This window comes from Pseudomonas sp. RSB 5.4, from assembly GCF_037126175.1.
GTDB lineage: Bacteria > Pseudomonadota > Gammaproteobacteria > Pseudomonadales > Pseudomonadaceae > Aquipseudomonas > Aquipseudomonas fluorescens_H.
The window spans coordinates 57,672-173,014 of record NZ_CP146986.1 but is presented as its reverse complement, the minus strand read 5'-3'; the positions used below and the strand labels follow the sequence as shown (position 1 = coordinate 173,014).

Genomic DNA, 115,343 nt, shown 5'->3' with positions numbered 1-115,343 from the left:
TTTTCTCTCTCGCCGATTGTCGGCGGACTGTTTATACAGAACCTCAGCGGAACCGCACTTTATATATTCCTTACATTGTCCAGCCTGCTGATGACGCTGATCTTCATGGGGATTTTCCGACAAAGAAAAACCACTGATGAAACGGCTCCCTCAGTAGCAAACATCGAGACTTCGCCTACCACTGGCTGAACACTCGACGCAGAACTTGCCAAGTTGCATTTCCGTACGCCAATTACCTTGGTGCGGAGCCTCTTTGCCTAAAGAACACCCAATTCTCGAACTTCTCGACTTTCAGGAAAACATCATGAATACGCCGATTTATGACCTCATCCTATGCGGCGCTGGCCCCGCCAACGTCTCGCTATTGCCTGATCTTATTCAGAATGAACAGATACAGCGCTGCCTGATACTTGAGAAATCCAGCACATTGGGCAGCGGCGAAATCGGTCAATACCGGATCACTGCCAACTCGCTTGGCGGGGTCTTTCTGGAAAAATTCCAGGACCGCACCGACGACCTGAGTCGATTCCTGCAGGGGACGCCAGAATGGGCGTATTTCACCGAGCGGCGGAGCGAGGCGGTAGAGTTGCGTCATGTCGGGCGCTTCCTCGAACACATCGGCACCTATGTGGCCCGGCACCAGGCGCTCTACAAACGTTTCGAAATTTCCACCCAGTCGACCGTCTGCGAAATCCGTCTGACCGCGCAGGGTCACTACTGCGTCAGCTATCTGCTCGATGGCCAGCGCGTACAGGCGATGTGCAAGAAAATCATCTTCAACATCGGTGGCCGACTGAATCAAGCCACCGTGCAGCACCCCCGGCACAACATCAATTCGGACGCGCTGCTCAAGGGCGAACACGACCAGGCGCTGCAAAGTGGCGAATACACCAACCTGGCCATTGTCGGCTCTTCGCACAGCGCCGTTTCCTGCCTGATCCGCCTGGTGGAGCAACTGGATTTCCCAGGCACCATCACCTTGCTGACCAAGCGCGATTTCAGGCTGTTCTTCGACTCCCCCGCCTCCGCGCGCGAGCAGCACTATCCGTTCGTCGATGCCGATATCTGCCAGGCCAGCCAAAGGGTCAATCGTTATTCGGGCCTGCGATATGACTCGTTCGAATTCGCTCGCAAGATCAAACAAGGCCTGATCCGCAACCTGAACATCGTTGACATCGCACAGGCCTCTGCCGATCAGGTGCTGAACCTGATCGCGCAATCGGACCTGCTGATCCACAGCACCGGGTACAAGGCCGGGTTGGTGCCGATACTGGATGTCGATGGCACGGCGCTGGACCTGCAACAGGACGATTTCGGATTGCTCACCAACCAGCAACTCAACCCGGTCACCCGCGAAGGTCGAGTACTGGAAAACTTCCATACATTCGGCCTGGGGGCCGGGATCAAGACGGGTGGCGACAGCGGCGGCGAGGAGAGCTTTCACGGCAGGATCGACGGTGTGTGGATGTACCAGCACGTGGTGCCCGGACTCATTTTCGTTAAATAAGGAAATTACAATGAATAATCAGACAGCCATCATTCTTTGCGCCGGGCGCGGAAGCCGCCTGGGCAAGCGCACACGCCACACGCCCAAGCCCTTGGTGAAGACCAACAATATCGCGTTCATCGACAACGCCCTGAACAACCTCGAAACGCTGGGTATCAAACACGTGGTCGTCGTGATCGGCTATCAGTCGGAGACCATTACCGCGCATCTTCGGGCGATGGACACCGCCATCACCTTCGAATTCGTGAGCAACCCGGACTGGGCGACGACCAACAACATCTACTCGCTGTACCTGGCCCGCGAACACATTACGCAGAACACCCTGATCATCGAGGGTGACATTTATTTCTCGGCCTCCAGCCTGCAACAGTTGCTGCAGCAACCGGGGGATCTGGTCGCCCTTGTGTCGCCGCTTGGCAAGAACATGGAAGGCACTTACGCCGTCCTCGAAGAGACCCGACTGCAAGGTTTCGGCTCGACCAAGGACGTCGGCCATGAGCCCCGTGACGGGCAATACAAGACCGTCAACCTGTACCAGGTAGGGTCAGCCGCGTTCGCCGAGCACATCAAAAAACAACTCGCCAGCAACGTCAGAAAAAACAACCTCAACGCCTACTACGAAGACGTATTCAAAAAAGCTTCGCTTGAGGGCAAGTGGGATATTCAGACCGTCATTGTCCCGGCAACCGAATGGTATGAGGTCGACAACTACTACGACCTGACGATCTGCAACTACATTACCAGTCGTGACCGCCTCGGTTTCGTCCAGAACCGCCACGGCGGTTACTGGCGCTACCCGATGCTGGATTTCGCCTTGATCTACAACTTCCATTTCCCGCCACAGCAGATGAAAGACAAGATCAAGGACAACTTCGATCACATCTTCCTCAACTACCCCGGCGCCAGACGACTCATCGAGGAGTCACTCTGCGAATTCCTCGGTGTCTCCCCAAGACACCTGTGTGTGGCCAATGGCGCAGCGGAAATCATCAAGCTGCTTCCGTCCGTGTATGCCGGCAGCGCCCTCGTGACCGTGCCGTCCTTCAACGAATACGCCAACGTCTTCGGTGAACAGCGCACGCTCTGCCACTACACGCGGGAGGAGGACGATTTCGCCATCGATATCGATGCACTGCTCGCGACCTGCCGGCAACAGCGCCCTGAGGTGGTGATCATCGAATCGCCCAACAACCCGACCGGCGCCCTGACACCCGCCTCGGCGCTGTCGGCGCTCGCCGTGCAGTTGCTGGAACTGGATATCTCACTGATCGTCGACGAGTCGTTCCTCGATTTCTCCAGCCACGCCGACAGCACCTTGCTCAACGTGCTCGACGAACACCCCAACCTGGTGGTGATTCGCAGCATGAGCAAAACCTTCGGTATTGGCGGTATTCGCATCGGCTACCTGGCCAGTGCCAACCAGACCCTGCTGGCGCTGATCAACTCGCTGCTGCCGATCTGGAACATCAACGGTTTTGCCGAGGAGTTCCTGTTGCATCTGCCGCAATACCAGCAGGAATACCTGGCCAGCTGCCAACAAGTCATCAGCGACACGCGCGCCTTTCAACAGGCGCTGGACGCCATCGAGGGCATCAGCGGCTTCAAGACCGAAGCAAACTTCATTTACTGCAAGGCTCATTACGCTGACGCCCAGACCATTTCCAGGTTGTTGCTGGACAAGCACCACATGTACATCAAGGAGTGCTCGGGCAAACGCAATACCGACTCCGACAAGTACTTCCGCGTGTCCTGCCGAACGCCTGAGGAAAACGCCCGATTGATCCAGGCCTTGAGCAACGTGATGCAGGACCTGGCAGCGCAGAAAGTTACCAGCAGCCAAGCGCAGGAGAACGCCGTTGAACTCGCCTGAGCAAGTAGTGATTTGCGGCAAGGGCGAACTGGCCATCTTCGCCTGTGAATACTTCAACGCGTCTCCCGAACATACGGTGTCGTACGTGGTGGCCGATCCTTTCGAGCCGGTCAGTACCGAACGGACGTTGATCGAGTATTGTCGGGAGCACGGCATCGAGGTGATCGAGAGCGGTCGGATCGAAGACCTGCCAGGTTATGCAGACGGCACCTTCGTCTGCGACCTCTGCCTGGTCATTTTCCACAAGCGGATATTGCCCAAGCGCTTCATCGACTGCTGCAAGAAAATTATCAATCTGCACCTTTCTTACCTGCCCAAATATCGCGGCGTACGCCCGGTCAACTGGGCCTTGAAGAACGGCGAGGGGATGCATGGGGCAACGCTGCACGAGATCAGCGAAGGCATAGACGAGGGGCCGATCCTCAATCAGGTGGCCTTCTGCATTTACCCTGAGTTCGAGGAAGTGATCGACACCTATACCCGCGCGATGGGATACGCCCGTCAGTTGCTGATGGATACCTTGCCGATGATCGACCGCATTGTTCCGGTCCCGCAGGAGCATGCCGACATGAGCATCTACTACGAAAAGGACAATCACCGGCTGGAAGAACGCATGACCTTCACCAAAGCCCAATCGCTGAAATTGCTCGAACGCCTGTAGCCTTGCGACGCCACTCGATTGTCCGCACAGGCGGCAATCGGGTGGGCAGGCGATCCCTTCCGAGGAGTCATGATGTACTTGCTTATTGCTTCTGACCTGGATGGCACGCTGCTGCTGCCAGGCGATACTTTCGGTGCCTTTACCAAAAGCGTGATTCACAGCCTGAACCGCGCAGGTCATCACATCGTGCTGGCGACGGGTCGGCATCAGACGGACGTCGAGTCATTGCTCGACAGTCAGTCACCGCCGGTTCACCTGATCACCGCCAATGGCGCGCGCATTTCCAGCGCCTGCGGCGGGCTTTCACTGAGCGCGGAATTATCGACCGCCGTTGTTCAGACATTGCTCGAGGAAACCCGCGCCGACACCGACCTGACCATCAACCTTTACTGCCAATCCGGCTGGCTGATGAGTCGAGAAGACGAAAACCTGAAGGACTTCAGCCAGAACCCGGACTTCCAGCCAACACTCTGCGCGAGCGAGAATCTGCCGCTGCAGGCTGTGCAGAAAGTGTTTTTCTTTCAGCGCAGCAAGGATCATGACGCTCTGCTCAGGCTGCAGGCGCGGCTGGAACAACGGCTGGGCGATCAGATCGGCACGGTATTCACCTTTCCATGGTGCCTGGAGGTCATGGCCAGAGACGTCTCCAAGGGCAATGCCCTGAAGCAACTGGCCGAATTCCTCAACGTGCCCATTCAGGCCTGCATCGCGTTTGGTGACGCCATGAACGACGCCGACATGTTGGCCGGGGTCGGCAAAGGCGTGCTGATGGGCAACGCACATGCCGAGTTGAGACAGGCACTGCCCGAAGCGGAGATCATCGGCCGGTACACCGATGAAGCCGTCGCGCACTACCTGTCGAAGCATCTGCTGAAGAGCGCTGATCGCCCGGCATGAACACCTGCGGGCGTCCTTACGCCCGCACAGCTTTCCACAATTTGCCGATCAGGCTCACCGCGAGCAACACCACGCCCCCGGCAATAATCCCGGCCACGCCATTGAGCAGCACCGGGACTGCAAACCCGACACTACCGGACGCCGCCCCCACACTTTCAATCCAGTGATGCACCGCAGGAATGCCGTGGGTGAGGATGCCGCCGCCGACCAGGAACATCGCCGCCGTGCCGATCACCGACAGGCCTTTCATCATGTACGGCGCGGCGCGCAGGATCGCGTTGCCGATGCTTTTCGCTGCGGCACCGGGTTTCTGCGTCAGCCACAGGCCGAGGTCGTCGAGTTTGACGATGCCGGCCACCAGACCATAAACACCGACAGTCATGACGATGGCGATGCCGGACATCACGATCACTTGCTGGGTCAGCGAAGCGTCGGCCACGGTGCCGAGCGTGATGGCGATGATTTCCGCCGAAAGGATGAAATCGGTGCGGATCGCGCCTTTGATCTTGTCCTTCTCGTAAGCCACCAGATCGGTGCTCGGCTCGGCCACGGCCTCGGTCAATTGCGCATGTCCGGCGTCATCTTCGGCCTTGCTGTGCAGGAACTTGTGCGCGAGTTTCTCGAAGCCTTCGAAGCACAGATAGGCGCCGCCGACCATTAACAGCGGCGTCACCAGCCACGGCACAAACGCACTGATCGCCAACGCCGAAGGCACCAGAATCAGCTTGTTGAGAAACGAGCCCTTGGCCACCGCCCAGACCACGGGAATTTCCCGCTCGGCGCGCACGCCGGAGACTTGCTGGGCATTGAGCGCCAAGTCGTCACCGAGCACCCCGGCGGTCTTCTTGGCGGCCATTTTGCTCATCAACGCCACATCGTCCAGAACGGTGGCAATGTCGTCGATCAGCACCAGCAAACTGCTTCCTGCCATGAATCTTGTTTCCTTATGTGAATAATGCCGCGCAGCATACCGCGCCGCACTCACTGGAGCGAGACGCTATGGCACCTGCCAGCCACCCCCCAGGCTCTGGAATAGCGCGACACTGCCCTGACTGAGCAAACCTTGCGTGTCGCGCAGGTTCTGCTCGGCCTGCAACAGCACCAATTGCTGAGTCAATACCGCTTGCTGGCTGACCGTGCCCGCGCGCTGTTGCGCCTGCTGGCTGCCGAACAATTGCTGATTGCGCTGGAACATCTGCTCGTAGGCCTGCGCCTGGGTGTGCAGGTGATTGATCGCCGACAGGTTGTCCTCGACGTTCTGCAACGCACCGAGCACCGTGCCGCGATAATTCGCCACGTCCTGATCGTAGGTGGCTTCGGCTTCCTGCTTGGCGGCTTCGCGGGCGCCGCCGTCGAAAATCGTTTCGGCCAGCGCCGGGCCGAGGGTCCAGATGCGGTTCGGCACCGAGAACAGACCGCCCAGCGCCGTGCCGCGAAAACCGCCTTCGGCGGTCAGGCTCAGGGTCGGGAAAAACGCCGCTTCGGCGACGCCGATTCGCGCGTTGGCCGCTGCTGCCAGGCGCTCGGCCGAGACCACATCGGGACGCCGCAGCAGCAGATTCGAGGGCAGCACCGGCGGCGGCATCGGCGTAGTGAACTGATAGTCGGCCGCCTTGGGCAGATTGAACTGCGCCGGCGCCACGCCCACCAGCACCGCCAATGCATGCTCGGCCTGCTCGCGTGAACGCTGCGCGGTTTGCAACGCGGCAATCACCGTGCTCAATTGATCCTGCGCCACCAGCAATTGATCGTTGGTCGCCGTACCCTGCACGGTTTGCGCCTGGATCATCGTCAGCAGTTGCTGGTTGATGGTCTGCTGTTGCTGCAACAGATCGATGTCGATATCCAGTTGCCGCAGCCCCAGATAATTGGTCGCTACGCTCGCTCCAATCGACAGCCGCACCCCGGCCAGCAAGGCATCGGACGATTGCAGCGAGGCCTGGCTCGACTCGATGCCGCGCCGCACCTGGCCCCACAGATCCGGCTCCCAACTGGCGCTCAAGGTCGCGCTGACGGATTGCTCGACGGTGCCGCCACTGCTGCTGGTGCCGGTCAAGCCGCTGGTGGTGCTGCCGCTGGCCCCGCCACCGACCCCGCGCGCGCCGGACAAGCCCACGCCCACCGTCGGCCACAACCCGGCGCGGCTCGATGCCACTTGTGCCTGCGCCAGTCGATACGCCGCTTCGGCACCAATGATCGACGGGTTGGCCCTGGCCGAGCGTTCGACCAGATCGTTGAGTATCGGATCCTGATAAATCCGCCACCACTGGCTGTCCAGCGCCCCCTGCGGATTGGCCTGGGCGCGTTGCCATTGGGTGCCTTCCTTGAAGGAGGTCGGCAGTTCCATGGCCGGCTTCTGATAATCCGGACCGACCATGCAGCCACTCAACAACAGCGCCATGATCAATGCCAGCACTCGCCCCTGTGGGAGCGGGCTTGCTCGCGAAAGCGATTTCACCTTCACCATCAATGCTGGCTGACCCGACGCCTTCGCGAGCAAGCCCGCTCCCACAGGGGATTTGCGACGTTTCATCTATTGCTCCTTACGCTTCAGGCGCTGCGACGCCCGATCCAGCCAAAGGTAGATCACCGGCGTGGTGTACAGCGTCAGCAACTGGCTGAACAGCAAGCCGCCAATGATCGAAATCCCCAACGGTCGGCGCAGCTCCGAGCCATAGCCGGTGCCGAGCACCAGCGGCAGCGCGCCAAGAATTGCCGCCAGCGTGGTCATCATGATCGGCCGGAAACGGATCAGACAGGCGCGGCGAATCGCTTCTTTCGCGCTCAGGCCGAATTCGCGGCGCTCGGTGATGGCGAAGTCGATCATCATGATCGCGTTCTTCTTCACGATCCCGATCAACAGAATCACCCCCACCAGCGCGATGATCGACAGTTCAGTCCCCGTCAGCAGCAACGCGATCAGCGCACCGACCCCGGCCGAGGGCAAGGTCGAAAGAATCGTCAGCGGATGCACCAGACTCTCGTAAAGCATCCCCAGCACGACATACACCGACAGCAGCGCCGCGACGATCAGCAACGGTTCACTGGCCACCGAAGACTGGAACACCTGCGCGGTGCCGGCGAACTGGCCGACCACGCTGGCCGGCATGCGCAATTGCTTCACGGCGTTTTCAACTAACGCCGTCGCCTGACCGATGGATACGCCTGGCGCGAGGTTGAACGAAGCGGTCACCGCTGGAAAGGTGCCCTGATGACTGATCGAAATCGCTGTGCGCCCCACCGAATAATCAGCAACAGCCGACAGCGGCACCAACGGTTGCGAGGCGGTGGCGCTGAGGTTCGGCGCCGCCGCAGTGCCCCTGGTGGTGACGGCCGCCGTGCCCACCGGCACGTAGACATTTTTCAGGGTGGCCGGGTCAGCCCAGTACGGCGGCGCAACTTCCATCACTACGTGGTACTGGTTGGCGGAGCGGTAGATGGTCGAGACCTGACGCTGGCCGAACGCGTCGTACAGCGTCTGGTCGATGGCCGACATGCTCACGCCCAGTCGCGCCGCCGCATCACGATTGACGGTCACGCTGGCCATCAGGCTGTTGTCCTGCTGATCGGTGTTGATGTCGGTCAGTTGCGGCAAGGTGTGCAGCGCCGCCACGACTTTGGGCACCCATTCATCGAGGGTGCTCTGGTCATCGGCGGTCATCGTGTACTGATATTGCGCCCCGCTCTGCCGCCCGCCAACGGTGATGTCCTGCGCTGATTGCAGGTACAGGCGCGTGCCGGGCATGTCGCCCAGGGTGCGGCGAATCTGCCCGATGACCTGATCGGCGCTGTCCTTGCGATCGGCCAGTGATTTGAGGGTGATGAACAACTGCGCACTGTTGACCGCACCGCCGATCCCGCCGCCACCGCCGACAAAACCACCGACGGTGGCCACGTTCGGATTGCTCAGCACCTTCTGGTTGATCTCGCTGAAGTTCGACTGGATCGCCCCGAAGGAAATGCTCTGCGCCGCGATGATGCTGCCGGACATGCGCCCGGTGTCTTCCTGCGGGAAAAAGCCCTTGGGCACCATCACGTACAGGACGCACGCCAGCACGATCACCAGCAACGTCAGCAAACCCATCAGGAACGAATGCTCCACCACCCAGCCCAGGGTGCGGTCATAGAAGCGGTGAAAGCGCGAATCCGGGTGATCTTCGCCGTCCCCAGCCTGCTCATTGGTGCGCAGCAGCACGCTGGCGAGCATCGGCGTCACGGTCAGCGATACCAGCATCGAAATCACGATGGCCACCGACAGCGAAATCGAAAACTCGCGAAACAGTCGCCCGACTATGCCGCCCATCAGCAGCAACGGAATGAACACCGCCACCAGCGACACACTGATGGTCATCACCGTGAAGCCGACCTCGCGTGCCCCGGCCAGCGCCGCCTGCACACGGCTTTCGCCCTTCTCCAGATGGCGCATGATGTTCTCGACCACCACGATCGCATCGTCCACCACAAACCCGGTGGAAATGGTCAGTGCCATCAACGACAGGTTGTTCAGGCTATAGCCGAGAAAGTACATCGCGCCAAACGTGCCGAGCAGCGACAACGGCACGACGATGGCCGGGATCAGCGTGCTGCGCCAGTCGCGGAAGAACGCGAACGTCACCAGCGTCACCAGTGCGATGGAAATCAGCAGGGTCATTTCCACGTCATGCAACGACGCACGAATGGTGGTGGTGCGATCCATCAGGATGTTGATCTTGATCGCCGAAGGGATCGAACTTTGCAGAAACGGCAGGTCGGCCTTCACCGCATCCACGGTGTCGATGACGTTGGCCCCGGGCTGTTTGAACACCACCAGCAGCACCGCTGGTTTGCCGTTGGACAGGCCGAAGTTGCGCAGGTCTTCGACGTCTTCGGTGACGTCGCCCAGATCGGAAATGCGCACCAGATCGCCATTGTTTTTCTTCACCACCAACGGCCCGTAATCGGCGCCCTGATAGAGCATGTCGTTGGCCTTGAGGCCATAGGATTGAGCGCCGAGCGCCACCGTGCCCTTGGGCAGATTGACGTTGGACGCCTGAATCACCTGGCGCACCTGTTCGAGGCTGACGCCATAGCGGTTGAGCCGATCCGGGTTGAGCTCGATGCGTACCGCCGGCAGCGCCGCGCCGCCCACCGTCACGTCGCCGACCCCGGTGGTCTGCAACAGGCGTTGCTCAAGCAGGGTCGAGGCCACGTCATACATCTGTCCGCGTGTCGCGGTGTCGGAGGTCAGGCTGAGGATCAGGATCGGCGAGTCGGCCGGGTTGACCTTGCGGTAGGTCGGGTTGCCGGACAGGTCGCTCGGCAGATTGCTGCGCGCCGCGTTGATCGCCGCCTGCACGTCCCGGGCGGCGCCGTCGATGTCGCGGTTGAGGTCGAACTGCAGGGTGATGCGCGTCGCCCCCAGCGAACTCGACGAGGTCATTTCAGTGACCCCGGCGATCTGCCCGAACTGCCGCTCCAGCGGCGTCGCCACCGACGATGCGACAGTGCTCGGATCAGCGCCGGGCAACGAAGCGCGCACGCTGATGGTGGGGAAATCCACTTCCGGCAGCGGCGCCACTGGCAGCAGGTTGAACGCCAACACGCCGAACAGCGCCAGCCCCACCGCCAGCAACGTGGTGGCGATCGGGCGCTGGATGAACGGCGCGCTAAGGTTCATCGCGATAGGCCTCGACCAGCGCTGGCCGGCGCCGAGTGAAACGCTGCTCCAGACTGTGCATGGCGAGGAAAATCACCGGGGTCGAAAACAGCGTCAACAACTGACTGAGCAGCAGCCCGCCGATGATCGCGATGCCCAGCGGATGACGCAGCTCCGAACCGATCCCGGTGCCCAGCGCCAGCGGCACCGCGCCAAACAGCGAGGCCATGCTGGTCATCAGGATCGGCCGAAAACGCAGCTCGGCCGCCTGACGAATCGCCGCCACGGCATCGAGTCCGCCCTCGCGCTCAAGCTCCAGCGCGAAGTCGACCATCATGATGCCGTTCTTCATCACGATCCCGATCAACAGCACGATGCCGATCAGGCCGATGATATCGAACTGCGTGCCGGTGATCAGCAACGCCAGCAGCGCGCCCAGCGCTGCCGAGAGCAAGGTCGAAAGAATCGTCACCGGGTGCACGAAGCTCTCGTAGAGAATGCCCAGCATCAGGTACACGACGATGATCGCCGCCAGCACCAGAAACACCTGATTCGACAGTGACGCCTCGAACGTCGCCGCCGCCCCCTCCAGATTGGCCTGCACCGACAGCGGCAGGCCGGCCTTGGCTTCGATCTCGTTGAGCCGGGTCACCGCAGCACCAAGGGTCTGGCCGGGGGCGAGGTTGAACGACACGTCGGCATAGGGAAATTGCCCGAGGCGGTTGATGGTCACCGGCGCGCGAATCACCTGCATGGTCGCCATGCTGGACAGCGGCGCCACCCCGCCGCCGGGAATATCGACGTAGAGCCCGGTCAGCAAATCGGCCAGATTGTGCGGCGGATGATCAGTGGCAATCACCACGTGATACTGGTTGAGCTGGGTGTAGATGGTCGATACCTGACGCTGGCCGAAGGCGTCGTACAGCACATCGTCGATGGCCTGCGGGGTGATACCCAGACGTGAAGCGGTGGCGCGGTCGAAGTTGAGCTGGATCTGATTGCCGAACTGCATCGCCTGGCTCTGCACATCGGTGAACATCGGGTCCTGCTTGATCGCCGCCAGCAATGTGTTGGTCCACTGCTCCAGCTCATCCGGGTCGGTGGCTTGCAGGCCGAGGCGGTAGCTGGTGGTCGAGACCGTGGCGTCCAGCGTCAGATCCTGCACGCTGTGCAGGTACAGGCGAATCCCGGCGTCGTCGGCGTTGGCGTCCGAGAGCCGGCGAATCACTGCCGCGCTGCTGTCGCGGTCGCCGTGGGGCTTGAGGTTGATCAGCAGGTTGCCCTGATTGATCGTCGGGTTGGTCTGGTCGATACCGACGAACGACGACAGGCTGGCCACCGCGGGATCTTTCAGAATCCGTGCGGCCAGCCGTTGCTGTTCGATCTGCATCTGCTGGAAGGAAATCGTCGGCGAGGCCTGGGAAATACCCTGGATCAGCCCGGTGTCCTGCTCGGGGAAAAAGCCCTTGGGCATCACCACGATGATCAGCAGGGTCAGTGCTCCAGTGAACACAATGGAAATCAGCGTCAGCCCGCGGTGCAGCAACACCCAGTCCAGGCCTTTGACGTAATAGCCGTTGATCCGGTCGAAGAAATCGACCCGGCGCTCCTCGTGCCTGTGCTTGAGCATGCGTGAGCACATCATTGGCGTCAGGGTCAGGGTGATCAGCGCCGAGATGACGATGGTCACCGCCACGGTCATGGCAAATTCACGGAACAATCGCCCGACCACGTCGCCCATGAACAGCAGCGGAATCATCACCGCGATCAGCGCCACCGACAGCGAAATGATCGTGAAGCCGATCTGCTCCGAGCCCTTGAGCGCAGCCTCCATCGGCGAGTCGCCGGCCTCGATGTAACGGGTGATGTTTTCGATCATGACGATGGCGTCATCGACCACAAAACCGATGGCGATGGTCAGCGCCATCAGCGTCAGGTTATTCAGCGAAAAGCCCAGCCCATAGGCCACTGCAAGCGTACCGACCAGGGTCAGCGGCACGGTTACCGCCGGAATGATCGTCGCCGGGAGATTGCGCAGGAACAGGAAAATCACGATCACCACCAGCAACACCGCCACACCGAGTTCGTACTGCACGTCGGTGACCGAGGCACGAATGGTTTGCGTGCGATCGGTGAGCACGTTGACCTTGAGCGTCGCCGGCAGACTGGCGCGCAACTTGGGCAACAGTTGCTGCACACGGTCAACCACGTCGATCACGTTGGCGCCGGGCTGACGCTGGATATTCAGGACAATCGACGGCGTGCTATTGGTCCACGCGGCCTGGCGTGGATTCTCCGGGCCCTGGGTCGAACTGGCGATCTGCGACAGACGGATCGGCGCGCCGTTCTTGTAGGCGATCACCAGGTCGCGGTACTCCTCGGCCGACTGCAACTGGTCGTTGGTGCCGATCGAATACGCCTGATATTTGCCGTCGATATTGCCCTTGGCCTGATTGACGTTGGCCGTGCCCAGCGAGGTGCGCAGGTCGTCGAGGGACAGACCGAGATTGTTCAGCGCCGAGGTGTTGGCCTCGACCCGCACCGCCGGGCGCTGACCGCCGCTGATGGTGACCAGGCCGACGCCGGTGATCTGCGAAATTTTCTGCGCCAGCCGCGTGTCGGCAAGGTCTTCAACCTTGGTCAGCGGCAGCACGTCGGAGGTCAGCGACAGGGTCAGCACCGGCGCGTCGGCCGGATTGACCTTGCTGTACACCGGCGGGTACGGCAGGTTGGCCGGCAGGAACGTGCCGGCGGCGTTGATCGCGGCCTGCACTTCCTGCTCGGCGACATCCAGCGACAACGACAGATCGAATTGCAGGGTCACCACCGAAGCGCCGTCGGAGCTGGTGGAGTTCATCGATTTGAGGCCCGGCATCTCGCCGAGCTGACGCTCCAGCGGCGCGGTGATCGACGAACTGATCACCTCGGGACTCGCGCCGGGGTATTGAGTGAAGACCTGGATAGTCGGGTAATCCACTTCGGGCAACGCCGACACCGACAGCAAGTGATAACCGAGCATGCCCAGCAACAGCACCGCCACCATCAACAGCGTGGTAGCGACCGGGCGTTCGATGAAGGGGCGCGAGACGTTCATGTTAGGCGCCTCCTCACTGCGCGACGACTTTCACCGCAGAGCCATCGTCGAGTTTGTCGGCGCCCTCGGTGACCACCTGCTCACCGGCCTTCACGCCGTTGTCGAGCACTGCCGAGACGTCCCCCGTCGCCGGGCCGGTCTTGATGTTGCGCAGGCTGACCTTGTTGCCCGGATCGGCCACGACGAACACGAAATCGCCCTTGCTGCCGTGCTGGATCGCCCGAGTCGGTACGACGCTGATCTGGGTCAGCGTGTCGGCCTTGAGTCGCGCGTTGACGAACTGATTGGGGAACAGCGCCTTGCCCGCATCATCAAACTGCGCCTTGACCTTGATCGTGCCGGTGCTGGTATCGACCTGGTTGTCCAGCGCCAGCAGACTGCCTGTGGCCAGCAGATTGTGCTTGTTGCGGTCGTAGGCCAGCACCGTCACCGGCCCCTTGGCCATGGCCTGATTGATTGCGCCCAGATCATCTTCGGGCACGGCGAACACCACCGTGGCCGGGGTCATCTGGGTGATGACCGCAATCCCGGTGGTGCTGGTGGTGGTCACGTAGTTGCCGGGATCGACCTGACGCAGGCCGACCACGCCATCCACCGGCGAGGTGATGGTGCAATAACTCAATTGCACTTCGAGGTTCTGCACGCTGCCCTGATCGGAAGCGACCGTGCCTTGCAGTTGCTGCACCAGAGAGGCCTGGGTATCGAGGGTTTGCTGGGTGGTGGAACCGACCTTGATCAGCTCGCGATAGCGCGCCAGATCGCGCACGGCGTTGGCAAGCAACGCCTGGTCGTGCATCAGCGTACCCTTGGCCACCGCCAATTGCGCCTTGAGTGCGCGGTCATCGATGCGGGCGATCACCTGGCCCTTGCGCACCTGCTGGCCTTCCTGAAATTCGACCGAGCTTAAAATTCCGTCGACTTGGGTGATCACTGTCACGCTGCGGGTCGGGGTGACGGTGCCGAGGGCGTCGATGTACACCGGCACATCCTGCAACTTGACTGCGACCGTTGCCACGGGCTCGGCCGGCGGCGGTGGCTTGGGCTTGCGCTGGTTCGACGCGAGGAACAGCCACAGCACCACTGCCAGCAATACAAGCCCCAGCACAACGATGGCCCAGGCGATTTTGCTGCGTCTGCGTTTTTCCACGGTATTTCACTCGAACAGGCCGACAATCACACACGGCAATTGAAAGTGAAGCCCGGCCATACAAGGCAAATCCCTGGCCAATGGCTTGATCGCTGCCTTGAACTCTAGCAGCGCCTCCCGAGTTCACCCAAAGATCTGCAGGTTCGTTCAGCCCCGAGACAGCGAAGTCCGTCCGCCCCCTTGCCGGGGCATTCTTGAGCGCTGCGCGAGGCCGGTGCTACCATGCGCAACCGCCAGAACAGGCAAGGAACCACCGGGTTTATGAGCACAATCCGCGAGCGCAACAAAGAACTGATCCTGCGTGCCGCCAGTGAGGAATTTGCCGACAAAGGCTTCGCTGCGACCAAAACCAGCGACATCGCCGCCAAGGCAGGATTGCCCAAGCCCAACGTCTACTACTACTTCAAGTCCAAGGAAAACCTCTACCGCGAGGTCCTGGAAAGCATCATCGTGCCGATCCTGCAGGCCTCGACTCCGTTCAACCCGGACGGCGTGCCGAGCGAAGTGCTCAGTGGCTACATCCGCTCGAAGATCCGCATCTCCCGCGACCTGCCCTTCGCCTCCAAGGTGTTCGCCAGCGAAATCATGCACGGCGCCCCGCACCTGAGCGCCGACCTGGTCGAGCAGCTCAACAGCCAGGCCAAGCACAACATCGACTGCATCCAGAGCTGGATCGACCGCGGCCAGATCGCCCCGATCGACCCCAACCACCTGATGTTCAGCATCTGGGCCGCGACCCAGACCTACGCCGACTTCGACTGGCAGATCTCTGCGGTCACCGGCAAGGACAAACTGGACGAGGCGGATTACGAGGCGGCGGCGCAGACGATCATTCGGTTGGTGTTGAAGGGGTGTGAGCCGGACTGATAGACCTCGTTGAGCGCTTCGCGAGCAAGCTCGCTCCCACGGGGATTTGTGAACGCCGCAGATCCAATGTGGGAGCGAGCTTGCTCGCGAATGGAGCGACCAGGTTTGACTGTCAGACCCAAATGGCATCCCACAGCGGATAGTCGCCAAGCTTCTGCACTAAACCTGCCCGCAATGGGTTGGCCACGACATATCGCGCTATTTTCACCAGATCCTCCTCTCGCCGTAGCGCCCTATCGTGAAATCCTTGCTGCCATAAACTGCCTTCTCTTTTCGCAGCCAGATTCACTGCCCGCGCGCTTAAGGATTTTGTCCGTTGCATCAGGTCACTTAAGGAACCTCGCTTCAAATCGATCAACCAATGAAAGTGGTCAGGCATAACTACCCACGCCAAAGAGTCGGCAAAGCCCTGCTCTTGGGCGCTTCGAAATTGGGCAACGACCAACCTGCCCAACGCAAAATCGCGGAAAACGGGTTCGCGATATAGGGTATTGGCAGTCAGTAGATAAATTCGGTGGGGCTCGTCGTAACGACCAAAGCGCAAGCGATGTGAAGCGGACAGTTTCGGCATTCCTTTGCACCTTTCAAGAGATGACCTGAAAGGTTAGATCTGCACACGGGGAGGAAGCGTCAAGACTGTTAGCCAGATGTGTCCGTTGAATCGCCTTCGCGAGCAAGCTCGCTCCCACAGTGGATTTGAGGTGTTCACACTTCATGTGTCAGAACACAAAGCTGTGGGAGCGAGCTTGCTCGCGAAGACTTCAGTTCAGACGCTACAAAATCAAGCCGCCACCCCCGCATCCGCCCTCAAATCCAGCGCCTCCACCGCTTTGATCGCCACCTGCTCATCAATATCCGACAGATCGCCGCTGATCCCGATCGCGCCCAGCACATTTCCCGCCTGATCACGAATCAACACCCCGCCCGGGGCCGGGACGACGCTGCCCTGGCCCATGCTGTTGAGTGCGGCGATGAACGCCGGGCGTTGTTGGGCGTCCAGCGCCAGCAGGCGTGAGCCCTTGCCCAGGGCGATGGCGCCCCAGGCTTTGCCGATGGCGATGTTCGGGCGCAGCAGGCTGGCGCCGTCTTCACGCTGCAGGGTGATCAGATGGCCGCCGGTATCGAGTACCGCGATGGTCAGCGGCGCGGCGTTGATGCCACGCCCGGTGCTGATGGCCTGGTTGACCAGGTTGACTGCGACTTTCAAGGTTAAAGCGCTCATGGTGCCGTCCTCATTTTGTTATTGGGAAAGTCGTGGGGCTGCGCTCAAGTGCCGCAGACCGATGCCACAAATAGAACACAATGAATTATTTTTTTGTATACAATAATTCTCGAAAGGCGCCACATGCGACGAAAAGCCACAGCAAAACCGGCTTCCGACGAATGAAACAGACGCTTGAGAAAATGGATTGACCTGCGCCGTCCGCCGTGAATACACTCTGCGCAAAGCCACTTGTATACAATTACAAAACGTAAAGAGGCACAAAACCATGAGCAAAATGAGAGCAATCGAAGCCGCCGTTCTGGTGATGCGCCGTGAAGGGGTTGATACCGCTTTTGGCATTCCGGGTGCTGCGATCAACCCGCTGTACTCCGCCCTGCAGAAAGTCGGTGGCATCGATCACGTCCTCGCTCGCCACGTCGAAGGCGCGTCACACATGGCCGAGGGTTACACCCGCACCAAGGCCGGCAACATCGGCGTGTGCATCGGTACGTCCGGCCCTGCCGGTACCGACATGGTCACCGGGCTCTACAGCGCCTCGGCCGACTCGATCCCTATCCTCTGCATCACCGGCCAGGCACCCCGCGCCCGTATGCACAAGGAAGACTTCCAGGCCGTCGACATCACCAGCATCGTCAAGCCCGTCACCAAGTGGGCGACCACGGTTCTGGAGCCGGGCCAGGTGCCCTACGCGTTCCAGAAAGCCTTCTACGAAATGCGCTCCGGCCGTCCAGGCCCGGTGCTGATCGACCTGCCGTTCGACGTGCAGATGGCTGAAATCGAATTCGACATCGACGCCTACCAGCCGCTGCCGCTGGCCAAGCCAACCGCGACCCGGATTCAGGTCGAGAAGGCTTTGGCCCTGCTGGATCAGGCCGAGCGTCCATTGCTGGTGGCCGGCGGCGGCATCATCAACGCCGACGCCAGCGATCTGCTGGTGGAGTTCGCCGAGCTGACCGGTATTCCGGTGATCCCGACCCTGATGGGCTGGGGCACCATTCCGGACGATCACCCGTTGATGGTCGGCATGGTCGGTCTGCAGACCTCGCACCGTTACGGCAACGCCACGCTGCTGAAATCCGACGTGGTACTGGGCATCGGTAACCGTTGGGCCAACCGTCACACCGGTTCGGTCGACGTCTACACCGAAGGCCGCAAGTTCATTCACGTTGACATCGAAGGCACGCAGATCGGCCGCGTGTTCACTCCGGACCTGGGCATCGTTTCCGACGCTGCTGCCGCGCTGACCGTGTTCATCGAGGTCGCCCGTGAATGGCAAGCCGCCGGCAAGCTGAAAAACCGCAGCGCCTGGCTGCAGGATTGCCAGCAACGCAAAGCCAGCCTGCACCGCAAGACCCACTTCGACAACGTACCGGTCAAGCCGCAGCGCGTTTACGAAGAGATGAACCAGGTGTTCGGCAAGGACACCTGCTACGTCAGCACCATTGGTCTGTCGCAGATTGCCGGCGCGCAGTTCCTGCACGTCTACAAGCCGCGTCACTGGATCAACTGCGGTCAGGCCGGCCCGTTGGGCTGGACCATTCCGGCGGCGCTGGGCGTGGTCAAGGCCGATCCGAGCCGGAAAGTCGTGGCCCTGTCGGGGGACTATGACTTCCAGTTCATGATCGAGGAGCTGGCGGTCGGCGCTCAGTTCAAACTGCCTTACATCCACGTCGTGGTGAACAACTCGTACCTGGGGCTGATCCGTCAGGCCCAGCGCGGGTTCGAAATGGACTACTGCGTGCAGCTGTCCTTCGATAACCTGAACGCGCCGGAACTCAACGGTTACGGTGTCGACCACATCGCAGTCGCCGAAGGCCTCGGCTGTAAGGCCCTGCGGGTGTTCGAACCATCGGAAATCGCCCCTGCCCTGCGCAAGGCCGAACAGATGATCGAAGAGTTCAAGGTACCGGTGATTGTCGAGATCATCCTGGAGCGTGTGACCAACATCTCCATGGGGACCGAGATCAACGCCGTCAACGAATTCGAAGACCTGGCACTGGTCGGCAACGACGCGCCAACGGCGATTTCGTTGCTTGATTAACTGCTGACCGCTCTCCCTGTGGGAGCGGGCCATGTGGCGAGGGAGCTTGCTCCCGCTGGGGCGCGAAGCGGCCCTGAAAATCCTGGGTCTGCTATGCAACCCAGCGGGAGCAAGCTCCCTCGCCACACAAGCCCGCTCCCACAAGGGGGATCCTCACAAGATTTACGGGAGACCACCATGCCGCGTTTCGCAGCCAACCTGTCCATGCTGTTCACCGAACAGGATTTCCTTGCCCGTTTCGACGCCGCCGCCAAAGCCGGTTTCAGTGGTGTGGAATACCTGTTCCCGTACGATTTCAGCTCTGCCGAAATCAAGGCCAGGCTCGATGCCAACGGTCTGACCCAAGTGCTGTTCAACCTGCCGGCCGGTGACTGGGCCAAGGGCGAGCGCGGTATCGCGTGTCTGCCGGATCGCGTTGAAGAGTTCCGCGCCGGGGTCGATCTGGCGATTGCCTACGCGCAGGTGCTGGGCAACACCCAGGTCAACTGCCTGGCCGGTATCCGTCCGCAAGGCATTGATGACGCAACCGTCGAGAAGACATTCGTCGCCAACCTCAAATACGCGGCCGACAAGCTGCAGGCGGCCGGTATCAAACTGGTGATGGAAGCGATCAACACCCGCGACATCCCGGGTTTCTACCTGAACAACACGGCGCAAGCCCTGTCGATTCGCGAGCAGGTCGGCAGCGCCAATCTGTTCCTGCAATACGACATCTATCACATGCAAATCATGGAAGGCGATCTCGCCCGCACCCTGCAATCGCACCTGGGCGAGATCAACCACGTGCAGCTCGCGGACAACCCGGGGCGCAACGAGCCGGGCACCGGTGAAATCAACTACCGCTTCCTGTTCGAACACCTGGATCGCATCGGTTACCAGGGTTGGGTCGGTTGCGAATACAAGCCGCTGACCACCACCGAGGCCGGTCTCGGCTGGCTCAAGAGCCACAACGCAATCTGACAGCACTGCAAAACCCTTGTGGGAGCGGGCTTGCTCGCGAATGCGGTGGTTCAGTCAACACGGATATTGAATGTTCCACCGCATTCGCGAGCAAGCCCGCTCCCACCCAAGGCAACACCCCCTATTTCGCTTGAGCAAGACAAAAACAAGAGGATTTTCTCATGGCTAAAATCGGATTTATCGGCACCGGCATCATGGGCCACCCAATGGCTTCGAACCTGCAGAAAGCCGGTCACAGCCTGTTCCTGTCGGCGCACCACGACGCCGCTCCAGCCGACCTGGTGGCCGCTGGCGCCGTCGCTCTGGCCAACCCGCGCGAAGTGGCGCAGGAAGCTGAATTCATCATCGTCATGGTCCCGGACACCCCGCAGGTCGACGACGTGCTGTTCCGCGCCGACGGCGTTGCTGCCGGCATCGGCAAAGGCAAAGTCGTGATCGACATGAGCTCGATCTCGCCGACCGCCACCAAGGCATTCGCCAAGAAGATCAACGAGAAAGGCGCGCAATACCTCGACGCCCCGGTATCCGGTGGTGAAGTCGGCGCCAAGGCTGCGACCCTGAGCATCATGGTCGGTGGCGACGCCGATGCCTTCGAACGCGCCCTGCCGCTGTTCCAGGCCATGGGCAAGAACATCACTCTGGTCGGTGGCAATGGCGACGGTCAGACCGCCAAAGTGGCGAACCAGATCATCGTCGCGCTGAACATTCAGGCCGTGGCTGAAGCGCTGCTGTTCGCCTCGAAAAACGGTGCTGATCCGGCCAAGGTGCGTGAAGCGCTGATGGGCGGTTTCGCTTCGTCGAAGATCCTCGAAGTACACGGCGAGCGCATGATCAAGGGCACCTTCGATCCGGGCTTCCGCATCAGCCTGCACCAGAAGGACCTGAACCTGGCCCTGCAAGGCGCCAAGGAGCTGAACATCAATCTGCCGAACACCGCCAACGCCCAGCAAGTATTCAGCACCTGCGCGGCCATCGGTGGCAGCAACTGGGACCACTCGGCGCTGATCAAGGGTCTGGAACACATGGCCAACTTCTCGATTCGCGACAAAAAATAAAGCCACTGCCCCACCGCTTGAACCTGTGGGAGCGAGCTTGCTCGCGAAGAGGGCGTATCAGTCGACATGGATATTGCCTGATCCATCGCTTTCGCGAGCAAGCTCGCTCCCACAGGGATCTCTACCGCCCTTTCGAATAACAAGAATTCCGGGAGCCCGCCATGTCGGTCGATCCGCAACAACTGCTGCGCGAGCTGTTTGCCACAGCCATCGACGCGGCCCATCCGAACCAAGTCCTCGAAGCCCATCTGCCTGCTGATCGCAGCGGTCGGGTGATCGTCATCGGTGCCGGCAAAGCCGCAGCTGCCATGGCGCAGGTGGTCGAGCGCTGCTGGCAGGGTGAAGTATCCGGTCTGGTGGTGACCCGTTACGGTCACGGCGCTCCGTGCGAAAAAATCGAAGTGGTCGAAGCCGCGCACCCGGTGCCGGACGCCGCCGGCCTGGCCGTGGCCAAGCGTGTGCTGGAACTGGTCAGCAACCTGAGCGAAGACGACCGCGTGATCTTCCTGCTCTCCGGTGGCGGCTCTGCCCTGCTCGCCCTGCCGGCCGAAGGCATTACCCTGGCCGACAAGCAGTCGATCAACAAAGCCCTGCTCAAATCCGGCGCGACCATCGGCGAGATGAACTGCGTGCGCAAGCACCTCTCGGCGATCAAGGGTGGCCGCCTCGGCAAGGCCTGCTGGCCTGCCACTGTGTATACCTACGCAATTTCCGATGTGCCGGGCGACCTCGCCACGGTCATCGCTTCCGGCCCGACCGTGGCCGACCCGAGCACTTCCGCCGAAGCGCTGGCGATCCTCAAGCGCTACAACATTGAAGTCCCGGCCTCGGTGCGCAACTGGCTGCAAAGCCCGGAATCGGAAACGGTCAAACCCGGTGATCCGAGCCTCGCTCGCAGCCATTTCCAGTTGATCGCCCGCCCGCAGCAATCGCTGGATGCCGCGGCGGTGAAATGCCGTCAGGCCGGTTTCAGCACGCTGATCCTTGGCGACCTGGAAGGTGAGTCACGTGAAGTGGCGAAGGTCCACGCCGGCATCGCTCGGCAGATCATCAACCATGGTCAGCCGTTGGCGGCGCCGTGCGTGATTCTCTCCGGCGGCGAAACCACCGTCACCGTGCGCGGCAATGGCCGTGGCGGACGCAACGCCGAATTCCTCCTCAGCCTCACCGACAGCCTCAAGGGCCAGCCCGGCGTTTATGCACTGGCCGGTGACACCGACGGCATCGACGGCTCGGAAGACAATGCCGGCGCGATCATGACCCCGGACAGCTACGCCCGCGCCGCCGCCCTCGGTTTGAGTGCCAGCGACGAGCTGGATAACAACAACGGTTACGGCTACTTCGAGGCGCTCGACGCGCTGATCGTCACCGAGCCGACCCGCACCAACGTCAACGACTTCCGCGCCATTCTGATCCTTGAGAACTCTAAATCATGACGCCTGATAAAAAGGTCAAAATCCTCGCCACCCTCGGGCCTGCTGTCGATGGCATCGACGACATCCGTGAGCTGGTCGAGGCCGGGGTCAACATCTTCCGCCTGAACTTCAGCCACGGCGATCATGCCGACCACGCCCAGCGCTATCAGTGGATCCGTGAAGTCGAGCGCCAGCTCAACTATCCACTGGGGATCCTGATGGATTTGCAGGGGCCGAAACTGCGCGTCGGCAAGTTTGCCGACGGCAAGGTGCAGTTGCATCGCGGTCAGGCGTTCCGCCTCGATCTGGACGCCACACCCGGCGATGAACGCCGAGTGAACCTGCCGCATCCGGAGATCATTGCCGCGCTCGAAGCCGGTATGGATCTGCTGCTGGATGACGGCAAACTGCGCCTGCGCGTGGTCAGCAAATACTCCGACGCGATCGACACCACCGTGCTCAATGGCGGCGAACTCTCGGACCGCAAAGGCGTGAACGTGCCGCAGGCGGTGCTCGACCTCAGCCCACTGACCGCCAAGGATCGCCGCGACCTGAGCTTCGGTCTGGAGCTGGGTGTGGACTGGGTGGCGCTGTCGTTCGTGCAACGTCCGCAGGACATTCTCGAGGCCCGCGAACTGATCGGCGACAAGGCGTTCCTGATGGCGAAAATCGAGAAGCCGTCAGCAGTTGAACAACTGCGCGAAATCGCCGAACTGAGCGACGCGATCATGGTGGCTCGCGGTGACCTCGGCGTCGAAGTACCCGCCGAAAGCGTGCCGCAGATCCAGAAAAACATCATCACTACCTGCCGCGAGCTCGGCAAACCGGTGGTGGTGGCAACGCAGATGCTCGAATCGATGCGCTTCTCTCCGGCACCGACCCGTGCTGAAGTCACTGACGTGGCCAACGCTGTGGCTGAAGGCGCGGATGCGGTGATGCTCTCGGCCGAAACCGCGTCCGGTGAATACCCGCTGGAAGCGGTGCAGATGATGAGCAAGATCATCCGTCAGGTGGAGAACGGTCCGGACTATCAGACTCAACTCGACGTCAGCCGACCGAAAGCCGAGGCGACGGTGTCCGATGCCATCAGCTGCGCAATCCGCCGCATCAGCAACGTGCTGCCGGTAGCGGTGCTGGTCAACTACAGCGAGTCGGGCAGCTCAAGCCTGCGGGCGGCGCGGGAGCGGCCGAAAGCGCCGATCCTCAACCTGACGCCGAACCTGCAGACGGCACGGCGCTTGAGCGTGGCGTGGGGTATTCACTCGGTGGTCAACGATCGTCTGCGTCAGGTCGATGAAGTGTGTTCGACCGCGCTGGAAATCGCTCAGGCTCAAGGAATGGCCGAGCGTGGCGATACGTTGCTGATCACCGCCGGTGTGCCGTTTGGGCAACCGGGATCGACCAACTCGCTGCGGATCGAAACGCTTATCTAACTAGCGACACAAGACCTGTGACGAGGGAGCTTGCTCCCGCTCGGCTGCGCAGCAGTCGTCGCTTTTAGGGCATGACGGTTTTCACAGAAGAACCGCATTAACCCATGTTGGGGCCGCTTCGCGACCCAGCGGGAGCAAGCTCCCTCGCCACAGTTATTGGCAAGACCTTTTGATTGTCCAACTGCCCAGATTTTTTCAACATGCCTGCCAATCATTTCAACACCCACTGCCCCGACTGGGCCGAGGCTTTGCTCAACGGTTTCAGTCAAATATTCCTCCAGCGCCATCCGCTCTGCGGCCTGTTGTGCCTGCTGGCGATCCTGCTCACTGCGCCGGTGCTGTTTGCCGGTGCGTTGCTCGGTGCGGTCGCCGGGTTGCTTACCGCACAACGGCGTAACTATGCAAAGGCTGATCGTCAGGCCGGATTGTTCAGTTACAACGGCGTGCTGCTCGGCTTGTTGCTGAGCCTGTATTTCCCTTGGTCGCCAATGTTGCCGCCGCTGATCCTGGCGGCCGGCGGCCTGAGTGCGATGGTCACACAGCAATGGCTCAAACACGTGTACCGCAGTCGATCGATACCGGCTTATACCTCGCCGTTCGTGGCAATCAGCTGGATCCTGTTGCTGTTTGCCGAGCCGTCCGCGCCGACAGCGCACATCGAGATGAACACGCTGAATTTGCTCGCCGCTGAGTGGCGTGGACTGGGTCAGGTTATGTTCCTTGATCATCCACTGGCCGGCGCATTGATCGCCATTGGCCTGTTGATCGCTGATCGCCGCGCCTTTTGCTGGGCATTGTTCGCGTCGGCCATCGGCCTGGCGTCGAGTCTGCTGCACCACGAAAGCAGCACCGCGCTACTCGGACTGGGCAGCTACAACGCGGTACTCGCCGCCCTCGCCTTCAGTACGCAACGCCAGCAACCGTGGCTGCCGCTGCTGGGCATCGTCCTTGCGCTGCTGGTCACCCCGCTGTTTGCCGCCCTTGGTCTGGCGACGCTGACCGCGCCGTTCATCCTCGCCGGCTGGCTGATCCGCGCCGGGATCCAGATGCTCGGCAAAGCGGCCGTCGACGCCACGCCTTGCGCACAGGGGGACAATCAACCTAGGCTGCGCTGATCTTCAATTCAGGCGTTATCCATGGACAGCAGCAACAGTTGGCGTGAACGGCTTTACGTGATGATTTTCCAGAGCGACACCCTCGCCGGGCGGCGCTTCGACGGCACTTTGCTGTTGATCATCCTCGCCAGCCTGGTGGTGGTGATGCTCGACAGCATCGACAGCATTCACCAGAACTACGCCGATGTGCTGGCCTACATCGAGTGGGGCTTCACCGTCATTTTTCTCGGTGAATACATCCTGCGCCTGTATTGCTCACCGAAACCGTTGCGCTACGCCTTCAGCTTCTACGGACTGGTGGATCTGCTGGCGATCGTGCCCGGAATTCTGGCGCTGTATTACAGCGATGCGCAGTACCTGCTGATCATCCGCATCATTCGGATGCTGCGGATCTTCCGGGTGCTCAAGCTCAGCCCGTACCTCAAGCAAGCCAACTACCTGATGTCGGCGCTGCGTGGCAGCAAGCAGAAGATCGTGGTGTTTCTGGTCAGCGTCTGCACCCTGGTGACGGTGTTCGGCACCCTGATGTACGTGATCGAAGGTCCGGAACATGGCTTCACCAGCATCCCCAAAGGTATCTATTGGGCTATCGTGACCCTGACCACCGTCGGCTTCGGCGACATCGTGCCCAAGACTCCTCTGGGCCAGGTGATTTCGTCGCTGGTGATGATCACCGGTTACTCGATCATCGCCGTGCCCACCGGGATTTTCACCGCAGAACTGGCCAACGCCATGCGCGGCGAACAGCTGCAACACGACTGCCCGGTGTGCAAGAAAAACAGCCATGAACAGAACGCAGCATTTTGCTCGCGGTGCGGCAGTCAGCTGTTTAAGAAAGTGGAATAAGCACAGAGCTTTTTAATCTTTAAACGACTATGCCAGCCCGGCTATAGTCGCTGGCAAAACGGTATCACCCCCGACCGTTATCACCGACACAACAAGGAATGCGCAGTGAAAAAACTCTTTGGCGCCTCACTTCTCGCCGCTGGCCTGGCCCTGGGCAACATCGCTCAGGCGGCTCCGACTCTGCTGAACGTTTCCTACGACGTGATGCGCGATTTCTACAAGGACTACAACACTGCGTTCCAGAAACACTGGCAGGCCGAGCACAACGAAAACATCACCGTGCAGATGTCCTTCGGCGGCTCGAGCAAGCAGGCGCGTTCGGTGATCGACGGCCTGCCGGCTGACGTCATCACCATGAACATGGCGACCGACATCAACGCCCTCGCCGACAACGGCAAACTGGTGCCGGAAAACTGGGTCAGCCGCCTGCCGAACAACAGCGCACCGTTCACCTCAGCCACGGTGTTCATCGTGCGCAAAGGCAACCCGAAAGCCCTGAAAGACTGGCCGGACCTGCTCAAGGACGGCGTGCAAGTGATCGTGCCCAACCCGAAAACTTCGGGCAACGGCCGCTACACCTACCTCTCGGCCTGGGGCTACGTGCTGAAAAATGGCGGTGACGAGAACAAGGCCAAGGACTTCGTCGGCAAACTGTTCAAGCAGGCGCCGGTGCTCGATACCGGTGGCCGCGCCGCGACTACCACGTTCATGACCAACCAGATCGGCGACGTGCTGGTGACCTTCGAGAACGAAGCCGAGATGATCGCTCGCGAGTTCGGTCGCGATCAATTCGAAGTGATCTACCCAAGCGTCTCCGCCGAGGCCGAACCACCGGTGTCGGTGGTCGACAAAGTGGTCGACAAAAAAGGCACCCGCGCTGCCGCCGATGAATACCTGAAATACCTGTGGTCGCCGGAAGGTCAGGAAATCGCCGCTGCCAACTACCTGCGTCCAAGGGACCCGGCGGTGCTGGCGAAGTACACCGACCGCTTCCCGAAAGTCGACTTCCTGTCGGTGGAGAAGACCTTCGGTGACTGGCGTTCGGTGCAGAAGACCCACTTCAATGATGGCGGGATCTTTGATCAGATTTATTCCGGCCAGTAAGGCTTAAGCGATAACGAAAAAGGCGACCTCGACAGGTCGCCTTTTTTGTGGGCATTGAAATCACCACACTTCCCCCTGTGGGAGCGGGCTTGCTCGCGAAGGCGGTCTGAAATTCAACAGATGTGCTGACTGATCCGACGCTTTCGCGAGCAAGCCCGCTCCCACAGGGAATTGTTTGTCAGCCAGTTACATCGGCGGCGTGACGCCATCCTTGCCGGCGGAAATCGATTGCGCCGTCAACGTGCCGTCTGCGTCCTGGGTCACGAAGCTGACAATCTTCACCCCGACCTTGAGCAAGCTGCGATCCCCCGGCGTCAGGTTGACGATCGGCACGTCCTCCGGCACCAGGATCTTCTGCTGTCCGCCCTTGTAATTGACCGTCAGCACGCGGCCATTGCTGACCACCAGATCACCGACGCTGCCATTGGTCATGCTGCTGCCTTTGGCCAGGTCGAATGGCCGATGGCCGTCGCCGCTGCCGGCCAGTTCCGGCGGGAACACATGCACTTCGAGCGCCTTCAGGGTTCCGTCCTCCTGGGGCATGGCGGCCGAGCCGATGTAGCTGCCGGGTTTGATGTCCTCGATATTGGCCAGGGTGACGGCGCGAATCCTGGTGTCCGGGTTCAACCGGACCACTACATTCTCGCCGCTGTTGACGTGGACTTTCAGCGAGTCGGCGCCGACCCCGGTGATCTCGCCGCGCACGCCGAGACGCGTACCCGGGGCATCGGCGGCCTGCACCGCAGTGGCACTGAGCAGGCCAAGCAAGGCAATCGTGGTGGTGTGACGCAGCAGCTGACGCAACATGGCAATCCTCCGTTGATGAACAGTAATAGCGCAGAAGTAAACATAAGCACGCTATCGAAGAACATGTAAGTGAATGTATCATCGACCCTCCCCGGCCGGACGCAAGGTTCGCCGATGGACGACACCCTGTTGGAAGCCAATCATTCCGCAACGGAATAACTGATATCGATCGAAGGCTTCTACCGCCGCTTCGGTACGTCCCTTAGCCTCACCGCATTCCCTTTCGCTGGATCGAGAAACCTTATGAACGCCACAACTCACGCAATGACCCGAGGCATGGTGCTGCTGTTCGCCTTCTGCTGCGGCGCCATCGTCGCCAACATCTACTACGCACAGCCAATCATCGGCCTGATCGCGCCAGACATCGGCCTCTCCGACACCATGGCCAGCTTCATCGTCTCGCTGACGCAGATCGGTTATGCGCTGGGCCTGTTCTTCCTGGTGCCGCTGGGCGACCTGCTGGAAAACCGCCGGTTGATGATCATCACCACGGTGGTGGCGATTGCCAGCCTGCTCGGCGCGGCGTTCACCAGTCAGCCCAACGTGTTCCTGCTGATCTCGTTGCTGGTGGGCTTCAGCTCGGTGTCGGTACAGATCCTGATTCCGCTGGCTGCGCACCTGGCGCCGGAGGAGTCCCGTGGCCGGGTAGTCGGCGGGATCATGGGCGGCTTGTTGCTGGGCATCCTGCTGGCGCGACCGGTGTCGAGTGTGGTGGCTGACCATTTCGGCTGGCGCGCGATGTTCATGATTGCTGCGGCGTTGATGGCAGCGATCAGCGTGGTGCTGGCACTGACCGTGCCCAAGCGCCAACCGGATCACAGCGCCACGTATGGCCAGTTGATCGGCTCGCTGTGGACGCTGCTGCGCCAGCAACCGGTGCTGCGTCAGCGGGCGTTTTATCAAGGCTGCATGTTCGCCACGTTCAGCCTGTTCTGGACCGCGGTGCCGCTGGAACTGGCGCGCAACCATGGCCTGTCGCAAAGCGAAATCGCGATCTTCGCCCTGGTCGGCGCCATCGGTGCCATCGCCGCGCCGATCAGTGGACGCCTGGCTGACGCCGGCCACACCCGCATCGCTTCGCTGCTGGCCATGCTGTTCGCCAGCCTGAGCTTCCTGCCCGCCTTCATCCACCCGGCCTACAGCGTGATCGGCCTGGCCGTGACCGGCGTGGTACTGGATTTCTGCGTACAGATGAACATGGTCCTCGGCCAGCGCGCGGTGTACTCACTCGATGCCAAAAGCCGCGGTCGCCTGAACGCTTTGTACATGACCAGCATCTTCATCGGCGGCGCCTTCGGCTCGTCGGTGGCCAGTGCGGTGTATGAGCATGGCGGCTGGCTGTGGATCGTGATTGTCGGTAGCGCGTTCCCGCTGCTGGCGTTGTTGCGGTTCCTGAGTGCGTCGCAGCGTGGTTCTTTGGCAACGGCGTAGGCATCCAGGCTCGCTCCCACAGGTTGCTCAATGGGCCTGAGGGAGCGATGACGCTTAATAGCGAACCAGTTTCTCCATCGCCGCATCCGCCAGAAACGAAGAGCGGCTTTTGACATTGTGTTCACGCACATAACGATCGATGCGCTGGATCACATAACCTGGCAACGTCACGTTGACCTTCTCGGTCTTGCCCATGTACGGCGAGATATCCAGCTCGAGCATCCCCCAGCCCATATCGGCAAACTCCGGATTATTGCGATGGGCCGCTGCCGACGTCGGCATGGGAATCGATTCCCCGTCCGCCGCTATCTCCTGCAGCATGATGTGAGCAATTTCAACGGCTGCGTTGTAGGCGTCCTCGAAGGTATCCCCAGCCGTGACGGCGCCGGGAATGTCAGGTATCTGAATACCGATGGCGGTGTTGTCGTCACCCCATTCGATGCAGATCGGATATTGCATTATGGATCTCCCTTGTTGCTGGCTGGCGGGTGGTGCAACCCGGCACGCCTCCTGATGCTTTTGACCGTCCCCAACGGTAAATCCTTTTTCGGGTGGGGAACGGGAATGGTGTAAGGGTTGTAACGGTGAGTGAAGATGTGATGACTGCCGGTGACTCGATCCAGCGTCCAGCCTGCCTCCTCCAGCTCCTTGATCAATAGCCTGCTTTGCACCTACCGCCTCCTTGCTCCGGCCGAATAAAAGTAACTCTAGAGTTATCTTTACTCAAGCACATAAATCTGCAGAACGACGTTCGGTTGTTTTACAGCATGTGATTGAATGGACGCGGATTACACTCAGCACCCTATTCCCTGTGGGAGCGGGCTTGCTCGCGAAGGCGTTGGATCAGCCAATACATGTGCTGAATGTCAGACCGCTTTCGCGAGCAAGCCCGCTCCCACAAGGGGACTACGACAACTTTCAGATTTGCAGGAAGACTGATGGACCGCCTCGCCGCCATGGAAACCTTCGTCTACGTGGTCGAAACCGGCTCGTTTTCCGCCGCCGCCCGACGGTTGAATATCGGCCAGCCCGCCGTGTCGAAAACCATCGCTCAACTGGAAAAACGCCTGGCGATCAGCCTGCTGCTGCGCTCGACTCGCGGCCTGACGCCGACCGAGGCGGGGCTGGCGTTTTTCGAACGGGCCAGACGCGCCATCGACGAAGCCAACGAAGCCGATAACGCCGCCCGTGGCAGCGCCAGCGGTTTAAGCGGCAACTTGCGGATCAGCGCTGCCGTGACTTTCGGACGCCTGCACGTCGTGCCGCAGTTGGGGCCGTTTCTCGAGCAGCATCCGCAATTGAACATCGACCTGATGCTCGATGACCGCAACATCAATCTGGTCGAAGAAGGCATCGACGTCGCCCTGCGCATGGGCCCGCTCAGCGACTCCAGCCTCACCGCGCGCAAGATCGCCGACTGCCGCCGCGTGGTGCTCGGCACCCCGGCCTACTTCTCCCGCCACGGCGAGCCGAGCTGCCCTGCCGATTTGAATCAGCACCAAGGCATCGTCTACAACCTCAGCGGCGGTGCCACCTGGACCTTCACCCAAGGCCGCGAACAGCAGACGCAAAACCTGACCGGCCGCCTGCGTGTCAGCGCCGCCGAGGGTTTGCGCGCAGCCGTGCTGGCCGATCAGGGCCTGGCCATCGCCTCGCAATGGATGTTCGCCCCGGAGCTGGCAAGCGGTGCGGTCAGGGCGGTGATGAGCGATTGGGGATTGCCGGATCAGGACCTGTGGGCAGTGTTTCCCACGGGGCGGATGGTCAGTGCGAAGGCGCGGGCGTTTGTGGATTATGTGCAGGAGTTGTTGACCAGCGGATTGTGAAAAACAGCTAATCAAAAGATCGCAGGCTTCGCCAGCTCCTACAGGGTCATCCATACTGCCGGACAACATATAAAAAACGGCGATCCAAAGATCGCCGTTTTTTCATCACTGCCCGAACTGTTTGCCCAACCCCGGCGGCACACCGTGGATACCGGTGTCTTCCCAGGGGCCGTTGGGGCTGATCGAGCGGCTCCAGCCGTTGTTCCAGCGGAAGTAGGTGCGCTGGCGGTAGAAGGTGTTGGGCTGATCGTCGAGGACATAGACCCCGAGTTGCTGATCCCAGTGGCTGTTGCCACCCGGTGGCGGGGCGAAGCTGGCTGAGGTGCGTGGGACTGGCTTGGACGGTTTGGCCGGGATGCTTTTGCCCGGAGTCGGCGCGGTCGACGGGGTCGGGCTTGGTTGCGACGGCGGGATCGGTGGCAGGCTGGTGGTCGGTTCCGGTCGGTGCACCGCACAGGCGCTCATGCCCAGGGCCATGGTGATGACTGCGATTCGGGCGAGACTGTGCATGGCGGTGCTTTCCTGTGGGTGCCGGTGGTTATTGGTCCGGGCTGTCGATGGTCAGTGTTTGCGGCGCGGTGGTGTTGCTGGCCAGCGGGCCGCTGCGACCCACCCACTCCCCGGCGGTCGGTTGACCGGCTCGGGAAATGCGCGCAACCAGTTGGACTTCAGGAAAGTTCGACAGTTTCAACTGCGGCATCATCGCATCGGCATCGCCCAGTTCGACGGTCACCGGCAGATCCGCCACGGTCAGACGCTTGGCCGCCAGCGGTGCCGGTGGGCCGGAAACGGCGCGGGCGAAGATGAACACGCTGTCGCCCGGTTGCACCTTGCCTTTGAGTTCGCTGGCCAGATCGACGCGCACCTTGAGCAGTGCGGCAACCTTGGCAGCCGGCGTGGCGGCGACTTTACCGCCGCTGGCTTGCAGGCGCTCGGTGGCGCGCTCGATCCCGCCTTGCAGCGCAGCACGGGAGTTGTCGTCCGCCGGCAGTTGCGCCAGCAGGCGGCTCCAGTAGTCGATTGCCTGCTGATAACGCTCACCCTCGAACGCGGCGATGCCGAGCAGACCGAGGCTGGTGACTTCTTTCGGATCGGCTTTCAGCGCTTCATCGGTCAGGGCCTGGATCTTGTCCGACCACTTCTTGCCGTCAGCAAAGTATTGCGCCTGCGCCCACTGGCCGAGCAGCTCCGGCTGGCGACCGGCCAGGTTGGCGGCGCGCTCGAACATCTTCGCCGCATCCGCCGGACGTTCCTGGGCCATGTAGGTGCGCCCGAGGAAGTACAGGCCTTCCGCCGAATCCGGCTGCGCCGCAACAGCACGCTCCAGCCGTCGGGTCATCTCTTCCATCGACTGCGGCGCCTGGGCGAATTCGCGGGTCAGCTCGACTTTGTCGGCAGCACCGAAATGCAGATACAGCCCCAGCCCCAATACCGGCACCAGCACCGCTGCCAGCAGCGGCAACGGCTTGCCCAGTTTCGACACACGCGGTGCGGCAACGCCTTCGGTATCGGCGAGCAGCTCACGCGCCGCTTCGGCACGGCCGCTGTCCATTTGCGCCGCATCGAGTACGCCTTCAGCCTGCTGCGCTTGCAGCTCGGCCACGCGCTCCTGATACAGCGCCACGTTCAGGGCAGTTCGATCCTCTTCACGCTGGGCGCGACGGCCACGCAAAACCGGAATCAGCAGAAAACTCAGGGCGACCAGAAGCAACAGCCCTGCGGCAAGCCAGAAATCAATCATTCTTGGTTTTTATCCAACAGTTGGTCGAGGCGCTGACGCTCTTCGGTGGACAGCGATGGCGGGGTCTCGGTGCGCTGTGCGCGGCGCCGGCGAACGATCACTGCGATCACCACCAGACCGCCGAACAACAGGCCAGCCGGGCCGAACCACAGCAGTGCAGTCTTGGCATTGAGCGCCGGTTTGTAACGGACGAAATCACCGTAGCGATCGACCATGAAATCGATGATCTGCTGATTGTCTTTGCCCTCGCCGAGCATGCGGAAAATCTCTTTGCGCAGGTCGGCGGCAATCGGCGCGTTGGAGTCGGCAATATCCTGGTTCTGGCACTTGGGGCAGCGCAGTTCCTTGGTCAACTCGCGGAAACGCTCGCGATCACCTTCCTTGGCGAACTCGTAAGTGTCGATGGCGGCATGCGCCACGCCGGCCAGACTCAGGCCCAATACCACCGCAGCAAGAAAGCGCTTCATGGCTTGGCCTCATCGACCAGCGCCTGATACTTGGCCGCGAGTTTTTCGCGCCAGACCTGCTCGTCGATCACCCCGACGTACTTGTCGCGGATGATGCCCTTGGCGTCGATGAAGAAGGTTTCCGGCGCGCCGTACACGCCGAGGTTCAGGCCCAGCGAGCCTTCGTCGTCACGGATATCCAGCAGGTACGGGTTGTGGAATTCGGCCAGCCACTTCAACGCATCGGCGTTGGTGTCCTTGTAGTTGATGCCGTAGATCACCACACCGCGCTCGGCCAGTTTGTTCAGCACCGGGTGCTCGACCCGGCAGGAAATGCACCAGGTGCCCCAGACGTTGACCAGCGCCGGTTTGCCGAGAATGTCAGCCTTGGTCAGGGTCTTGTCGCCCTGCACGCTCGGCAGGCTGAATTCCGGGAAGGGCTTGTTGATCATCGCCGACGGCAGCTCCGCCGGATCGAGGTACAGACCCCGATACAGAAACACTGCCACCAGCAGGAAAATCGCCAGGGGTACCAGCATTAACCAACGTCTCATGCAGCCGCTCCTTGCAGGCCGAGGGCTTCACGCACCTTGGCTTTGACCTTGACTCGATAACGCCGATCCAGCGCCGCCAGCAATCCGCCCAGACCGGTCAGCAGACCGCCGAACCAGATCCAGCGCACGAACGGTTTGACGTGAACCCGCACCGCCCACGCGCCGTTTTCCAGCGGCTCGCCCAGTGCAACGTAGAGATCGCGAGTGAAACCGGCGTCGATCCCGGCCTCGGTCATCATCGAACTCTGCACGGTGTACAGGCGTTTTTCCGGGTGCAGCACGCTGACTTCCTTGCCGTCGCGGATCACCCGGATGGTGCCCTTGTCGGAGGTGAAGTTCGGCCCCTCGAAGTGCTTGGCGCCTTCGAAGATGAAGTGATAACCGGCCAGATCCATCGACTCGCCCGGCGCCAGACGCAGGTCGCGTTCGGCACTGTTCTGACTCGACAGCACCACACCGAGGGCGCATACGGCGATGCCGAGGTGAGCGATCTGCATGCCCCAGTAGCTGCGGGTCAGGGTTGGCAGGCCTTTGATCAGGCCCTTGTGGCGAGTCTTGTCGAAGATGTCGCGCACACCGGCGAGCAACACCCACGCGGCGAGCAGGAACGTCGCGATCACCGCCCAGTTGAAATCGCCGTAAGCGATACCGGCCACCACCGCCAATGCGACGCTGCCGAGCAGCACCGGGGTCAGCATGTTCGCCAGCCACTTCACCGGGGTGTCCTTCCAGCGCACGATCACGCCGACCGCCATCACCAGCATCAACAACGCCATCAACGGGATGAACAACGCGTTGAAGTACGGCGGGCCGACCGACAGTTTGGCGCCGCTCAAGGCATCGAGAATCAGCGGATAGAGTGTGCCGAGCAGAATCATCGACGCCGCCACCACCAGCACCAGGTTGTTGCCCAGCAGCAGGGTTTCCCGCGACCACAGGTTGAAGCCGACCTGGCTCTTGACCACGGGTGCGCGCAACGCAAACAGCGTCAGCGAACCGCCGACCACGAACAGCAGGAAGATCAGGATGAACACACCGCGCTCAGGATCGGAGGCAAACGCGTGCACCGAAGTCAGCACGCCGGAACGCACGAGGAACGTGCCGAGCAGGCTCAGCGAGAACGCGGCAATCGCCAGCAACACCGTCCAGCTCTTGAACACGCCACGCTTTTCCGTGACCGCCAGTGAGTGAATCAACGCGGTGCCGACCAGCCATGGCATGAACGAGGCGTTTTCCACCGGGTCCCAGAACCACCAGCCGCCCCAGCCGAGTTCGTAGTAAGCCCACCACGAACCGAGGGTGATACCGATGCCGAGGAAGGCCCAGGCGACGATCGTCCACGGCCGCGACCAGCGTGCCCACGCGGCGTCGAGACGACCACCCAGCAGTGCAGCGATGGCGAAGGCGAACGCCACCGAGAAGCCGACGTAACCCATGTAGAGCATCGGCGGATGCACAATCAGGCCGATGTCTTGCAGCAGCGGATTGAGGTCACGACCATCCGCCGGAATCTGCGGCAGGATCCGCGAGAACGGGTTGGAGGTGAGGATCAGAAACAACAGGAAACCGGTGCTGATCATGCCCATCACCGCCAGCACCCGGGCGAGCATGACTTGCGGCAACTGACGGGAGAACACCGACACGGCGAAGGTCCAGCCACCGAGGATCAACGCCCACAGCAACAGCGAACCTTCGTGGGCGCCCCATACCGCGCTGAACTTGTAGTACCACGGCAAGGCGCTGTTGGAGTTCATCGCCACGTAGGCAACCGAGAAATCGTCGGTCATGAACGCGTAAGTCAGCGCGCCAAAGGCAAACACCAGGAACGCGAACTGGCCCCATGCCGCCGGCTGGGCGAGGCTCATCCACAGACGGTCGCCACGCCAGGCACCGAGCAACGGCACCACGGCCTGCACCAGCGCGAAACACAGCGCCAGAATCATCGCCAGGTGACCGAGTTCAGGAATAAACAGTGCAGAAGTCATCGATCAACCCTCCTTCGCTTGGGTCGGTGCCGATTGACCACTGTCTTTCAACGCTTTGGTCACTTCCGGCGGCATGTACTTCTCATCGTGCTTGGCCAGCACTTCATCGGCCACCACTACGCCGTCCGCGTTGAGTTTGCCCAGGGCGACGATGCCCTGCCCTTCGCGGAACAGATCCGGGAGGATGCCGCGGTAAGTGATGGTCACGGATTTGTTGAAGTCGGTCACGATGAACTTGACGTCCAGCGAGTCCGGCGAGCGTTGCAGCGAACCCTTCTCGACCATGCCGCCGGCGCGGATGCGCGTGTCGTGCGGGGCTTCGCCGTTGGCGATCTGGGTCGGCGTGTAAAACAGGTTGATGTTTTCCTGCAGGGCGCTGAGAGCCAGGCCGACGGCAGCGCCGACCCCGACCAGAATCGCCAGAATGATGATCAGACGTTTTTTGCGCAGCGGATTCACTTGCCGTTCTCCCGGCGCAGACGACGCGCCTCTTGTTGCAGATAGCGCTTGCGGGCCGCAATCGGTGCGACCACGTTGAGGATCAGCACCGCCAGACAGATGCCGTAGGCCGACCAGACGTATAGGCCGTGATGGCCCATGGCGAGGAAGTCGCCGAATGAAGCGAAACTCATCGCGCAGCCTCCAGACTGTTCTGCACTTCTTCTTTCACCCAACTGGCGCGAGCTTCGCGCTTGAGCACTTCAAGGCGCATACGCAGCAACAGCACCGCACCGAAGAAGCAATAGAACCCCAGCACCGTCAGCAGCAGCGGCAGCCACATTTCCGCGGGCATCGCAGGTTTCTCAGTGAGGGTGAAGGTCGCGCCCTGGTGCAGGGTGTTCCACCACTCCACCGAGTATTTGATGATCGGAATGTTGATCACCCCGACGATCGCCAGTACCGCGCAGGCCTTGGCGGCGCTGTCACGGTTGCTGATGGCATTGCCCAGCGCGATCACCCCGAAATACAGGAACAGCAGAATCAGCATCGACGTCAGCCGCGCATCCCAGACCCACCACGAACCCCAGGTCGGCTTGCCCCAGATCGCCCCGGTAACCAGCGCCACCGCGGTCATCCATGCGCCGATCGGCGCGGCGCATTGCAGCGCGACGTCAGCCAGTTTCATCTTCCACACCAGCCCGACCACGCCGCACACCGCCAGCATCACGTAGATCGACTGCGCGAGCATCGCCGCCGGCACGTGGATGTAGATGATGCGGAAGCTGTTGCCCTGCTGATAATCCGGCGGCGCGAAGGCCAGGCCCCAGACGACGCCAACGCTGATCAACAGCAACGCGGCAATGCTCAGCCACGGCAGAAACCGGCTGCTGATGCCGTAGAACCACTTGGGCGAGCCGAGCTTGTGAAACCAGGTCCAGTTCATACTGTTTCCATCACGGGTGCCGCTCATCGGTGTGAGCGGTCTCAGGGTCTTTGCTGGTTAAATTTTAACCAGACCTCATTATTCGCCGACGCTGATCTTCAGGCCAGCAGCTATTGCAAAAGGTGTCAGGGTGATCGCCAGGGCGGTCAGGCTACCCAGCCACAGCAGATACCCGGTCGCCGGCATGCCTTGCAAGGCGGCCTGCAAGGCGCCACTGCCAAGGATCAACACCGGGATGTACAACGGCAGAATCAACAACGCCAGCAACAGGCCGCCACGTTTCAAACCGACCGTCAGCGCCGCGCCCACCGCGCCGAGCAAGCTCAACACCGGTGTACCCAGCAGCAACGACAACAGCAACACCGGCAGACAGGCGACCGGCAAACCGAGCATCAACGCCAGCAACGGCGAGAGCAGAACCAGTGCCAGTCCCGAGAACAACCAGTGTGCCAGCACCTTGGCCAGCACCAATAGGGGCAGCGGATGCGGCGAAAGGACCCACTGTTCCAGGGAGCCATCTTCGAAATCACTGCGAAACAGTCCGTCCAGCGAGAGCAGGACCGACAACAGCGCGGCCACCCAGACTAACCCCGGGGACAGGTTTTGCAAGACTTGAGTTTCCGGGCCGACGGCCAGCGGGAACAAAGCGATGACAATGGCGAAGAAAATCAGCGGATTGGCCAGTTCCGCCGGGCGACGAAACAGCAGACGGGACTCACGGGCAACCAGCAGGCCGAACACACTCATACTGCCCAGTTCCCCAGATCGATATCGCGATAACCGGCCGGCATCCGGCTCAGTGTGTGGTGCGTGGTCAACACCACCAGACCGCCGCGTTCGCAGTGGCCGGCCAGGTGTTCTTCAAGTTGCGCCACCCCCTGTTTGTCGAGCGCGGTGAATGGCTCGTCGAGAATCCACAGCGGCGGGCTGTCCAGATACAACCGCGCCAGTGCCACGCGGCGTTGCTGACCGGCAGACAGGGTGTGGCAGGGAACATCTTCGAAACCGCGCAATCCTACGGCAGCCAATGCCTGCCAGATCGCCTCGCGTTCGGCCGGCCGATGCAGGGCGCAGAGCCAGGACAGGTTCTCTTCGGGGGTCAGCAGGTCCTTGATTCCGGCGGCGTGGCCGATCCACAACAGGTTGCGCGCCAGTTCGCTCGGCTGTGCGGTCAGAGGCTGGCCGTTGAGCAGCACCTGACCGCTGGTCGGCTGCATCAACCCGGACAACAGGCGCAGCAGACTGGTCTTGCCGCTGCCGTTGGGGCCGCTGATCTGCACCATATCGCCACTGGCCAGTCGCAATTCGAGATTTTCGAAGAGCAGCCGCAGGTCTCGCTCACAGGCAAGGGCAACGGTTTGCAGGACAGGGCTGGTCAAGGGATCACGGGCCTTATACGGTTCAAGTCGGCTCTGGCGCGGCCGTTAAAGAGATGCAGGATAAATGCAATGACGGTGCGAATCAGAGAGCTGGATCAAACAATTGCTATGTTTTCTGAACGAAGCGCAAGACGCGCGGCATTATACATGGCGTGCCTTACTCCCAAGCGTGCAATTTCCTCAGGTTGTGTCCGCGTATGACAGGTGAAATGAACATCCTCCCGCTCCCGCCCACCACCCCGGCGAACACGCGTCCGCTGGTGATGAGCGGTGAGTTGCTCAAGCTGTTGACCCCGGTCGAAGGCTTGATCGGCGCCGGGCAAAGCGCCCAGGCCGAGGTGTTGTCACTCAAGCAGGCGGATCAGACCTTTCAACTGCTGCTCAAGGTCACCGTCGACGGTGGCCGGCAGACCACCGTGCAGGCCACCAGCACCCTGCCGCTGCCGACCGGGACCAACCTGGCGGTCACTCAGCCATCGGCGGGCAATCTGGCGATCACCGTGCAACAGGCGATTGCCAGCAGCGTCGCCGCCCTCACCCGCATCGATACGGCGCAGTTGCCGGTGGGCACGCTGCTGCAAGGCAAGGTGCTGACCTCGCAGACACTGCCGCAAGTGCCGGGACAGCCGACGGTGTACCGCTCGCTGGTGAGCCTGCTCAACACCGCGCAGAGCGGTGCCACGCTGGACATCGACAGCCCGACGCCGCTGCGCATCGGCACTCTGCTCTCGGCACTGGTCGAAGACTCGCAAACCCTCAAGTTCGTGCCACTGAGCAGCCGTCAGGAGCAATTGGCGGTGAGCCAGCAACTGCTCGGCCAACAGAGCCGCCAAGGTTCGCTGGACGGTTTGCTCAACGCCTTGCAGAACCTGCCGGCCGACGACGATCAGACTTCGCAGGATCTGCGCACCGCCGTTACGCGCCTGCTCGCCAACCTGCCCGACGTGCAGCAGATGAGCACTGCCAAAGGCGTCGCCCTGGCCCTGGCCGGCAGCGGCGCCTTCCTCGAAGCCAAATTGCTGACCGGACAGAATCCGGCGCTGGCCCCGGACATGAAAGCCGATCTGCTCAAGTTGATCGCGCAACTGTCTCCGGGTGCGCCGGGCAATGCCAGTTTCAACGCGATCATCGCCGCCAACACCCTGGCGCAAGCGCTGCCGAGTTTCGTGCGCAACGCCCTCGGCACCCTCGGCCAGGTCAGCGCCAAACCGCTGCCGAGCAGTTTCCCGCTGCCCGACCGTCTGCTGCAAAGCCTCGACGGCGAAGGCGATCTTGAGCATCTGCTGCGCCTCGCTGCAGCCGCCGTGTCGCGCCTGCAAAGCCATCAGCTGTCGAGCCTGGAACAGACCGGTGTCACCGATGACGGCCGTCTGCTCAGCACCTGGCAGCTGGAAATCCCCATGCGCAACCTGCAGGACATCGTGCCGTTGCAGGTCAAGTTTCAGCGCGAAGAAGCGCCGGAAAGAGAACCGCAACCCAACGAACGCCGCGACGAGCGCGAACCCAAACAGCAGCTGTGGCGCGTCGATCTGGCCTTTGACATGGAACCGCTGGGACCGATGCAGATTCAGGCGCAGTTGATTGCCGGCAGCCTGTCGAGCCAGCTCTGGGCCGAACGCCCATACACCGCCGACCTGATCGAAACCAATCTGTTCGCGCTGCGCCAACGCCTGCTCGATCGCGGGCTGAACGTCGGCGATCTCGACTGCCACCTCGGCACCCCGCCGCAAGGCAACCACACCCGCCTCGAACACCGCTGGGTCGACGAAACCGCATGAACGATTCCACTGCTCCACGCCAGGCCATCGCCCTCAAATACGACGGCAACCACGCCCCGACCCTCACCGCCAAGGGCGACGAGGAACTGGCCGAAGAAATCCTGCGCATCGCCCGTGACTGTGAAGTGCCGATCTATGAAAACGCCGAGCTGGTGCGGCTGCTGGCGCGCATGGAACTGGGCGACAGCATCCCCGAGGAGCTGTACCGCACGATTGCCGAGATCATCGCGTTTGCGTGGAATCTGAAGGGGAAATTCCCCGAGGGACAGGACCCGGATGCGCCGATGGTCGAGAAGGACGTTACCGAACGCGGGGATGATTACTGAGGTTTCGAAGGCCCCTTCGCGAGCAAGCCCGCTCCCACATTTGATCGCATTCCTTCAATAGGATCGCGGTCGAATGTGGGAGCGGGCTTGCTCGCGAATGGCGATTTCCGCTTTAGAGCAAAAATCAGCTTCTGTGCAACTTGCGCATCAACTCCGCCTCAGCCTGGGTCAAGCCACAGGACTGAGTCAGCTCATCGACGCTCGCGCCCATCCCCACCAGTTTCGCCGCTTGGGCGAACGACAGGCTCGACGGGTCGCGCTGTTCCAGCGCGACAATCTTGTCCGGCAGAGGGCCGACCACCGAGCGCAGCTCGTGCAGGGCTTCGCCCATGCGCACGTTGCCGTTCTGGTAGTCGTCTACGCGCTTGGCCAGGTCCTTGATGCGCTGATCACGCAGCGCATCGCCCTGAGCCTGTTGCGCAGCGATGACCTTTTGCGCCTTGATATACGCCAGAAACATTGCCAGCGTGCCTGCCCAGAAGAGGAACAGGACAATGACCGCTACCTCGAGAATCAATCAGATGCTCTCCAGTTCCGACCATTCTTCTTCGCTCATCATCTTGTCCAGCTCGACCAGGATCAGCAACTCGTTGTTCTTGTTGCACACGCCCTGGATGAACTTGGCCGATTCTTCGTTACCGACGTTCGGCGCGGTCTCGATTTCCGACTGACGCAGGTAAACCACTTCAGCCACGCTGTCGACCATGATCCCGACCACTTGCTTGTCGGCTTCGATGATGACGATACGGGTGTTGTCGCTGATCTCGCCGCTGTTCAGGCCGAAGCGCTGACGGGTGTCGATCACGGTGACCACGTTACCGCGCAGGTTGATGATGCCCAGCACGTAGCTTGGCGCACCCGGAACCGGCGCGATCTCGGTGTAGCGCAGGACTTCCTGAACGCGCATCACGTTGATGCCGTAGGTTTCGTTGTCCAGCTTGAAGGTCACCCATTGCAGGATCGGATCTTCAGAACCCTTTGCCGCCGTCGCCTTGTCGTTCATACCCTAGCCCCTCGAAGTACCGCTCTAGCGGTGTATGTTTCGTCCGCCGGCATGCGTATGCCGACGCCTGTCTGTTATGGAAGTGTTATGTCGGTTTGTGGTTCGGCTTACTGCCGGACATGTGTTTTGCCCCACCACTGGCGATCAACTCGGCCAGCGCGGCTACATCAAGTAATGCACACATGTGCTCAATCACCGTGCCGGCGAGCCATGGCCGCTGACCCCGGTGACTTCTCCATTTGATTTCATTCGGGTCCAGGCGCAACGAACGGCTGACCTGATGCACCGCCAGGCCCCACTCGTAACCTTGTACCGAAATCACGTACTGCAGTCCCTGACGGAAGTCATCGCGGTAGCGATCCGGCATGACCCAACGCGCGGTATCCAATACTTTGAGATTGCCGGCCTGGCTCGGCAGAATCCCGAGGAACCATTCCGGCTGACCGAACAGCGGCGTCAACTCGTGGCCGGCCAGCGAATAGATCGAACCCAGGCACACCAGCGGCACGGCCAGGGTCAGCCCGGCGACATCGAACAACAGGCATTCGAAGGCTTCCGAAGCCCAGGCCGGACGGCCATCGGTTTCCACCGGTGGCGGCGTGTTGCTCGGCGGCAGGTGCACTTCTACAACCGGCGGCACCAGCGTCTGTTCGACGGGTGCCGGTGCCACCGGCGCAGGTTCGGCCACGACCGGTTCCGGCGCGGTTTTCAGCAATTGGGTTTGCAACAGCGGTGCGAGGGTCGAAACCGTTGCGCGCACCGGCGCTGACTCTTCAATCAATGCGACAGGTGCCTTGGCCACTGGCCCGGCGGCAGGCGCAGCCACCGGTGCGGCAGGTTTGGCAGCTTTCTGCGCATCACGCGCCTGCTCTTCAAGCACCGCCGCCTGGAATTCATCCAGCGCCGCAGCGCTTTCGACCACCTCGACCTGCACTTCCACTGGCGGCAACTCGTCAGGAATTTCCTGCAGCAAGCTATCCAGGTACGACTGCAACGCCAGTTGCGGGCGCGACGTCAGTTTGATCGGCCGGTTCATGCTCAAGCCACCTGCGGAACAAGTTGTTGCGCCAGCAGATGCTTGAGCAGCGCGCGGTAAGCCAGCACGCCCCGACTCTTGCCGTCGAACTGCGAAGGTGTGACACCGGCCCGGCTGGCGTCGCGCAGACGGGTATCGACCGGGATGTAACCCTGCCAGATCTCTTCGGGGAATTTGTCACGCAGCACGCGCAAGGTGCCCAGCGACGCCTGGGTGCGGCGGTCGAACAGGGTCGGCACGATGCTGAACGGCAGCGCCTGTTTGCGCGAGCGGTTGATCATCGCCAGGGTGTTGACCATGCGTTCCAGGCCTTTGACGGCCAGGTGCTCGGTCTGCACCGGGATCACCAGTTGCTGGCTCGCGGCCAGGGCGTTGACCATCAGCACGCCGAGCAACGGCGGGCTGTCGATGATCGCGTAATCGAAGTCCTGCCACAGCTGCGCCAGACTCTTGGCGATCACCAGGCCCAGACCACTCTGCCCCGGCGACTGGCGCTCAAGGGTGGCGAGTGCGGTACTCGACGGCAACAGGGAAATACGTTCGTCGCTGGTCGACAGCAGCAACTGTCCGGGCAAGCCTTGCGGCACGCTGCCCTTGTGCAGAAACAGGTCGTAGTTGCTGTGTTCCAGGCTGTCGGGGTCGTAGCCGAAATAGCTGGTCATCGAGCCGTGCGGGTCGAGATCGACCACAACCACGCGCTTGCCCGCCTCCGCCAGCAATCCGGCTAAAGCGATGGAAGATGTGGTTTTACCGACACCACCCTTTTGATTGGCGACTGCCCAGACTCTCATTCGGTTCGTTCCTCCCGGCCGAGATGCTCGACCGAGACATAGCTCAGCGTATTAATGCGGGTGACGGAGAATTGACGGCACTCTCGCGTCCCGGCGTCTTGACCGGGGTCGGTGCAGTTTGTGTGCCAGCGCGCTTCAATGCCGCGTCCGGTTGCGCATTGGCGGTTCCGGTACCGGTCAGACTGCGGCGCACATCGAGGTTGCGCGACACCACCAGCACCACGCGACGGTTTTTCGCCCGGCCTTCGGCGGTGGCGTTGTTGGCCACCGGCTGAAACTCACCGTAACCCACCGAGGCCAGACGACCAGGGTTCACACCCTGCATCGCGAGCATGCGCACGATGCTCGCCGAACGCGCCGAGGACAGTTCCCAGTTGGTCGGGTACTGCGCGGTGCGGATCGGCTGATCGTCGGTGAAGCCTTCGACATGGATCGGGTTGTCGAACGGTTTGAGGATCGCCGCGACCTTGTCGATGATGTTGAAGGCGATGTCGCTCGGCATCGCGTCGCCGCTGCCGAACAACAGGCTGGAATTGAGTTCGATCTCGACCCACAACTCGTTGCCGCGCACGGTCATCTGGTTGGAGGCGATCAAGTCGCCGAACGCGGCACTGATGTCATCGGCAATGCTTTTCAGCGGATCGCTGGCACCGGCGATACCGGCATCAACCTGCTCGCTGTCCTTGACCAACGGCTTGGCCGGGGTCACGGTTTTCGGGCGTTCCTCACCAATCGGGATCGGCTTGAGCGAGCGATCGGAGTCGGTAAAAACGCCGATCAGCGCTTCGGAAATGACCTTGTATTTGCCTTCGTTGATCGACGAGATGGAATACATCACCACGAAGAACGCGAACAACAGCGTGATGAAATCCGCGTAGGACACGAGCCAGCGCTCGTGATTAACGTGTTCTTCCTGATGCCTGCGGCGAGCCATAGTCCATTACCCCCATCAATCCATGAAGCCCTGAAGCTTCAGCTCGATAGAGCGAGGGTTTTCACCTTCGGCGATCGACAAAATACCTTCCAACAACATTTCGCGATAACGCGACTGCCGCAACGCGATTGACTTGAGCTTGGCCGCCACCGGCAGCAACACCAGGTTGGCACTGGCCACGCCGTAGATGGTCGCGACGAATGCCACGGCAATGCCGCTGCCCAATTGCGTCGGATCAGCGAGGTTGCCCATCACATGAATCAGGCCCATCACCGCACCGATGATGCCGATGGTCGGTGCGTAGCCGCCCATGCTTTCGAAGACTTTGGCCGCTTCGATGTCGCGGGCTTCCTGGGTGTAGAAATCCACTTCGAGGATGCTGCGGATCGCTTCCGGCTCGGCGCCATCGACCAGCAATTGCAAGCCCTTGCGCGAGTAGTTGTCCGGTTCGGCATCGGCCACACCTTCCAGACCCAGCAGGCCTTCCTTGCGCGCAGTGAGGCTCCAGTTGACCACGCGGTCGATGCCACCGGCCAGATCCACCCGTGGCGGAAACAGGATCCAGGCGAGAATCTGCATGGCGCGCTTGAAGGCGCTCATCGGCGATTGCAACAGCGCTGCACCGATGGTGCCACCGAGAACGATCAGCGCCGCCGGGCCGTTGGCCAGCGCGCCAAGGTGACCGCCTTCAAGGTAGTTGCCGCCGATGATGGCGACGAACGCCATGATGATCCCGATAAGACTTAGAACATCCATCAGATACACGCCTCGACGATGTGCTTGCCGATGTCGTCCAGGCCGTAGACCGCGTCAGCCAGATCGGCTTTGACGATGGCCATCGGCATGCCGTAGATCACGCAACTGGCTTCGTCTTGCGCCCATACCGAGCTGCCGCCCTGCTTGAGCAGACGCGCGCCTTCGCGGCCGTCGGCGCCCATGCCGGTGAGGACCACCGCCAGAACTTTGTCACCGTAGGACTTGGCCGCAGAACCGAAGGTGATGTCCACGCACGGCTTGTAATTCAGACGCTCGTCGCCCGGGAGGATTTTCACCGCACCACGGCCGTCGATCATCATCTGCTTGCCACCCGGCGCCAGCAGCGCCAGGCCCGGACGCAGGATGTCGCCATCCTCGGCTTCCTTGACGCTGATGCGGCACAGCTTGTCCAGACGCTCGGCAAACGCCTTGGTGAACGCCGCCGGCATGTGCTGGATCAGCACGATCGGCGCCGGGAAGTTCGCCGGCAATTGAGTCAGCACCCGTTGCAGCGCAACCGGGCCGCCGGTCGAAGTACCGATGGCCACCAGTTTGTAGGCTTTGCGTTTCGGTGCCGGCGACGCAGCGCTGGCCGCCGGCGCGCGAGCAGGTGCTGGAGCCGGGGCCGGACGCGTCGGAGCTGCAGCGCTGTGGCTGCTGAAACTCGAAGCCGCTGGCGCCGGGGCGGGTGCAGGCGTCGGTGCAGCGGCCGGAGCCGGCGCACTGTAGGCACTGAAACGACGATTACTGCGCGAGATGCTGTGAACCTTCTCGCACAGCAGTTGCTTGACCTTCTCGGGATTGCGCGAGATATCTTCGAAATTCTTCGGCAGGAAATCCACCGCGCCGGCGTCCAGCGCATCCAGGGTGACCCGGGCGCCTTCATGCGTCAGCGAGGAGAACATCAACACCGGAGTCGGGCAGCGCTGCATGATGTGCCGCACCGCCGTGATGCCATCCATCATCGGCATCTCGTAGTCCATGGTGATCACGTCCGGCTTGAGGGCCAGGGCCTGATCGATCGCCTCTTTACCGTTGGTGGCCGTGCCGACCACCTGGATGCTCGGATCCGCTGAAAGAATTTCCGAGACGCGGCGGCGGAAAAAACCCGAATCGTCCACCACCAGGACTTTGACTGCCATAAACACTCCATTAGGCGCAGCGGGACGTCGTCGACCCGCTGCCCCGGATTCAAATACGCCGTGCGGCGTAACGCTTGAGCATGCTTGGAACATCGAGGATCAGAGCGATGCGGCCGTCACCGGTAATGGTGGCGCCGGACATGCCCGGAGTGCCCTGGAGCATTTTGCCCAATGGCTTGATGACCACTTCTTCCTGGCCGACCAGTTGATCGACGACGAAGCCGATCCGCTGAGTGCCCACCGAAAGGATCACCACATGGCCTTCACGCTGCTCTTCGTGAGCGGCGGAGCTGACCAGCCAGCGCTTGAGGTAGAACAATGGCAGCGCCTTGTCCCGCACGATCACCACTTCCTGGCCATCCACCACGTTGGTGGTCGACAGGTCGAGGTGGAAGATTTCGTTGACGTTGACCAACGGGAACGCAAACGCCTGATTGCCGAGCATCACCATCAGGGTCGGCATGATCGCCAGCGTCAGCGGCACCTTGATGACGATCTTCGAGCCCTGGCCCTTGGTCGAGTAGATGTTGATCGAACCGTTGAGCTGGGAAATCTTGGTCTTCACCACGTCCATGCCGACACCGCGGCCGGACACGTCGGAAATCTCGGTCTTGGTCGAGAAACCCGGGGCGAAGATCAGGTTGTAGCACTCGGTATCGCTCAGGCGATCGGCCGCGTCCTTGTCCATCACACCGCGTTTTACCGCGATCGAACGCAGGACGTTCGGGTCCATGCCCTTGCCGTCGTCGGAGATCGACAACAGGATGTGATCGCCTTCCTGCTCGGCCGCCAACACCACACGACCGCCGCGGGCCTTGCCCGACGCTTCGCGCTCTTCCGGCGACTCGATGCCGTGGTCGACCGCGTTGCGCACCAAGTGGACCAGCGGGTCGGCCAGGGCCTCGACAAGGTTTTTGTCGAGGTCGGTTTCTTCACCCACCAGTTCCAGGTTGATCTCTTTCTTGAGCTGACGCGCCAGGTCACGAACCAGACGCGGGAAGCGCCCGAAGACCTTCTTGATCGGCTGCATCCGGGTCTTCATCACCGCGGTCTGCAAGTCAGCCGTGACCACGTCGAGGTTCGACACGGCCTTGGACATGGCTTCGTCGCCGCTGTTGAGGCCCAGGCGCACCAGACGGTTACGCACCAGTACCAGTTCGCCGACCATATTCATGATTTCGTCGAGACGCGCGGTATCGACACGAACAGTGGTTTCGGCTTCGCTGGCCGGTTTTTCCGGTGGCGGAACAGCGGCGGCACGCGCCGGCGCCGGTGCAGCAGCGGCGGCCGGTTTTGGCGCTTCGGCTTTTGGCTCAGGCTTGGGTGCAGCTTTCGGTGCAGCAGCCGGTGCAGCGGCGGCCTTGGCGGCTGGCGCGGCCACAGTCGACGCGGTGCCCGCAGCAGCGGCGCCGACATCGGTGAACTTGCCTTTGCCGTGCAACTCATCGAGCAGCGATTCGAATTCGTGATCGCTGATCAGATCACTGCCGGCGGCAGCGGCAACCGGAGCGGCTGGCGCAGCCGGTGCCGAGGCAATCGCCGACTCGAGTGCTTCAACGGCAAAGTTACCCTTGCCATGCAACTGATCGAGCAGTGCTTCGAATTCGTCGTCGGTGATGTCCGAGCTGTCACCGGCAGCCGGTGCCGCCGGAGCGGCCGCTGTCGGTGCCACGGCGTCTGGCGCGAACTGGCCCTTGCCGTGCAACTGATCGAGCAACGACTCGAATTCAGCGTCGGTAATTTCATCGCTCGCTGCCGTATCGGCAGTTGGCGCAGGTGCAGCAGCGGCCGGGGCTTCGGCTTCAGCCTTGACGGCGTTCAGCGAATCCAGCAGCTGTTCAAATTCGTTATCGGTGATGTCGCCGGAATCGCCTTCGACGACCAGCTCTTCGATCATCTCGGCCACTGGCGAAGCCGGGGCTTCGTCCGCCGATTGCGGTTCGGCCAGACGCGCCAGCGCAGCCAGCAGTTCCGGGGTTGCAGCAGTGATCGGTGCACGCTCACGGACTTCGCTGAACATGCTGTTCACCGCGTCCAGTGCTTCAAGCACCACGTCCATCAGTTCTGCATCAACGCGACGCTCACCCTTGCGCAGGATGTCGAACACGTTTTCGGCGATGTGACAGCACTCCACCAGCTCATTGAGCTGAAGGAAGCCGGCGCCCCCTTTTACAGTGTGGAAACCGCGAAAAATTGCGTTGAGCAGATCTGCGTCATCCGGGCGGCTTTCCAGCTCGACCAGTTGCTCGGACAGTTGCTCAAGAATCTCGCCGGCCTCAACCAGGAAATCCTGAAGGATCTCTTCATCGGCGCCGAAGCTCATTAATGGGGTGCTCCTACAGGTCTAAAAACCTAAACTCAAAATCCAAGGCTGGATAACAAATCGTCCACATCGTCCTGACCGGACACAACGTCTTCTCGTTTATCGGCATGAATCTGCGGACCTTCACCCTGCGAGAGATGTTTTTGTGGATCTTTTTCTGCAAGCATCGCGGCACGGTCGTGTTCGATGCCCGCAAAGCGGTCAACCTGACTGGCCATGAGGACGAGTTTGAGCAAATTGCTTTCGACTTCGGTGACCAGCTGGGTCACACGCTTGATCACTTGACCGGTGAGGTCCTGGTAATCCTGAGCCAGCAGGATGTCGTTGAGGTTGCTCGACACCGCACGGTTGTCCGTGCTGCTGCGTGACAGAAAACCGTCGACCCGGCGCGCCAGCTCGCGGAACTCTTCAGCCCCGACCTCGCGACGCATGAAGCGGCCCCAATCGGTGCTCAGGGCCTGGGCTTCTTCAGCCAGGCCATTGACCACCGGGGTGGCGCTTTCCACCAGATCCATGGTGCGGTTGGCCGCGGCTTCGGTCAGCTTGACCACATAGCCCAGGCGTTCGGTGGCGTCGGTGATTTGCGACACTTCCTCGGCCTGCGGCATGTGCGGATCGATCTGGAAATTGACGATCGCACTGTGCAGTTCGCGTGTGAGCTTGCCCACTTCCTGATACAGGCCGCGGTCACGGGTCTGATTGAGCTCATGGATCAGTTGCACAGCGTCGCCGAACCTGCCTTTTTCAAGGCTCTCGACCAGTTCGACCGCGTGTTTTTTCAGGGTCGACTCGAAATCGCCCTGTGAAGATTCGTTATGCTCCATAGCTCCCCCGCGCGTCATCAGCCGATGCGTTCGAAAATCTTCTCGATTTTGTCTTTCAACGCCTGAGCCGTGAAAGGTTTGACCACGTAGCCGTTCACACCGGCCTGAGCGGCCTCGATGATCTGCTCGCGCTTGGCTTCAGCGGTCACCATCAGCACCGGCAGATGCTTGAGTTTTTCATCGGCACGCACGTGGCGCAGCAAGTCGATACCGGTCATGCCCGGCATGTTCCAGTCCGTTACCAGAAAGTCGATGCTGCCGCTGTTGAGCACCGGAATGGCGGTAGTGCCATCGTCGGCCTCGACGGTGTTGGTGAACCCAAGATCCCGCAGCAGGTTCTTGATGATCCGCCGCATCGTTGAGAAGTCATCAACGATGAGGATTTTCATGTCTTTGTTCAATTCGACCTCCAAGCAGTCTTAAACGCGCCCAGCACCTGGACGCGCCACTTCAATCAATCGGCGCAGCACTCGAAGACTGTCTGGAGCACAACAGAGCAAGACCGGTGCCGTTCATCACCGCACCAGCCTCGTTCGCAGTGTCCCCACACTGCCTTCAGCGCGCTCGCCACTCCCCCAAACGCCCCCGCAAACGGGCCGCGCACTGGCTGTGTAACTGGCTGACCCGCGATTCACTGACGCCAAGGACTTCACCGATCTCCTTGAGGTTCAGCTCTTCGTCGTAGTACAGCGCCAACACCAGTCGCTCACGCTCCGGCAAATTGGCAATCGCGTCCGCCAGCGCCGCCTGGAAGCGTTCATCTTCCAGATCGCGTGACGGCTCAAGATGAGCACTGGCGCCATCCTCGTGCAGCCCTTCGTGTTCGCCGTCCTGCAACAGGTCGTCGAAACTGAACAGCCGGCTGCCCAGGGTGTCATTCAAAATCCCGTAGTAATCGTCGAGACTCAATTGGAGTTCGGCCGCAACCTCGTGATCTTTAGCGTCACGGCCGGTTTTAGCTTCAATTGCCCGAATTGCGTCACTGACCATACGGGTGTTGCGGTGAACCGAGCGCGGTGCCCAATCCCCTTTGCGTACTTCGTCGAGCATCGCGCCGCGGATCCGGATGCCCGCGTACGTTTCGAAACTGGCGCCTTTGCTGGCGTCGTATTTGGTCGAGACTTCGAGCAGGCCGATCATCCCGGCCTGAATCAGGTCTTCAACCTGCACACTCGCCGGCAAGCGCGCCAGCAGGTGATAGGCAATGCGCTTGACCAGTGGCGCGTAACGCTCGATCAACTCGTACTGCGCGTCACGTGCCGACTTCTTGTAGTAGTTCATACCGCTGGCGGTCATAGCACAGGCCCTGCCGTTTGCTGCACGAGGCGCTCGACGAAAAACTCCAGGTGGCCACGCGGGTTGGCAGGCAGCGGCCAGGTATCGACCTTCTGCGCGATCGCCTTGAACGCCAGCGCGCACTTGGAACGCGGAAAGGCTTCATAGACCGCTCGCTGCTTCTGCACTGCCTTGCGCACGCTTTCGTCGTACGGCACCGCGCCGACGTATTGTAAGGCGACGTCGAGGAAGCGATCCGTGACCTTGGTCAACTTGGCGAACAGGTTGCGCCCTTCCTGCGGGCTCTGCGCCATGTTGGCCAGCACGCGGAAGCGGTTCATGCCGTAGTCGCGGTTGAGCAGTTTGATCAGCGCGTAGGCGTCGGTGATCGAGGTCGGCTCGTCGCAGACCACCAGCAACACTTCCTGCGCGGCGCGGACAAAACTGACTACCGAGTCACCAATACCTGCAGCGGTGTCGATCACCAGCACATCGAGGTTGTCGCCGATGTCGCTGAAGGCCTGAATCAGACCGGCGTGTTGTGCCGGGCTCAGGTGCACCATGCTCTGGGTGCCGGAAGCGGCCGGCACGATGCGGATCCCGCCGGGGCCCTGCAACAGCACGTCGCGCAGCTCACAGCGGCCTTCGATGACATCGGCCAAAGTGCGTTTGGGGGTCAGTCCCAGCAGAACGTCGACGTTCGCCAGCCCCAGATCGGCGTCCAGCAGCATGACCCGACGGCCAAGCTCTGCCAGCGCCAGAGACAAGTTCACTGACACGTTAGTCTTGCCGACGCCACCTTTGCCGCCGGTCACCGCGATCACCTGTACGGGATGCATGCTGCCCATGTTATTTCTTTACCTTGTCTTGCATAGACGGAGGCCACATTACTGGCTGCGCGTTCTCAACCGGAACAATGCATGGCAGACCATCGATGTAGGTACAAAAACTGTTCATTACCTCAGCCAACCTGCTTGGTCGGGCTGTGGTAGATATCAGCGAACATGTCAGCCATGGCTTCTTCGCTGGGTTCTTCCTGCATTTGCACGCTGACGGCGCGGCTGACCAATTGATGACGGCGCGGCAGATGCAGATCATCCGGAATCCGTGGGCCGTCGGTCAGGTAGGCGACCGGCAGTTCATGACTGATCGCCAGGCTCAACACTTCGCCAAGGCTGGCCGTCTCATCCAGTTTAGTCAGGATGCAGCCGGCAAGCCCGCAACGCTTGTAACTGTGATAAGCGGCGGTTAGAACCTGTTTCTGGCTGGTGGTTGCCAGCACCAGATAATTTTTTGAACGGATGCCACGCCCGGCCAGACTTTCCAGCTGCATGCGCAGTGCCGGATCGCTGGCCTGCAGGCCGGCGGTATCGATCAGCACCACGCGTTTGCGCAGCAGCGGGTCGAGTGCCTGCACCAGCGACTGGCCCGGATCGACGTGCGTAACCGGCACATTGAGAATCCGCCCCAGGGTCTTGAGTTGTTCCTGGGCGCCGATGCGGAAGCTGTCCATGCTGACCAGCGCAACATTCTGCGCGCCGTACTTGAGCACGTAGCGCGCCGCGAGTTTGGCCAGGGTGGTGGTCTTGCCCATGCCGGCCGGGCCGACCATGGCAATCACCCCGCCCTCTTCCAGCGGCTCGACTTCTGGCACGGCAATCATTCGCGCCAGGTGCGCGAGCAGCATGCGCCAGGCCTGACGCGGTTCTTCGATGTCGGTGATCATCGCCAACAGGTCGCGCGACAACGGTCCGGACAGACCGATACGTTGCAGACGGCGATACAGATTGGCTTGTGCCGGACGGCTGCCTTGCAGCTGATTCCAGGCCAGGGTGCCGAGCTGCACTTCCATCAGCTCACGCAAACTGTTCAATTCGAAACGCATCGAATCCAGCGCACGCGGATCGATGCCGGCGGACGACTGGGCAGGCGCTGGCGCCGGACGCGCCGGGGCGGCGTAAGTCGGTTCGCTCAACGGCTCGGCAGCGGTCAGCGGCAGGCCGGCCGTCAACGGCAGCCCGGCGAACAACTGGCGATTGGTGTTGCCGTCGGCTTCGCCACGCAGGCTCAGTTCGGCCTGGGCGGTAACGATGCGCGACTGGGTCTTGCGCAGCTCGTCCTCGAGTTCCATGTTCGGAACCCGTGGTGCCAGCGCAGACAATTTGTAATCCAGCGCCGCCGTCAGCTCGACGCCGCCGGCAATGCGGCGGTTGCCAATGATGGCGGCATCAGCGCCCAGCTCATCACGAACCAGCTTCATGGCCTGACGCATATCGGCGGCGAAAAAACGCTTAACTTGCATAAACCACTACCTCAGCCGTTGGGCCCTACTGTCGCAACGATGGTCACTTGCTTGTTGTCCGGAATTTCCTGGTAGGCCAGCACGTGCAGCCCTGGGACTGCGAGGCGGCCGAAACGCGAGAGCATCGCGCGTATCGGGCCTGCTACCAACAGGATCACCGGTTGACCTTGCATTTCCTGGCGCTGCGCCGCTTCGATGAGCGAACGCTGCAGCTTCTCGGCCATGCTTGGCTCCAGCAGAACGCCCTCTTCAGAGCCTTGTCCTGCCTTCTGCAGACTATTGAGCAATATTTGTTCCAACCTTGGTTCCAAGGTGATCACAGGCAGCTCGGAGTCAGTGCCTACAATGCTTTGGACGATGGCGCGGGATACCCCGACGCGTACGGCGGCCACCAAAGCGGCGGTATCTTGACTCTTGGCGGCGTTGTTGGCGATGGCTTCGGCAATGCTGCGGATATCGCGCACCGGCACGTGTTCGGCCAGCAGCGCCTGCAGCACTTTGAGCAACTGCGAGAGCGACACCACCCCCGGCACCAGCTCTTCAGCCAGTTTCGGCGAGCTTTTGGCCAGCAATTGCATGAGTTGCTGCACTTCTTCGTGGCCGATCAGCTCGCTGGAGTGCTTGTACAGAATCTGGTTCAAGTGCGTCGCGACCACGGTACTGGCGTCGACCACGGTGTAACCGAGCGATTGCGCCTGCGCACGCTGGCTGACTTCGATCCACACCGCCTCCAGGCCGAAAGCCGGATCTTTGGCGGTAATGCCGTTGAGCGTGCCGTAGACCTGTCCCGGGTTGATCGCCAGTTCGCGATCCGGGTAGATCTCGGCTTCGGCGAGGATCACCCCCATCAGGGTCAGGCGATAGGCGCTCGGCGCCAGATCGAGGTTGTCGCGAATATGTACCGTCGGCATCAGGAAGCCCAGATCCTGCGAGAGCTTCTTGCGCACGCCCTTGATCCGCGCCAGCAACTGACCGCCCTGATTGCGATCCACCAGCGGGATCAGGCGATAACCGACTTCCAGACCGATCATGTCGATCGGCGTCACGTCATCCCAGCCCAGCTCCTTGGTTTCCATGGCGCGGGCCGGCGACGGCAGCAGTTCCTGCTGGCGCTGAACCTCTTGCAGCGCCTGCACCTTGGCGACGTTCTGCTTCTTCCAGAACAGGTAGGCGCCACCGGCAGCCAGCGCGGCCATGCTCAGGAACGAGAAGTGCGGCATGCCCGGGACGAGGCCCATCACGGCCATCAAACCGGCGGCCACCGCCAGGGCTTTGGGCGAGGCGAACATCTGCCGATTGATCTGCTTGCCCATGTCTTCCGAACCGGAAGCACGGGTCACCATGATCGCTGCCGCTGTCGATAACAACAGTGATGGCAATTGCGCCACCAAACCGTCACCAATGGTCAGCAACGCGTAAACCTTGCCCGCGTCGGCGAAGGTCATGTTGTGCTGGAAGATACCGACGGCCATACCGCCGATGAGGTTGATGAACAGAATCAGCAGGCCGGCGATGGCGTCACCACGGACGAACTTGCTCGCACCGTCCATCGAACCGTAGAACTCGGCCTCTTGGGCGACTTCCTGACGGCGCGCCTTGGCCTGGTTCTGGTCGATCAGACCGGCGTTGAGGTCGGCGTCGATCGCCATTTGCTTGCCGGGCATCGCATCGAGGGTGAAGCGTGCGCTCACCTCGGAAATCCGCCCGGCACCCTTGGTCACCACGACGAAGTTGATGATCATCAGGATCGCGAAGACCACGATACCGACCACGTAGTTGCCGCCGATCACCACTTCACCGAAGGCCTGGATCACCTTACCGGCAGCAGCGTGGCCGTCCTGACCGTGGAGCATCACCACCCGCGTCGAGGCCACGTTCAACGCCAGCCGCAGCAGCGTCGCCACCAGCAGAATGGTCGGGAACACCGCAAAATCCAGTGGTCGCAGCGCATACACGCAGACCAACAGGACGACAATCGACAGGGCGATGTTGAAGGTGAAAAACACGTCCAGCAGGAACGGCGGCACCGGCAACATCATCATCGCCAGCATGACCAGCAGCAACAACGGCACACCCAGATTGCCTCGACTGAGGTCGGCAACATTCGAGCGAGCAGTGTTGAATAACTGAGAGCGATCCACCGGTTTTCCCCGTTCCTTTAAAGCAAACTTTTGACGCCCAAAGCAGGCGCACGGCGGCTACTGCAAGAAGCCTTCCAACTTTTGCCGGGGATTGAAATTGAGGTTTGCTTCAGGGGAATTGTCTTGCCAGAAGCTGGGCGCCATGGAGCCGACCGCTAAACAGACGCAGGACGGCTATCACCATTAGAGGCGGGTAAAAAAATCAGAAAAAACCGCGCACTCATGGATCCCCGGCAGTCAAAATTTGCTCTGGATTAATCGCACCAAGACGCAAATTGCGGCCCACAAGGTAGCGCGTACCCTTACGGATCGGCTTCCCTCCCACGTCGACAAGCGTCTCCTCAGAATCGCCTAATGTCACGATCTCCTCGGGCTGATGAAAAGGATCTTCGGGGTATGCCTTCAACACAATCAGTGCCCAGACAAAGTAAATGTCCGGCACATCCTGCGGCTCGATCTTCCGTTCGACCTCCGGCTCGACCTCCCATCGAAAGTCCTGCCCACCCGTGACCTGTAACTGATCACCGACCATGTGAAATTGTGGTTTGTGATAACGCGCCAGTAGGCCGGTGCCATTGCTACTCCATGTATCGGAGTAGTTGTTGGGCGAAGAGAAAACTCTGACCAACTCTTCAACAGTACCAATGTTGCCAGCGGCACTATTGAATCGGTTGTAGAGACTATGGTGGGCTACCCCGTCCAACCTTGGCTTGATCGCATTGATATACGAATCGAGATAGCCCGGCACATACGCATTGCTCATGTGCACGAAATGCGTGAAGTCCAACATCGCCTTAAAAGTGAACGTGCAAGCGATATGATCAGACTCTTTCGCCACCGACCCGGAAACGAACTCGAACCTCATTCCTTCAAGCTTTTTGTAGTTCTCTTGCATGACCTTCTCCTTGGCGAATGTTAAAGACAGGTCAGAAGGCGAATTGCCCGTGAAACCTGCCAAGGAACATGGAATAGCTGAATGCCCTTTGTGTCCACTGTCAGAACTAACAGGTAGAGGTCTTTTTCAGACAAGCGGAGGGCCGCTGTCTTTTGATTTATCAGGAATCGCGCCGCAATGAACACAGATTGGGGGTATCACACCGATCCCCTGTGGGAGTGGGCTTGCTCGCGAAGAAGCCATCCGCGACACCACAGAATCATGAGCAGCAACTTTAAACGCTGGCGTTTAAAAGACACCTCCAGACACGCCTTGCGGGCTACATATTCTTGCGCCATTGCCTACAGCTACGCCAGAATCCGCCGGCTTGTGCGCCTTGGGGTCGGGTTCTATTGTGGATCGGTCGCTGATTGTTCAGTGATCGGGTTTAGCAGCCTGGGGTTTCTCTAGACGCACAAAGTCCGTTGTCGTTATGGCGGCTTTGCGTGGGGCACTTCGGTGCGCCGGGTTCTAGAGTCCTGGTCTGCTAACCCGCGTACAGCCGCCACCTCCTTCGTTAGCAGCGAACGGTGCCGGCCTCACCACTCTAGAGGCTTTACCGATGATCAAACCAACACCCAACCCACCCGATACCGACACCACCTCCCCCTACGAATCCCTCGATTCAAAAAAACTCCACGAAGCCGCCGACCGTGCCCTCGACCACTACCTCTGCGCGCCCGGCGCCACTCCGATTCAACGCAAAACCCGCTCGATGTACGCCGTGACCGCAGACTTCAAAAACGAAGAACTGCTGGCCGATGCCTGCGAAACACTCGCGTCAGCCAGAACCATCGCCAATGACTTCGCCCACCTGATACCGGCGTCGCAGCGCAGGACGCTGCTGGGGATAGCGCAATTGATCATGCTTGGTGAGCTGGCGGTGAATCGGGTGATGGATAATCTGGAGTTGCCGCAGTAACAGGATCTGTGACTGGCCTTGAATGAGGCGTTGTGGCTGCTGACGTCTTCGCGGGCAAGCCCGCTCCCACAGGGATTGGCGTCGATCACAAACCTGTGCCTCCATGCCGAACCTGTGGGAGCGGGCTTGCTCGCGAAGGCGGCCTCACAGCCGACACATGTCTTCAGGCATAAAAAAACCGCCGCCCCGTTCAATCGGGATGGCGGTTTTTATTGCGTCACTGTCCAGTCAGGAATCGCGGCGCAGATCCGGCGGGATCGGCAGATCGTCTTTCAGTGGATCCGGGCGTTTGCCCTTGCCGGCGCGGTACTGGCGGATCTGGTAGACGTAGGCCAGCACCTGGGCGACCGCCAGATAGAGGCCGCCGGGGATTTCCTGGTCGAGTTCGGTGGAGTAGTAGATCGAGCGCGCCAGCCCCGGCGACTCGAGGAGCATGACGTTGTTGGCGACGGCGATTTCGCGGATCTTCAGCGCCAGGAAGTCGCTGCCCTTGGCCAGCAATACTGGCGCCCCGCCCTTCTCCGAGTCGTACTTGAGCGCGACGGCGTAGTGGGTCGGGTTGGTGATGACCACGTCGGCGTCGGGAATCGCCGCCATCATCCGCCGCTGCGACATCTCGCGCTGGGTCTGGCGGATGCGCTGTTTGACCTCTGGCCGGCCTTCCTGATCCTTGTGCTCGTCGCGCACTTCCTGCTTGGTCATCAGCAGTTTCTTGTGGCTTTCCCACAACTGCACCGGCACGTCGACCGCAGCGATGATGATCAAACCGCAGGCCAGCCACAGCGAGCTCCAGCCCACCAGCGTCACGCTGTGAATGATCGCCTGCTCCAGCGGTTCATGGGCGATGCGCAGGAAGTCATCGATGTCGGACGACAACACCATCAGCGCCACGAACAGGGTGATCAGGAACTTGGCCAGCGCCTTGACCAACTCGATCACGGCCTTCATCGAGAACATGCGCTTGAGGCCCGCACCGGGGTTCATCCGGCTGAATTTCGGCGCCATGGAGCCGGCGGCGAACAGCCAGCCGCCAAGGGAAATCGGCCCGATCAGTGCGGCCAGCAACAGGGTGATCATGATCGGCTGAATCGCCACCAGCGCGATCTTGCCCGAGATCAGCAGGAACGTGCCCATGGACTTCTGATCCATGATCACTTCCCGCGACAGCGAGAAATTCAGGCGCATCAGATCCATCAATTCCTGCGCCAGCATGCCGCCGAACACCAGCAGGCCACCGGCACCGGCGAGCATTACCGCGAGGGTGTTGAGCTCTTTGGAACGGGCAATCTCACCCTTCTCACGGGAGTCCTTTTTGCGTTTCTCCGTGGGGTCTTCTGTTTTGTCCTGACCGCTTTCGCTCTCTGCCATGGCTCAGCGCGCCCGTGCCAGTTCGCGTAGCAACTGCAAAGCCTCGGTGGCCAGCGGTTGATACTGATTGAGAATGTCCGCCAGACCGACCCAGACGATGAACAGACCCAGCACCAGGGTCAGCGGAAAACCGATGGAGAAGATGTTCAGTTGCGGCGCAGCGCGGGTCATCACGCCGAACGCGATGTTGACCACCAGCAGCGCGGTGACCGCCGGCAGCACCAGCAACAACGCCGCCCCGAGAACCCAGCCGAGTTTGCCGGCCAGCTCCCAGTATTGCGCGGTCATCAACCCGCCGCCCACCGGCAGCGTGGTGAAGCTCTCGGTGAGCACTTCGAAGACCACCAGATGGCCGTTCATCGACAGGAACAGCAGGGTCACCAGCATGGTGAAGAACTGCCCGATCACCGCCACCGAGACGCCGTTGGCCGGGTCGACCATCGAGGCGAAGCCCATGCCCATCTGGATCGCGACAATCTGCCCGGCCACGGCAAAGGCCTGGAAAAACAGTTGCAGGGAAAACCCGAGCACCGCACCGACCAGAATCTGCTCGGCGATCAGCAGCCAGCCACTGAGCGCAAGCGGACTGACCTCCGGCATCGGCGGCAGCCCCGGGGCAATGCACACGGTGATGGCCACGGCGAAATACAGACGCACACGGCGCGACACCAACGTGGTGCCGAACACCGGCATGACCATCAGCATCGAGGCGACGCGAAACAGTGGCAACATGAACGACGCCACCCAGGTACTGATCTGGGTGTCGGTCAGCTGAAGCAGCGATTGCATGGCTCAGCCGATGACCATCGGAATGTTCTTGTAGAGCTGGATGATGTACTCCATGAACGTCTGCACCAGCCACGGGCCGGCGACGATCAGGGTGACCAGCATGACCAGCAGACGCGGCAGAAAGCTCAGGGTCTGTTCGTTGATCTGGGTGGCGGCCTGGAACATCGCCACCAGCAGGCCGACCAGCAGGCTCGGCACCACGAGAATTGCGACCATCATCGTGGTCAGCCACAGCGCTTCCCGAAAGATATCGACCGCCACTTCCGGCGTCATGGCGAAACACCTCCGAAGCTACTGGCCAGGGTGCCGATAATCAGCGCCCAGCCATCCACCAGTACAAACAGCATGATCTTGAACGGCAGCGAAATGATCAGCGGCGAGAGCATCATCATCCCCATCGCCATCAGCACACTGGCCACGACCAGGTCGATGATCAGGAACGGAATGAAGATCATGAAACCGATCTGGAACGCGGTTTTCAGTTCGGAGGTGACGAACGCCGGCACCAGAATGGTCAGCGGCGCCTGATCTGGGGTGGCGATGTCGGTACGCTTGGACAGACGCATGAACAGCTCCAGATCGCTGGTGCGGGTCTGGGCGAGCATGAAGTCCTTGATCGGTACCTGGGCCTTTTCCACCGCTTGCTGCGCGGTGAGTTTTTCCGCCAGGTATGGCTGCAGCGCATCGTTGTTCACCCGATCGAACACCGGGGCCATGATGAACATGGTCAGGAACAGCGCCATGCCGGTGAGGATCTGGTTCGACGGTGTCTGCTGCAGACCGAGGGCCTGACGCAGGATCGAGAAGACGATGATGATCCGGGTGAAACTGGTCATCAGAATCACAGCCGCCGGAATGAAGCTCAGCGCCGTCATGATCAACAGGATCTGCAGGCTGACCGAATACTCCTGCGCGCCGTCGGCGTTGGTGCCCAGCGTGATCGCCGGGATCGACAACGGATCGGCGGCGAACGCCAGCGGCGCGGCCAGCATCAAGGCCAGCGTCAAGACGATGCGTAGCGCACCCATTACTTCTTATCCTTCTGATCCTTGCCGAGAATCTTCAGCAGATGCTGGGCAAATTCCGGGGTCGCTTTTTCGCTGCTGCTCGGCACTGGCACCGGCTCCTTCAGCACATGCAGCGCGGTGATGGTGCCAGGGCTGAGGCCCAACAGAATCTGTTCGTTGCCGACCTGCACCAGCATCAACCGGTCGCGCGGACCGAGTGCGCGGGAGCCGATCAGCTCGATCACCTGGCCCTTGCCTGCCGGCCCGGACTGCTGCACCCGGCGCAGCAGCCAGGCGAGGAAGAAGATCAAGCCCAGCACCAGCAACAAGCCGAAGACCAGTTGCGTCAATTGCCCGGCCACACCGCTGCCGATCGCCGGCGCGGCAACCGCAGCGGCGGACGTGGCGGCCGGTTCAGCGGCCAGCACACTCAACGGCAGCGCCAGCAGCGCCCACAGGAACCGTTTCACTCAGCGCAGCTTCTTGATGCGTTCGCTTGGGCTGATCACGTCGGTCAGGCGGATGCCGAACTTCTCGTTGACCACCACCACTTCGCCGTGTGCGATCAGGGTGCCGTTGACCAGCACGTCCAGCGGCTCGCCGGCCAGACGATCAAGCTCGATCACCGAACCCTGGTTCAGTTGCAGCAGGTTGCGGATGTTGATGTCGGTGCTGCCGACTTCCATCGAGATCGACACCGGGATGTCGAGGATCACGTCCAGGTTCGGACCGTCCAGCGTCACCGGATCGTTGTTTTTCGGCACGCTGCCGAACTCTTCCATCGGCAGACGGTTGGAGCTTGCAGCGCCAGCGTCGGCGGCCAGCAGCGCGTCGATGTCAGCCTGGCTGCCATCACCGGTCTCTTCCAGGGCCGCAGCCCATTCGTCGGCCAGTGCCTGATCGTCCTGGGCGTTCATTTCGTCGTTCATCATTTGTCCTCGGCGGGCAACAATTCAGTTAAATGCGTGGTGGTGAGAGCGGCGCTTCAGCGACGCTCGATCGGCTCGATCACCTGCAACGCGAGGTTGCCTTTGTGCGAGCCCATCTTGACCTTGAAGGCCGGTACGCCGTTGGCGCGCATGATCATGTCTTCCGGCATCTCGACCGGGATCACGTCCCCCGGCTGCATGTGCAGGATGTCGCGCAGCTTCAACTGGCGGCGGGCCACGGTGGCGCCGATCGGTACATCGACATCGAGCACGTCCTGACGCAGGGCATTGACCCAGCGCTCGTCCTGATCGTCGAGGTCCGACTGGAAACCGGCGTCGAGCATTTCGCGCACCGGCTCGATCATCGAGTACGGCATGGTCACGTGCAGGTCACCGCCACCGCCATCGAGTTCGATGTGGAAGGTGGAGACCACGATCGCTTCGCTCGGGCCGACGATGTTGGCCATGGCCGGGTTCACTTCCGAGTTGATGTACTCGAAATTGACTTCCATGATCGCCTGCCAGGCTTCCTTCAGATCGACGAAGGCCTGCTCCAGCACCATGCGCACTACACGCAGTTCGGTCGGGGTGAATTCACGCCCTTCGATCTTGGCGTGACGGCCGTCGCCGCCGAAGAAGTTGTCCACCAGCTTGAACACCAGTTTGGCGTCGAGGATGAACAGCGCAGTGCCGCGCAGCGGTTTGATCTTGACCAGGTTGAGGCTGGTCGGTACGTACAGCGAGTGCACGTATTCGCCGAACTTCATCACCTGGACGCCACCGACGGCAACGTCCGCCGAGCGGCGCAGCATGTTGAACATGCTGATGCGGGTGTAACGGGCAAAACGCTCGTTGATCATTTCCAGAGTCGGCATGCGTCCACGGACGATGCGATCCTGGCTGGTCAGGTCGTAGCTTTTGACACTGCCGGGTTCGGCAGCGTTATCGGTCTGTACCAGACCATCGTCGACGCCATGCAACAGCGCGTCGATTTCATCCTGGGACAGCAGATCCTGCACGGCCATGTCGTGTTCCTACTGCAGTACGAAATTAGTGAAAAGCAACTGTTCGATCACCACTTTGCCCAGCTCTTTCTGCGCCACTTCCTGGACGCTGGCTGTGGCCTTCTGGCGCAACATCTCCTGCCCGACCGGGGTCGCCAGCGTGGCGAAATCCTGACCGGAGAAGAGCATCACCAGGTTGTTGCGGATCACCGGCATGTGCACTTTGAGCGCGTCCAGATCGGCCTGGTTACGCGCCAGCATGGTGATGCTCACCTGCATGTAGCGCTGACGGCCGTTCTGGTTGTAGTTGGCGACAAACGCCGGCGCCATCGGCTCGAAAATCGCTGGCTGCTTGCCGGTCGGCGCGGCTTCGGCGGCCTCGGCAGGCTTGCTCTGAGCACTGTGCATGAAGTACCAGGTCGCGCCCACGGACACACCGATCGCCAGCAGCAGAGCCACCACGATCAGGATGATCATCTTGAGTTTGCCTTTGGTCGCGGGGTCTTTTACAGCTGCTGCTTCGCTCTTCGCCATGCCAATAATCCGTCACTAATCGGGTTTTCACAGTCGCACGGCAAGGCAAGAGCAAGTGTTATGCCAGAAGTGTCGGAGGTAACGCTAAAGTCAAAAGCCACCCTCACCCCAGCCCTCTCCCGGAGGGAGAGGGGGCTGACCGAGGTGTCAGGCATCAAACATCGACCTGAAAGACCGAGTCGATTATGGATTCACAGCGAAAGTATCCGGTCGGCGTACTTCGCGAGCATCCCCCAATCGGTCCCCTCTCCCTGTGGGAGAGGGCTAGGGTGAGGGGCTCTTGATTTTGCTCAGGCGTAGTAGTCGACGGCGCTGGTGCCAATGACGCTGGTGGTTTGCGCAGCGGCTTCCGCCACTGCCGCCGGCGTCAGCTCTTCTTCCGCCGAATCCAGACGTCCGCCAGCAGCGCTGGTGCGGCCACTCTGGCCCTGCTGCGCCTGTTCCTGGCCCTGCTGACCCTGCCAGCCGCGGCTCTGGTCGGAGACATTAACGTCGACCTGGCCCATGCCCTGCTGGGTGAACATGTCACGCAGGCGATGCATCTGCCCGTCCAGCGCTTCACGCACGCTTGGATGCGCGCTCATGAACGTCACCTGGGTCTGCTGATCGGGAACCATGTTCACCCGGATATCCAGACGCCCCAGTTCCGCCGGTTGCAATTGAATATCCGCCGCCTTCAGATTGGCGCTCGACAGGTACATGACGCGGTTGACGATTTCTTCGGTCCAGCCGCTCTGGTGCATGGCGATCGGCTGATTCACCGGTACGGCGTTCGCGGTTTTCGGTGTGGCTGCCTGAGTCAGCGCCGCCAGACGGTTGGCGAAATCATCGACACGGGTATCACTGGTGGCGCTTTTCAGATCTTTCAGGCCATCGTCGATCAGGCCACTGAAGGTTTTTTCACCATTCTGACTGGTGCTGTCCTTGTCGGCCTGTACGTCGAGCATGCTGGCCATGCCGGCGGCGAAGTTCTGCGCCGAAGTCAATTCACCGTCGGCCTGAGTCTGGGCCGGCGTAGCTTTGGGCTGTGTCTGGCTGGATGCGGAAATGTGCCCGCCCTGCTCCATCGCCATGCGCACCGCCGGCAACGAGTCGAGCGGATCGGCCGCCGGGTCGAAAGCGCTGTCGGTCGACGCAGCAGGGTCTTTGATCACTGCCGGCGCGACGGTTGCGGCCACGACCGGTGTTTCGGCCTTGACCGGCTCCGGTGTTACAGCCACCGGTGCTGGCACCACAGGCGCCGCGACCAGCGGCTGCACGGTTTGCGCCAGCGCCGGATCCAGCGCCGGGTCAACCGGCGTGGTGTCAGCCACCGGAGTCTGCGCGTCGTCTGCGGCAGCATCGGCAGCGGCCTTGTCAGCGGCGGCCTGATCATCGGATGTCGTCGGTGCAGTCTTGTCGGCAGGCAAGGCGTTGCCGCTATCGGCAACGGTCTGTTGCGTGGCGGCAGACTTATCCTTGCCGAGATCTTTCCTGTCGCTGTTGTCGGCAACCTTGTCGCGCGCCGGTTTCAACGAACTGTCAGAGCTCGGAAGAGTCTTTTTCGGGCCTTGATCGGCGAACACCTGAGCGAAGCTTGAGGCCTTGTCCCCGGTGTCTGCAGCCATTACCGGCGTCTTCGCGGCGGCGGCTTGCGCCTTGGCCTGAGCGGCAGATTGAAGAAGAACATTGGGGGTCGCAGGCATGACACGGTCTCCGCTGCACTGGGATCGTAGGTACAGTTGACGGGGATTATTGCAAGTGTCGGGCCAGTTTTGTCCGGCGCTTGCGAAAAGTGCCGGACGGCGGGATTCAATGGGTCAGGGCGTGCTGGCGTTCGTCTTCGTAGACAGGTCGCACATCGGCGAATTCGCAACGGATGTCGGCCACCAGTTTGACGATTTCCGCAGGGCTTTTGCCCTTGGCGTCCGCCTCCAGCTCCTGACAGAGCTGCGCCAGTCGCACGGCGCCCATGTTGCTGGCGCTGCCCTTGAAACTATGGGCAACCTCAGCCAACACCCTGGCATCGGCGGTCTTCTGCAGTTGATGCAAGCGACTTTCAGAATCGGTCAGGAAGGTATCCAGCAAATCCGGATAGCTGTCTTCCATCACTTCGCGCAACGCATCGAGTACTTCGCGATCCACATGTTGGTCAGTCACTTGTTCACTCCTTGATCAAGAATCGGCGAATTATGCCCTAACCTCCCAGAAAAACTCTACGCAAGCACTGCGACCTTCGTCCGACCATCTGGCGTTATGCCCCAAATGCCGGATCAAACTGACCCCGCGCCCCGACAGACGGACACCGTCCACCGGCCGCTCCATCACCCGCGCCACGTCAAAACCCTTGCCGCTGTCCTCGACGCGAATGACCAGACAGCCACCGGCACCTTGCGGCCGGACCTGCAGATGCACGCGCACATAACCGTCCTGCAAGGCATCGAGTCGCGCATTGCGCTGCTCATAGTAGCGGGCGAATCCTGCGGCATCGCGCTTGAGGCTGGAATCCAGACCCAGCACGCCGTGCTCCAGCGCATTGGAGTACAACTCGGCGAGCACGCTGTAGATCGCCCCGCTCTGGGTGCGCAACCCGTGTACCTCCAGCAACAACTGCAGCAGATACGGCAAAGGATTGAAGCGCTTCAGTGTAGCGCCGCGAAACTCGAAGCTCACCGACCAGTCCAGCGGACACGACTGGCCGCTGTCGGAATACACCGGCGCCGGCGGCATGACCTGCGCCGCGTCGAGCAGACTGATCTCGACCATGCTCACGTCGTCACGGGGCTCGCCGCGAAACTCGAGCAAGGCCTGTTCAATCTCGGCAAACAGGTTGTCCGGCTCACGGTTGACAGCAAACAGCTGCTGCAAACGCTCGACACCGAACAACCGGTCATCGCCGTCAGTGGTGTCGATCACACCGTCCGACAGCAGGAACACCCGATCCCCCACCGCCATGGTTTGCACTTCTGTCCGATCGTCAAACGCTTGCGGGCTGAGCACGCCCAGCGGCAAGTGCCGCGCCGACAGCGGCACCCGCTCGCCGCTGGCAATCCGGTGCAGATAACCGTCGGGCATACCGCCGTTCCACACCTCCACCGTGCGCCGCTGAAAACTCAGGCAGAGCATCGTCGCGCAGCAGAACATGTCCACCGGCAGGATGCGCTTGAGCTTGGCGTTCATCTCGCGCAGGGTTTCAGCCAGGCCGTAGCCCTTGGCGGTCATGCCATAGAACACTTCTGCCAGAGGCATGGCCCCCACCGCCGCCGGCAGACCGTGACCGGTGAAATCACCGAGCAGCACATGCATGTCGCCGGCCGGGGTGTACGCCGCCAGCAGCAGGTCGCCGTTGAACAATGCGTAAGGCGATTGCAGATAGCGAATATTCGGCGCACTCAGGCAGCCCGAGTGGGCCACCTTGTCGAACACCGCTTTGGCCACACGCTGTTCGTTGAGCAGGTAATCGTGATGTTTGGCGATCAGATCGCGCTGCTGCAGCACGGTGGCCTGCAAGCGGCGCAAGCGATCCATCGCCTTGATTTTGGCGGCGAGGATCACCTGGTTGTAGGGCTTCGCCAGAAAGTCGTCGCCCCCAGCCTCCAGACACCGGGCCAGCGCTTCACTTTCGGTCAGCGAGGTCAGGAAGATGATCGGCACCAGGGTTTCCCCCGCCAGCGCCTTGATCTGCTGCGCCGCTTCGAAGCCGTCCATCACCGGCATCATCGCGTCCATCAGCACCAGATGCGGTTGTTGCCGGCGAAAGACCTCAACCGCTTCAGCGCCATTGGCCGCCGTCAGCACTTCATGCCCCTGACGCCGGACGATGGTCGACAACAGTAACCGGTCAGCGGCGCTGTCTTCGGCGATCAGGATCGTCAGCGGCTCTTGCGCCTGCATGGCCGTCAACTGATGTCGAACAGTTTGTCGAAGTTGGAGATGGCGAGAATCTTGCGCACGTCGGAGTTGCTGTTGATCACGCGCACATCCGAGTCGTCGCCGCCGGCGTGATCGCGCAGCAGGAGCAGCATGCCCAGTGCGGAGCTGTCGAGGTAGGTGGCTTCTTTCAGATCAACCACGATGGAGTCGGGTTTTTGGTTAAGCCGCTCATAGGACTCGCGAAACTCCTGATGGCGCCCAAAATCGAACCGCCCCTTGACCGAAATCGTCAGTTTTTGACCATCCGGAGAGACTTCTGTAACGACTGACATTGACTGGCTTCCTTGTCATTGACGAACGTGTACAAGGTTTAGCATCTGGTAGACCCAGGGGCAAGGTGCAACGCAGAACCAAATGTGGGAGCGGGCTCGCTCGCGAATGCAATCGGTCAGTTGACCGAGGTGGTGACTGACACGACGCCTTCGCGGGCAAGCCCGCTCCCACAGGGAGTTTGGGACAACTTAAAAAGGGTTCTGGCGCGGCAAACGCTGCGACAACTCGTCCAGCAGCTTCTGCTCACGCTTGTCTTCGAGGCGTTGCGCCTCTTCGCGATAGCGCTGCACCAGTTTGCGCAGGCCTTCGACCTTGGCAAACGCCTGCTGCCAAGCATCGCGCGCCTTGATCAGGTTGTTCTGGTGCCAGACCAGGCTCTGGCGCTGCTGGTCGATGGCGGTGTCCAGCTGCGCGAGGAAACCGTGATAACCCAGCAGCCATTGCCCGGAAACCCCGTCGCTGCCGCGCACGATCCACTGTTCCTGATAATCCAGACGAAAGGCGTCGAGGTCGGCGAGTTTGCTTTCGGCCACTTTGACCTGGCCCTGAAAGTAACCCAGGCGCTGCACGGCGGTTTTCTCGGCCTGTTCGGCCATCTCCACCACGGGTGCCAGACGCGCAGCTCGGCTCACGGCCATGGCCGATTACCCGCCCGCCGCAGGCGCGAACAGGGTTTCGAGGTAAGCCTGGCTCTCGCCCATGTTGATCTTGTCGTTGAGCCCCTGACGCTGGTAGCGGGTCAGTTGCGGCTGCAGATTGATCGCCAGATCGGTCTCGCGGTCGCCACCGGCGACGTACGCGCCGACGCTGATCAGATCGCGGCTCTGCTGATAGCGCGACCACAATTGCTTGAAGTACTGCGCACGCTGCATGTGCTCCGCCGAAACCACGGCCGGCATCACCCGGCTGATCGAGGCTTCGATGTCGATGGCCGGATAGTGCCCTTCCTCGGCCAGACGCCGGGACAACACGATGTGGCCGTCGAGCACGCCCCGCGCCGAGTCGGCAATCGGGTCCTGCTGGTCATCGCCTTCGGACAACACGGTGTAGAACGCGGTGATCGAACCACCGCCCTTCTCCGCATTACCGGCGCGCTCCACCAGTTTCGGCAGTTTGGCGAACACCGAGGGCGGATAACCCTTGGTCGCCGGTGGCTCGCCAATGGCCAAAGCGATTTCCCGCTGGGCCTGGGCGAAACGGGTCAACGAATCCATCAGCAACAGGACGTTCTTGCCCTTGTCGCGGAAATACTCGGCGATCCGCGTGCAATACATCGCCGCGCGCAGACGCATCAGCGGCGCATCGTCCGCCGGCGAGGCGACCACCACCGAACGCTTGAGGCCTTCTTCACCGAGAATGTGCTCGATGAACTCCTTGACTTCTCGACCCCGCTCACCGATCAGACCGACGACGATGATGTCGGCCTCGGTGAAGCGGGTCATCATGCCCAGCAGCACCGATTTACCGACACCGGTACCGGCGAACAGCCCCAGACGCTGACCGCGTCCGACCGTCAGCAAACCGTTGATGCAACGGATGCCGACGTCCAGCGGGACGTGGATCGGGTCGCGGTTGAGCGGGTTGATGGTCGGGCCGTCCATCGGCACCCAGTCTTCAGCCTTCATCCCGCCCTTGCCGTCCAGCGCACGACCGGCGCCATCGAGCACGCGACCGAGCATGCTCATGCCCATCGGCAGCCGACCGGTTTCCGCCAGCGGCACCACGCGGGCGCCGGGGGCAATGCCGGCGACGCTGCCGACCGGCATCAGAAAGACTTTGTTGCCGGAAAACCCCATGACTTCCGCTTCCACCTGGGACGGGTGATAGCTGTCGTCATTGATCACCAGGCAGCGCGTGCCCATGGCAGCGCGCAGGCCTTCGGCTTCGAGGGTGAGGCCGACCATCCGCAGCAGGCGGCCTTCGAGAATCGGCGCGCCGGCGATCTCAGTGGCTTCGGCATAAGTGCTGAGGCGCTTGGCGAAACTGGTGCGTTCAAGGCGCATCGGGGGTGTCCGCGAGCGGCTCTTCAGGCGCAGCCGCCGGTTGGCTTTGTTCAGGAATGTCCAGACTCAGATCCGGCGCAGCCGGGTGCAGGGCCTGTTCGTGTAACTGGTCGAACAGTTTGGCCATGACCTGGGTCACGCGGGTCTCGATGCTGGCGTCGATACGGCTGTGCTCGGTTTCAACCCGGCAACCGCCCGGCAGCAACGAGTCATCTTCCACGATGCGCCAGGATTCCTCATGACGTTCGCGCAAGGCCTTGGCCTGCTCGAAGTCTTGCGGATTGACGTAAAGACGCACATTTTCCACGCCCAACGGCAACAGCTTGAGCGCGTCGCGCATGACCTGTTCGATCTGGCTGGAATCGATGGCCAGCTCGCGCTTGATCACTTGCTTGGTGATGTGTTGCACGAGGTCGACCAGCGACTTTTCGATCTGCGTGTCCTGCTCGGCAATCGGCTCGAACAGGTGGGTCATCAGTTGCTCGAGGCTGGCCAGTTTCGCCGCCAGCGCCACTTCGGCCTCCTGACGCACCTTGAGCGTGGCGCTGTGAAAACCCTCCTTCTCGCCGATGCCAAAGCCCTCGTTGTAAGCCTCCTGACGGATGCTTTCGAGTTCTTCCAGGGTCAGTGGCTGGACTTCTTCCAGCGGCACTTCTTCCATTTCCGGCGGTTCGGGCTCCGGTTCCGGCTCGGGTTCCGGTTTCGGCGGGTCGAAGCTGGGCAGCGCCCAGGATTCGAAACCACGGACATCCCGGGCACGGATCAGATCCGTCACATCGTCATGCTTGTCCATGGGCTTAGATCATTTCCTCGCCGCCCTTGCCACCGAGCACGATTTCGCCGGCTTCGGCCATACGACGGGCAATGGTGAGGATTTCTTTCTGCGCGGTTTCCACGTCGCTGACGCGCACCGGGCCTTTGGCTTCGAGGTCGTCGCGCAACAGCTCGGCCGCACGCTTGGACATGTTCTTGAAGATCTTCTCTTTGACGCCTTCGTCCGAACCCTTGAGGGCCAGTACCAGCACGTCGGAAGAGACTTCGCGCAACAGCGCCTGAATGCCGCGGTCGTCGACGTCGGCCAGGTTGTTGAACACGAACATGAGGTCTTCGATCTGACCGGACAGGTCTTCGTCGACTTCGCGGATCGAGTCCATGAGCTGGCCTTCGATCGAGCTGTCGAGGAAGTTCATGATGTCCGCCGCACGCTTGATGCCACCCAGGGTGGTGCGCGAGGCATTCGAGTTGCCGGAGAACTGCTTCTCGAGAATCTGGTTCAGCTCTTTCAGCGCCGCCGGTTGCACGGTGTTCAACGACGACACGCGCAGGATGATGTCCAGACGCACCTTGTGGTCGAAGTTGCCCAATACTTCACCGGCCTGATCCGGGTCGAGGTACGCGACGACGATGGCCTGGATCTGCGGGTGTTCGTAACGGATCACGTCGGCAACGGCGCGCGGCTCCATCCATTTCAGGCTGTCGAGGCCGCTGGTGTTGCCACCGAGCAGGATGCGGTCGATCAGGCCATTGGCCTTGTCTTCGCCCAACGCCTGGGTAAGCATTTTGCGCACGTAGTCGTCGGAGCCGACGCCGAGGCTGGTCTGGTCGCCGACAATGTCGACGAACTCGCTCATGACCTGCTCGACCTGTTCGCGATGGACGTTGCCCATCTGCGCCATGGCCACACCGACACGCTGAACCTCTTTGGGGCCCATGTGGCGCAGCACTTGCGCGGCATCGGTTGAACCCAGGGACAGCAGCAGAATCGCGGCTTTGTCGACCTTGTTCAGTTTGGCGGTTGCGGCTCGGTTATCACTCATCTGCGTTAATCCACTCTTTCACGACCTGAGCCACGCGACCCGGATCCTCGGCCACCAAGCTCTTGATTGCATTCAGTTGTGCGTCGTAACCCTCGCTCGGGCTAGGCAACAGAATGCTCTGCGGACCACCGAGGCTCACGCGGTCGTTGGCCAGGTCGCCGTCCAGGCCGCCCATGCCACCGAGTTCCACGTCGCTGCCCAGACCGGCCAGCTCCTTGCCTTTGCCGCCACCGGTGATGTTGTTCAACACCGGACGCAGCACACCAAACACCAGCACCAGGATGAACAACACACCCAGCACTTGTTTGACGATGTCCCAGAACCATGGCTGGGAGTAGAACGGAATATCGGCGACCACTTCACCGCGTTCGGCGGAGAACGGCATATTGATCACGCTGACGCTGTCGCCACGGCTGGCATCGAAGCCGACCGCGTCCTGCACCAGACGGGTGAAGCGCGCCAGTTCATCGGCGCTCCACGGCGCGCGGGTGGTTTCCCCGTTGGCCGGGTTGATCTTGACCTGATCGTCGACCACCACCGACACCGACAGACGATTCAGGCGACCCTGCTGCTGTTTGGTGTGGCTGATGGAACGGTCGAGTTCGAAGTTCTTGGTGGATTGTTGACGCTTGTCCGCCGGGTACGGCGCGAGCATTGGCTGGCCGGTGGCCGGGTCCATGATCTGCTGACCGTTGGCATCAACCAGTGGCTGACCGGGTTGAATCATGCCGGTAGAGGCTTGCGCGCCACCGGTGGTCTGCGGTGCCGAGGCCGGCGCTGGCGGCTGGTTGCTCAGGGCACCCGGTACACCTTGCGGGCCATTGCTGGCGGTGCGTTGCTCGTTGACCGACTGCTCGCTGCGCAACGCCGGTTGATCCGGGTTGAACTGCTCGGCAGTCGATTCGACGGCGTTGAAATCGATGTCGGCCGAGACTTCAGCCTTGTAGCGGTCGTTGCCCAGCACCGGTTGCAGAATATTGTGCACGCGCTGGGTCAGCATGCTTTCCATGCGGCGGCTGTAATCGAACTGCTTGCCGGCCATGGTCATTTCGGAGTTTTCCGCCTGATCGGAGAGCAGGTTGCCCTTCTGATCGACGACGGTGATCTGCGATTTGCTCAGTTCAGGAACGGAGGTCGCCACCAGGTTGATGATCGCCACCACCTGCCCCGGCTCCAGCGAACGCCCGGAGTACAGCTCGACCAGTACCGACGCGCTTGGCTTGCGTTCATCACGCACGAACACCGAACTCTTCGGAATCGCCAGGTGCACACGGGCGCCCTTGACGTTGTTCAGGCTGGAAATGGTGCGTGCCAGTTCGCCTTCGAGGCCGCGACGGTAGCGGGTCGCTTCCATGAACTGGCTGGTGCCCAGCCCCTGTTCCTTGTCGAGGATTTCGAAACCGATGTTGCCGTCGCTGGGAGTGACACCAGCGGCCGCGAGTTTCATCCGCGCACGGGACAGGTCGTCGGCCTTGACCAGCAAGGCGCCGGAGTTCGGCTCGACGGTGTAAGGAATGTCGGCGGAGGCCAGGGTGTCCATGACCTGCTTGGCGTCCATGCCGGCAAGGCTGCCGTACAACGGACGGTAATCCGGCTGCTGCGACCAAAGCACCACGGCAAAGCCAATCGCCACGCTCGCAGCCAGGCCGACCAACAGGCCCACCTGACGCAGCATGGTCATCTCGGAGAGGTTTTCCAGGAAGGACAGGCCGAACAGCGGCGGTTTGCCGTCTATCGGGGTGGCCTTGGCCGGAACGTTATCGGCGACTGCTTCTGCCATGACTCAATCTCGTCCTTAAACCGGCATCTGCATGATGTCTTGATAAGCCTGAACCAGCTTGTTGCGCACCTGGGTCAGAGCCTGGAACGACACGCTGGCTTTCTGCGAGGCGATCATCACGTCCGTCAGATCGACGCCGCTCTTGCCGATTTCAAATGCGTTGGCCAACTGAGTCGACGCCTGCTGGGTATCGCTGACTTTGTTGATGGCCTGACCGAGCATGTCGGAAAAGCTGCTGCCTGCCAGTTCAGGGACGGCGGCAGTCGATTTCGGCGTGGCCATGGCGTCCATTTTCATGGCCTTCATGTCCATCATCAACCGATTAAATTCAATACCTTGGCTCATGGTCTACTCTCTTGGGCGGCCCGCAATTTTTTGACACTCACTCGGCGGGTACACAGGTATTAGCAACAAGGGTGCCAGCTCGGCGGACTTACTCTATAAAAGCCCATCAAGGCACCGCGTCAGGTCCAGGCACCGCGAAACTACTGTGGGAGCGGGCTTGCTCGCGAAGAGGGAGAGTCAGTCGACATTTTCGCCACTGACCCTGCGCTTTCGCGAGCAAGCCCGCTCCCACAATTGACTTGCGACAATTTTCAGGTGGCGAACAGATAGCCTTCGACGTCCATCCCGGCATCCCGCATTTGCGCCAGTTTGTAGCGCAGGGTACGCGGGCTGATACCGAGTTTTTCCGCGGCTTCCTTGCGCCGGCCACGCTCGGTGCGCAGGGTGTCGATGATCATCTGGAACTCCCGGCGACGCAGGTCATCGCCCAGCGCACCGGCGGACTCGGCCTCGACTTCGATCTCGCGCACCAACGGTTGCACCGGCGCGACGGCCGGCGCTGCGCTAAACGTCACCGCGCCGGTCAGGCAGAAATCCTGCGGCTGGATCAAACCGCCCTGCTGCAGAATCAGCGCCCTTTGAATCGCGTTATCCAGCTCACGCACGTTGCCCGGCCACGGGTAGTGGGTCAGGCAAGCCTGGGCCTCTGGCGAAAGTTTCGCCGCCGCATGCTTCATTTTATTGACGTGTTTGTTCAGCAACCGCTCCGCCAGCGGCAAGATATCGGCAGTGCGCTCGCGAAGTGGACGCCACGCCAGGGGAAAAACCGACAGACGGTAAAAAAGGTCTTCACGGAAACGCCCCGCCGCCACTTCGCCGGCCAGATCACGGTTGGTGGTGGCGACCACGCGAATATCCAGGGTGATCGGTTTGCGCGCACCGACGCGCTCGACTTCGCGCTCCTGCAACACCCGCAGCAACTTGGCTTGCAGGCCCAAGGGCATTTCGGAAATCTCGTCGAGCAGAATGGTGCCGCCATCGGCCTGCTCGAACTTGCCGGCCTGCGCCGCGATGGCGCCAGTGAACGAGCCCTTCTCGTGACCGAACAGTGTGGCCTCGAGCATGTTGTCGGGAATCGCCGCGCAGTTGATCGCAATAAACGGCTGGCTGGCACGGTGGGATTGCTGGTGGATGTAGCGCGCCAGCACTTCCTTGCCGGTACCGGATTCGCCGGAGATCAGCACCGTGGAATCACTGCGCGCCACCCGCGCGGCCAGTTCGAGCAACTGCGCACTGGCCGGCTCGACCGCCACCGGACCTTCACCGTCAGCAACGCTGACGCTACCCAGGGCATGCCGCGACACCAGGTCCAGCAGGGCCTTGGGTTCAAATGGCTTGACCAGATAATCCGCCGCGCCCTGACGCATCGCATCCACGGCGCGTTCGACCGCGCCATGCGCAGTCATCAGCAACACCGGCAATTGCGGCTGCCGCGCACGCAACAGTGCAAGCAGTTGATGGCCGTCCATGCCAGGCATGTTGACGTCGCTGACCACCAGACTGAACGCCTCGCGCTCGACCGCCTGCAACGCCTCTTCGGCACTGCCGACCGCCTGGTAGTCGTGACCCGCCAGCAGCAGCGTATCGGCCAGCGCTTCGCGCAACGAGCGGTCATCCTCGACCAGCAAAACCTTGATGCCCATGACGTTTACTCAGCTCCGTGTACAGCGGAAAACAGCGGCAGGATCACCTGCGCGCACGTGCCGCGCCCGACTCGCGAGCGCAGCTGCAATTCTCCCTGATGTGCCCGCGCCACAGCCTTGACCACGGTCAGGCCAAGCCCGGTACCGGTCACTTTGGTGGTGAAAAATGGCTCACCGAGACGCTCCAGCACCGCCGGATCAATGCCGCTGCCGCTGTCGCTGACACACAGGCGCAGGCTGTTGTCGCGGCTGTAGCAATGCACTTTCAGGCGCACGTTGCCATCGCTGGCCTGAATCGCGTTTTCGATCAGATTGAGAATCGCCCCGACCAACGTGTCGCGGTTGCACAGCAATTCGCCGGCATGGCTGTCGCACTGCCAACGAATGGGCAAATCCTGCACATGGGTCAGCGCCGCCGCTTGCAGCGACTGCATCAAGGCATTCGGGGTGATCCGGTCGGTCAGCGGCAGCTCGCCACGGGCGAACACCAGCATGTCGCGCACCTGATGTTCCAGCTCATGCAGGCGCTCTTTGAGGCGGCCGGCAAAGCGCTGTTGAGTGGCGACCGGAAGCTCCTGCTCAGTCAAATGACTGGCATAGAGTAAAGCGGCGGACAGCGGCGTGCGGATCTGATGAGCCAGCGAGGCGACCATCCGCCCCAGCGACGACAGGCGCTCGTGGCGCGCCAGTTGATCCTGCAGATGACGGGTTTCTGTCAGGTCGTTGAGCAACACCAACTGCCCCGGCTCGGCATCCAGCGAACGCGTGGCAATCGACAGGCGTCGACCGTTTTTCAGAGAGATTTCATGGCCGTCGTCTTCACGCGGGGCAAAGCAGCGGGCGATGACGTGACGCCACAATTCGCCTTCCAGTGGCAGCCCGAGCAAGTCGATCGCCGCCGGATTGGCTTCGCGAACCATGCCGTGGCCGTCAATTACGATGACGCCACCGGGCAATAGATCAAGGAGGTTTTGCAGACGATTGGCCAGGCGTTCTTTCTCTGCCAGCTCCTGCATGCGCTGGGCGCTGACCACGGCCAGTTCGCCCTTGAGCTCGGTGACCCGGGCTTCAAGCATGCTGTAGGAGTCGGTCAGTTGACTGGACATCTGATTGAACAGCGCGAACGCCTGCTCAAGACCCAGGCGGCTCGTCTGCTCTAAGGACGACGGTTGCCCCTCGGCATTGGAGGCAGAAGACATCTGGGCGTGGGGCATTGTGTTCTCTCGCTTGGCTGACCGTCAGTTAAACGGAACGTTGCGAGGGATGTAGCAATACCCGTGCCTAAAAAAAACTGCTTATAAATGAAGGCATTGAAAAACAGGCGTCAATCATCCGCCTGTTCGTCACCTTCGCGCCGGCTCATGCCGTACTTGCGCATCTTCTCCACCAGCGTGGTACGGCGAATGCGCAGGCGTTCGGCGGCACGCGCCACGATGCCATTGGCGTCGTCCAGCGCCTGCTGGATCAGGCCCTGCTCCAGACCACCGAGGTAGTCCTTGAGGTCCAGACCTTCCGGCGGCAGCATCGCGTTGGCGGTGAAGTCCGGGGTGTGACCGTTGATGGCCACGCGCTCTTCGAGATCGCTGCGCAGGCTGTCGACCATCTGCTCGTCTTCGTCGTCGACGTAGCGGAATTTCTTCGGCAACTCGACCACGCCGATCACCCCGTACGGATGCATGATCGCCATGCGCTCGACCAGGTTGGCCAGCTCGCGGACGTTGCCCGGCCAGCCGTGACGGCACAGCGACATGATCGCCGCCGAGTTGAAACGGATCGAGCCGCGCTTTTCGTGTTCCATGCGCGAGATCAGTTCGTTCATCAGCAGCGGAATGTCTTCGACGCGCTCACGCAGCGGCGCCATCTCGATCGGGAACACGTTCAGGCGATAGTAGAGGTCTTCGCGGAAGGTGCCGATCTCGATCATGCTTTCGAGATTCTTGTGGGTCGCGGCAATGATGCGCACGTCGACGCTCTGGGTCTTGTTGCTGCCCACGCGCTCGAAGGTGCGCTCCTGCAGGACGCGCAGCAGCTTGACCTGCATCGGCAGCGGCATGTCGCCGATTTCGTCGAGGAACAGCGTACCGCCATTGGCCAGTTCGAAACGCCCGGCACGGCTGGTGATCGCACCGGTGAAGGCGCCCTTCTCGTGGCCGAACAGTTCGCTTTCCAGCAGCTCTGCCGGGATCGCCCCGCAGTTGACCGGCACGAATGGCGCGTCGCGACGCTTGGAGTGGTAATGCAGGTTGCGCGCAACCACTTCCTTGCCGGTGCCGGACTCGCCGAGGATCAGCACGCTGGCGTCGGTATCGGCCACTTGCTGCATCATCTGCCGGACGTGTTGAATCGCCCGGCTGGTGCCGACGAGGCTGCGGAACAGATTGGGTTCGCGATGACGGCCGCGCTCGCGGGCCTGGTCGTACATCTCGCGATACACCTGGGCACGGTGCAGGGAGTCGAGCAGTTTGCTGTAGCTGGGTGGCATTTCCAGGGTCGAAAGCACCCGGCGACGCTGGTCTTCCGGCAAGTCGACGGAAGAATTATCGCCCATCAGCAAAACCGGAAGGAACTCATCCCATGTCGAGAGTGTCTTTAACAAGCCCAAAAGTGCACCCGGAGCATTGACCGTCCCGATCAGTACACAGATGACTTCACGACTCGATGACAAAGAGCCGACAGCCTGCTGCCAGTCATGGCTGCCGCAGGGTAAATTTTCTTCGCCGAGAAAATTTAAAATCACCGCCAGGTCGCGGCGGCGGACGCTATCGTCATCGATCAGCAGAATTTTGGTTTCACGCCACATGCAATAGCAACTTCCCTAGTCAACTCAATGCCCGAAAAATGGGGCAAGCGAGACGCTTGCAGGACACCTTGTGCCTGTAGACGCCTGAAATCTGAAAACAGCCACTAGTTAAGTCAAAAAACCGTGCACAGTCAAATTTATGGCGCACATGTCTGGATTAACCGGGGATTAATTAACCAAACAGATGGTAAACCTTTGCCGCCTTCTGCGCTTGGGTGATCTGCGACATCTCGTTGGCTATTGCCTGCCGCTCACCCATCGCCGCCTCCAGAAGCTCCTTGTAGACATGGAGCAGCTCCTCAAGGTTATTGCGCAAGGCCTCCTCATCCAGCGAGGCCTCGGCCATGACGTCTTCCATGCAGGAACGGCAGGCCAGATCCAGCTCGCCAATGGCCTCCCAGTTACGTTCGGCCAGCGCGCTGACCAACGCTTCACGGGTATCTGCGATTCGCTGCAATACAAGACTCATGGTGCTCTCCTTAAAACTGGGGGCCTGGCGGAGCGATGCCGTCCCAGCCTTCCTTTACGGTGCGCAACAGGCCGGCGACCTCATCGAGAATTCGCGGGTCGCTGTCAATATTGGCCTGCGCCAGCCGCTTCATCATGTAGATGTAGAGCTGATTGAGATCAGCGACCGAATCGGCGCTGCTTTCCAGATCCAGACCCTCGCACAAACCGCCAATGATACCGATGGCCTTGCTGATAGCCGTACCCTTGGCAGGGATGTCTTTGCGCTCGATGGCACCCTTGGCCTGAGCGATGCGCTCCAGACCACCTTCCATCAACATTTGCACCAAGCGGTGCGGGCTCGCTTCGGATGTCTGGGCGTGTGCACCGACTTTTTGATATTGCCGAAGGGCTAACATTGGGTTCATGTTCTACCTCATTGCCACAATGACTCGTATAACCAGTGTATCGCCAACGAATCACAGAACTTTAGATCAAAAGACAAAAACCCGGCGCACGCCGATGAAGCGTAGCCGGGTTTTTGTCGTTCTTACGGGTTACTTCGCGGATTGCTGAGCGTTCAGCGAGCTGAAGAACGACGTGATGTTACTTGCCGTCGCCTTCATTTGCCCGACCAACAGGTCCATGGCGTTGTATTTGGCGGTCAGCGTCGCCGTCAGGCTCGTCACGTGCAAGTCCAACGCTGTCTGCTGCTTTTTCAGATTCGCCGCAGCGTTGGTCAAACTGGTGCTGCGCTGATCGAGCAGCCCGGTACCCGACTTGATGTACGGATCAACCGCACTGCTCATGCGCGCCAACAGACCATTGGTGGCATTGGTGCCGGAGAACATCTGCTGAACCTGACCAGACATGCCCGGAATACTCATACGATCGTTGAACACCTTGGTATCGAGGGTCAACTCACCGGTTTCCTTGTCGGTCAGCACACCCATCTGCGCCAGGACGGCCAACTGTCCGGTACCTGCCGAGCTCTGGGTCAGCTGCGAACGGATATCCGCCATCAGCGAACGCGGCAGCGAGTCACCGGTAAACGCAGCAGAAACAGTCAGGTTGCCATCAGCGTCCGCGGTCGCATTGGACAGGGTATCGATGGTTCGCTTGAGCGTGTTGTAGGAATCCATGAACGTCTGCAGCGACGTCTGGATGCCTGCGGTGTTGGTTGCGACGGTCACGGTTGCGGGCGTCGGATTCCCACTGGCGTCTTTAGGGCTTACGGCAGCGAGGCTCAACGTCATTCCGCTGATTGCACCTGTTACCGTGTTGCTCTTGCTGGTAACGGTCAGACCGTCGATGGTGAGCGATGCGTCCTGAGCCAAGTCGCCAACGGCGCCCGAGGCACCTGCCGCAGGACTGGCCCCCATTTTCTGAGTACCGTCGATCTCGAGACCCGCGATGCCACTCACCTGCAAGTCCATGCCTGCGCCGGTCTTGCTCGAGTTGATCACCAAACGCGAAGCGCCGCTGGCGTCGGTCACGATGTTGGCGGAGATACCATTGCTCGCCTGCGCGGTGTTGATCGCATCCCGAGTGCTCTGCAAGGTGGCATTGGCCGGAATCGCAACATTGTAATCAATGCCATTCTGACTGATTTTCAGAGTACCACTCGGAATGGCACTGGTGGCGCCGCCAGCAAAAGCAGCACTGGCTACTTTCGAGCCGGTTGCCAGTTTGTTCACGATAACGCTATAGCTGCCAGGTACTGCAGTACTGTCGGACGTTGCACCGAGTACCGTCGGCGTATCCGAAGTCGCGGTATAACCGGCAAACGCAGGACTGGTCGCCTTGCCCAGATCAGTCATCGACTTCTGGAACGCCGCCAGCGCACTTTTCAGCGAGCCGACACCGGAAATCTTCAGCGAGTTGGTTTTTGTCTGAGTATCGATCTGCGTCTGCTTGGCAGACTTGTCGGCGTTGACCAGCGCGGTCACGATCGCGCCGATGTCCAGGCCGGAACCCAGTCCGGAACCCGGTAGAATTGGACTTGCCATGTGCATCTCCCTTCAGATTGTTGCCATTCTTTTGACCGTTAACAGCGTCCTGAGAACGTACAAACATTATTCATGCCAGCTATCAGACTTTGGCGTCGAACAACACGTGACTCGCGTTGGCGAGGCTGTCTGCCAGCTTCAGGGCTTCTGCGGAGGGAATCTGTCGAACGACTTCACCCGTCTCGCTCGCGATCACCTTGACGATGACCTTTCCGGAGTGTTCGTCGATAGAGAACTCCAGATTGCGCTTGATCGACTGTACAAACTTTTCGATCTCCTGCACCGCCAGTTTCAACTTGGCATCATCCGAATCCTGACTCTTTTTATCAGCGACCGGAGCATCCACCTTGGCAACGACTGGCGTCTCTGACGGTTTGTCAGCAACCGGTGCTGCTGGCTTGGGAGCCGGATAAGACACGTTAAGCTTTACGCTCATGTCCATGCTCATCACCCTCTAACGTAAAAAGGCGAGAGAGCGCGACCAGCGCACTCCCCCGCCCGAACTCAATCCGAAATTACTGAAGCAGCTTCAGTACAGCGGATGGCAGTTGGTTGGCTTGAGCCAGAACAGAGGTCGAAGCCTGCTGCAGAGTTTGCTGCTTGGTCAGGTTAGCAGTTTCTGCGGCGAAGTCGGTATCTTGTACACGACCCTGTGCAGCAGTGGTGTTTTCCACGATGTTCTGCAGGTTGGAGATGGTGCTGGTCAGACGGTTTTGCGAAGCACCCAGGCTGGCGCGCTGTGCACCGATGGCAGCGATAGCGGCGTCGATTGCAGTGATCGCGTTGTCGATGTTCTGCGAAGCAGAACCAGTACCAGTACCGGTAGCACCGGTCAGAACTACAGTACCGCTACCTACGGACAGGCTGACGGCGTCGAACTTGGAGCTCAGTACCAGGTCGATGTGGTTAGCCGAACCAGTGTTTGCGCCAACTTGCAGGGTTACAGTACCAGCCGAACCGTCCAGCAGGTTTTTGCCGTTCAGGTTGGTCGAAGCCGAGATACGGGTGATCTCGTCGGACATCTGAGCGAATTCAGCGTTGGTTGCGGTCTGGTCAGCAGTGCCGTTGGTGCCGTTACGTGCTTTAACAGCCAGTTCACGCATACGTTGCAGGATGTCGGTGGTCGCTTGCAGGCCGCCTTCAGCTGCCTGAGCAACGGAGATACCGTCGTTGGCGTTCTGGATAGCCTGGTTGCCACCACGGATTTGCGAAGCCATACGGTTGGAGATCTGCAGGCCAGCGGCGTCGTCTTTAGCGCTGTTGATTTTCAGGCCGGAAGACAGGCGCTGCATCGAAGTCGACAGGGCGTTGGAAGCGTTGTTCAGGTTTTTCTGAACGTTCAGCGACGTGGTGTTGGTGTTTACTGTTAAAGCCATGACGAATTCCTCGTTGGTTGGGTACTGCGGCTTCCGGCCCTGGCAACCGCCTGGTGTGGCCTAGAGAACCTTCGTAATAGTTATCGTCGGGTTGGCAGGTTGCTTGAGGGCTTTTTGAAAAAAATTTGCCATCACCCTGCCACCCCCGAGAAAACAAGGGCTTAGCGCCCTCCCACCTGCGAAAAAATGACGCCATAAAACCGACCCGCGCGTAAAGCCCCGGGCCAGCGCGGTCGGTCAGTGTGCCGATCGTGCTTTTTGCAACAGTTCGATCAACTCATACTCCATCCAGTCCGCCAGCCCCAACCAGTCCTGGCGTTCCTGACAATCAAGCATGTGCGTGAGTACAAAGGCCCAGTCCTGCTGAATCTGCGCAGGTGCAGCTATCAGCAACTGCTGCGCGCCCTCGAACACATCGACCATATCCAGCGCCGCCTCGACATCCCGCCCCAGACGGAACAGCCCGGCGCACTGACGGCATTCGCCAACGCACTGCTCAATCGTCGTCATTGCACAAACTCCTGATTGAACTGCGTCCCGGCGATCAGTGCGCCTGCCCGACTGCTGTTGAAAAACTGTACCTGCGGATGCGCGGCGATATAGCGCTCCAGCACACACAGATATCCGCGAAAGTTCAGCTGCGTGCTGACCCGCTGGCCATGACCGTCCTGCACCCAGTGCCGCGCCTGATCGACCCCCGGCCCCAGATCACCGTCATTCCAGCCGGCATGGGTCTTGTTCATCGGGAAGGCGAAGTCGGCGCCAAACAGGGTAATGCGCGATGCACCCATCTTCACCGCCAGATCCACCGCCGGATGAATCACGCTGCCACCGACATGCAGTTGCCCGCGCGGGTATTGCTCACGCAACGCGGCGTACACCGGGCTGGCCGAGTAACCGCCGTAGCGCTTGCCCTTCCAGGCGGTCAGCACCGCAGGATCGCTCATGGGCAGATACACCAACGGGATGCCAGCGGAGTCCTCGAACGGCAGATGCCGGAAGCTGATGCGCTGATCAATGGTGACCACCAGATCCGGGACGATGCCGTGCTCGCGCAGCGGCCGGTAAGCGGTATCGACGCACATCAACAATGGACGTTCGGCCTGCGCGTGCACCGCCGCCAGACGCTGGAAATGCCCTTCCAGGGTCGGCCCGGTACCGATCACATAGATGTCCCGGCCATTGGCGGTCCCGAACAATTGCGCCACATCGTCATCGGCCAGCAACACCGGCAGGCAGTCCTGCAAACGCTGTTGAATGAACGGCAAGTTTGGATCGAACTCGCGATTGTTGAAGCTCAGGTGCACTTCGCTGACCAGCCGATCGCGGATCTTCGCGTTGAAGTCATCAGCCAGCAGCATCTCCGCCGGCAGGGCGAAAAACGGCGTACAGATATCTGACAGATCACCGGCATAGAACAGCTGCACGCGCGGGTCTTCCAGCCATTGGCGCTGATCGAGCAGTTGCAGCACCAGCGCAAACAGGGCGCCGTTAAGCACGTGCACGTACAACCGCTCAAGTCCGGCACGCTCCAGCAACACGACCGGCAAGTCTCCAAGACCGGTGCCGTAAACGTGCAACTGAGGTTTTTCCGGCAGACTGGCCGCCTGAACGCGCGCCTCGTGGACCCGGTCGTGACGACTGGTGAGTTGAATCCCGTTAACGCTCAGTGTCGAACCCAGGCCCTGCACCAGTTCGGCGTCGATGACCGCACTGTCTTCAGCCACCAATCGTGCGAACAGTGCCGGCCAGCGCTGCTGGATAACCTCGGCGTTGGCTTGGAAAAACTCGCTCATGCCGGCTCGCGCTCCCTTCAGGCAAAAAAATAGCGTTCAAGGGTAACCCTGAACGCTATTTTTGTATCCGCCGTTTTTGACCGGACTCAAGGACGATAGATGATCGCCGAGCCCCACGACAGACCCACACCGAAACCACTGATCGCAATGCGCTTCCAGTCGGAATCGAGCACGTGTTTTTCCAGCAGCAGCGGCACGCTCGACGACACGGTGTTGCCGGTCTCGACCATGTCCTTGATGAACTTCTCCGGCTCGCCTTCGAAACGGCGCGCCACCGCATCGACAATCGCCGCACTGCCCTGGTGAATGCAGAAGGCGTCGATGTCGTCAGCCTTGAGGCCGGAGTCGTCGAGCAATTCGTGCAAGTGCGCCGGGACTTTGAGCAGCGCGAAGTTGAACACCTGACGACCGTTCATGAAGAACACGCCATCGGTGACTTTCAGGTGCGGTGCGCCGGAACCGTCGGTGCCGAACTTGGCCTTGCCCAACGCCCAGGCCGGGTCTTCGCCCATCCAGGTGGCGGTGGCGGCATCGCCGAAGAGCATGGTGGTGTTGCGGTCTTCCGGGTCGACGATTTTCGAATACGGGTCAGCGGTGATCAGCAGGCCGTTCTTCAGACCGGCGGCTTCCATGAAGCCCTTGATCGCGTAGATGCCGTAGACGTAACCGGAGCAGCCCAGGGAAATATCGAACGCCGCAACATTGGTCGGCAGACCGAGCTTGTCCTGGACGATCGCCGCGGTGTGCGGCAGGCCTTCTTCGTCACCGTTCTGAGTGACGACGATCAGCGCGTCGATCGACTCACGTTTCAGTTCAGGGTTGCTGGCAAACAGCGCATTGGCCGCTTCCACGCACAGATCGGAGGTTTCCTGTTCAGCGTCTTTGCGCGGCAGGAAGGCCGAACCGATTTTGCCGAGGATGAATTCTTCATCCTTCTCGAATTTTGCACCTTGTGCGTAATTGTCCACGCCGGCTACAGGAACGTAGCTCGCAATGCTTTTTATGCCAATCATTACGGCTTCCCAATAAAAAACAGCCCAAAACCACCGCTCGCAAGGATTCGAGGGGCGCCGACAAACAGAAAACGGCCGCCACAAAGGGCAGCCACGGGGAGCGCAAAGGGCTATCACTGGAACCGATACACGGCCAGGCGCCATCTCCCCGGTCAATACAATACAGTGAAGATGCGCGTTATGACTCGCAGGTCACGCTATTTTGCCGAATCGGTTGCAGATCGGGTTATTCGACCAACGACCAGTCCAGCGGCGTGCCGCGTTTGATCGCCAGACGAGCGCGACGACCGAGGACGGCATCGGTGTGCTTGGGCGGCAGACCGAGACCGGGGCGAATGGCGCGCAGATTGGCTGCGGTGAAGGGCTCACCGGCGGCCATGTCGGCGGTGACGTACAGCGAACGGCGATAAACCAGCGACTTGCGCTCGGCCTCGGTGACGCCGTAATGCACCTGGCCCATGGCCTGCCAGGCGCGTTCGGTTTCGACCACCAGACTGGCCAGTTCGGCGGGTTCCAGCGAGAAACTCGCGTCGACCCCACCTGCCGAACGGTCGAGGGTAAAGTGCTTTTCTACCACGGTCGCCCCGAGCGCCACAGCGGCCACGGACACGCCAACGCCCATGGAGTGATCGGAAAGACCCACCTCACAACCGAACAGCTCACGCAGGTGCGGGATCGTGCGCAGGTTGCTGTTGAGCGGCGTTGCCGGGTAAGTGCTGGTGCATTTGAGCAGCACCAGATCCTTGCACCCCGCCTCGCGGGCGGCACGCACGGTTTCGTCGAGTTCGGCGATGCTGGCCATGCCGGTGGAGATGATCAGCGGTTTGCCGGTCGCCGCCACGCGACGAATCAACGGCAGATCGGTGTTTTCGAAACTGGCGATCTTGTAGGCCGGCACGTCGAGGCTTTCGAGAAAGTCCACCGCCGTGTCATCGAACGGCGTCGAGAACGCGAGCATCCCCAGCTCTTTGGCCCGGGCGAAAATCGGTGCGTGCCACTCCCACGGGGTATGGGCTTTCTCATACAGGTCGTACAGCGAAGTACCGGCCCACAGGCTGTTCGGATCCTTGATGAAAAACTCGCCCTCGGTCAGATCCAGAGTCATGGTCTGCGCGGTGTACGTCTGCAACTTCAAGGCATGCGCGCCGGCCTTGGCGGCGGCCTCGACGATCTGCAGGGCCACCTCCAGCGACTGGTTATGGTTGCCGCTCATCTCGGCAATGATGAACGGCGGCGCATCGGCACCGATCAGACGCTCGCCAATCTTGAAACTACTCATCGCGGTGATCCTTCAAAACCTGGGTGAACGCGCAGGCACTCTGGGTGAATCCGGCGTCACGAAATACATTCAAAGAGGGGCGATTGCGCGGCAAGACCTGCGCGGTAATCGCGCTCAACTGCGGCCAGTGCTCGCGGACGAACGCCTCACCTCGCGCCAGCAGCGCCCTGCCCCAGCCGAGACCGAAACGCCCATCAAGCAGATACAGCGACACCTCAGCTTCGAAGCCGCGCAGGTCATAGCGCAAGACGCCAACCGGCCCGTCATCGGCCTCGGCAATCAACAGCAGGCGCTGCGGGTTGCGCAGGCTCGCATTGAGCCAATTCAGGTGCTGCGGCCATTCGATTGCAGCCGTGTCCAGTGACCAGCGCCGCACAGCCTCGGCATTGCGCCCGTCGAACAGTAGTTGCGCATCATCGAGGGTCGCCGGGCGCAGCGTGAGCACTGCACCGGCCAGCGCTGCCGCCACCCGCAACGCACCGCGCCCATCCACCAACTGTCGCGAGCGTTCGGCCAGGCTTTGGCGCAGATAGACATTGTCGACGACAAAACCGATGGCGTCGCGCAACTGCTCGACACTCACCTGCTCGCGGGCGCCCATGAACACATGCGCCCCCGCCGCTGCCATGACTTCGCCGTTGGCCTGCTGATTGTTCGATACCGCGATGCAGATCGTCGGCAGACCCAGCGCCGCGCGTTCCCAACTGGTGCCGCCGCCGGCGCCGATAAACAGATCGGCTTCGGTCATGCGTTGTTGGAAATCGCTGACGAAACTGTGCAGGCGCCAGTGGGGTCGGGTTTCGGCCAGTGCCTGCATCTCTGCCCAGGCCGGGTTGTCGGCACCGGCGACGAAATCCACTTCAAGCGCCGAAAAATCCGCCAGCGCCAGCATCGCGTGATGAGTCTGGCGAGCCGCATCGAAACCGCCGAAATTCACCAGCACACGGCGGGCCTTGGGTTTGATCTCGATGGCCGGGCAGACGAACTCTTCGCGCAGCATGGCGTAGCGCGGGCCGAGCAAGGTGCGGCAGCCTATGGGCAGCAGTGGCGCATAGTTTGCGCTGAGACCGGACAGGTTCTGATTGAGCAGCAGATCAACGCTGTAACGGCGGGTGGCGAGATCATCCACCGCCGCGACCCGAGGCGCCCAACGACGGGCGGCCGTCTGCCACTGATGATCGAGACCGTAGTGGTCGGCAATGATCCAGTCGAATGCGGCGTGACCTGCCAGCAAGGCGTCCAGCGCCTCGATATCAGCCTGCCACGGCAGCATCGATTCGATGGCTTGCTGCGGGTCTTCGTCGGGGTAGAAGTCCGGCAAGGCGAAGGTCTCGAAACCTTCGGCAGCCAAGGCATCGAGCCGATGCCCTGGCAACCGCCTGCAGGCAAAGGCGACATGACTGCCTTGCTTGCGCAGCACTCGTGCCAGCGTCAGGCAGCGGGCAATGTGGCCACTGCCGATGGTCGGCGAAGCGTCGGCGCGGATCAGCACTCTCATTGCAGTTCTCCGCCGGCCTTGAGCGCGGCGTAGAGGTATTCGGCGCGCTTCCAGTCTTCCAGCGTGTCGATGTCCTGCACCAGATGCCGCGGCAGAATCACCGGCAGGCTGGCGCTTGAATACAGCACCTCGTCGCGCAACCACGCATCGCTACGGCCCCAGTAAAACTGGCCGGCGTCCTGAAAAGCTTCAGGCAGATCCTGCGAGCGGGTATTGCGAAATTCCGGGTACAACGCAGTCAATGCGCCCTGCCCGTCCAGCGTCAGCGCCCGCTGCACGGGGAAACCAAAGCTGCACACGGAGAACGCAAACGACTTCTGCGGATGCTGCTGCAGCAACTCCAACCCCTGACGCAGAAAACGCGCCTGTAACAACGGCGCCGTGGCGTACACGCAGCAGGCGTAATCGAACGCGGGCAGTTGTTGCAAGGCATGCACGATCACCGCAGCAGTGCCGGTGAAATCATCCGCCAGTTCAGCCGGGCGCAGGAACGGCACTTGCGCACCATGGGCCAGCGCCAGCTCGGCAATTTCGGCGTCATCGGTGCTGACCACGACCTGTTCGAACAGGCCACTGTCGAGCGCCGTACGGATCGAGCGGACAATCATCGGCACACCGTCGAACGGCAACAGATTCTTGCGCGGGATGCGCTTGCTGCCACCACGGGCCGGGATGATTGCGACGCTGTTCAAGGACGTTTTTCCAGCAGAAACCAGGTGATGTCGTCCACCGGGAATTGCGGGTCACGGTGATAACCAAAGCCGTAATCGAGCAAGTGCAGATCGGCATAACGATCAAGCATTTCCCCGGCGAAATCGCGCTTGAACAGCTTGCCGCTGTTGCCGCGATAGGACACCTCCACCGGCGCCGGATTGTAGTACTCGGCGATCAGGATGTAGCGCTGGCTCAGCTCATACAGCTGCGCATAGGCAGTCGGCAGCAGTTCCGGCGCCAGATGGATCAGCACGCCTTTGCTCAGGGTCAGGTCGTAGCTGCGCTCGCGGGGAAAATCAAACAGCGAGCCGTGCCAGATCTGCGCGATGCCCAGTGCCCGCGCCTGAGCACAGGCGCTTTCATTGATCTCGACCCCGAACAATTCACTTTGCGGCAGCAACTGATGCAACGCCTGCAGGTTGTTGCCGGCATTGGTGCCCAGCTCCAGCAGACTTTCGATCCGGCCGGTGCGGCTCAAAGCCTTGGCGAACAACGCCAGGTTGGCCGCGACCAGCGGCTGTCCGACGTTGCGATCGACATACTGGTTGCCAAAGTCGCCCTGCCAGAATTTTTCCTGCTCACTCAGATCACGCATTGCACAGTCTCATTCGCCGCCGCAGCGGGATTTATTCGGTCAGCCGGCGCAATTGCTCGACCACATGATCCTGCTGCTCGTCACTGAGCAACGGGTACAGCGGCAGGCTGATCGCCTCGGCGTAATAACGCTCGGCTTCGGGGAAGTCGCCTTCGGCAAACCCCAGATCGCGATAGTACGGCTGCAAATGCACCGGAATATAGTGCAGGTTCACGCCGATACCGGCGGCACGCAAGCCTTCGAACACCTGACGGTGGGTCAGGCCGATGCGCTCGGTCTGCAGGCGCACCACGTACAGATGCCACGCCGAATCCGCCTCCGGCTGCGCGCTGGGCAAGGTCAGTGGCAGGTAGGCCAGTAAACGGTCGTAACGCGCCGCCAGTTCGCGGCGACGGGCGATGAAGCCGTCCAGCTTGGCCAGTTGCGACAGGCCCAGCGCCGCCTGCAAATCGGTGATCCGGTAATTGAAACCCAGCTCGATCTGCTGGTAATACCACGGGCCGTGGCTGGGTTCGCTCATCTGCTGCGGATCGCGGGTCATGCCATGGCTGCGCAGACGTTGCAGACGCTCCGCCAGTTGCGGGCGATTGGTCAGGACCATGCCGCCTTCGGCGCTGGTGATGATCTTCACCGGGTGGAAACTGAACACGGTCATTGCTGCGAATTCCCCGCAACCCACCGGGCGCCCGGCGTAGCTGGCGCCCACGGCGTGCGAGGCATCTTCGATCACGGTGAAGTTGTAGCGCTCGGCCAATTCGGCAATCTTGCGCAGGTCGCAGCTCTGCCCGGAGAACGCCACCGCCACCAACACTTTCGGCAACGTGCCATCCTGCTCGGCCTGATCGAGCTTCGCGGCGAGGGCGAAGGCATCGAGGTTCCAGGTCAGTGGATCGATGTCGACGAAATCCACATCGGCGCCGCAGTAGCGCCCGCAGTTGGCCGAAGCCAAAAAAGTGTTCGGCGTGGTCCACAAGCGATCGCCCGGGCCAAGGCCGGCCGCGAGGCAGGCGATGTGCAGCGCCGCCGTGGCGTTGCACACCGCCACGGCGAAGTCGGCCTCGCATCGTTCGGCCATTGCCTGCTCGAAACGCTCGATGCTCGGGCCCTGGGTCAGCCAGTCCGATTGCAGCACCTCGACCACTGCATCGATGTCCGCCTGATCAACGCTCTGCCGACCGTAGGGAATCATGCCGAGAGCTTCGCGTGCAGCTCGGCGATCTGCCCGACCGAGAGGTAGTGCGGATTGGTATCGGAGCGGTATTCGAAATCTTCATTCACCGGCCGGCCATGCTCGCCGAGCTTGTCCACGGAGAAATCGACATCGACGCTGGTGAAGCGGATCGACGGCTGAATCGTGTAGTGATCTTCAAACTCCAGGGTCATCCGCGCATCGTCCAGCGGCACCATCAGTTCATGCAGTTTTTCACCGGGACGAATACCGACGTTCTTGTGCGGCAGATGCTCGGCCATGCCTCGCGCCAGATCGACGATGCGAATCGACGGGATCTTCGGCACGAACACTTCGCCACCGTGCATCCGCGCAAAGCTGTCGAGGACAAACTGCACGCCGTGATCGAGGGTGATCCAGAAGCGGGTCATGCGCTCGTCGGTGATCGGCAGCTCCGTAGCACCGTCGGCAATCAGCTTGCTGAAGAACGGCACCACCGACCCCCGCGAGCCCGCCACGTTGCCGTAGCGCACCACGGCAAAACGCGTTTGTTGTTCGCCGGCAATGTTGTTGGCGGCGACGAACAGTTTGTCCGAGAGCAGCTTGGTTGCGCCATACAGGTTGATCGGGCTGGCAGCCTTGTCGGTGGACAGCGCCACGACTTTCTTCACGCCGTTGTCGATGGCAGCGGCGATGATGTTCTCCGCGCCATTGACGTTGGTGCGAATGCATTCGGTCGGGTTGTACTCCGCCGCCGGCACCTGCTTGAGCGCCGCCGCGTGCACCACGTAGTCGATGCCGCGCATGGCCTGCCGCAGACGATCGGCGTCGCGCACGTCACCGAGAAAGTAACGCATGCATGGCGCGTTGAACGTCTGCTGCATTTCGTACTGCTTGAGCTCATCGCGGGAGAACACCACCACGCGCTTGGGCTGGTATTGCTCAAGCAGACGGGCGATGAACTTGCGCCCGAACGAGCCGGTGCCGCCGGAGATGAAGATCGATTTACCGTTGAACATGTTCGGATTCCTGTCGGCCGGCTCAGGCGAGCAACTGCGCCCAATTGATCGGGGCACTGTCGCCCAGAGTGAAGCCTTTGCCGGTCAGGGCCAGGTTGGCGTTATACGCCGGATCCTGGGCGAAGGCCGCGCTCCATTTCTCCCGTAATGCCGCCAATGCTTCGGGAGCCTGCGGCAGTTCGCCGGTGTGCAGCACCTGCACCAGCGGCGTCCACACCGTGAGGTAACCGGCCTGACCGGCCTTGAGGCACAAATCGACGTCGCTGAAACCGTCGGCAAAGGTCACTTCGTCCAGACCGCCGAGCGCGTCGAACAACTCTTTGCGCACCATCAGGCACACCTTCGACACGGCTGAGTAATTCTGCTCGACGACGAGGCGCTGCATATAGCCTTCGGTCGTGTGTGTTTCGCCGATGAAGGCCGATCCGACGCCACCGTTCAGACCAAGAATCAAACCGGCCTGAGAAATCTTGCCGTCGCGATCAATCATTTTGGCTCCCACGATGCCGACTTCCGGACGCTGAGCGTGGTTGAGCAAAGACTCGAGCCAGTTCGGATTGACCACTTCGCTGTCCGCTGCCAGCAGTACCAGATACTCGCCCTGTGCCTCCTGACTCGCCGCATTGCACAGTGCCACCTCAGTCAGTGGCCGATCGGCGTACAGCACGCGCACCCTGGCATTCTGCAGAGAACCCAGCCAGTCATTGATCGCAGCCGACAAATGCGGATTGGCCGCAATCAGCACCTCATAACGGGTGTAGCGCGTTCGCAACAACACGCCGTTCAGGCAGCGTTGCAGTTCCGCAAGATCGCCGCCCGCAGGCAGGATGATCGAAACCTTCGGCTGTTCGCAATGGCGGTAATCAATCTGGTAGGTCCCCGGCACTGTCGAACTGATCCGCGCCTTGTAGCCACGATGACCCAGGTGACGCAACAAGGCCTGACGCTCGTGGGCGTTTTCTTCCAGCACCGCTGCCTGGGTAATCAACAACGGTTCGTCAAGGTGGGCCAGGCCACCGAGCCCTTCTTGCTCAATGATCCGTAGCAGCAAGTCGAATTCCAGCGCCTTGTGGAAATCCGACTGATAACCGCCAACCTCAAGCAGTACCTCTCGGCGAATCAACCAGTGGCGCGCCATCAACGAAGGAACACTCTGCAGCAGATCCAGATTGAAGCCGGGGCGGAACACGTCAATCAGCGCCCCGCCTTCCTTGCGCTGGACTTCATCGGTGGCAACCGCGTGAACGCCCTCGACGGACATCAACTCCAGGCTGGCACGCAGCAATCCGCTCGACGTGAACTCATCCCCCGCCTGCGCCAGCAACATCCAATCGCAGGGAGACTGCCGAATGCTCTGGTTGAGCCTGTCGACAAAATTGCCTGGAGTGACCCGGACAAAATGCAGAATGTTTTGCGCCGTGGTTGCCGCTGGTGGTTCGCCGGTGGTGAGCACGACAATCTTGAACGCCTTGCAGTGCCCCTCGAGCAGGCTGTCGAGAGAGACCTGCAGTTTGTCGATGTCGTTATCCAGATCAAGCAGGAAAATCCCGAACTGCGGACCACCACCGTTAGTTGCCAGGTGCTGACGGATTGACTCGAACTGTTGTTCGGAAGGCGCTCGCGCGGCCAGCCAGTTGAGCAGGCGACCCGACGTCATATTGTCAAAGACTGCGCGATGATCGTCGACGCTCAGCGACTCGAGACGGGCAATCCATTCATGAATCGCCGGCGCCGCTTCGGCGTCGCCCAACAGGTCCAATTGCCCCGCCAGACGCTTGAGCACATTTCGATTGAAGGCATTGAGGTCATGCGCCTGCCACAAACGGTCCAGCACACTCTCTGGATTATCGTTATTGCGTGCCTGCAACAGGTGCGTCTGGCGCGCCCAGATACCTTCTAGCCCTTCCAGCTGCATGCGCCCGGCCGGCATGGCGTGCAGCATGAATTCGAACTGTTCCAGACGGTCGAAGAACGCCTGGTTGTAGAACGGCATCTCGACATATTGCAGTGGTCCGAAACGACGATCCGGTACTTTCGAGTGCTGATTCCAGGTGGATTCAAAAATCAACTCGGCAGCCAGAGCCCGGCCGGTCCGCAGACTCTCGGCCATCGCTTCGTAACTCTGTTCGACGAAGGCCTTGGCCTGTTCGGTGTCCAGGCCATTGATCTCGGTCGGCAGCGTTATAAGGAAATCGGTGAAAGCCTCGCGTTCGGCAACCGACTTACTGTCGACGTAAGTAAGCGAGTGATACACATCCGTGCTGTGCTCGGAGGCACCATAGTTGATCTCGCGAACCACGTAAGGCATCGGCAGGATCCGCGCCTTGGCACTGGCCAGCAGAAAATACACGTGACCGATTTCCTGCCATTGGAAACTGGTACCCGGCGGCAGCGCCGAATGCCAAGTCTTCATCAGATCGGTACGGGTCACCGCGTAGAACGGCGGGATGTACTGACTCATGTAATCGATGACCCGATCCTGAGCCCGCTCCGACGCATAATCTTCCTGGACCTTCTTGTCGCGGCGGTAGTAACTCACCCCGTGTGCCAGAGACAGGTACATCAGGCAGTAGCCGTGGCACATGCCGTAGTCCTGATTCGCCTGCAGGAAACCGACGGACTCGGCCAGCGAATCGTGCAGGATAAAATCGTCGTCAGCCGCCAGCACCATGTACGGCGTGGTCAGTCGCTCTACACCATAAGCCAGTTTGGACTGCATGCCCCAGTAAGCGAACTGCGGCACATGGTGATAATCGACGGCGGAAAAATCCCCTTCCGGCCGCTCGGGTGTGGAGTCGAGCACCATGATCCGGCAGGGCAAGCTGCTGTAATACTTCACCGCCCGGCGCAGGAACGCCGGCCGATTGTGAGTAATCAGCACCACGGTCAACAGCTCGTTGAGCGGTAGCGCCAGTTCAGAACTGTACTTGCCTTGCATAACTTCTCTCCACAACCGGCGACTCGCCGAGATAACGCTTTGGTGATGTTGCGAATTAACGAACGCGACGCAGATAGCCGTCCGGCGCCACGGTGATCAGCAGCTTGTTCTGCAATTGCTGGTCGATCTCGAAATCCTGGTTCTCTTCCAGGTACTTCCACACTGCGGTTTTAGGATTATCACCCGGGCCCCAAGGGCGATCCGGGAAGAAATCGGCCGGCATGTCTTCGACCACGGTGTCCATCACCACGCAGTAGCTGTCGACCGAGACCAGCGGCGCGTAAAGGCGCAGCTCTTCGAGCACGTGGTCGTGGGTGTGGTTGGAGTCGAGCACCAGAATGACCTTCTTGCCCTTGGCCGCAGCCTGCACCTGAGCGGCGATGGCCGGGTCGATGCTCGAACCTTCGATCATCTTGATGCGCTTGGCCATCGGGTGGCTTTCGATCGCTTCACGGTTGTGCGGGCGGATGTCGAGGTCGATGCCCAGCACTTCGCCGTGACCTTGCAGTTCCAGCAGGGAGGCGTAGTAGATGATCGAACCGCCGTGGGCGATGCCGCACTCGATGACCAGATCCGGCTTGACCTGCCAGATGATCTCCTGCATCGCCATCATGTCTTGTGGCAACTGGATGATCGGGCGGCCCATCCACGAGAAGTGGTAGCTGTACTTGTGTTTGGCCGATTCGTTGAAGAAGTCACGGGCCAGGCCAGTGAGTTTCTGGTCGTCACCCTGCTGGGCGATCTGCTCGCGGCATTCGGCTTCGAAGGCTTGGTTGATGCTGTTGTCGGTCATGTTCAAAGTCTCAATGGTCACTGGAACGAAGCGCTATCGACGGCGTGATAGACGTAGCGTCCACCGGTCATCCGCTTGATTTCTTCGAGGTAATTGGAGTTCATCACAAACAGGTGGGCGCCTTCGGGCAAGGCATCCATGGCCTCTTGCGGCGAGGACACTCGCGCGCCGCTCAGGGGTAGATAACGCCCCTGCTTGGCCGGGTTGATATCCACCACACGATCCACCGCGACACCCGCGCGCTGCAGGAACAGCGAGTAGATCACGCCTTTGGACGATGCGCCCCAGATCGCCGAACCCTGCTCGGGTGCGGATTGAATGATCTGCACCGCGCGCTCAAGGCTCGCCGTGAAACCGTCCGGCAGCGTCAGGCGTGGCACCGGTTGCTGCGGGGTCAGGCGCAACGTCGACAGGTCGGCGACGATGTACAGGTACTGGCCACCGAACAGGTGACCGGCCTCGTGCACGGTGCCGAACATCCGGCGCAGGTCATCGAGGCGGAAATAATTGACGTGCTCGTAGAACAGGTCGAACCAGGCCTTGTGCTCGAGGATCCAGTCGAAGCACGGCACTTCGATGTAGATCTGCCCGCCCTGATTGGCTTCGGCAATCACCGCCAGAAAGCTCACCGGATCTTCGATGTGTTCCAGCACATGGCGCAGGACGATGGCGTCCGCCGCCAGGCCGAGACCACGGGTGAACGGCGCCTTGATCACGTCGGCGTTTTCGCCTTCGTAGGCCGGATCGATCCCGGTGATCGAATAACCGAGGCCCTTGAGCAGCTCAAGGAAGTAGCCCTTGCCGCAGCCGACTTCGATCAGCTCCTGACCCTTGAAGTGCCTGGCGATGATGCCTTCGACGTCGCTCAGGTGCTTCTGGAACTGGCCCGAATGGGCCTGCTCGTTCTGATAGTCAGCGTCATAGCTGAGCTTGTCGGCATCGAACGCGGCGTTGAAGATCAGGCCGCTGCGCTCATCCTGCACCAGCAGCATGTCGGCGCTGGCCGAAGCCTTGGCCGACTCCGGGTCGGCAAAGGTGCGGTTCTGCAACACCGGCAGGTCGGTAACCCGATACAACTCGTGCCTCATTGCGGCTCTCCCAGTAGCTGTTGCAAACGCTCGGTCACGGCCCAGAACGCCATCGGTTCATGGGTCGGATAAGGGTAATGGCCGAGGTTCAGATTCAGTGCCGCACCGCGCTCGCGCAGCCGTTGTTCAACCAGTGCGCGCACCGATACCGGTTGGCCGCTGGCGCAGTTGATCACGCCGTTGAAATCGCGCTGATGGACGATCGTGGCGAGGTAAGCGGCGGCGCTGGCGATCGGCAAAAAGTCCCGCAACTGCTCGCCGCCAGACATGTTGAACGACGCCTCCCCTGCATCGATCGCCCGGTCCAGCGCTGCCAGCAGACTGTTGGGGTTCTGCCCTTCGCCATGCAGATAGAACAGACGCGCCCACTGCAAGGTGAACGGTTTTTCCTGCTGCAGATTTTGCAAAAACAGATGCAGCGTGTGTTTCGCCAGACCGTAAGGATTGCTCGGCTGCGGCTCGACCTGCTCACTGAGCGGGCCGCTTTGCATGCCGTACTCGAAGCAGGTGCCCGTCACCAGCACTTGCGCCACACCCGCCTCGACCGCGCTTTTGATAAAGCGGTAGTCGGCCATCAGGTTGTGCTCGAAATGGAACAGCGCCCGATAGTTCGGCAACCCCGGCCAGGCCAGATGCGCGAGGACCTCGATGCCGTCGGTGAGCGCCGCAATATCCAGATCCGCCGCATGAATATCCGCCGCGACGAATTCGACGTCGTTGATCCACGGCATGCTCGCAGCCGTATCTGAATTGCGCGCCACCGCGCGAACGTCGCAGCCACGCGCGAGCAACGCCGCGACCAGATGCCGGCCGACGAAGCCCGTGGCCCCGGTGACCAGAACTTTCACAGGATTTTCATCTCAGGCACGGCGATCACGAAGCGCCCGTCCCACTGACGCACCTGCGCCAGTTGCTGACTGACTTCGTGCAGCAGGTTCCACGGCAGTACCAGCACGTAGTCCGGTTTTTCGCTATCGATCTGCGTCGGCGCGACAATCGGGATACGGCTGCCCGGCAGAAACTTGCCCTGCTTGTGCGGGTTAGCATCGGCCACCCACGCCAGCAGGTCGGGTTTGACCCCGGCGTAGTTGAGCAAGGTGTTGCCCTTGGCCGCCGCGCCGTAACCGACCACACGCTTGCCGTCGGCCTTGGCCTGCAACAGGAAGCGCAGCAGTTCATGCTTGATGCGTTCGGCAGCCGGCGCGAGGGTCGCGTAGTACTCAGGGGTTTTCACCCCGGCATCCAGTTCGGCCTGCAACTGTTGCTGCACCGCCGGCTGCACCGCACGCCGTTCGCCGTCCTGGCGTTGCACGAACACCCGCAGCGAACCGCCATGAGTGCTCAACTGACTGACATCAAACACTTCCAGACCATTGCGCTCGCACAGTGCCTGCACCGCGGTCAGCGACAGATAGGAATAGTGCTCGTGGTACAGCGTGTCGAACTGCGCACCGGCCATCAGCGTCAGCAGTTGCGGAAATTCAAAAGTGGCGACGCCGGTTGGCTTGAGCAGCGTGGCGAAACCACCGAGGAAATCATTGATGTCCGGCACATGCGCGAGCACGTTATTGGCGGCCATCAGGTCGGCACCCCAGCCTTCGCTTTTCAGCTGTGCTGCGCTGTCGCGACCGAAGAACACTTCACGAATCTGCAGACCCTTTTCCCGCGCCGCTTGCGCGGTGCTGCGGGTCGGCTCGACACCCAGACACGGGATGCCGCGAGCAGCGACGTACTGCAGCAGATAGCCGTCATTGGCGGCAATTTCGACCACACGGCTGTCGGCGTTCAGAGCAAAGCGCTCGACCATCTCGGCGACATAGCGCTCGGCATGGGCCAGCCAGGTGCTGGAGAACGAACTGAAGTAAGCGTACTCGGCATCGAACAGGCTGTCGGCGCGGGTGTAATCCTCGGTCTGCACCAGCCAGCATTGCTGGCACACGGCAACCTTCAGCGGCACCCATTGCTCGGCCTGTTCCAGGCGCTCGGCGTGCACGTAGGCGTTGGACGGTGGCGAGGTGCCGAGGTCGATCAGCGGCAGGCTCAGCGGTGCGGCGCACCCACGGCAGTTCATAGACGCACTCCAGCAAAGTGTTGATCGAGCGCGGGATGGCTGGAATCACGCGCTGACAAATTATTGACAGGCAACGGCCAGGCAATCGCCAGCCGTGGATCGTTCACCGACAGACCGCCCTCATGTTCCGGCGCGTAATCAGCGCTGTGCAGGTAAAGCAGTTCGGCGTCGTCGCTCAGGGTCTGGAAGCCGTGGGCGAAGCCGGCCGGAATCAACAGGCTGCGACCGTCGCCGGCCTGCAGATGCTCGGCGTGCCAGTGCAAAAAGGTTTCGGAATCAGGGCGCAGATCCACCGCCACATCCCACACCTCACCGCGCAGACAGGTGATCAGCTTGGCTTCCGGTGCATTGGCGTTCTGGTAATGCAGACCGCGCACACTGCCCTTCTCGCGGGTGCAGGAATGGTTGATCTGGCGGATGTGAAATTCGCTGCCGAACGCGCTCAGGCTGCCTTCGCAGAACAACCGGGCGAAGTGCCCGCGCTGATCTTCGAAACGTTTGTGCTGGACGCTGAACAGCCCGGCCAGCGGCAACGGTTTCAAGGAAAACTCGCTCACAGCGCGCCTCGGTACAGGTTCAGTTGACCGAGAGTGACGTTGCGCATGTCATCGCCGTTCTGCCACGCCAGATGCCAGTCGAGGGTCTGGGTCAGGCACTGCTGCAAGGTCCAACGTGGCTGCCAGCCCAACACCTGACGGGCGCGACTGCTGTCCAGGCGCAGCAGGCCAGCCTCGTGCAGCTCGCTTTTTTCGATGCGCAAACCGCGTGCCTGTGGCCAGCGACTGGCGAGCAGTTCGACCACTTCGCCGACGCTGCACATGTCCGCCTCGCCCGGGCCGAAGTTCCACGCCCCGGCGTATTCCGGGCCTTGTTCGTAGAGCCCCGCCGCCAGTTGCAGGTAACCGGCCAGCGGTTCCAGCGCGTGCTGCCACGGGCGCACGGCTTGCGGGTAACGCAGGGTCACCGGCTCGTCGGCAGTCCAGGCTTTGAGCACGTCGGGAATCAGGCGCTCCGGGGCGAAGTCGCCGCCGCCCAGCACGTTGCCAGCGCGCGCGGTGGCCAGGGCCAGACCGTGCTCGGCGTACTTGTCGGCCGGGAAGAACGACGCCGCATAAGACTGTGCCAACAATTCGCAGCAGGCCTTGCTGCTGCTGTAAGGATCGTGCCCGCCAAGGGCTTCGTCTTCGCGGTACGGCCACAGCCATTCCTTGTTGGCGTAAACCTTGTCGGTGGTCACCAGCACGCAGGCGCGTACGCAACCGACCTGACGGATCGCTTCGAGCAGGTTCAGCGTGCCCATGACATTGCTGGAGTAAGTCCCCAGCGGGTCGCGATAGCCTTCACGCACCAGTGGCTGCGCGGCCAGGTGCAGGACGATCTCCGGCTCGGTGTCGGCAATGATCTCCAGCAACGCGCCGAGATCGCGCAGATCACCGCGCTGATCGTTGATCCCTTCGTGAACCCGCGCCAGTTCATACAGGCTCGGTTCGGTCGACGGATCCAGCGAGAAACCGCTGACTTGCGCGCCGAGGCTTTGCAGCCACAGGGTCAGCCAACTGCCCTTGAAACCGGTGTGACCGGTGACCAGCACACGTTTGCCGCGCCAGAAATCCGCGCTCAGGCCCATTGCTTCCATGGGGCCTCCCCGCTCTGCCACAGCGCTTCGAGATGGTTCTTGTCGCGCAGGGTGTCCATCGGATGCCAGAAGCCTTCGTGTTCGAAGGCGTTCAACTGTTCTTCCTGAGCCAGACGCGCCAGCGGCTCGGCTTCCCAGGTGGTTTCATCGCCAGTGATATAGGACAGGACTTTGGGTGACAGCACGAAGAAGCCGCCGTTGATCCAGCCACCGTCGCCGCGCGGTTTCTCGGTGAAACCCAGCACCTGATCGCCCTGGCGCTCGAGGGCGCCGTAACGTCCCGGCGGCTGCACCGCGGTGACGGTGGCCAGGCGACCGTGGGCTTTGTGGTAATCGACGAGCTGAGCAATGTTGATGTCGGAAACGCCATCGCCGTAGGTGAAGCAGAACGCCTCTTCATCCTTGAGGTAACGACCGGCACGCAACAGACGACCACCGGTCATGGTTTCCTCGCCGGTGTCGATCAGGGTGACGCTCCACGGCTCGCTGTAATTCTGATGCACGTCCATGCGGTTCTCGCGCATGTTGAAAGTGACGTCGGAGGTGTGCAGGAAGTAGTTGGCGAAGAAGTCCTTGATCGCATAGCCCTTGTAGCCCAGGCAAATCACGAAGTCGTGGATTCCGTGAGCGGAATACTGCTTCATGATGTGCCAGAGAATTGGCTTGCCGCCGATCTCGATCATCGGCTTGGGCTTGAGGTGCGACTCTTCACTGATGCGTGTGCCGAGGCCACCCGCCAAAATAACTGCCTTCATCGTCTCCCCTCTCGTTCGTCACTGGGCTGCGCATGGCTTTTTTGAGCGATGCGCGCCGTCTGGCTAACCCTTTTGCCGCCTGCGGCGCCGCTGCGATGACCGCGAGCGCTCGTTTTATGGCGATTTGAGGGGGACTTGCAGGAAACGCGCCAGCTCCGCGAGCGCGGCGTCGGCGGGAATTCAAGGCATGAAAAAGGGATGAGTCCGTTTCCGGAATCATCCCTTTCATCCAGCTACTTCAATGAATCGGACGGATCAGCCAAACATCGCGAATCCATCGATCATGGCAGGCAGGTCGTAGGACTGGCCGTCAGCGGTCTGCAGATGCTCGATGTTGTTATACCCACCCACATACCAGTCCACCAGTTTCACGCCATTGGCCGGCACACCGCTGCTGCCGTCATTGGCGCCGTGCAGGTAGGCATCGTCGCCGACGCGCGTGACGCTCAACTGACTGAGGTTGGCAATGGTGTTCATGATCAGGGTGTCGTTGTAGCTGCTCGCCATATCCTGAATGGATACCAGGCCTGGGGCATTCACCACATAGGTGTCATCGCCATCGCCACCAATCAGCGTATCGTTCTGCGGCGCCTCGCCATCCAGACCGGATGCCAGGCCTCCATAAAGAATGTCCGCACCTGCGCCACCCTGAATGAAATCGTCGCCCGCACCGCCCTCCAGAATGTTGTCGCCCCAATCACCTTGCAGCACATCATTGAAATGGCTGCCACGCAGGTTTTCGATGTCGATGTACGTGTCGTAAAGAGCGATCCCGCTCTGCAGGCCCCAGCCGAGAGAGACACTCAACCCCTCAGTGCTGTCTTCGTAGCTGACGGTGTCGACACCGGCTCCGCCTACAAAACGGTCGCCACCTGCACCGCCCAGCAACACGTCATTGCCGGCACCGGAAATGATGGTGTTGGCTTCGTCGTTACCGTAGCCGGTGAAGTCGGCAGTGCCGGTATAGGTCAGGTTTTCCACGAACGCACTCAGCTTCAGTTCCGAAAGGCTGGTGAACACGTGATCGGTTCCGCCCATGAAACTGTCGTCTTCCTCGACCGTCACGCCGGCGCTGTTGATCACATAAACGTCATCACCGTGACCGCCTGCGACCGTCACACCGCTGGCGTTCACGGTGAAGCGGTCAGCACCGGTGGAGCCGATGACTTCTTCCACGCTAAGCAACGTATCGCCCGCAGCATTGGTGCCACCGCCGATCACAACGTTGGCCACATCGAACGCGTAACGATAATTCACGGTGTCATGACCGTCGGCACCATCGATGACCATCGAGCCTTGATGGCGATAAATCACATCATCGAACCCCGAGCCCTGAATCGCCTCGATACCGGTAAAGGTATCGCCGTAAGCAATGGTCAGTCCGTCGTAGTTGGTAAAGTCTTCGACGCGCACGCCCTCGAGACTGTCGCTGTAGCTGACCGTATCGTAACCATCGCCACCGACGAAGTGGTCGGCACCGGCGCCACCCCACAGCCAGTCATTGCCCGCGCCACCGATGATCTCGTTATCACTGGCATTGCCGTAAACCTTGAGATCCCCCGTGCCAGTGAAGGTCAGCTTCTCGATGAATGGGTCCATCTTGACCGTGTTGAGGCTGGTGCGCAGCTCGTCGTAGCCACCGTAGTTTTCTTCAACGAGGGTCACGCCTTCGGCGTCGACGATGTACAGATCATCACCGCCGCTGCCCTCCAGCGTCACCCCGCCCACGGAAACGGTAAACGTGTCGTTGTGATAACTGCCGGCCACCTTTTCCACCGACACCAGCGTATCGATCTTGCCGTCAGACCCTGCGACCGTTGCCACACCAGTGCCAAACTCGACGCTGACTCCCGACCCCATTGCGTAATAGTTCGCCGTGTCAAAACCTTCACCACCGTCGAGCAGGTCGGATCCCGCACTGGCCAGCAGCTGATCGTCGGACTCCAGTCCATGGAGTTCGTCATTGCCATCGGTGCCCGACAGGACATCCGCTTCACTCGTTCCATTTACTACTGCCATTTGCTTCTTCCTTGCGTTGTTGTCGAATCCGGAAATCGGTCACCTCAGACACTGGCCGGGCGGTCTTCGCTGACCGTGCCAATTGAGCGTATGGAAAGGTATCGACAGAAAAATCCCGATGCTTGAGCCCGCGGCCAAAAAAAGTATCGGGCTTGATACAAAAACTTTTCGCCACGCAAAAAAAACAGGCGACTCGAAAGTCGCCTGTTTTTGCAGTGGGGCCGTGCGCGAATCGATCAATCCGCCAGCCAGCCATACTCCCAATACCGCAGGTTATCGCCACGCAACACGTAGTCACGCAACACGACCTCACGCAAATCATCACCCATGCGGTAGCTGGCATCCGGATCGGCCAGGTGCATGCGGATCGCTTGCAGCCACTCATCGGTGGTGTTGGTCTTGATCCGCGTGCACGGCAGGTAGCCGCGATAGGCCTCGGTGTCGGTGCAGATCACAGGGTAACCGCAGGCACCATATTCCAGCAGACGCAGGTTGCTCTTGCAGTCGTTAAAGATGTGAAACTCCAGCGGCGCCAACGCAAGATCCAGGTTGAGACTGGCCAGTTTTGCCGGATACACCTCGAGGGGGATTACACCGTGGAACTCGTGCATGTACGGCAGCAGGTCATCCGGACACATGCCGAAGAACACCCATTCGACTTCATTCGCCAGCTCACGAACCACGTCGGCGATGACCGCCAGATCGCCATGGTGACTGGTGCCTCCGCCCCAGCCCACTCGAGGTTTTTTCGAGGTACGGCGCTGGCTGCGAAGGTTGCTCCACATGTCTTTGGCCAACATGTTCGGCACAACACGAATATCGTGATGCATGTCCGACAGGACGTTGGCGAGCGGCTGAGTGGAGACCACCACACGATCACACAGGCCGATAGCACGTCGTACCATACGCTCCATGTCCTGCTTGCTCGGCATGTTGCGGATGTGCGCGTTGCGATGTGGAACGTCAATCACATAGTCGTCCAGCTCGAAGATTCGCCGCGCATTGAAATACTTCTTCAGTGGTGGAATTTCATCGATGGCGTGCTCCGAGTAGCGTCCTTGCAGCACGATCACGTCAGGCGTCTGGCGCTCGATATCAATGATCGATGGCAAGCCGTAACAAATGCGCCCCTCTACTCTGTTGGCCGCCTTCAGCTCGATCAACGGCTGACTCATGCGGTAATGCCCAATCGCCGAGGCATTGATCGGCACCGCAAGCACATTGGGCAACTGCACTCTGGAGAATGCGCTCCAGCCAGTGCGCAGCCCCGGCTCAAGACTGAAGCAAGTCGCTCCGATACCCTGCAAGGCCAGGTTGACGTTATAAGCCGGGTCACGCGCAATGAGCGGCAGCCAACGTCGATAAAACACTTCCTGTTCCTGGACATGCAGTTGCTCTTCCTGCTCCGTCGCCACACTGGTTGGCCGTTCGCCAATGGCCAGAATGGCGTAAGGGTTCCACACCACCAGATAGCCTTCCTGACCGATCCGCAGGCAGAGATCCGCGACATTGAGCGCTTGTTTCAGATCATGCTCATCCAGCCCCCCAAGCGCCTCGAAGAGCGATTTGCGGATCATCAGACAATCGCCACCCACAGCGCTCAGGTCTTGCACCGCTTGCAGACGGAACATATAGCCGTCGGACTGTGCAGGCTGACCGTAAAACGGAAGACCGACCGGCCCTTGCAAGCCAAGAATCAGGCCGGCATGCAACACGCAACCGTCCGGGTTGAACAGTTTGGCTCCGACCACACCCACTTCCGGGCGCTGTGCATGGTTGACCAGTTCGTCCAGCCAGTCAGCCTGAGTAATCACCACAAAGGAGTTGAGCATCAACACATACTCGCCGCGCGCCTGCGCCACCGAGAAATTGTGCAATGCAGCGACATTACTCGTTTGCGAGCAGGTGATTACGCGGATCCGGTCACTGCCCAGCTGCGCCATGCCTTCCAGCCAGGCCAGTGCTTCAGCGCTTTTGCTGCCGTTGTCGACCAACAGCAATTCGTACTCGGTGTAAGCAGTTTTTTCCAGTAGCGTCTCGACACAGCGCTGCAAAGCGGCTGTCTGGTCCTGCGTCACAATGATGATCGACACCAACGGGCGTCGGGCATGTTGATAGTCGATACGATTGAGCAACTCGCGACTGCCACGGCGAATACCGTGTGCGACCTCCAAACGCTGCAAATGCGCTTCGAGCACCCGTGGGTTTTGCTCCACGACGCCTGGTTCGGCAAGCCATTTGGAAAGGTCGTGCCTGGACTCCAGTAAAACTTCCGCGACATGGCCGATAGCCTGCGTCCCGTCGCTCTCGACCATGCGCCACAGCACGTCATGCGCTGCCAGCTCGGCAAAGTCCGGCTCAAACCCGCCCAGCTCAAGAAAACGCTCGCGCTTGAACGCCAGAGCACGCCCGACGTAAGGGTAGCTGCGCATGAGATCGATGTTGAAATCCGGTTTGAAAGCCGGCTCTACCGACTCACCACCGCGCAAACTGCCCTCATCGCTGTACAGGCAGGTGAACGTGTTCGAGTGCGCGATCCGCTCTGCCATTATCAACAGCGCTGGCGCTACCAGACAATCACCGGCCTGCAATAGGTAGAACCAGTCGGCGCCTTCCAGCTGCGGCAGCAACGCATTGATCTGCTCCAGACCGTCCCCTTGCAACGGCATGCGAAATACGCGCCCGTCCAGCTCGGCTTCGGCACAGGACTCCGATAGCACCAGAATCAATTCTGGCGGGTAATCCTGAGCACCGAGCGCCTCCAACGTGCGTTCGAGACCGTTACGGTTGCCCCGACCATCAATGATGACCGGCACGATCCGGGGCTGATGCGGCCAGTTGGAAATCGTTTCCGGCAGATATTTTCGCTGCTCGTCGGTGAGCACCCGACACGCCAGCCACTGCGCATAGAGTTCAGTGAAACTGAAACTGTCGGCGCCGACACTCCACTCCTGACGGCTCTGTTTGGTACCGAGAGTACGGCTCAAAGGCAGCTCCTCCCAGACTCGCGGCGACTCATCAGCCTTGGTCAACTGGACGTAGCGAACCCATCCGGATGCAGGTGCCGCCTCGCCGCTGCGGGCCTTGAGCATTTGCGAAATCCATTCGCGCTCAACCTCTACCGCATCCTTCATGGGTTGTTGTGCGCTCAAGCGCTCTGCGTAAAGTCGCTCGACGCTGAGCACATTGTTGGACAGCGCCAGATTGCCGCGCCGCAACAGGCAGACGTACAACGCGAAATCCAGGGTTGCGACAAAGCAGTAACCTTCCTGGGTCAGCGCCGGCAAGAGCTCCACAACATCCGCACGGCGGAACAAGGCGCTGCTGAACCCACCCAGCACGTTGACCGGGAATTTTTCGAATATTCCCAGCAGATCATCGCCCTTGAGCAAGCCGCTGAAAGGTGTCAACGAAGTATTTTCCAGACGCGAAGGCAGGATGATCTCGCCCGCATCCCACAGAAGTCGCTGGGCCACTACCAGACTGACTTCGTCGCGCAACAGTTCGTGGGCCTGTTGTTCGATACAGGTGGAATAGAGAAGGTCGTCGTCACACAGAAATTTGATGAACTCACCCTGCGCCTGATCGAGGCAGACCTTCAGGTTGCCGACCATGCCCAACGTGCGTGGATTGCGCACGTAGCTCACGGCAAAACCCGTGCCCTCGACCACCTTGGCAACGATGTCTTCGATCTCGTTGCCGCGACTGTCATCACACACAATGATTTCAAGATTGCCGTAGCTCTGACCGACGGCACTGCGCAATGCCCGTTCGAAGAAACGTGGACTGAAGGCGGGAATGGCAATACTGACGAGAGGGAGTGAATTCACGGCGGGCTCACGGGCGGTACGAGCCCGCTCCTGAAAGCGAGCCCTGAAAACCGCAAAAAAACATTAACTAAGGGGACACGGCAAAACGGGCGTTTGCACACCCGTTGACCATCAGATCTTGTTGAACAGACCCAACTGGCTGATTTTGCTGAAGGCCAGTTGCGCTGCCTGCAGCATGGTTTGCTGCAACGTCAGGCGGGTCATGACTTCGGCCGGATCCGAGTCGCGAATCGAACCCTGGGTCGTAGTGTTCGCGGTGCTCAGGCTCTGGTTGGTCACGGTTTGCATATCCAGCGACTGACCACGCGCACCGATTGCAGTAACCGCAGCACCAATCTGATTATTAGCGCTGTCGATGTTGCCAAGACCGGCCTCCATCGCGCCCTGGAATTTCTGCTTGGCCACGTCATCGCCATCGATTGGCGTGTTCATCGCAGTGATCATCTGGCCCAGGGTGTCGAGGATATTCTGGGTCTGATGATTGTTCGGCTGGATCGAGAACTGATCACCCGCTGCCGGTGCGCTGCCTAACGCGAAGGTCACACCTGCAGCGGTTGCGTTGCCCCCGGCCACCGTGCCGGACGACACAGGCTTGCTGTCAGCGGTAACAGGTGCAGCGTACAGATCGAACGCCGTGGCGCTGGTGAACTTGAGGACCGCGCCACCTTGCGGGAAGGCATTGTTATACGCCGCCTGGTCGGTGATGCTGGAACCGGTGATCACCGCGGTAGACGGGTTGCCCGGACTGCGCGTGGTGGTGAACGAGTCAGGCGTGGAAGCCAACTGGAAACTGTGCCCGGCAATGACCGCGTCAGGGTTAGTGTCACCCGCCTTCAGGTTAATGTTCAGCTTCATGTCGACACCACGGAAGCTGACCGTCTGGTTGGCGCCGCTGCTGTTGCTGACAACACCGTTCTTGCTGGCCTCGGCGGTAACGTCGTTGCCCAGGGCATCGGTGATTTTCAGCTGAGTACTGCTGACGAAGCTGACGGTGTAAGGCTGGCCAGCGGTGAACTTGGCGTCATAGGTGGCTGCGGTGCCAACCGTACCGTTGGACAGCACCACACGACCGTCATCCACCGCCGGAGCAGTCATGGTGGTGTTGGTGCGACCGGTATTGATGGTCTGCTGGAAAGCATCCCAACCCGTGGTGTTGGTGCCGACGGTCATGCCGTCGCCGATGCCCAGGTTGATGGTGGTCTGGTCACCGTTGTATGAAAAGGTGCCGTCGGCATTCTGCGAGTACGGCGCGGTGTCGGTCTTCGAACCGGAGAACAGGTAGTTGCCGTTGGCATCCTTGGAGTTCATCAGGCCCAGCACTGTTTGCTGAATCTGTCCCAGCTCCTGAGCGTAGGCCTGGCGATCCTTGTCGGTGGCCGTGCCGTTGTTGGCGGCCAGAGACAATTCCTTGGCACGTTGCAGTGCCGTGGTGATGGAGTCCAGCGTGGTTTCCTGTACGGACAACCCGCTCTTGGTGCTGCTGATATTGGTGTTGTACTGATCCAGCATCGCCGCCTGCTGGCCCAGTTGCAGCAAACGACCGGCACCGATCGGATCATCAGCGGCGGTGTTGATGCGCTGCAGGCTGCTGGCCTCGCTCGCGGTGGCAACGGCCTTGTTGAAGTTACGCTGATAGTCAGCCGCTTGGGTGCCGTAATACTGGGCGGTGGAAAGGCGCATGAATTACGACTCCTTAAAGGCTGTTGATCAACGTAGAGAATGTTTCCTGCGCCGCCTTGATGATCTGCGACGAGGCGGTGTAGTACTGCTGGTATTTGACCAGGTTGCCGGTTTCTTCATCCAGGTTGACCCCGGACAGCGAATCGCGTGCGCCCTGGGCCTGATCCAGAATCTGCGAAGTGGCCGTGGCGTCGGATTTGCCTTGCGCCGCTTTGGTACCGACGTTGGTCACCAGCTTGTTGTAGGCGTCGGTGAGACTGATGCCTTTGCTCGCCGAACCGGTGTCGACGGTTTGCTTGGTTTGCAGAGCCACCAGCGCTTGCGCGTTGCGGTTGTCGGACGAGGCTGCACCGGTAAGGTTCATGGTGAAGGTTTCGCCGGACTTCGGCGTGCCGCCAACCGTGGTCTGCACGGTGAAGGTCTTCTGCACGTTCGGCGTGACGGTGGTGTCCATCACCGGGTTGCCGCTGGCGTCGACGATGCCCACTTTCAGGTTCAGCGTGTTCGACTGACCAGGAACGATGGTGCCAGTGCCGATGGTCGCGCCCTTGGCGTCGACCAGGTTGTACGACTGGCTGCCGCCGCTCGCGTCACCGAACACCAGTTTGACCGGCGTCGAATTCTTCAGCGCCGCCTGCATGTCGGCCTGGGCAGTCGGGTTGTAGATATCAATCTTGTCGCTGAGCGTCGGCTGGGTGTAAGTGCCCAGGCCGTTGGCGCTGGCCGAGCCGGTCAATGGGCCGGCGGCGGCAATTTTCTTCGGATCGGTGAGCACCGTCTGGATGCTCGCCGCCGCGTTACGGGTCGGGGTCACCTTGAAGGTGTCACCAGCGCTCAGCGCACCGCCATTGAGCGACAGGCTGAAGCCGTCGATCACCGGAGGCGGGTTGGTGGTGGTGCTGAACGAACCGAGGTCGGTACCGTCGGAGCGCTTGACCGAGTAGTCGGTGGCGCTGGTGAAGGTGACCTGATAATCGCTGGTGGTCAGCTTGCCGGTGTCCTTGATGGTCACATCGAGGTTGCCCGAACCTGCGCTGTTGCCCGACTGCGCGATGCTGCGCTGACTGACCAGCGCGGCACTGTTGATGTTGTTGAACAGTGCTGCGCCGAAGTCACCGTTCTTGTCGATGCCCTGGGCTTGCTGGCTGTTGATCTGATCGGCGACGACCAGCGCTACACGCCCCAGCTCATTGAGCGAAGGGTCGAGGACGTCGCTGCGATAGGTCAGCAGGCCGCCGATTTCGCCACCGGTCATCGCCGAAGTGACGTCAATGGTGCTCGAACCGCGGTCCATCTGGATCGCCATGCGCGACGGATCGTCTTTGCTTGGCACGGTGCTCAGGGTGTTGGTGGTGTTGCCGATCACCAGTGGCTGACCACTGCCGATGTACACGTCGAAGCTGGTACCGCGCTCGACGACCTGCGCACCGGTCAGCTCGGACAGCTGACGCACGGCCTCGTTACGGCTGTCGAGCAGATCGTTCGGGGCACCGCCACTAGTGGAAATCTCACCGATCTTCTGGTTCAGATTGGCAATCGAGGTCGCCAGTTTGTTCACCTGGGCCGTCATGTCGCCCAGGCTGCCGTTGATGCTGGTGTTCTGGTCGTTCAGCTGTTTGGCGATGGTGTTGAAGCGACTGGTCAGCGCCTGTGCGCCGGTCAGCACCGACTGACGGGAGGTGTCATCGGTCGCCGACGTCGCGACGCCCTGCATCGAGGTGAAGAACTTCTGCAACACGCCGGTCAGGCCGGTGTTGGTGTCGGACAACGTGGCGTCCAGGGGCGTGGCCTGGGCCAGGTACGACGCCGCTTCGCTGTTGAGCGAAGTCGCGGTGTGCAATTGCGATTCCAGGTAGGAGTTGTAGACCCGGCGCACGTCAGCCAGGGTTGTGCCCGTGCCGATGAAAACGGTGCCGTACTGCTGCGAGGCCTTGGTGCCCTGCACGGTTTGCTGGCGTGAATAACCGGCGGTGTCGACGTTGGCAATGTTGTTGCCTGTCGTAGCCAAAGAGGCCTGGCTCGACGCCAGACCCGACATCCCGATATTGAGCAAACTCATGGTTCAGACCTTATACCTTGTGCCTTAAAAAGGCTGGGTGGAAACGCCGGCCGCAGCATAGTTTTCAAAACTGTTCATCTGCTTGGCTATCTGCGAAATCTTCGTCGCGTAGTTCGGGTCGGTCGCGTAACCGGCCTTTTGCAACTCGCGTACAAACTGTTCTGGGTTATCGGCCGACTTCACCACATCTTGATAGCGATTGTTGGTCTGCAGCAAAGTCACCAGATCGTGGAAACTGTCCTTGTACGAGGCATAGGAACGGAACTGCGCCGTCTCCTTGACCATCTGCCCGTTGCGGAACTCGCTGGTGATTGCCCGGGCCGAATCGCCGGTCCAGTTGCTGCTGGCCTTGATGCCGAACAGGTTGTGACTGCTGCTGCCATCCTGGGCGCGCATGACCGATTTGCCCCAACCGGTTTCCAGTGCGGCTTGCGCCACCAGGTAGCGCGGATCGACGCCAATACGCGCGGCGGCTTCTTTGGCCATCGGCAGCATGGTGTTGACGAATTCGTCGGCGGAGCTGAAGGCGCGCTTGGCCGGTGCCAGCGGAATCTGCGCCATTGCCCGACCGTAAATCTGCATCTGCCCGCCGGACGCCTTGGCGTCTTCGGCACGGCTCAGCCAGTCGCCGTTGTACAGCGGGCCGGCGCCGGTGGCGGCCGTGGTCGTGGTGCGTTGCGGCAACGCATTGGCGGCAGTCGGCGTAGCGGAAGGCACCAGACCGGCAAGCAAACGATCAGCCAGTTTCGGCGGCAGAGCCAGACGACGCTTGTTGATCATTTCCATGTCGTTGGCGTGGGCCAATTGAGTGTTCGGCGCATGCAACGAACGCGAGGCCCACAACGGGCGCTCGCCATTGAGCCGTGACAGCGGGCCGGTGCCGGTAGTGCCGGCAGCAATCGGCGTCTGCACCGCAGCGGCTTTCGCCGCTTCCTGCTTGGCAGCGGACGCGGCCGCAGCCTCACCCGGCGCCATTGGCTTGTTCTTCGACATCTGCTTCATCAGCACGTCGGCCAGACCGATACCGCCGCCCTCGCGAGACAGCGACACCGCCAGTTGCTGGTCGTACATTTCCTGATATTGCTTGGCCGCCGGGGTGTTCATCGGGTTGTCTTTACCCAATGCCTCGGTGGCCGAACGCATCGACTTGAGCATTTCGCCGAGGAACAGCGATTCGAATTCCTGCGCCACTTTGCGCATGTTCGCATCGCTGTTCTTGTCGCCGACCTTGAGCTGGTTCAGACGATTGAGGTCGGAGTACGAACCCGAATCGCCAGTGCCCGCCAGACTGCCTTTGCGCATATCCATGGTCGCCGTCCTCAGATCACGATCAGGTCGGCTTGCAACGCGCCGGCCTGCTTCAGTGCTTCAAGGATTGCCATCAGGTCACCCGGTGCCGCGCCAACCTGGTTTACCGCACGCACGATTTCGTCGAGGGTGGTACCCGGGCCGAATTTGAACATCGGTTTGGCTTCTTGCTGGGCGTTGACCCGCGAGCGCGGCACAACGGCCGTCTGCCCATTGGACAATGGGCCCGGCTGGCTGACGATCGGGTCTTCGGTGATGGTCACGGTCAGGCTGCCGTGGGTCACGGCGGCCGGCGAGACTTTCACGTTCTGGCCGATGACGATGGTGCCGGTACGCGAGTTGATGATGACTTTCGCCACCGCCTGACCCGGGTCGACTTCGAGGTTTTCGAGGATCGACAGGTAGTCGACGCGCTGGCTCGGATCGAGCGGCGCCGTCACACGAATCGAACCGCCGTCGATGGCTTGTGCCACGCCAGGGCCGAGCATGTCGTTGATCTTGTCGACGATGCGCTTGGCGGTGGTGAAGTCGGAACGGTTGAGGTTCAGCGTCAGGCTGTTGCCCTGGTTGAACCCGCTCGGCACCGAACGCTCCACCGACGCACCGCCCGGGATGCGACCGGCCGACGGAACGTTGACGGTGATCTTCGAACCGTCGCGACCTTCAGCATCGAAACCGCCGACCACCAGGTTGCCCTGAGCGATGGCGTAGACGTTGCCGTCGATACCCTTGAGCGGGGTCAGCAACAGGGTGCCGCCGCGCAGGCTCTTGGAGTTACCGATGGAAGACACGGTGATATCGACCTGCTGCCCCGGTTTGGCGAACGCCGGCAGATCGGCACTCACCGACACCGCCGCGACGTTTTTCAACTGCACGTTGCCCGATCCCGGCGGCACCTTGATGCCGAACTGCGAGAGCATGTTGTTGAAGGTCTGCAGGGTGAACGGGGTTTGCGTCGTCTGGTCGCCGGTGCCGTTAAGCCCGACCACCAGGCCGTAACCGATCAATTGGTTGGAGCGCACGCCGGAAATGCTGGCGATATCTTTCAGCCGCTCGGCGTGGGCACCAAAGGCTGCGGACATCAATGCCGCAGCCAGCATCAGGTGTTTGAAGTTCAAAGTCGCCACCTAGAAAGGGAACAGCGGGCTGAGGAAGAAACGGTCGAACCAGCCTGGCTGACTCGCATCGGCAAACGAACCGGTGCCCGAGTAGGTGATGCGCGCATCGGCGACACGGGTCGACGACACGGTGTTGTCGGTGGCGATGTCATCGGCACGCACAAGACCGGCGATCCGCACCAGCTCGTCGCCGGTGTTGAGGGTCATCCACTTCTCGCCGCGCACGGCGATGATGCCGTTGGGCAGCACGTCGGCCACGGTCACGGTGATCGAACCGGTCAGGGTGTTGCCCTGCGCCGCCTTGCTGTCACCCTTGGTTGCACGGTCGCCGCTGTAGCCAACGTCCAGACTCAGGTCATTGCCACCCAACGGGTTGTTGGTGGTGCCACTGCCGCCGAACAGCGAGGTCAGGCCGATGCCGGTCTTGCTGTTCTTGGCCACTTGGGAGTTGGCGTTCTTGCTGGCCTGAGTCTTCTCGTTCAGGGTGATGGTGATGATGTCACCGACCCGGAACGCCTTGCGGTCGCTGTACAGGTTCTGCTCGAAGCCGGCCTGATAGATCGAGCCGTTGTTGGCTGCAGCCGGCAACGGCGTACGCGGCAATACCGGGGCGTAGTAAGGGTCATTGGGCTTTGGCGGCGGAGCGACGCAGCCCGCGAGCGAGACGACCCCACCCAATGCCAGAACAGATACGAAGCGTTTCATGACCCTTACCTCACGGTGTTGCAGGCGGCCTCATGGCCGCCTCATAGACTGATTACAGATTCTGCGTTACGAACGAGAGCATCTGGTCGGCGGTGGAGATCACCTTGGAGTTCATCTCGTAAGCGCGCTGAGTGGTGATCATGTTGACCATCTCTTCAACGGTGCTGACGTTGGAACCTTCCAGGGTGTTCTGCAGCGTGGTACCGAAACCGTTCAGGCCCGGGGTGCCGATTTGCGGCGCGCCGGAAGCAGCGGTTTCGAGGAACAGGTTGTTGCCCACCGCTTGCAGACCGGCCGGGTTGATGAAGTCGGCGGTTTGCAGGTTGCCGATCACCTGAGCGGCCGGGTTGCCTGGCACTGTGATCGACACGGTGCCGTCGGTGCCGACGGTGAAGCTCTGCGCGTTGTTCGGGATGACGATGGCCGGCTCCAGGGCGAAACCGCTGGCGTTGACGATCTGGCCATTGGAGTCGAGGTGGAAAGTACCGTCACGGGTGTAGGACGTGGTGCCGTCCGGCTGCAGGATCTGGAAGAAACCGCGACCGTCGATGGCCATGTCCAGCGGCTGCTCGGTGGTTTGCAGGCTGCCGGCGGTGAAGTTTTTCTGCGTGCCGACGATGCGCACACCGGTACCCAGTTGCAGACCCGACGGCAGTTCGCTGTCCTGGGTCGACTGAGCGCCTGGCTGACGCTTGATCTGATACAGCAGGTCCTGGAATTCGGCACGGTCACGTTTGAAACCCGTGGTCGAGACGTTCGCCAGGTTGTTGGAAATGGTGGTCAGGTTGGTGTCCTGGGCGGACAGACCGGTTTTGGCAACCCATAGAGCCGGAAGCATTCGATTCTCCTCGTGCGCCTGTTTTACGGCGCGACGTTCTGATAATTAGCTGATCTGCAAGACCCGAGCCATGGCCTGGTCGTCGTCTTTGGCGGTGTTCATCATCTTGACGTGCAACTCGAACTGCTTGGCCAGGGCCAGCACCGAGGTCATTTCTTCCACGGCATTGACGTTGCTCGACTCAAGGAAACCCGACACCAGTTTGACGTTGGCATCGGCCGGCGCAGGCTGGCCGTCCTTGGTGTAGATCGAGCCATCGAGGCCCTTGTTGAGGTTCTTGATGTCCGGGTTGACCAGTTTGATCCGGTCGACTTCCGCCATGACGCGCGGGCCTTCGCCCATCGCACGAATACTGATGGTGCCGTCTTCACCGACTTCGACCTGCTGCTCCGGCGGCACGGCGATCGGACCGCCGTTGCCCAATACCGGCATGCCGTTGCCGGCGCGCAATACGCCGAGGGCGTCGATGTTGAGGCTGCCGGTGCGCACGTAGCTTTCGCCGCCGTTGGGGTTCTGCACGGCAATGAAACCGTTGCCGGTCACGGCGACGTCGAGGTCACGCCCGGTCTGCACCAGCGAACCGGCGGTGAAATCAGTGGCGGGCCGTTCGCTCATGGCAAACGCACGCGCCGGAAAGCTGTCACCGAACACCGGCATCGAACGCGCCTGCTCCAGGTCGCGCTGAAAACCATTGGTGGAGATGTTCGCCAGGTTGTTGGCATGCGCCTTTTGCGCCAGTGCGTTCTGACTGGCGCCGGTCATTGCCACATAAAGGTACTTGTCCACACTCTTTCCTCTGCATGCCGGACGTTTGCCGCCCACCGCTGTACTGCTGAGCCATAAGCAATTTGCAGACCAACTTTTTTCTGGCGGCTTGCGGCCCGGTAAACAAAGGACTTGAGGGGGTTTGCGGGGAAATTGGAAATGTATCGAAGTCGAAAAACCGGCGGTGTTATGCCGCTAGGCGGCAATCCCGATTGTTGCAGATGGAAATAAAACCTGTGGCGAGGGGATTTATCCCCGATGGGTGGCGAAGCCGCCCCGCTTTTCTTTCAGGACGACCTCGTTTACAGGTTTTGCGACTGCTGCGCAGCCGATCGGGGATAAATCCCCTCACCACAAAAGCTCTTCTCACCACAGTGTTGCTGTCAACTCTCGGGGTCTTTACCGACCTCATACTCGCGCAGCTTATTAGCAATGGTTGTATGCGAAACCCCCAACCGCTTGCCCAGTTGCCGACTGCTCGGGTGTTCGGAATACAGGCGTTCCAGCACCGCTTTCTCGAAGCGTCCGACGATCTCGTCCAGCCCACCCTCCAGCGAGAAATCGCCAAGCGGCTGACGCACGCCGTAATCCGGCAGGCGAATGTGTTCGACCTTGACCGTGCCACCCTCGCACAGCGAAACCGCCTGAAACAGCACGTTTTCCAGCTGCCGCACGTTGCCCGGCCAGTGGTAATGACTGAGCCGATCCATCGCCGCCGGCGCCAGTTTCGGCAGCGAACAGCCGATCTGCCGACTGGCCTGATCGAGGAAGTGCTCGACCAACGGGGTCAGACCGTCGAGGCATTCGCGCAGCGGCGGGATGTGCAGCGAAAGCACGTTCAAGCGGTGATACAGATCCTGACGAAACTCGCCGCGCGCGCACAATTCGGACAAGTCGACCTGGGTCGCGCAGATCACTCGCACGTCCAGATACACCTCTTCATCACTGCCGACCCGGCGGAAGCAGCCGTCCTGCAGAAAGCGCAGCAGCTTCACCTGCAAGCGCGGGCTCATCTCCCCGACGCCATCGAGGAACAGCGTACCGCCCGCCGTCAGCTCCAACAGGCCGAGCTTGCCTTCGGCGCGCGCACCTTCGAACGCGCCGGGGCCATAGCCGAACAGCTCGGTCTCGGCCATCGACTCCGGCAGCCCGGCGCAATTGAGCGCCATCAGCGGCGACTGTCCGCGCGGGCTGGCGAGGTGACAGGCGCGGGCCAGCAACTCTTTACCGGTGCCGGTTTCGCCTTCTATCAATAGCGGCGCATCCAGCGGCGCCATGCGCCGCGCCTCACGCACGACAGCGGCCATCACTTTCGAGCTCTGGAAGATACTGTCGAAGCCGCGCAGTTCCTGCTTGCGCACGTTATAGATACGCTCACCAACGCGGTCGGCGCGGTGCAAGGTCAGCACCGCACCGGCCATGGCTTCACTGTCGTCATGCTCCGATTGCAGCGGCGCGATGTCGGCGAGGAAGATGTCGCCCTTGACCTTGACCCGCATGCCGTTGATTCGCGACTTGTTGGCGCGCACCAGTTCCGGCAAATCGAAATCCTCGGCATAGCGCGACAGCGGAATCCCCGGCACCTCGTCCACTCGCACCCCGAGCAACTGCGCCGCCGCGCGGTTGGCGGCGACGATCGAGCCGCCCATGTCGATCGATAGCACCGGGAATTCCAGCGCGCCGAGCAACGCGTTCAACTCCATGTGCCGA

General features: G+C 60.9%; 107 protein-coding genes (2 of these 107 cut by a window edge). 19 read left to right on the top strand and 88 right to left on the bottom strand.

The window, feature by feature from the left end; translation table 11 throughout:
- The 5 genes from V9L13_RS00770 to V9L13_RS00750 form a co-directional block, all read left to right on the top strand.
- Positions 1-189 carry the final stretch of an MFS transporter gene (locus V9L13_RS00770; RefSeq protein WP_338801176.1) on the top strand. The gene continues 1,077 nt to the left of window position 1, outside the view, so 189 of the gene's 1,266 nt are visible here — the last part of the coding sequence; the start codon falls outside the window, past its left edge; its stop codon occupies positions 187-189.
- A gap of 115 nt (positions 190-304) precedes the next feature.
- The gene (locus tag V9L13_RS00765) at positions 305-1,507 is read left to right on the top strand and encodes a hypothetical protein (protein WP_338801175.1); all 1,203 of its coding nucleotides are present in this window, start codon (positions 305-307) and stop codon (positions 1,505-1,507) included.
- Positions 1,508-1,517: 10 nt separating this feature from the next.
- Entirely contained in the window at positions 1,518-3,377 is a 1,860-nt protein-coding gene (locus V9L13_RS00760) for an aminotransferase class I/II-fold pyridoxal phosphate-dependent enzyme (RefSeq protein ID WP_338801174.1), read from the top strand.
- Positions 3,364-4,038 (top strand): formyltransferase family protein, encoded by a 675-nt coding sequence (locus tag V9L13_RS00755; protein ID WP_338801173.1) that lies wholly within the window; start codon positions 3,364-3,366, stop codon positions 4,036-4,038. The genes V9L13_RS00760 and V9L13_RS00755 overlap by 14 nt, the downstream gene beginning before the upstream one ends.
- Before the next feature lie 72 nt (positions 4,039-4,110).
- On the top strand, positions 4,111-4,935 hold the full coding sequence (locus V9L13_RS00750) for a Cof-type HAD-IIB family hydrolase (RefSeq protein WP_338801172.1): 825 nt from the start codon (positions 4,111-4,113) through the stop codon (positions 4,933-4,935).
- A gap of 16 nt (positions 4,936-4,951) precedes the next feature.
- Here V9L13_RS00750 and V9L13_RS00745 read toward each other — a convergent pair whose 3' ends face one another.
- The 5 genes from V9L13_RS00745 to V9L13_RS00725 all read right to left on the bottom strand — a co-directional run bounded on the left by V9L13_RS00745 (position 4,952) and on the right by V9L13_RS00725 (position 14,811).
- Positions 4,952-5,866, bottom strand: a complete 915-nt coding sequence (locus V9L13_RS00745) for a DUF808 domain-containing protein (protein WP_338801171.1) — start codon at positions 5,864-5,866, stop codon at positions 4,952-4,954.
- Positions 5,867-5,932: 66 nt separating this feature from the next.
- Positions 5,933-7,336 (bottom strand): efflux transporter outer membrane subunit, encoded by a 1,404-nt coding sequence (locus tag V9L13_RS00740; RefSeq protein ID WP_338801170.1) that lies wholly within the window; start codon positions 7,334-7,336, stop codon positions 5,933-5,935.
- 132 nt (positions 7,337-7,468) lie between these two features.
- Positions 7,469-10,591 carry an efflux RND transporter permease subunit gene (locus V9L13_RS00735; RefSeq protein ID WP_338801169.1) on the bottom strand — a complete coding sequence of 1,041 codons (3,123 nt, stop codon included), beginning with the start codon at positions 10,589-10,591 and terminating at the stop codon, positions 7,469-7,471.
- Positions 10,581-13,664, bottom strand: coding sequence for an efflux RND transporter permease subunit (locus tag V9L13_RS00730; protein WP_201138371.1), 3,084 nt, complete (start codon positions 13,662-13,664; stop codon positions 10,581-10,583). Before V9L13_RS00730 ends, V9L13_RS00735 begins: the two co-directional genes overlap by 11 nt.
- Positions 13,665-13,677: 13 nt before the next feature.
- Positions 13,678-14,811 carry an efflux RND transporter periplasmic adaptor subunit gene (locus tag V9L13_RS00725; RefSeq protein WP_338801168.1) on the bottom strand — a complete coding sequence of 378 codons (1,134 nt, stop codon included), beginning with the start codon at positions 14,809-14,811 and terminating at the stop codon, positions 13,678-13,680.
- A 261-nt stretch (positions 14,812-15,072) separates the two neighbouring features.
- Between V9L13_RS00725 and V9L13_RS00720 the strand changes: the two genes are divergently transcribed.
- Complete coding sequence (locus V9L13_RS00720) at positions 15,073-15,678, top strand: TetR/AcrR family transcriptional regulator (protein ID WP_007969638.1); 606 nt, start codon at positions 15,073-15,075, stop codon at positions 15,676-15,678.
- A 112-nt stretch (positions 15,679-15,790) separates the two neighbouring features.
- On the opposite strand, the gene V9L13_RS00715 is transcribed toward V9L13_RS00720, so the two are convergent.
- Positions 15,791-16,249 carry a transposase gene (locus tag V9L13_RS00715; protein ID WP_338801167.1) on the bottom strand — a complete coding sequence of 153 codons (459 nt, stop codon included), beginning with the start codon at positions 16,247-16,249 and terminating at the stop codon, positions 15,791-15,793.
- Between the two features lie 210 nt (positions 16,250-16,459).
- Positions 16,460-16,900: a heme-binding protein gene (locus V9L13_RS00710; protein ID WP_003222968.1), complete on the bottom strand. Its 441-nt coding sequence runs from the start codon at positions 16,898-16,900 to the stop codon at positions 16,460-16,462.
- A 268-nt stretch (positions 16,901-17,168) separates the two neighbouring features.
- Between V9L13_RS00710 and gcl the strand changes: the two genes are divergently transcribed.
- The 8 genes from gcl (at position 17,169) to V9L13_RS00670 (ending at position 26,872) form a co-directional block, all read left to right on the top strand.
- A complete protein-coding gene (gene gcl, locus V9L13_RS00705) occupies positions 17,169-18,944 on the top strand; it encodes a glyoxylate carboligase (RefSeq protein ID WP_003222966.1) in 1,776 nt (591 codons plus the stop codon).
- 177 nt (positions 18,945-19,121) lie between these two features.
- Positions 19,122-19,904: a hydroxypyruvate isomerase gene (gene hyi / locus V9L13_RS00700; RefSeq protein WP_338801166.1), complete on the top strand. Its 783-nt coding sequence runs from the start codon at positions 19,122-19,124 to the stop codon at positions 19,902-19,904.
- Positions 19,905-20,065: 161 nt separating this feature from the next.
- Positions 20,066-20,959, top strand: a complete 894-nt coding sequence (locus V9L13_RS00695) for a 2-hydroxy-3-oxopropionate reductase (RefSeq protein WP_003222962.1) — start codon at positions 20,066-20,068, stop codon at positions 20,957-20,959.
- 161 nt (positions 20,960-21,120) lie between these two features.
- Positions 21,121-22,395, top strand: coding sequence for a glycerate kinase (locus tag V9L13_RS00690; protein ID WP_201138374.1), 1,275 nt, complete (start codon positions 21,121-21,123; stop codon positions 22,393-22,395).
- Positions 22,392-23,807, top strand: coding sequence for a pyruvate kinase (gene pyk, locus V9L13_RS00685; protein WP_003222958.1), 1,416 nt, complete (start codon positions 22,392-22,394; stop codon positions 23,805-23,807). The genes V9L13_RS00690 and pyk overlap by 4 nt, the downstream gene beginning before the upstream one ends.
- A 200-nt stretch (positions 23,808-24,007) precedes the next feature.
- The gene (locus V9L13_RS00680) at positions 24,008-24,922 is read left to right on the top strand and encodes an urea transporter (protein WP_338801165.1); all 915 of its coding nucleotides are present in this window, start codon (positions 24,008-24,010) and stop codon (positions 24,920-24,922) included.
- A 21-nt stretch (positions 24,923-24,943) separates the two neighbouring features.
- Positions 24,944-25,768, top strand: a complete 825-nt coding sequence (locus tag V9L13_RS00675; RefSeq protein ID WP_095667160.1) for an ion transporter — start codon at positions 24,944-24,946, stop codon at positions 25,766-25,768.
- A gap of 105 nt (positions 25,769-25,873) precedes the next feature.
- Positions 25,874-26,872, top strand: a complete 999-nt coding sequence (locus V9L13_RS00670) for a sulfate ABC transporter substrate-binding protein (RefSeq protein WP_338801164.1) — start codon at positions 25,874-25,876, stop codon at positions 26,870-26,872.
- Positions 26,873-27,058: 186 nt separating this feature from the next.
- Here V9L13_RS00670 and V9L13_RS00665 read toward each other — a convergent pair whose 3' ends face one another.
- On the bottom strand, positions 27,059-27,679 hold the full coding sequence (locus V9L13_RS00665) for a DUF5666 domain-containing protein (RefSeq protein WP_338801163.1): 621 nt from the start codon (positions 27,677-27,679) through the stop codon (positions 27,059-27,061).
- A 243-nt stretch (positions 27,680-27,922) separates the two neighbouring features.
- Between V9L13_RS00665 and V9L13_RS00660 the strand changes: the two genes are divergently transcribed.
- Positions 27,923-29,110, top strand: a complete 1,188-nt coding sequence (locus tag V9L13_RS00660) for an MFS transporter (RefSeq protein ID WP_338801162.1) — start codon at positions 27,923-27,925, stop codon at positions 29,108-29,110.
- Positions 29,111-29,164: 54 nt separating this feature from the next.
- Here V9L13_RS00660 and V9L13_RS00655 read toward each other — a convergent pair whose 3' ends face one another.
- Together V9L13_RS00655 and V9L13_RS00650 are read right to left on the bottom strand one after the other, a co-directional pair.
- Positions 29,165-29,569 carry a type II toxin-antitoxin system HicB family antitoxin gene (locus V9L13_RS00655; protein ID WP_003222952.1) on the bottom strand — a complete coding sequence of 135 codons (405 nt, stop codon included), beginning with the start codon at positions 29,567-29,569 and terminating at the stop codon, positions 29,165-29,167.
- Complete coding sequence (locus V9L13_RS00650; RefSeq protein WP_103484786.1) at positions 29,569-29,781, bottom strand: type II toxin-antitoxin system HicA family toxin; 213 nt, start codon at positions 29,779-29,781, stop codon at positions 29,569-29,571. The genes V9L13_RS00655 and V9L13_RS00650 overlap by 1 nt, the downstream gene beginning before the upstream one ends.
- A gap of 267 nt (positions 29,782-30,048) precedes the next feature.
- On the opposite strand from V9L13_RS00650, the gene V9L13_RS00645 reads away from it, so the two are divergent.
- On the top strand, positions 30,049-30,936 hold the full coding sequence (locus V9L13_RS00645; RefSeq protein WP_338801161.1) for a LysR family transcriptional regulator: 888 nt from the start codon (positions 30,049-30,051) through the stop codon (positions 30,934-30,936).
- A gap of 105 nt (positions 30,937-31,041) precedes the next feature.
- Here V9L13_RS00645 and V9L13_RS00640 read toward each other — a convergent pair whose 3' ends face one another.
- The 10 genes from V9L13_RS00640 to ccmA form a co-directional block, all read right to left on the bottom strand.
- A complete protein-coding gene (locus tag V9L13_RS00640; protein WP_338801160.1) occupies positions 31,042-31,446 on the bottom strand; it encodes a hypothetical protein in 405 nt (134 codons plus the stop codon).
- A 28-nt stretch (positions 31,447-31,474) separates the two neighbouring features.
- Complete coding sequence (gene ccmI, locus V9L13_RS00635) at positions 31,475-32,677, bottom strand: c-type cytochrome biogenesis protein CcmI (protein WP_338801159.1); 1,203 nt, start codon at positions 32,675-32,677, stop codon at positions 31,475-31,477.
- Positions 32,674-33,144, bottom strand: a complete 471-nt coding sequence (locus V9L13_RS00630; protein ID WP_108590666.1) for a cytochrome c-type biogenesis protein — start codon at positions 33,142-33,144, stop codon at positions 32,674-32,676. Before V9L13_RS00630 ends, ccmI begins: the two co-directional genes overlap by 4 nt.
- Positions 33,141-33,677 carry a DsbE family thiol:disulfide interchange protein gene (locus V9L13_RS00625; protein WP_003222947.1) on the bottom strand — a complete coding sequence of 179 codons (537 nt, stop codon included), beginning with the start codon at positions 33,675-33,677 and terminating at the stop codon, positions 33,141-33,143. The genes V9L13_RS00630 and V9L13_RS00625 overlap by 4 nt, the downstream gene beginning before the upstream one ends.
- Entirely contained in the window at positions 33,674-35,662 is a 1,989-nt protein-coding gene (locus V9L13_RS00620; protein ID WP_003222946.1) for a heme lyase CcmF/NrfE family subunit, read from the bottom strand. Before V9L13_RS00620 ends, V9L13_RS00625 begins: the two co-directional genes overlap by 4 nt.
- Before the next feature lie 3 nt (positions 35,663-35,665).
- Positions 35,666-36,121, bottom strand: coding sequence for a cytochrome c maturation protein CcmE (ccmE, locus tag V9L13_RS00615; protein WP_003222945.1), 456 nt, complete (start codon positions 36,119-36,121; stop codon positions 35,666-35,668).
- Positions 36,118-36,294: a heme exporter protein CcmD gene (gene ccmD / locus V9L13_RS00610; RefSeq protein WP_003222944.1), complete on the bottom strand. Its 177-nt coding sequence runs from the start codon at positions 36,292-36,294 to the stop codon at positions 36,118-36,120. Before ccmD ends, ccmE begins: the two co-directional genes overlap by 4 nt.
- Positions 36,291-37,046: a heme ABC transporter permease gene (locus V9L13_RS00605; protein WP_003222943.1), complete on the bottom strand. Its 756-nt coding sequence runs from the start codon at positions 37,044-37,046 to the stop codon at positions 36,291-36,293. The genes ccmD and V9L13_RS00605 overlap by 4 nt, the downstream gene beginning before the upstream one ends.
- Before the next feature lie 78 nt (positions 37,047-37,124).
- Positions 37,125-37,793, bottom strand: coding sequence for a heme exporter protein CcmB (gene ccmB / locus V9L13_RS00600; RefSeq protein WP_003222942.1), 669 nt, complete (start codon positions 37,791-37,793; stop codon positions 37,125-37,127).
- Complete coding sequence (gene ccmA / locus V9L13_RS00595; protein ID WP_045122041.1) at positions 37,790-38,425, bottom strand: cytochrome c biogenesis heme-transporting ATPase CcmA; 636 nt, start codon at positions 38,423-38,425, stop codon at positions 37,790-37,792. The genes ccmB and ccmA overlap by 4 nt, the downstream gene beginning before the upstream one ends.
- Positions 38,426-38,622: 197 nt before the next feature.
- Here ccmA and V9L13_RS00590 point away from each other — a divergent pair, with 197 nt between their 5' ends.
- Positions 38,623-40,203, top strand: a complete 1,581-nt coding sequence (locus V9L13_RS00590; RefSeq protein WP_338801158.1) for a flagellar hook-length control protein FliK — start codon at positions 38,623-38,625, stop codon at positions 40,201-40,203.
- Positions 40,200-40,529, top strand: coding sequence for an EscU/YscU/HrcU family type III secretion system export apparatus switch protein (locus V9L13_RS00585; protein ID WP_003222939.1), 330 nt, complete (start codon positions 40,200-40,202; stop codon positions 40,527-40,529). Before V9L13_RS00590 ends, V9L13_RS00585 begins: the two co-directional genes overlap by 4 nt.
- Positions 40,530-40,653: 124 nt before the next feature.
- Here V9L13_RS00585 and V9L13_RS00580 read toward each other — a convergent pair whose 3' ends face one another.
- The 15 genes from V9L13_RS00580 to V9L13_RS00510 all read right to left on the bottom strand — a co-directional run bounded on the left by V9L13_RS00580 (position 40,654) and on the right by V9L13_RS00510 (position 55,951).
- Complete coding sequence (locus tag V9L13_RS00580) at positions 40,654-41,046, bottom strand: DUF2802 domain-containing protein (RefSeq protein ID WP_003222938.1); 393 nt, start codon at positions 41,044-41,046, stop codon at positions 40,654-40,656.
- Positions 41,047-41,532: a chemotaxis protein CheW gene (locus V9L13_RS00575; protein ID WP_126361291.1), complete on the bottom strand. Its 486-nt coding sequence runs from the start codon at positions 41,530-41,532 to the stop codon at positions 41,047-41,049.
- A gap of 85 nt (positions 41,533-41,617) precedes the next feature.
- Positions 41,618-42,568: a CheW domain-containing protein gene (locus V9L13_RS00570; RefSeq protein WP_338801157.1), complete on the bottom strand. Its 951-nt coding sequence runs from the start codon at positions 42,566-42,568 to the stop codon at positions 41,618-41,620.
- A 2-nt stretch (positions 42,569-42,570) separates the two neighbouring features.
- A complete protein-coding gene (locus V9L13_RS00565) occupies positions 42,571-43,359 on the bottom strand; it encodes a ParA family protein (protein WP_003222933.1) in 789 nt (262 codons plus the stop codon).
- A gap of 43 nt (positions 43,360-43,402) precedes the next feature.
- Complete coding sequence (gene motD / locus V9L13_RS00560; RefSeq protein WP_003222931.1) at positions 43,403-44,293, bottom strand: flagellar motor protein MotD; 891 nt, start codon at positions 44,291-44,293, stop codon at positions 43,403-43,405.
- A gap of 15 nt (positions 44,294-44,308) precedes the next feature.
- The gene (locus V9L13_RS00555; RefSeq protein WP_003222929.1) at positions 44,309-45,049 is read right to left on the bottom strand and encodes a flagellar motor protein; all 741 of its coding nucleotides are present in this window, start codon (positions 45,047-45,049) and stop codon (positions 44,309-44,311) included.
- A complete protein-coding gene (locus V9L13_RS00550) occupies positions 45,049-46,191 on the bottom strand; it encodes a chemotaxis response regulator protein-glutamate methylesterase (protein WP_103520805.1) in 1,143 nt (380 codons plus the stop codon). The genes V9L13_RS00555 and V9L13_RS00550 overlap by 1 nt, the downstream gene beginning before the upstream one ends.
- Positions 46,192-46,240: 49 nt before the next feature.
- Positions 46,241-48,514 carry a chemotaxis protein CheA gene (locus V9L13_RS00545; RefSeq protein ID WP_338801156.1) on the bottom strand — a complete coding sequence of 758 codons (2,274 nt, stop codon included), beginning with the start codon at positions 48,512-48,514 and terminating at the stop codon, positions 46,241-46,243.
- 35 nt (positions 48,515-48,549) lie between these two features.
- Complete coding sequence (locus V9L13_RS00540) at positions 48,550-49,338, bottom strand: protein phosphatase CheZ (protein WP_027613919.1); 789 nt, start codon at positions 49,336-49,338, stop codon at positions 48,550-48,552.
- A gap of 17 nt (positions 49,339-49,355) precedes the next feature.
- Positions 49,356-49,727 (bottom strand): chemotaxis response regulator CheY, encoded by a 372-nt coding sequence (locus V9L13_RS00535; RefSeq protein ID WP_024012118.1) that lies wholly within the window; start codon positions 49,725-49,727, stop codon positions 49,356-49,358.
- Positions 49,728-49,893: 166 nt separating this feature from the next.
- Positions 49,894-50,634 carry an RNA polymerase sigma factor FliA gene (fliA, locus tag V9L13_RS00530; RefSeq protein ID WP_003222919.1) on the bottom strand — a complete coding sequence of 247 codons (741 nt, stop codon included), beginning with the start codon at positions 50,632-50,634 and terminating at the stop codon, positions 49,894-49,896.
- Entirely contained in the window at positions 50,631-51,461 is an 831-nt protein-coding gene (gene fleN, locus V9L13_RS00525; protein WP_003222917.1) for a flagellar synthesis regulator FleN, read from the bottom strand. The genes fliA and fleN overlap by 4 nt, the downstream gene beginning before the upstream one ends.
- 113 nt (positions 51,462-51,574) lie before the next feature.
- On the bottom strand, positions 51,575-52,915 hold the full coding sequence (flhF, locus tag V9L13_RS00520; protein WP_003222914.1) for a flagellar biosynthesis protein FlhF: 1,341 nt from the start codon (positions 52,913-52,915) through the stop codon (positions 51,575-51,577).
- An 11-nt stretch (positions 52,916-52,926) separates the two neighbouring features.
- Positions 52,927-55,056, bottom strand: coding sequence for a flagellar biosynthesis protein FlhA (flhA, locus tag V9L13_RS00515; protein WP_027613918.1), 2,130 nt, complete (start codon positions 55,054-55,056; stop codon positions 52,927-52,929).
- Between the two features lie 220 nt (positions 55,057-55,276).
- Positions 55,277-55,951 (bottom strand): hypothetical protein, encoded by a 675-nt coding sequence (locus V9L13_RS00510; RefSeq protein WP_338801155.1) that lies wholly within the window; start codon positions 55,949-55,951, stop codon positions 55,277-55,279.
- Between the two features lie 601 nt (positions 55,952-56,552).
- Here V9L13_RS00510 and V9L13_RS00505 point away from each other — a divergent pair.
- Positions 56,553-56,912, top strand: a complete 360-nt coding sequence (locus V9L13_RS00505; protein WP_338801154.1) for a hypothetical protein — start codon at positions 56,553-56,555, stop codon at positions 56,910-56,912.
- A gap of 228 nt (positions 56,913-57,140) precedes the next feature.
- Here the strand turns inward: V9L13_RS00505 and flhB are convergent, their stop codons facing one another.
- The 53 genes from flhB to V9L13_RS00240 form a co-directional block, all read right to left on the bottom strand.
- Positions 57,141-58,280, bottom strand: a complete 1,140-nt coding sequence (gene flhB, locus V9L13_RS00500; RefSeq protein ID WP_103522068.1) for a flagellar biosynthesis protein FlhB — start codon at positions 58,278-58,280, stop codon at positions 57,141-57,143.
- A gap of 3 nt (positions 58,281-58,283) precedes the next feature.
- The gene (gene fliR / locus V9L13_RS00495; protein WP_003222899.1) at positions 58,284-59,069 is read right to left on the bottom strand and encodes a flagellar biosynthetic protein FliR; all 786 of its coding nucleotides are present in this window, start codon (positions 59,067-59,069) and stop codon (positions 58,284-58,286) included.
- A 3-nt stretch (positions 59,070-59,072) separates the two neighbouring features.
- The gene (gene fliQ, locus V9L13_RS00490; RefSeq protein WP_003222897.1) at positions 59,073-59,342 is read right to left on the bottom strand and encodes a flagellar biosynthesis protein FliQ; all 270 of its coding nucleotides are present in this window, start codon (positions 59,340-59,342) and stop codon (positions 59,073-59,075) included.
- Positions 59,339-60,097 carry a flagellar type III secretion system pore protein FliP gene (fliP, locus tag V9L13_RS00485; RefSeq protein WP_003222895.1) on the bottom strand — a complete coding sequence of 253 codons (759 nt, stop codon included), beginning with the start codon at positions 60,095-60,097 and terminating at the stop codon, positions 59,339-59,341. Before fliP ends, fliQ begins: the two co-directional genes overlap by 4 nt.
- Positions 60,097-60,546 carry a flagellar biosynthetic protein FliO gene (gene fliO, locus V9L13_RS00480; RefSeq protein WP_003222893.1) on the bottom strand — a complete coding sequence of 150 codons (450 nt, stop codon included), beginning with the start codon at positions 60,544-60,546 and terminating at the stop codon, positions 60,097-60,099. Before fliO ends, fliP begins: the two co-directional genes overlap by 1 nt.
- Complete coding sequence (gene fliN / locus V9L13_RS00475) at positions 60,547-61,008, bottom strand: flagellar motor switch protein FliN (RefSeq protein ID WP_164747895.1); 462 nt, start codon at positions 61,006-61,008, stop codon at positions 60,547-60,549.
- Positions 61,009-61,061: 53 nt separating this feature from the next.
- Positions 61,062-62,030: a flagellar motor switch protein FliM gene (fliM, locus tag V9L13_RS00470; RefSeq protein WP_003222890.1), complete on the bottom strand. Its 969-nt coding sequence runs from the start codon at positions 62,028-62,030 to the stop codon at positions 61,062-61,064.
- Between the two features lie 9 nt (positions 62,031-62,039).
- The gene (gene fliL / locus V9L13_RS00465) at positions 62,040-62,543 is read right to left on the bottom strand and encodes a flagellar basal body-associated protein FliL (protein ID WP_338801153.1); all 504 of its coding nucleotides are present in this window, start codon (positions 62,541-62,543) and stop codon (positions 62,040-62,042) included.
- A 290-nt stretch (positions 62,544-62,833) separates the two neighbouring features.
- Positions 62,834-64,228, bottom strand: coding sequence for a flagellar hook-length control protein FliK (locus V9L13_RS00460; RefSeq protein ID WP_338801152.1), 1,395 nt, complete (start codon positions 64,226-64,228; stop codon positions 62,834-62,836).
- A gap of 106 nt (positions 64,229-64,334) precedes the next feature.
- Positions 64,335-64,682 carry an Hpt domain-containing protein gene (locus V9L13_RS00455; protein ID WP_003222884.1) on the bottom strand — a complete coding sequence of 116 codons (348 nt, stop codon included), beginning with the start codon at positions 64,680-64,682 and terminating at the stop codon, positions 64,335-64,337.
- Between the two features lie 30 nt (positions 64,683-64,712).
- The gene (locus tag V9L13_RS00450; RefSeq protein WP_338801151.1) at positions 64,713-66,416 is read right to left on the bottom strand and encodes a fused response regulator/phosphatase; all 1,704 of its coding nucleotides are present in this window, start codon (positions 66,414-66,416) and stop codon (positions 64,713-64,715) included.
- A 5-nt stretch (positions 66,417-66,421) separates the two neighbouring features.
- Positions 66,422-66,727, bottom strand: a complete 306-nt coding sequence (locus V9L13_RS00445) for an STAS domain-containing protein (RefSeq protein WP_003222880.1) — start codon at positions 66,725-66,727, stop codon at positions 66,422-66,424.
- 189 nt (positions 66,728-66,916) lie between these two features.
- A complete protein-coding gene (gene fliJ / locus V9L13_RS00440) occupies positions 66,917-67,366 on the bottom strand; it encodes a flagellar export protein FliJ (protein WP_003222878.1) in 450 nt (149 codons plus the stop codon).
- 6 nt (positions 67,367-67,372) lie between these two features.
- Positions 67,373-68,731, bottom strand: a complete 1,359-nt coding sequence (gene fliI, locus V9L13_RS00435; protein ID WP_003222877.1) for a flagellar protein export ATPase FliI — start codon at positions 68,729-68,731, stop codon at positions 67,373-67,375.
- Positions 68,721-69,524 carry a flagellar assembly protein FliH gene (gene fliH, locus V9L13_RS00430; protein WP_338801149.1) on the bottom strand — a complete coding sequence of 268 codons (804 nt, stop codon included), beginning with the start codon at positions 69,522-69,524 and terminating at the stop codon, positions 68,721-68,723. The genes fliI and fliH overlap by 11 nt, the downstream gene beginning before the upstream one ends.
- 4 nt (positions 69,525-69,528) lie before the next feature.
- Positions 69,529-70,548, bottom strand: a complete 1,020-nt coding sequence (gene fliG / locus V9L13_RS00425) for a flagellar motor switch protein FliG (protein ID WP_003222873.1) — start codon at positions 70,546-70,548, stop codon at positions 69,529-69,531.
- Complete coding sequence (fliF, locus tag V9L13_RS00420; protein ID WP_003222871.1) at positions 70,541-72,328, bottom strand: flagellar basal-body MS-ring/collar protein FliF; 1,788 nt, start codon at positions 72,326-72,328, stop codon at positions 70,541-70,543. Before fliF ends, fliG begins: the two co-directional genes overlap by 8 nt.
- A gap of 15 nt (positions 72,329-72,343) precedes the next feature.
- Positions 72,344-72,673, bottom strand: a complete 330-nt coding sequence (gene fliE / locus V9L13_RS00415; RefSeq protein WP_003222869.1) for a flagellar hook-basal body complex protein FliE — start codon at positions 72,671-72,673, stop codon at positions 72,344-72,346.
- Between the two features lie 251 nt (positions 72,674-72,924).
- Positions 72,925-74,316: a sigma-54 dependent transcriptional regulator gene (locus V9L13_RS00410; RefSeq protein WP_262142288.1), complete on the bottom strand. Its 1,392-nt coding sequence runs from the start codon at positions 74,314-74,316 to the stop codon at positions 72,925-72,927.
- Between the two features lie 5 nt (positions 74,317-74,321).
- Positions 74,322-75,515 carry an ATP-binding protein gene (locus V9L13_RS00405; RefSeq protein ID WP_226500487.1) on the bottom strand — a complete coding sequence of 398 codons (1,194 nt, stop codon included), beginning with the start codon at positions 75,513-75,515 and terminating at the stop codon, positions 74,322-74,324.
- Positions 75,516-75,640: 125 nt separating this feature from the next.
- Entirely contained in the window at positions 75,641-77,116 is a 1,476-nt protein-coding gene (locus V9L13_RS00400; protein WP_003222863.1) for a sigma-54 dependent transcriptional regulator, read from the bottom strand.
- 172 nt (positions 77,117-77,288) lie between these two features.
- Positions 77,289-77,585 (bottom strand): hypothetical protein, encoded by a 297-nt coding sequence (locus V9L13_RS00395; RefSeq protein WP_003222861.1) that lies wholly within the window; start codon positions 77,583-77,585, stop codon positions 77,289-77,291.
- A gap of 10 nt (positions 77,586-77,595) precedes the next feature.
- A complete protein-coding gene (gene fliS / locus V9L13_RS00390) occupies positions 77,596-77,991 on the bottom strand; it encodes a flagellar export chaperone FliS (RefSeq protein WP_338801148.1) in 396 nt (131 codons plus the stop codon).
- A gap of 129 nt (positions 77,992-78,120) precedes the next feature.
- Positions 78,121-79,572, bottom strand: a complete 1,452-nt coding sequence (gene fliD / locus V9L13_RS00385) for a flagellar filament capping protein FliD (RefSeq protein ID WP_338801147.1) — start codon at positions 79,570-79,572, stop codon at positions 78,121-78,123.
- A gap of 82 nt (positions 79,573-79,654) precedes the next feature.
- Entirely contained in the window at positions 79,655-80,014 is a 360-nt protein-coding gene (locus V9L13_RS00380; protein ID WP_103521341.1) for a flagellar protein FlaG, read from the bottom strand.
- Between the two features lie 73 nt (positions 80,015-80,087).
- Positions 80,088-80,948, bottom strand: a complete 861-nt coding sequence (locus tag V9L13_RS00375) for a flagellin domain-containing protein (RefSeq protein WP_338801146.1) — start codon at positions 80,946-80,948, stop codon at positions 80,088-80,090.
- Positions 80,949-81,185: 237 nt separating this feature from the next.
- On the bottom strand, positions 81,186-81,458 hold the full coding sequence (locus V9L13_RS00370) for a hypothetical protein (RefSeq protein WP_338801145.1): 273 nt from the start codon (positions 81,456-81,458) through the stop codon (positions 81,186-81,188).
- Positions 81,455-82,744 carry a 6-hydroxymethylpterin diphosphokinase MptE-like protein gene (locus V9L13_RS00365; protein WP_338801143.1) on the bottom strand — a complete coding sequence of 430 codons (1,290 nt, stop codon included), beginning with the start codon at positions 82,742-82,744 and terminating at the stop codon, positions 81,455-81,457. Before V9L13_RS00365 ends, V9L13_RS00370 begins: the two co-directional genes overlap by 4 nt.
- A gap of 86 nt (positions 82,745-82,830) precedes the next feature.
- On the bottom strand, positions 82,831-83,757 hold the full coding sequence (locus V9L13_RS00360; RefSeq protein ID WP_003222845.1) for a ketoacyl-ACP synthase III: 927 nt from the start codon (positions 83,755-83,757) through the stop codon (positions 82,831-82,833).
- 226 nt (positions 83,758-83,983) lie between these two features.
- Entirely contained in the window at positions 83,984-85,036 is a 1,053-nt protein-coding gene (gene pseI / locus V9L13_RS00355; RefSeq protein WP_338801141.1) for a pseudaminic acid synthase, read from the bottom strand.
- Positions 85,029-86,534 (bottom strand): UDP-2,4-diacetamido-2,4,6-trideoxy-beta-L-altropyranose hydrolase, encoded by a 1,506-nt coding sequence (gene pseG / locus V9L13_RS00350; RefSeq protein WP_338801140.1) that lies wholly within the window; start codon positions 86,532-86,534, stop codon positions 85,029-85,031. The genes pseI and pseG overlap by 8 nt, the downstream gene beginning before the upstream one ends.
- Positions 86,531-87,226 (bottom strand): pseudaminic acid cytidylyltransferase, encoded by a 696-nt coding sequence (gene pseF / locus V9L13_RS00345; protein ID WP_338801139.1) that lies wholly within the window; start codon positions 87,224-87,226, stop codon positions 86,531-86,533. Before pseF ends, pseG begins: the two co-directional genes overlap by 4 nt.
- A complete protein-coding gene (locus V9L13_RS00340; protein WP_338801137.1) occupies positions 87,223-87,843 on the bottom strand; it encodes a pseudaminic acid biosynthesis-associated methylase in 621 nt (206 codons plus the stop codon). The genes pseF and V9L13_RS00340 overlap by 4 nt, the downstream gene beginning before the upstream one ends.
- A 31-nt stretch (positions 87,844-87,874) precedes the next feature.
- Positions 87,875-89,032: a UDP-4-amino-4,6-dideoxy-N-acetyl-beta-L-altrosamine transaminase gene (pseC, locus tag V9L13_RS00335; protein WP_338801136.1), complete on the bottom strand. Its 1,158-nt coding sequence runs from the start codon at positions 89,030-89,032 to the stop codon at positions 87,875-87,877.
- Positions 89,029-90,030 (bottom strand): UDP-N-acetylglucosamine 4,6-dehydratase (inverting), encoded by a 1,002-nt coding sequence (gene pseB / locus V9L13_RS00330; protein ID WP_338801135.1) that lies wholly within the window; start codon positions 90,028-90,030, stop codon positions 89,029-89,031. The genes pseC and pseB overlap by 4 nt, the downstream gene beginning before the upstream one ends.
- 22 nt (positions 90,031-90,052) lie before the next feature.
- Complete coding sequence (locus V9L13_RS00325) at positions 90,053-92,968, bottom strand: TIGR00180 family glycosyltransferase (RefSeq protein WP_338801134.1); 2,916 nt, start codon at positions 92,966-92,968, stop codon at positions 90,053-90,055.
- Positions 92,969-93,023: 55 nt separating this feature from the next.
- Positions 93,024-93,761, bottom strand: a complete 738-nt coding sequence (locus V9L13_RS00320) for a cephalosporin hydroxylase family protein (protein ID WP_027614220.1) — start codon at positions 93,759-93,761, stop codon at positions 93,024-93,026.
- Between the two features lie 17 nt (positions 93,762-93,778).
- Complete coding sequence (locus V9L13_RS00315; RefSeq protein WP_338801133.1) at positions 93,779-94,849, bottom strand: class I SAM-dependent methyltransferase; 1,071 nt, start codon at positions 94,847-94,849, stop codon at positions 93,779-93,781.
- Entirely contained in the window at positions 94,846-95,697 is an 852-nt protein-coding gene (locus tag V9L13_RS00310; RefSeq protein ID WP_338801132.1) for an NAD(P)-dependent oxidoreductase, read from the bottom strand. The genes V9L13_RS00315 and V9L13_RS00310 overlap by 4 nt, the downstream gene beginning before the upstream one ends.
- A complete protein-coding gene (locus V9L13_RS00305) occupies positions 95,694-96,920 on the bottom strand; it encodes a class I SAM-dependent methyltransferase (RefSeq protein ID WP_338801131.1) in 1,227 nt (408 codons plus the stop codon). Before V9L13_RS00305 ends, V9L13_RS00310 begins: the two co-directional genes overlap by 4 nt.
- On the bottom strand, positions 96,917-97,477 hold the full coding sequence (gene rfbC / locus V9L13_RS00300; protein ID WP_338801130.1) for a dTDP-4-dehydrorhamnose 3,5-epimerase: 561 nt from the start codon (positions 97,475-97,477) through the stop codon (positions 96,917-96,919). Before rfbC ends, V9L13_RS00305 begins: the two co-directional genes overlap by 4 nt.
- Positions 97,474-98,556, bottom strand: a complete 1,083-nt coding sequence (gene rfbG / locus V9L13_RS00295) for a CDP-glucose 4,6-dehydratase (protein WP_003222822.1) — start codon at positions 98,554-98,556, stop codon at positions 97,474-97,476. The genes rfbC and rfbG overlap by 4 nt, the downstream gene beginning before the upstream one ends.
- Positions 98,538-99,311, bottom strand: coding sequence for a glucose-1-phosphate cytidylyltransferase (gene rfbF / locus V9L13_RS00290; protein ID WP_338801129.1), 774 nt, complete (start codon positions 99,309-99,311; stop codon positions 98,538-98,540). Before rfbF ends, rfbG begins: the two co-directional genes overlap by 19 nt.
- 255 nt (positions 99,312-99,566) lie before the next feature.
- Positions 99,567-101,330, bottom strand: a complete 1,764-nt coding sequence (locus tag V9L13_RS00285; protein WP_338801128.1) for a calcium-binding protein — start codon at positions 101,328-101,330, stop codon at positions 99,567-99,569.
- 236 nt (positions 101,331-101,566) lie between these two features.
- Positions 101,567-105,160 (bottom strand): glycosyltransferase, encoded by a 3,594-nt coding sequence (locus V9L13_RS00280; protein ID WP_338801127.1) that lies wholly within the window; start codon positions 105,158-105,160, stop codon positions 101,567-101,569.
- 111 nt (positions 105,161-105,271) lie between these two features.
- Complete coding sequence (locus tag V9L13_RS00275; protein WP_262142303.1) at positions 105,272-106,840, bottom strand: flagellar hook-associated protein 3; 1,569 nt, start codon at positions 106,838-106,840, stop codon at positions 105,272-105,274.
- Between the two features lie 13 nt (positions 106,841-106,853).
- A complete protein-coding gene (gene flgK, locus V9L13_RS00270) occupies positions 106,854-108,899 on the bottom strand; it encodes a flagellar hook-associated protein FlgK (RefSeq protein WP_103483900.1) in 2,046 nt (681 codons plus the stop codon).
- Between the two features lie 24 nt (positions 108,900-108,923).
- Positions 108,924-110,207, bottom strand: a complete 1,284-nt coding sequence (gene flgJ, locus V9L13_RS00265) for a flagellar assembly peptidoglycan hydrolase FlgJ (protein WP_338801126.1) — start codon at positions 110,205-110,207, stop codon at positions 108,924-108,926.
- 11 nt (positions 110,208-110,218) lie between these two features.
- Positions 110,219-111,307 carry a flagellar basal body P-ring protein FlgI gene (locus V9L13_RS00260; protein ID WP_080593281.1) on the bottom strand — a complete coding sequence of 363 codons (1,089 nt, stop codon included), beginning with the start codon at positions 111,305-111,307 and terminating at the stop codon, positions 110,219-110,221.
- A 27-nt stretch (positions 111,308-111,334) separates the two neighbouring features.
- Positions 111,335-112,030: a flagellar basal body L-ring protein FlgH gene (gene flgH / locus V9L13_RS00255; RefSeq protein ID WP_103521185.1), complete on the bottom strand. Its 696-nt coding sequence runs from the start codon at positions 112,028-112,030 to the stop codon at positions 111,335-111,337.
- Between the two features lie 52 nt (positions 112,031-112,082).
- A complete protein-coding gene (gene flgG / locus V9L13_RS00250) occupies positions 112,083-112,868 on the bottom strand; it encodes a flagellar basal-body rod protein FlgG (RefSeq protein WP_003222804.1) in 786 nt (261 codons plus the stop codon).
- 45 nt (positions 112,869-112,913) lie between these two features.
- On the bottom strand, positions 112,914-113,654 hold the full coding sequence (locus V9L13_RS00245; RefSeq protein WP_007965507.1) for a flagellar basal body rod protein FlgF: 741 nt from the start codon (positions 113,652-113,654) through the stop codon (positions 112,914-112,916).
- A gap of 362 nt (positions 113,655-114,016) precedes the next feature.
- Positions 114,017-115,343: the 3' portion of a sigma-54-dependent phenylalanine hydroxylase transcriptional regulator PhhR gene (locus tag V9L13_RS00240; protein ID WP_027613959.1), read on the bottom strand. It continues 236 nt past the right edge of the window; the window shows 1,327 of its 1,563 coding nt (coding positions 237-1,563); its start codon lies off the right edge, out of view; its stop codon occupies positions 114,017-114,019.

Coding starts and splice junctions, on each gene's coding strand:
- V9L13_RS00765 (WP_338801175.1), top strand. CDS start 305: ATGAATACGCCGATTTATGACCTCATCCTATGCGGCGCTGGCCCCGCC.
- V9L13_RS00760 (WP_338801174.1), top strand. CDS start 1,518: ATGAATAATCAGACAGCCATCATTCTTTGCGCCGGGCGCGGAAGCCGC.
- V9L13_RS00750 (WP_338801172.1), top strand. CDS start 4,111: ATGTACTTGCTTATTGCTTCTGACCTGGATGGCACGCTGCTGCTGCCA.
- V9L13_RS00745 (WP_338801171.1), bottom strand. CDS start 5,866: ATGGCAGGAAGCAGTTTGCTGGTGCTGATCGACGACATTGCCACCGTT.
- V9L13_RS00740 (WP_338801170.1), bottom strand. CDS start 7,336: ATGGCGCTGTTGTTGAGTGGCTGCATGGTCGGTCCGGATTATCAGAAG.
- V9L13_RS00735 (WP_338801169.1), bottom strand. CDS start 10,591: ATGAACCTTAGCGCGCCGTTCATCCAGCGCCCGATCGCCACCACGTTG.
- V9L13_RS00730 (WP_201138371.1), bottom strand. CDS start 13,664: ATGAACGTCTCGCGCCCCTTCATCGAACGCCCGGTCGCTACCACGCTG.
- V9L13_RS00720 (WP_007969638.1), top strand. CDS start 15,073: ATGAGCACAATCCGCGAGCGCAACAAAGAACTGATCCTGCGTGCCGCC.
- V9L13_RS00715 (WP_338801167.1), bottom strand. CDS start 16,249: ATGCCGAAACTGTCCGCTTCACATCGCTTGCGCTTTGGTCGTTACGAC.
- V9L13_RS00710 (WP_003222968.1), bottom strand. CDS start 16,900: ATGAGCGCTTTAACCTTGAAAGTCGCAGTCAACCTGGTCAACCAGGCC.
- gcl (WP_003222966.1), top strand. CDS start 17,169: ATGAGCAAAATGAGAGCAATCGAAGCCGCCGTTCTGGTGATGCGCCGT.
- hyi (WP_338801166.1), top strand. CDS start 19,122: ATGCCGCGTTTCGCAGCCAACCTGTCCATGCTGTTCACCGAACAGGAT.
- V9L13_RS00695 (WP_003222962.1), top strand. CDS start 20,066: ATGGCTAAAATCGGATTTATCGGCACCGGCATCATGGGCCACCCAATG.
- V9L13_RS00690 (WP_201138374.1), top strand. CDS start 21,121: ATGTCGGTCGATCCGCAACAACTGCTGCGCGAGCTGTTTGCCACAGCC.
- pyk (WP_003222958.1), top strand. CDS start 22,392: ATGACGCCTGATAAAAAGGTCAAAATCCTCGCCACCCTCGGGCCTGCT.
- V9L13_RS00680 (WP_338801165.1), top strand. CDS start 24,008: ATGCCTGCCAATCATTTCAACACCCACTGCCCCGACTGGGCCGAGGCT.
- V9L13_RS00675 (WP_095667160.1), top strand. CDS start 24,944: ATGGACAGCAGCAACAGTTGGCGTGAACGGCTTTACGTGATGATTTTC.
- V9L13_RS00665 (WP_338801163.1), bottom strand. CDS start 27,679: ATGTTGCGTCAGCTGCTGCGTCACACCACCACGATTGCCTTGCTTGGC.
- V9L13_RS00660 (WP_338801162.1), top strand. CDS start 27,923: ATGAACGCCACAACTCACGCAATGACCCGAGGCATGGTGCTGCTGTTC.
- V9L13_RS00655 (WP_003222952.1), bottom strand. CDS start 29,569: ATGCAATATCCGATCTGCATCGAATGGGGTGACGACAACACCGCCATC.
- V9L13_RS00645 (WP_338801161.1), top strand. CDS start 30,049: ATGGACCGCCTCGCCGCCATGGAAACCTTCGTCTACGTGGTCGAAACC.
- V9L13_RS00640 (WP_338801160.1), bottom strand. CDS start 31,446: ATGCACAGTCTCGCCCGAATCGCAGTCATCACCATGGCCCTGGGCATG.
- ccmI (WP_338801159.1), bottom strand. CDS start 32,677: ATGATTGATTTCTGGCTTGCCGCAGGGCTGTTGCTTCTGGTCGCCCTG.
- V9L13_RS00630 (WP_108590666.1), bottom strand. CDS start 33,144: ATGAAGCGCTTTCTTGCTGCGGTGGTATTGGGCCTGAGTCTGGCCGGC.
- V9L13_RS00625 (WP_003222947.1), bottom strand. CDS start 33,677: ATGAGACGTTGGTTAATGCTGGTACCCCTGGCGATTTTCCTGCTGGTG.
- V9L13_RS00620 (WP_003222946.1), bottom strand. CDS start 35,662: ATGACTTCTGCACTGTTTATTCCTGAACTCGGTCACCTGGCGATGATT.
- ccmD (WP_003222944.1), bottom strand. CDS start 36,294: ATGAGTTTCGCTTCATTCGGCGACTTCCTCGCCATGGGCCATCACGGC.
- V9L13_RS00605 (WP_003222943.1), bottom strand. CDS start 37,046: ATGAACTGGACCTGGTTTCACAAGCTCGGCTCGCCCAAGTGGTTCTAC.
- ccmB (WP_003222942.1), bottom strand. CDS start 37,793: ATGAGTGTGTTCGGCCTGCTGGTTGCCCGTGAGTCCCGTCTGCTGTTT.
- V9L13_RS00590 (WP_338801158.1), top strand. CDS start 38,623: ATGACAGGTGAAATGAACATCCTCCCGCTCCCGCCCACCACCCCGGCG.
- V9L13_RS00585 (WP_003222939.1), top strand. CDS start 40,200: ATGAACGATTCCACTGCTCCACGCCAGGCCATCGCCCTCAAATACGAC.
- V9L13_RS00575 (WP_126361291.1), bottom strand. CDS start 41,532: ATGAACGACAAGGCGACGGCGGCAAAGGGTTCTGAAGATCCGATCCTG.
- V9L13_RS00570 (WP_338801157.1), bottom strand. CDS start 42,568: ATGAACCGGCCGATCAAACTGACGTCGCGCCCGCAACTGGCGTTGCAG.
- V9L13_RS00565 (WP_003222933.1), bottom strand. CDS start 43,359: ATGAGAGTCTGGGCAGTCGCCAATCAAAAGGGTGGTGTCGGTAAAACC.
- motD (WP_003222931.1), bottom strand. CDS start 44,293: ATGGCTCGCCGCAGGCATCAGGAAGAACACGTTAATCACGAGCGCTGG.
- V9L13_RS00555 (WP_003222929.1), bottom strand. CDS start 45,049: ATGGATGTTCTAAGTCTTATCGGGATCATCATGGCGTTCGTCGCCATC.
- V9L13_RS00550 (WP_103520805.1), bottom strand. CDS start 46,191: ATGGCAGTCAAAGTCCTGGTGGTGGACGATTCGGGTTTTTTCCGCCGC.
- V9L13_RS00545 (WP_338801156.1), bottom strand. CDS start 48,514: ATGAGCTTCGGCGCCGATGAAGAGATCCTTCAGGATTTCCTGGTTGAG.
- V9L13_RS00540 (WP_027613919.1), bottom strand. CDS start 49,338: ATGGAGCATAACGAATCTTCACAGGGCGATTTCGAGTCGACCCTGAAA.
- V9L13_RS00535 (WP_024012118.1), bottom strand. CDS start 49,727: ATGAAAATCCTCATCGTTGATGACTTCTCAACGATGCGGCGGATCATC.
- fliA (WP_003222919.1), bottom strand. CDS start 50,634: ATGACCGCCAGCGGTATGAACTACTACAAGAAGTCGGCACGTGACGCG.
- fleN (WP_003222917.1), bottom strand. CDS start 51,461: ATGGGCAGCATGCATCCCGTACAGGTGATCGCGGTGACCGGCGGCAAA.
- flhF (WP_003222914.1), bottom strand. CDS start 52,915: ATGCAAGTTAAGCGTTTTTTCGCCGCCGATATGCGTCAGGCCATGAAG.
- V9L13_RS00510 (WP_338801155.1), bottom strand. CDS start 55,951: ATGCAAGAGAACTACAAAAAGCTTGAAGGAATGAGGTTCGAGTTCGTT.
- V9L13_RS00505 (WP_338801154.1), top strand. CDS start 56,553: ATGATCAAACCAACACCCAACCCACCCGATACCGACACCACCTCCCCC.
- flhB (WP_103522068.1), bottom strand. CDS start 58,280: ATGGCAGAGAGCGAAAGCGGTCAGGACAAAACAGAAGACCCCACGGAG.
- fliR (WP_003222899.1), bottom strand. CDS start 59,069: ATGCAATCGCTGCTTCAGCTGACCGACACCCAGATCAGTACCTGGGTG.
- fliQ (WP_003222897.1), bottom strand. CDS start 59,342: ATGACGCCGGAAGTGGCGGTCGATATCTTTCGGGAAGCGCTGTGGCTG.
- fliP (WP_003222895.1), bottom strand. CDS start 60,097: ATGGGTGCGCTACGCATCGTCTTGACGCTGGCCTTGATGCTGGCCGCG.
- fliN (WP_164747895.1), bottom strand. CDS start 61,008: ATGATGAACGACGAAATGAACGCCCAGGACGATCAGGCACTGGCCGAC.
- fliM (WP_003222890.1), bottom strand. CDS start 62,030: ATGGCCGTGCAGGATCTGCTGTCCCAGGATGAAATCGACGCGCTGTTG.
- fliL (WP_338801153.1), bottom strand. CDS start 62,543: ATGGCGAAGAGCGAAGCAGCAGCTGTAAAAGACCCCGCGACCAAAGGC.
- V9L13_RS00460 (WP_338801152.1), bottom strand. CDS start 64,228: ATGCCTGCGACCCCCAATGTTCTTCTTCAATCTGCCGCTCAGGCCAAG.
- V9L13_RS00450 (WP_338801151.1), bottom strand. CDS start 66,416: ATGCAGGCGCAAGAGCCGCTGACGATCCTGATCGCCGAAGACAGCGCC.
- V9L13_RS00445 (WP_003222880.1), bottom strand. CDS start 66,727: ATGTCAGTCGTTACAGAAGTCTCTCCGGATGGTCAAAAACTGACGATT.
- fliJ (WP_003222878.1), bottom strand. CDS start 67,366: ATGGCCGTGAGCCGAGCTGCGCGTCTGGCACCCGTGGTGGAGATGGCC.
- fliI (WP_003222877.1), bottom strand. CDS start 68,731: ATGCGCCTTGAACGCACCAGTTTCGCCAAGCGCCTCAGCACTTATGCC.
- fliH (WP_338801149.1), bottom strand. CDS start 69,524: ATGGACAAGCATGACGATGTGACGGATCTGATCCGTGCCCGGGATGTC.
- fliG (WP_003222873.1), bottom strand. CDS start 70,548: ATGAGTGATAACCGAGCCGCAACCGCCAAACTGAACAAGGTCGACAAA.
- fliF (WP_003222871.1), bottom strand. CDS start 72,328: ATGGCAGAAGCAGTCGCCGATAACGTTCCGGCCAAGGCCACCCCGATA.
- fliE (WP_003222869.1), bottom strand. CDS start 72,673: ATGAGCCAAGGTATTGAATTTAATCGGTTGATGATGGACATGAAGGCC.
- V9L13_RS00410 (WP_262142288.1), bottom strand. CDS start 74,316: ATGGGCATCAAGGTTTTGCTGGTCGAGGATGACCGCTCGTTGCGCGAA.
- V9L13_RS00405 (WP_226500487.1), bottom strand. CDS start 75,515: ATGTCTTCTGCCTCCAATGCCGAGGGGCAACCGTCGTCCTTAGAGCAG.
- V9L13_RS00400 (WP_003222863.1), bottom strand. CDS start 77,116: ATGTGGCGTGAAACCAAAATTCTGCTGATCGATGACGATAGCGTCCGC.
- V9L13_RS00395 (WP_003222861.1), bottom strand. CDS start 77,585: ATGAGTCTTGTATTGCAGCGAATCGCAGATACCCGTGAAGCGTTGGTC.
- fliS (WP_338801148.1), bottom strand. CDS start 77,991: ATGAACCCAATGTTAGCCCTTCGGCAATATCAAAAAGTCGGTGCACAC.
- fliD (WP_338801147.1), bottom strand. CDS start 79,572: ATGGCAAGTCCAATTCTACCGGGTTCCGGACTGGGTTCCGGCCTGGAC.
- V9L13_RS00380 (WP_103521341.1), bottom strand. CDS start 80,014: ATGGACATGAGCGTAAAGCTTAACGTGTCTTATCCGGCTCCCAAGCCA.
- V9L13_RS00375 (WP_338801146.1), bottom strand. CDS start 80,948: ATGGCTTTAACAGTAAACACCAACACCACGTCGCTGAACGTTCAGAAA.
- V9L13_RS00370 (WP_338801145.1), bottom strand. CDS start 81,458: ATGACGACGATTGAGCAGTGCGTTGGCGAATGCCGTCAGTGCGCCGGG.
- V9L13_RS00365 (WP_338801143.1), bottom strand. CDS start 82,744: ATGAGCGAGTTTTTCCAAGCCAACGCCGAGGTTATCCAGCAGCGCTGG.
- V9L13_RS00360 (WP_003222845.1), bottom strand. CDS start 83,757: ATGATTGGCATAAAAAGCATTGCGAGCTACGTTCCTGTAGCCGGCGTG.
- pseI (WP_338801141.1), bottom strand. CDS start 85,036: ATGAGTAGTTTCAAGATTGGCGAGCGTCTGATCGGTGCCGATGCGCCG.
- pseG (WP_338801140.1), bottom strand. CDS start 86,534: ATGAGAGTGCTGATCCGCGCCGACGCTTCGCCGACCATCGGCAGTGGC.
- V9L13_RS00340 (WP_338801137.1), bottom strand. CDS start 87,843: ATGCGTGATCTGAGTGAGCAGGAAAAATTCTGGCAGGGCGACTTTGGC.
- pseC (WP_338801136.1), bottom strand. CDS start 89,032: ATGATTCCCTACGGTCGGCAGAGCGTTGATCAGGCGGACATCGATGCA.
- pseB (WP_338801135.1), bottom strand. CDS start 90,030: ATGTTCAACGGTAAATCGATCTTCATCTCCGGCGGCACCGGCTCGTTC.
- V9L13_RS00325 (WP_338801134.1), bottom strand. CDS start 92,968: ATGCAAGGCAAGTACAGTTCTGAACTGGCGCTACCGCTCAACGAGCTG.
- V9L13_RS00320 (WP_027614220.1), bottom strand. CDS start 93,761: ATGACCGACAACAGCATCAACCAAGCCTTCGAAGCCGAATGCCGCGAG.
- V9L13_RS00315 (WP_338801133.1), bottom strand. CDS start 94,849: ATGAGGCACGAGTTGTATCGGGTTACCGACCTGCCGGTGTTGCAGAAC.
- V9L13_RS00305 (WP_338801131.1), bottom strand. CDS start 96,920: ATGAACTGCCGTGGGTGCGCCGCACCGCTGAGCCTGCCGCTGATCGAC.
- rfbG (WP_003222822.1), bottom strand. CDS start 98,556: ATGGAAGCAATGGGCCTGAGCGCGGATTTCTGGCGCGGCAAACGTGTG.
- rfbF (WP_338801129.1), bottom strand. CDS start 99,311: ATGAAGGCAGTTATTTTGGCGGGTGGCCTCGGCACACGCATCAGTGAA.
- V9L13_RS00285 (WP_338801128.1), bottom strand. CDS start 101,330: ATGGCAGTAGTAAATGGAACGAGTGAAGCGGATGTCCTGTCGGGCACC.
- V9L13_RS00275 (WP_262142303.1), bottom strand. CDS start 106,840: ATGCGCCTTTCCACCGCCCAGTATTACGGCACCCAAGCGGCTGACTAT.
- flgK (WP_103483900.1), bottom strand. CDS start 108,899: ATGAGTTTGCTCAATATCGGGATGTCGGGTCTGGCGTCGAGCCAGGCC.
- flgJ (WP_338801126.1), bottom strand. CDS start 110,207: ATGGATATGCGCAAAGGCAGTCTGGCGGGCACTGGCGATTCGGGTTCG.
- V9L13_RS00260 (WP_080593281.1), bottom strand. CDS start 111,307: ATGCTGGCTGCGGCATTGATGTCCGCAGCCTTTGGTGCCCACGCCGAG.
- flgH (WP_103521185.1), bottom strand. CDS start 112,030: ATGAAACGCTTCGTATCTGTTCTGGCATTGGGTGGGGTCGTCTCGCTC.
- flgG (WP_003222804.1), bottom strand. CDS start 112,868: ATGCTTCCGGCTCTATGGGTTGCCAAAACCGGTCTGTCCGCCCAGGAC.